Here is a 113577-nt window from a genome sequence, read left to right as displayed (position 1 = left end):
CCGGAGGTACGGACACCGCCGTCGGCGCCGCCGTACCGGGGGGTCCGCAGGCGAACCGGGCGGCGTCGGCCACGCCGACCCCCACCCCGACACCGACCGGTCCGTACGTGGCGCTCGGTGACTCGTACACCGCGGGGCTCAAGATCAGCCCGCAGGCGGGGGAGCCGAAGGGCTGCGCCCGCTCGACGGTCAACTACCCCAGCCTGGTGGCCAAGGCGCTCGGCCTGGCGGGCGGTCAGTTCCGCGACGCCAGCTGCAGCGGGGCCCGCACCGGCGACCTGACCGGCTCCCAGGAGACGGGCAGCGGCACCAATCCGCCGCAGCTGGACGCGATCGAACCGGCCACCCGGCTGGTCACCGTGGGGATCGGCGGCAACGACGCCGGGTTCATGGAGGTCGTCACCCAGTGCGCCAAGGAGAACCTGGTCGACGCGGTCAAGGAACTGGTCGGCTCCGGCCGGGCGCCGGCACCGTGCCGCGAGCACTACGCCGCGTCGGACGGTGCCGACCAGGTGCAGCGCAAGGTGGACGCGGCCGGTGAACGGCTGGGCGAGACGCTGAAGGAGGTCAAGCGCCGCGCTCCGCAGGCGAAGATCTACGTGGTCGGCTACCCCTCGCTGCTGCCGGCCGACCCGGCCGTCTGCGTCCCGGTGCTCGGCAAGACCGTCGCCGGGGGTGATCTGGGCTTCCTGGTGGAGAAGGAGCAGCAGCTCAACGCCATGCTCAAGCGGCGAGCGGAGGCGGCGGGCGCCGTCTTCGTGGACCTCGCCGCGCCCTCGTCCGGCCACGACATGTGCGCGGGTGAGGCCGCCCGCTGGGTCGAGCCGCCGTTCCCGGCGCCCGGTCTGGCGGGGATCCATCCCAACGCCAAGGGACAGGAGGGCGCCGCGGCGGCCGTCCTCAGGGCGGTCCGCGGCTGAACCGGCACCGGACATCGGCTGTCGGCTCGTGAAGAAGGCGCCGGGTCGTGAAGGCGCCGGGTCGTGAAGGCGCCGGCTCGTGAGGATGCCGGCTCGTGAAGGTGCCGGGCCGTGGGGGCCAGTGGCTGCGGGAGGGCCCGGGAGGGCCCTTCCGCGGGCGGCCGAGCGTTCACGCCCCGGCCCGCGTCCCGTCGCGCGCGGCACACTTCCGGTGTCGGGGGCTCGGCGTACCGTGAAGGGCATATGGACGACACCACGCACCGCCTCGCCACCACCCCGAACCCGTACGACCACGCCGCCGAGGCCCGCTGGGTGCCCGAACCGGACAAACGCCCGGGCCGGACGGCGTTCCAGCGCGACCGCGCCCGCGTGCTCCACTCCGCCGCCCTGCGCCGGCTGGCCGGCACCACCCAGGTGGTCGCCCCGATGCGCAGCGACTTCCCCCGCACCCGGCTGACCCACTCGCTGGAATGCGCCCAGGTCGGAAGGGAGTTGGGCGCGGCGCTGGGCTGTGACCCGGATCTCGTCGAGACCGCCTGCCTGGCCCACGACATCGGCCACCCGCCGTTCGGCCACACCGGTGAGGAGGCGCTCGACCAGGCCGCCGAGGCCTGCGGCGGCTTCGAGGGCAACGCGCAGTCGCTGCGCATCCTGACCCGGTTGGAGCCCAAGCGGTTCGCCCCGCAGGACGAGGAACCCGCCCGGCTGGCCCCCTGGCCGGGTCGCAGCGTCGGGCTCAACCTGTCCCGCGCCGCCCTGGACGCCGCCACCAAGTACCCGTGGACGCACGGCGCGCATCCCACCGACCCGGCCTCGCCCAAGTACGGCGTCTACGCCGACGACCTGCCGGTCTTCCGCTGGCTGCGGGCCGGGTCCCCGGCCGGGCGCAAGTGCTTCGAGGCCACCGTCATGGACTGGTCCGACGACGTCGCTTACTCCACCCACGACGTGGAGGACGGCCTCCAGGCCGGTCACATCGACCCGGCCGCGCTGCTCGCCCCGAGCGAGCGCGCCGAACTGTTCAAGGTCGCCGAGCGCTACGCCACGGACGCCGAGCCGGAGGAGCTGTCGGACGCCCTGGACCGGCTGCTCGCGCAGGAGTGGTGGCCCCAGGCGTACGACGGCACCGCCCGGGCCCGGGCCGGGCTGAAGGACCTCACCAGCCAGCTGATCGGCCGCTTCTGCTTCGCCGCCGAGCAGGCGACCCGCGCCCGTTACGGGCCCGGCCGGCTCACCCGGTACGAGGCCGAGCTGGTGGTGCCGCGCGAGGTCCGCCTGGAGTGCGCGGTGCTCAAGGCGGTCGCCGTCCGGTTCGTGATGCAGCGCGACGAGCAGGCCCAGCTCCGGGCCCGTCAACGGATCGTGATCGCCGAGCTGGCGTACGTCCTCAACGAGCGTGCGCCGGAGGGGCTGGACCCGGTCTTCGCCGCGCTCTACCACGAGGCCGAGGACGACCGGGGGGCCCTGCGCGCGGTGATCGACCAGATCGCCACCCTCACCGATGCCTCGGCGCTGGCCCTCCACGGCAAGCTGGTCGGGGCGGCCTGGACCTGAGCCCGCCGGGGCCCGCCACCGGACCGGATGGGGAGCGGCCCCGGGAAACCCCGGCCACCCCAGTAGACTTCCGGGGTGGCCGGGCGGATCAGGGACGAAGACGTACAGGCGGTGCGGAGCGCACTGCCGATCGATGCGGTGGTCGGCGACTACGTACAGCTGACCAACGGTGGTGGCGGCGAGTACAAGGGCGTCTGCCCCTTCCACGACGAGAAGTCCGCCTCGTTCTACGTCAACCCCGCCAAGGGCGTGTTCCACTGCTTCGGTTGCCAGGAGAACGGCGACACCATCGCCTTCCTGATGAAGATCGAGCACTTCACCTTCGCCGAGGCCGTCGAGCGGATGGCCGCTCAGGCGAACATCACGCTCCGCTACGAGGAGGGCGGCTACAGCCCCCGTCACCAGCAGGGCGAGCGCACCCGGCTGGTCGAGGCGCACAAGGTGGCCGCCGCCTACTACCAGGAGCAGCTGGTCTCCCCGGAGGCCGAGATCGGCCGCCGTTTCCTCTCCGAGCGGGGCTTCGACGAGGAGGCCGCGAAGACCTTCGGTGTCGGTTACGCCCCCGTCGGCTGGGAGCACCTGGTGCGCTACCTGCGCGGCAAGGGCTTCAGTGACAAGGAGATCCTGCTCGGCGGTCTGGCCTCGCAGGGCCAGCGCGGCGGTCTGATCGACCGCTTCCGGGGCCGGCTGGTCTGGCCGATCCGCGACATCGCGGGCGAGGTGATCGGCTTCGGCGCCCGCCGGCTCCGCGAGGACGACAACGGGCCGAAGTACCTCAACACCCCCGAGACGCCGATCTACAAGAAGTCGCACGTCCTGTACGGCCTCGACCTGGCGAAGAAGGAGATCGCCAAGTCGGGTCGGGCCGTGGTGGTCGAGGGGTACACCGACGTGATGGCCTGCCACCTGGCCGGGGTCACCACCGCGGTCGCCACCTGCGGGACGGCGTTCGCCGAGGACCACATCAAGATCATCCGCCGGCTGCTGATGGACACCTCCCAGTACCGCGGCGAGACCGTCTTCACCTTCGACGGCGACGCGGCCGGCCAGAAGGCCGCGCTGCGCGCCTTCGAGGACGACCAGAAGTTCGCCGCCAAGACCTCCATCGCGGTCAGCCCCGGCGGTATGGACCCGTGCGACCTGCGCCTGGCCAAGGGCGACGAGGCGGTCCGCGAGCTGATCGACAACCCCGTGCCGCTCTTCGAGTTCGCGTTGTCCTCGGCCGTCGCCCGGCACCGGGTGGACACGCCCGAAGGTCGGTCGGCGGCCCTGGAGGAGGCGGCGCCGATCGTCGCCAAGATCAAGGACCGTTCGATCCAGCACGAGTACGCCGTCCGGCTGGCCGGCATGCTCGGCATCCTGGACGAGCCCTTCGTCGTCCGCCGGGTCTCCCAGCTGGCCCGCTGGGACCGCGAACGCCAGCAGAACCCGCGCGGCACCGGCCAGCAGCGCCGCCCCGACCCGTCGCAGCCGGTCCGCCCGGCGCGCCCCGTCTTCACGGTCAACCCGCGCGACCCGGCCCAGTTCGTCGAGCGCGAGCTGCTCAAGCTGGCGCTCCAGCACCCGGACCTGGTCGCCCCGGCCTTCGACAACTACGCCGAGGACGAGTTCCCCACCCCGCCGTACACCGCCGTGCGCCGCGCGATCGGGCAGGCCGGCGGCGCCGCGTACGGGGCGACACTGGCCGACTTCACCAGCACCGTGCGCGAGGCCTGCCCGGACGACCAGGTGCGCTCGCTGGTCACCGAGCTGACCGTGGAGCCGGTGCGCTCGCGCCGCAAGGTGGACGCCATCTACGCGGGGGAGTTCCTCGTCAAGCTGCGGCTGCTGGCCGTGGACCGGCGGGTGAACGAGGTCCGGGCCCACCTCCAGCGGCTCGGCAACCGGGCCGCCGCCGAGGAACTGCACGCCGTGCAGAGCGAGCTGTGGCAGCTCCAGCAGTACGGGCAGCAGCTGCGCAGCAGGGGTTCGGCCGCGCTGTAGCGCCGTCGGGGCCCCGGCGGCCGACGCGCGCCGCTCCTGGCGGACCGCGCTCAGAAAGTCCGCGCACGAGTCTCGGCCACGGAGCGTGGCGTGCCGCACACTGGAAGGCGTCCCACCTCCGTACAGCGCGGGTCCGCCAGAGTCGCGCCCGCCCCGAGGGGATGCCCGTGGACCGAGGCCTTGCCGCGACCGCTCAGCCGACCGACGAACCGCTCGCCCCCCAGGACGGGGCCTCCGACGGTCCCGGCCGTCCCGACGACGTCGAAGACCCTGACGGCGTCGAAGGACCCGACGGCGCCGGGGGGCTCGACGGCGCCGGGGGGCTCGACGGCCCCGACGGTTCCGCGGACCACGGGCGGGCCGGGGCACCACCCCCGGGCGGTGCCCGGATCCCCGCCCAGGGCCTCCCGGCGGGCCACCCCGAAGCCGAGGGCGCGCCCGAGCACCGGGCCGCCCCCGAGGGGAGCGGTCCGGCCGCGGACCTGCTCCGCCAGTACCTGCGCGAGATCGGCCGGATCCGGTTGCTCACCGCGGCCGAGGAGGTCGAACTCGCCCGCCGGATCGAGGCCGGCCTCTTCGCCGAGGAACGGCTGAACCGGGAGCCGCCGCCCGCCGACCCGCTGGCCCGTGAACTGGACACCCTGGTGGTGGCCGGCCGGATCGCCAAGCGCCGGCTGACCGAGGCCAACCTGCGACTGGTGGTCTCCGTCGCCAAACGCTACGTCGGCCGCGGCCTGACCCTGCTGGACCTGATCCAGGAGGGCAACCTCGGCCTGATCCGGGCGGTGGAGAAGTTCGACTACGCCCGCGGCTACAAGTTCTCCACCTACGCGACCTGGTGGATCCGCCAGGCGATGAGCCGTGCGCTGGCCGACCAGGCGCGGACGATCCGGGTGCCGGTCCACGTCGTGGAGCTGATCAACCGGGTGATCCGGGTGCAGCGCTCGCTGCTGCAGGAGCGCGGCACCGAGCCGGGCCCGGCCGACATCGCCGCCGTCCTGGACCTCACCGAGGAGCGGGTCCGGGAGCTGCTCCGGCTCTCCCAGGAGCCGATCTCGCTGCACACCCCGGTCGGGGAGGAGGACGACGTCGCGCTCGGCGACCTGATCGAGGACGCCGACGCCGCCTCACCCGCGGAGTCGGCCACCTTCCTGCTGCTGCGCCAGCACCTGGAGGCGGTGCTCGCCACCCTCGGCGAGCGCGAGCGCCAGGTGGTGCAGCTCCGCTACGGCCTGGACGACGGCAGGCCGCGCACGCTGGAGGAGATCGGCACCCTGTTCGGCGTGACCAGGGAGCGGATCCGGCAGATCGAGTCCAAGACCCTGGTCAAGCTCCGCGACCACGCCTTCGCCGCCCAGCTCCGGGGCTACCTCGACTAGCCCGGTCCCGTTCCTCGGGGCCGGCTCCCCGGATCCTGCCGGGCCGGCGGGGCCGTCCGACAGGATCCGGGCGAGGCGCCCTACGGCGTGGCCGTCGGGGACGGGGCCGTCGGGGACGGGGCCGCGGAGGCGGGCTCGGCGGCCTGGGGCTCGGTGGCCGTCGCGGCCGGTGCGGAGGCCATCGCCGGGGGCGGGGACGCCGGGCCGATCGGGATCGGTGTGGACGCGACCAGCCGGGCCAGGTCGGAGACGCCGTTCGTGCAGGAGACGCCCGCCGACTGGTGGCCGCAGACCTGGAGGGTGACGGCCGGATCCGCCGCGTTCACCATCGCCGAGTAGTTGTCGTACCCCCAGTGGATCAGGGCCGTCTCCGTCTCGCCGGCGCTGGTGGTGACGACCGCCTGGTTGCCCGGCTGGCCCTCGGTGATCGCCGCCCAGGCGGCCTGGCACTTCTGGCTGTACCGGAGGTAGGCGACCACCTTGCCGATGTTGGTGGTCTGCACGGTCCGTGCGTCGGCGCCGCAGCCGGTGGCCTTGGGGTCCTTGTGCGAGCAGCCGACGGCCTGACAGGCGGCCACCGTCGGGGCCGTCTTGGCGGGGGTGGACGAGGACACGGCCGGCTCGGCGACGGCGGTCGGCTCACTGCCGTCGCCCGAGGAGTACCGCATGCCGGCGAGCACGAGCAGCACCACCGCCGCCGCCACGGCGGCGACGAGCGCGATCTGCCGCCCCGGCGTCCGGCGGGCGCGGGGCGTCCCCGGCCCTGCCTCCGAGGGCGCCGGGTCCTCCGGGTCCTCCGCGTCCTCGGGCGATCCGGCGGTCTCCGTCGTCTCCGTGGTCTCCGGGTCCGTCGTGGTTCCGGCGGTGGGCTCCGACGCGCCCGCCGCCGGTTCGACGGCCCGGTCCGCGTCCTCGGCCGCGTCCTTTGACGCCGGGCGCGCAGCGGCTCCGGGAGCCGTCAGGCCCGACGCCGGTTCAGGCTCCGTTCCGGTGCGCCCATCGCCGGGCTCCCCGGCGAGCTCCCCTGCCGCCGTCGCCTCCCAGAGCGCCCGGAGTGCCGGCCCGTTGCACTCCACCGCCCCGATCAGCGCCTCGAGCGCCTGCTCGGTGACGATCCGTTTGCCGTTCAGCCAGCGCTCCCAGGAGGCCCGGCTGTAGTGGGTCCGGGCGGCCAGTTCGGACAGGGAGAGCCCTGTCACGTCCTTGACGGCGCGGAGCTCCTCCGTCAGGCGTCTGGCGGGAGCGGACAGTTCGTCCGGCAGCTTCTTCCAGGCGGAACCCATGAGGTCTTCCAAACATCCGAGGCCGGGGGCGGCGGGATCGGCGGGGCCTGGACGGCCACCGGCCCGGGCTGTGGGCGGGCGTGTCCGTCTCCCCCGACGTCAGCGGCGTCTCCAACCTCAGCGGCCCGGCGTCCCAAACCCCAGGTCCTGGAGCTGAGACGGACGGAAGTGTCTCACAACCCCGGCTGACGCTCGAACATTCATGTGTCCGTGGGGCATTGTTCTCGGGTCGGTCCGATTCACCGTCCGGGCGCTTCGTCCGGACATGTCCGTCACAAGCCGGACGATCGGCGATCCCTGACCCCCACCGGAACGAGGCAGCCTCACGGGGGGAGGCTGCCCCGGGCCGCAGGGACGCGCGGCGGGGAGGATGCTTCAGTGCAGCCCTCCCCGCCGCGACACTCACCCCCCGCGCGGGGTCGAGCGCTTGCCCGAGCGCACCGTCCCGTCGTCCGCCTACCGCGTCTGTCGCGCCTGACGTCCGTCGTTCGCCTGCCGCCTGCGTCGCCGCCGGCGCGGGGCCGTCAGTGGTGGAAGCCCGACCGGACCGGCACTCCCATCTCCTTCAGCGGGACCGGCTGGCTGCGCAGCTCCGGCAGCAGCCGTTCGAGGTCGCCGAGCAGCAGGTCCGCGAGGTCGCGGGAGAACCCGTTGCGGCAGACCACCCGCAGGACCGAGAGGTCCTCCCGGTTCGCCGGGAAGGTGTAGGCGGGCACCTGCCAGCCGCGCTCCCTCAGCCGTCGCGACACGTCGAAGACGTCGAACGGCACGTCACCGGTGGTGGTGAAGGCGAAGACCGGCAGCTCGTCGCCCCGGGTCAGCAGCCGGAAGCCGCCGAGCGCCTCGATCCGCCCGGCCAGGTAGGTGGCCACCTCCCGGCAGGCTCCCTGCACGGCCCGGAAGCCGCCCCGGCCGAGCCGCAGGAAGGTGTAGTACTGCGCGATCACCTCGGCACCGGGCCGGGAGAAGTTCAGCGCGAAGGTCGGCATCTCGCCGCCCAGGTAGTTGACCCGGAACACCAGCTCCTCGGGGAGCGCCTCGTGGTCGCGCCAGAGCGCCCAGCCGACTCCGGGGTAGACCAGCCCGAACTTGTGGCCGGAGGTGTTGATCGAGGCGACCCGGGGCAGCCGGAAGTCCCAGGTCAGGTCCTCGTCCAGGAACGGGGCGACCATGGCCCCGGAGGCGCCGTCCACGTGGACCGGGACGTCCAGGCCGGTGCGCCGCTGGAGGTCGTCGAGGGCGGCGCAGATCTCGGCCACCGGTTCGTAGGAGCCGTCGAAGGTCGAGCCGAGCACGCCGACCACGCCGACGGTGTCCTCGTCGCAGAGCGCCACCGCCTGCTCGGCGCCGAGGTGGAAGCGGTCGCCCTCCATGGGGGCGGTGCGGGCCTCGACCTCCCAGAAGGTGCAGAACTTCTCCCAGCAGACCTGGACGTTGACGCCCATCACGAGGTTGGGCCGGGCACCGGCCGCGTAGCGCTCGGCGTTGCGGCGCATCCAGCGGCGCTTGAGGGCGAGGCCGGCCAGCATGCAGGCCTCGCTGGAGCCGGTGGTGGAGCAGCCGACGGCGGTGTCCGGGTCGGGCGCGTGCCAGAGGTCGGCGAGGATCGCCACGCAGCGCCGCTCCAGTTCGGCGGTCTGCGGGTACTCGTCCTTGTCGATCATGTTCTTGTCGAGGCACTCGGTCATCAGCCGGGTGGCCTGGACCTCCATCGAGGTGGTGACGAAGGTCGCCAGGTTGAGCCGGGCGTTGCCGTCCAGCATCAGCTCGTCGTGGATCAGCTGGTACGCCGTGTCGGCGGGGACGGGGCCGTCGGAGAGCCGGTGCAGCGGCGGTGCCAGTTCCATCCCGCCGAGCGGGTCGGCGGCGCCGACGAACGGGTTGACGGTCAGCCGGCGGTCGTCTCCGGCCCCCTTGTGCAGTGCCATGGGATCTGCCGCCCTTCCGTCCGGTGGCCGCGTCCCCTCCCAACCTGCCATCGGCTCGGGGCCGGCGCATCCGCGCGCCGCGGTCCACCCCGGGGGTGGGACGTCTCAGCCGGCCGTCTCCGGGTGGATCTGCTCGCGGGCGGCCCGGTACTGCTGGCGCACGCCCGAGCCGATCGGCAGGTCCTGCTCGGCGTCGGGGGTGACGGTGACGGCCTCCGGGAGCTCCCAGCGCGGCGGCTCGGGGGTGCCGGCGAGCGCCCAGGCGGCCTGCCTGGCGGCGCCGCGGGCCGCGTGCGCACCGGGCGGCGGGACGACGACGGGGACGCCGAACAGCTGCGGCGCGATCTGCCGGACGGCGGGCAGCCGGCCGGTCGCTCCGAGCAGGAAGACCCGCTTCACCTCGATGCCCTGCGCGCGCAGCACGTCCAGGGCGTCCGCGCTGTTGCAGAGCATGCCCTCGACGGCGGCCCGGGCCAGGTGCCGGGGGGCCATCGACTCGGCCCGCATCCCGGTCAGGGTGCCGGCCGCGTGCGGCAGCGCGGGCGTCCGCTCGCCGTCCAGGTAGGGGAGCAGCACCAGGCCGTACGCGCCGGGGGAGGACTGCAGGGCCAGGTCGCTGAGGCCCTCCAGGTCGCAGCCGAGCAGGGCGGCGGTGGAGCGGAGCACCTGGGCGGCGTTCAGGGTGGCGACCATCGGCAGGTGGCGGCCGGTGGCGTCGGCGAACGAGGAGACCAGGCCGGTGGCGTCGACCACGGCCCGCTCGTGCACGGCGAAGATCGTGCCGGCGCTGCCGAGCGAGACCACCGCGTCGCCGGGGCCGAGGCCGAGGCCGAGCGCGGCGGCCATGTTGTCGCCGGTGCCGGCCGAGATCAGCAGGCCCTCGGGAGTGTGTCCGGCGGGTTCGGCCGGGTCGAGCACGTGCGGCAGCCGCAGCTCGTGGCCGAGCGCGAGCTTCACGAGGTCCTGCCGGTACTCACCGCTGATCGGGGACCAGTAGCCGGTGCCGGAGGCGTCACCGCGGTCGGTGGTGCGCCGCTTGGGGTGGCCGAGCAGTTGCCAGACCAGCCAGTCGTGGGGCAGGAGCACCTCGGCGATCCGCCGGGCGTTGGCCGGTTCGAACTCGGCCAGCCAGCGCAGCTTGGCGACGGTGTAGCTGGGGGCGGGGACGGCGCCGATCGCGGCGGTCCAGGCGGCCGGGCCGCCGAGCGCGTCCAGCAGGGCGGCGGCGGCGCCGCTGGAGCGCGGGTCGTTCCAGAGGATGGCGGGCCGGACCAGCACCCCGCCGGCGTCCAGGCCGATCATCCCGTGCTGCTGCGCGCTGACGCCGATCGCCCGGACGCCCTCCAGGAGGCCGCCGGCGGCGGCGTCGCCCAGCGAGTGCAGCCAGATCTGCGGGTCGGCCTCGCCGGGCCGGGCGTCCGGGTCGTCCGGTACGGGGTGGGGTGCCTTGCCGGACCGCAGTACCGCGCCGGTCCCGGAGTCACACGCGACGATCCGGGTGCGACCCGTCGAGCTGTCTATCCCCGCGACGATGGCCATATCGAGATCATGCCTCAGCGGCCGTCCGGACGCGGCCCGACCGGGGAAGTGTTGCCCGTTCGGTACCGCGTCCGGGAGGCGGCGTACGGCGGGCCGTCACCGTCGTGTCACCCACCCGTCACGGGCGGGGTCCACGGGCTTCGCGGACCGCCGGTCTCACGGCCGGGAGGTGCCCCAGCTGTCGTCCTCGGCCTTGGGCCGGCTGAGGTACGGCACCCGGTCGGTGACGGCGTTCGGGAGCCGGTCGCCGACCTTGTCCGCGACGGCCCCGGCGGCCTTTCCGGCGACCGCGCCGGCCTGCTGCTTCGCCTTGTCGGCCGCGCCCTGGACCTTGGGGTTCTGGGCGACCTGCCGGGTGATCCTGGCGATCTGCTCGTAGCGTCGGCGCCCGGCCCGCGTGCCCAGGACATAGCCCGTCGCGAGTCCGACGCCGAACGACAGCTTCCACATGATCGGATTCCACCCTCTCCTGGCGGCCATTGCCGCATTGCCCTACCCGTCCGTCGGGACGGTGAACCGTCGGTGACCCCAGCATCTCCCGCGCGGTGTGCCGGGCGCGCGTCGGGCGCGCCGGGCGGGGTCGCCGGCGGGGCTGCCGGGGAAAGCGATTGGCGGACCACCCCCCCGAGTGCGCTAATGTATGTCCCGCAGCGAGCGCCGAGGAGCCCGGGAGACCGGGGGCCGGAGCGGAAGCTTGATCCCCCATAGCTCAATTGGCAGAGCAGCCGACTGTTAATCGGCAGGTTATTGGTTCGAGTCCAATTGGGGGAGCTCGGGTGCCGGCCCTCCTGGGTCGTCGTCCCGTTCGTGGTGCGCAAGGACCGCGATCCCGCATAGCTCAATTGGCAGAGCAGCCGACTGTTAATCGGCAGGTTATTGGTTCGAGTCCAATTGCGGGAGCTTCACCGGCTCCGCCCGGTGACTGCTCAGAGCGAAGGCCCCTCGGTAGACCGGGGGGCCTTCGTGTTGTCCGACACGTTCCCGGGCGTTCCCAGGCGTTCCCGGGCGTTCCCGCCGGGGTGAGCGGTGTCACTCGGTGGCCTGCCGGTACAGCTCGGTGACCCGGTCGTCGAAGGTCACGCTGTACGAGGTGCCCGGCGTCTCGCCGCCCTCCTGGTAGCCGCCGATCACGCCGATCACCCGGCCGGTCGTGGTGACCCACGGGCTGCCGCTGGTGCCGTCGGTGTAGCCGCCGCAGTCGAACCGCTCCTGGGTGGGACTCTGCGAGCTGGTCAGACCCGAACAGGTGATCGGCTCGTCCTGCTCGTTGGGGTAGCCGGTGACCGACACCGCCAGCCCGAAGCCCTGGCCGGTGCCGAGCGGGTTGCCGCCGACCGCGTCCTCCACCTCCCGGCCGCCGACCGCCCGCACGGTGACGAACGCCACGTCGTACTCGGGATCGTCGTCGTACGCCCAGCGCGGATCGACGGTGACCGACTCCACCGGCCAACTCCCGTACGGCGAGTACCCGTTGCGGTAGCCGGGGGTGAACACCAGGCCGTCCAGCAGGCCGATTCGGCGGCTCTGCACGCAGTGCGCGGCGGTCACCAGCAGATTGCGCCCGGGGCTCTGCACCACGCTCGCCGTGCACGCGCGGGGCCCCTGCGGGGTGCGGATCGAGAGGGTGCCGACCCGGTCCCCGGCCGGGTTCGGCGGCGCCACGTCGGCCGTCCGCTCCTGCCCGCTCCCGCCGCAGGCGATGGCTGCGGCGAGCAGCAGGGCGGCCGTCGCGGCCGTTCTGGCCGCGCGCGCGGGCCGTACCGGGCGGGAGTCCATCGGGGGCTCCGTCTCGTCCTCGGGGCGGGCATCGAGGTTCGTGCGTTCCGCCGTTCGTGAGGAAGATCTATCAGGCCGGGCCGGGCTGCGCCACCGTCGCCGTCCCACGCCCCGTCATCCGCCCGCCGGCCCCTTCGGTCGGGGGCCGGTCGTCCCGGCGGTTCCCGCCGTTCGGGGGGCCTGTCGGCCCGTCCGCTTCGCCGTCGAACTGCGCGCACCCATGTGCGCCCCCGGCGCGCACCACGGGTGATCGACCGGCTATGCTGCCCGGGACGGCCTTTCGGGGCCGTCTGCTGCTGCCGCGACCGGGTGACCCGTCGCGTGCTGCGAACCGGGGCGGTAGCTCAGCCGGTTAGAGCAGGGGACTCATAATCCCTTGGTCGTGGGTTCGAGTCCCACCCGCCCCACCTTCGCCGTTTCGCCCGGAGTGCCGGGTTTGACCAGGTGCGGTCATCTGCACGAACTCTAGTGACCGGCGGCACCGCCGACCGCACCGACAGGCCGGGAATCACTCGAACAGGTCCGCGCCGGGGGCGCGTTGACGCCCGGCCGCCGCACCTCCGGCCCCGCTCCGACACTCCGCGCTCCGGTGCTCCGCCGTCCGGCTGCCTGCGCCCGCCTGTCCGCGCCCCGCGGCCCGGTTCCGGCTCTCCGTGCCCCTGTCCGGGCGTCACGACGCCGTGGGGCCGCCACCGGTGTCCGGTGGCGGCCCCACGGCCTTCGGTACGGTGTCCGCGCGGCTCAGCCGAGCTTGACCGGCTGGACGGTCAGGGCGCCGCGCCCGTCACGCTTGAGGACGGACAACGCCAGGGCCGGGTGCTTGCCGCCGGCCGACAGCGCCTTGAGGTCGGCGACCAGCGGCGAGGTGTCGTCGACGTAGAACCGCAGGGGAGCGGCGGACGCCTCGGTGAACTTCACGATCTCCTCGGCACTGCGGCGGGTGAGCGACCAGGCCCACGGCTCCCAGGCGCGGCCCTGGTTCCGGTTCATCACACTGAGCCAGATGTTGTCCTCGGCCGAGCCCCAGTCCTCGATCGGCTCGTTCCAGGCGCGGGTACCGGCGAGCGAGACCGCGACCCGGCCGTCCTGGGGGTGGTGGGCGGCGATCACGGCGATCCGTTCGGCGATCCCGGGGCGGGAGCCCTCGCCGCGCAGCAGCGCCCGTCCGGGGCTGCCCTGCCAGCCCTGCAGGCCGACCTCGGGGTTGGCGTTGCTGAGGACGGTGAAGCCCAGGCAGCCCGTGGCCGTCAGCACGGCCAGCCCGCGGCGGAACCGGGCCGAGGGGGCCCGGTGCGCACCCGGCGCCGCCGGGTCGCTCCGGCCGGCGATCACCCGGCGGCCGAGCATCGGCAGCAGGGCGGCGCCGAAGCAGATCACTCCGATCACCAGCAGCTGGTGGATCATCTTCTCGTAGAAGTAGGAGGTCGAGCCGACCGTGATCAGCTGGTACTCCATCACGCCGAAGCAGAGCGCCGAGACCGAGGCGAGGGTGATCAGGGCGACCCGGCGGGGCTTGTTGGCGAGCGAACGCCGGGTCAGCAGCGCCGCGAAGGCGGCCACGACGACGGGCAGGAGCAGGTGCCGGCCGACCGGGCCGATGCCGCCCGGCAGGGTGAGCACGTCCGCCGAACCGGCCGACTTGGCGTTGACGAACGGGGGGAACAGCACGAGGGCGCCGGCCGCCAGGGAGGTGGCCAGCACGGTGGGCCAGTGGCGGCGCCAGCCGCGCCAGTGCACGACGGCCCAGGCGAGCACCGTGGTGGCGGCCACCGGCAGCAGCAGGTAGTGGCCGAAGGAGACGCCGACCGCCAGGGCGCCGAGCGCCACGACCTGTTCCCGGGTCCGGCTGAGCGGTCGGATCGCCAGGGCGACCAGCAGGGCGAGCAGCCCGAGGGCGAAGATCTCGCTCAGGAAGCCGCGGCCGTGCATCCGGGGCAGCTCGGCGACGACCAGGTAGACGGCCATCGGTACGGCGAGGGCCAGGCCCCGCCAGCCGCGCAGCGCCGGGCCTGCGGCCCGCTGCACGGCCCAGAGGAGGGCGGCGGTGAGACCGGCGGTGACGACGGCGAACAGGGCGACGAAGAGCGAGATCTGGGCGAGCCCCGAGCCCCGGGCGGTGCCGCCGTGGAGGAAGCTGGTGAGCACCGCCATCGTCAGGTGGCTGCCCTGCGGGTAGGTGCCGAGGCCCAGTGTCACGGTCTCGGCGGCCTCGGTCTGGTGCAGGGAGGTGAGGCCGCCCAGTCGGAGGATGGTGTCGTAGAGCGCGGCGTGCCGGGCGAGGTCCTCCGCCGTGATGATGGTGGCCAGGCGGTCGATGGCGTCCCGGCGGAGGATCGGGTACAGCAGGAACGCGCCCGAGGCGGCGACGGTGAGCAGCAGCGGGAAGTCCCGGGTGGGGACCAGTCGGCGGAGCAGGGCGCGGAGCGGGGCGCGCCGGCGGGCCGGCCGGGGGCCCTGCACGAGCACGACGGCGGCCAGGGGTATCGCGGTGGCCTCGGCCAGGGCCACCGGGTGGAGGCCCCAGGGCCAGTAACTGGTCAGCAGGCTGAGCGCGCAGGCCCAGCCGATCAGCAGGCCGCCGGAGATCATCAGCCGGTCGAGGGCGGTGGTCTGCGAGCGGATCAGCGACCCGGCGGCGAACCAGACGAGCGCGAAGGTCAGCAGGTCGGCCGAGACCAGGTGGAACAGCGGAGGAAGGAGCACCAGCGCCGCGACGAGGCGAAGCTGGGGGGCACCCGGAAGTACGGGAAGCTGCCTCCGCCCGGCAGCTTCCTGTCCCGTCTTTTCCGGGATGTCCGCGGATCTGACGGGTGTCGCGATCGACATGCTTCCCCCACAATTATGCTGATAACTTGAGAATATCGAGCGGTCAGTATGAATATCCCGACCGCTACTAGTGTGAATCATGGGTGGGTGTGCGCAGCACACGGGGGGTGCCCGGGGGACGGGCTGTTTTCCGCCTTTGACCTCCCCTTGATATGGGCCTGCCAGGCGGGGTCGGGAGGGCCTCGTATCCTGACCGGATGCTCGCACCCGCACAGCTGCCGACACCCCTCGTGAATTGCCCCGACGAGGCGCTGGCACGGGTCGGCGTGGAGCTGCGGCTCAAGCGGGACGACCTGGCGCATCCGCTGGTGCCGGGGAACAAGTGGCGGAAGCTGACGCCGAACCTGGAGGCCGCGGCCGAGCGGGGCGAGACCCGGCTGCTGACCTTCGGCGGCGCCTACTCGACGCACCTACGGGCGACCGCGGTGGCCGCCGGCGCGCTCGGACTGGAGAGCGTCGGGCTGGTCCGGGGCGAGGAGCTGGCGCGCGCGCCGCGGAACTGGTCGCTGCGGGCCGCGGAGGCGGCCGGGATGGAGCTGGTGTTCCTGCCCCGGGCCGAGTACCGGGAGGCGGCCGGGCGGTGCGGGACGGACCCGGTGGTGGCGGCCGGCCTGCAACGGCGCTTCGGGCCGTGCCTGGTGCTGCCCGAGGGCGGGTCGAACGCCCTGGCGGCCCGCGGTGCGGCGGCGGTCGCGGCGGAGCTGACGGACCTCGGGGAGCGGGACGTGGTCTGCTGCCCGGTCGGGACCGGCGGCACGCTGGCCGGGATCGCGGCCGGGCTGCCCCCGGGCGCTCGGGCGCTGGGCGTGGCCGTGCTGCGCGGCGGGGCCGGCTACCTGGAGGACGAGGTGACCCGGCTCCACCGGGAGGCGTACGGGCGGGAGTTCGGCGACTGGCGGATCGACCACGACCACCACGGGGGCGGGTACGGGCGGGTGCCGGCCGCGCTGGAGGAGTTCGCGGCCGGCTTCGAGCGGCGGCACGGCGTCGCCCTGGAGCGGCGCTACGTGGCCAAGCTGCTGTCCGCCCTGTACGGCCTGGCGGCGGCCGGCGCCTTCCCGCCCGGGACCAGGCTGACCGCCGTGGTCACCGGGCTGCCCGACCCGGTGGAGGGACCCTAGAGCTCGCGTCCGGCTCAGCCGAAGGTCAGGTCGTAGCAGGGGTCGATGTCGGCGGTGCGGCTGTTCTCGGCTATGCCGGTGGGGACGCCGGTCGGCAGCGGAGCGGAGGGGGTCGCCGCCGCGCCGCCGGGGACACCCGGGACACCCGCGCCGCCGGGGACGCCCGGGGCGGTGCCGGCCGGGCCGGCGGCCGGGCGGTAGTCGCGGCCGAGGATCACGGTGATCCCCTCGGAGCCGGGCTCCTCGACCAGCCGGGCCTGCGGGAAGAGCTGGGCGACCTGCTCGGCGGCGGCCTTGAACGGCGGGTCGTAGGAGATCTCGGTGTGCAGCCGGCCGCCCTGGGTGGCGCCGAGGGCGACGTTCCGGAACCCCTTGCCGAGGATCGTCTCGGAGCCCCTGCCGGCCAGCCCGGAGGTGCCGACGCCGTTGATCACGGTGATCGGCACGGCCGCCTGCTCGGGCGTCAGCGGTGTGGGGGCGACGGTCGGCGCGGCGGCCGAGGGGGACGACGCGTCGGACGGCACGGCGGTCGAGGTGTCGGCGACCTGGCCGGTGCTCTGCCCGTCCAGGGTGCGGCCCTCCCGCAGCAGCTGCCAGAGGGTGTCCACGTCGGGGTGGACGAGGTCGATCCGGCCCGGCTTCGCGGTGGAGAACCGCCAGGGGGCGGTGACGAAGGTGATGTCGGCGAGCTTGATCTGCTGCAGCGACTGGGCGAAGTCCACCAGCTTCATCGCGGTGCCCAGGCCCTCGTCCACGGTGAGCGAGCGGGTGGCCGCGTCGGCCAGCGGGAGCAGAGTGGGGAGGGAGAAGCCGAGGCCCTGGATCTTGCGGATCATCGAGGAGAGGAACGCCTGCTGGCGCTTCATCCGCCCGATGTCGGAGTTGTCGCCGAAGCCGTAGCGGGCCCGCAGGTAGTCCACGGCCGGCTGGCCGGAGATCTTCTGCATGCCCTTCCTGAGCTTGATGTCGTGCGAGTTGACGTCGTTGGGGATGCAGACGTCGACGCCGTTGATCGCCTCGGTCATCGCGGCGACGCCCTTGAAGTCGACCACGATGGTGTGGTCGATCCGCAGGCCGGTCATGGCCTCGACGGTGTTCTGCGTGCAGGCCGGGTTCCCCTTGGGGGACGCGCCGACGGTGAACGACTCGTTGAACATCTGGTTGGTCCGCGCGGTCGTCCAGCTGCCGTCGGGCTTCCGGCAGGACGGGATGGTCACCAGGGCGTCGCGGGGTATGGAGACCCCGACGGCGTGCTTCCGGTCGGCGTAGATGTGCAGCAGGATCGTGGTGTCGGAGTGGCCGACGCCCTCGTCGCCGCCCCCGAGGTCGGCGTTGCCGTCGTTGCGGGTGTCCGAGCCGAGGAGCAGGACGTTGACCGGGACGGAGGCGCCCGGGGTGGCGGGGACGGGTGCGGGCGGGCGCTCGGTGGCGACGCCGCCCGGGTCGAACGTGGTGATGTTGGTGTCGAGCCGGTGGTAGAACCAGGCGCCTGCGCCCGCCACGGACAGCACCAGCACGGCCGCGAGTCCTATCGCCGTCCGTATGATGCGCCGTCGGCGCGTGCTGCTGCTCATCCGCCCCGTCCCCCTGTTGTCCGTTCTCGGTTCCCACCCGCACGGTCCGCCGGACGGGCCGTGTCTGGTCTTCGAGAGTTAGACGTTTCGGGGGAGTGTTCGGTTACCTCCGATCGGCCGCCAATTCAGCCGGACCGGTCACCTGGCCTGTGATGCTCCTCACGCACCGGGGCCGGCGGCGCCCGTGAGCATGCGGCTGAGCAGGTCGCGCAGCTGGGTCCGCTCCCCGGGTTCGAGCGCCGCCAGCGGCTCGCGGGCGAAGTTGAGCGACTCGCGGAGCTCCTCGGAGGCGGTGGCGCCGGTGTCGGTGGCGGCGACCAGCTTGACCCGGCGGTCCTGCAGGTCGGCCTGCCTGGTCACGAAGCCGCGCGACTCCAGCCGGTCGACGATGCCGGTGATGTTGGACGGCTCGCAGCTGAGCGTCTGGGCGATCTGGCGCATCGGCATCGGCCCGCGCCGCAGCAGCGCGAGGACCTTGGCCTGCGCTCCGGTGAGGGAGCGGGCGGCGGCGGCCTCCTCGTACTCGCGGTGGAAGAGCGCGACCAGATTGGCCATCAGGTCGACGACCTCACGGGTGATCTCGTCGGGCTGCGGCGTGGCGACCCGGGTCGGCTTGGCATCCATGCCCGTAGTCTACCTGAAAAGTTGACAACATGAACCTTTCATGTCCATTGTTACTTCACTGACTCAACCTTTCATGTAGGGAGTATTTCGATGGCTGCCGAGCAGGAAGCGCCCGCCACCGCCCGCGAATGGCACCTCGCCGCCCGCCCCCAGGGCTGGCCGGTCCCGACCGACTTCGCACTGGTCGAGGCGCCCGTCCGGCGCCCGGGTCCGGGCGAGATCCTGGTCCGCAACACCTTCCTGTCGGTCGACCCCTACATGCGGGGCCGGATGAACGACGTCAAGTCCTACGTCCCGCCGTTCCGGCTGGGCGAGGCGATGGACGGTGGCGCCGTCGGCTACGTGGTCGCCTCCGAGGCGGAGGGCTTCGCCCCGGGCGACGCCGTGCTGCACGGACTCGGCTGGCGCGAGTACGCGACCCTGCCCGCGCAGCGCGCGGTCAAGGTGGATCCGGCCGCGGCTCCGCTCTCCGCCTACCTCGGCACCCTCGGCATGACCGGCCTCACCGCGTACGCGGGCCTGCTGGCGGTCGGCGGCCTCAAGGAGGGCGACCGGGTCTTCGTCTCCGGCGCGGCCGGCGCCGTCGGCTCGATGGTCGGCCAGATCGCCCGGCTCAAGGGCGCCTCGCTCGTGGTCGGCTCGGCCGGCTCGGCGGAGAAGGTCACCAGGCTGGTCGACGAGTACGGCTTCGACGCCGCCTTCAACTACAAGGACGCCCCGGTCCGCGAGCAGCTCGCGCTGGCGGCCCCGGACGGCATCGACCTCTACTTCGACAACGTCGGCGGTGACCACCTGGAGGCCGCGATCGGCGCGCTCGGCGCACACGGCCGGGCCGTCCTCTGCGGCGCCATCGCCCAGTACAACGAGACCACCGCCCCGGCCGCCCCGCGCAACCTGGCGCTGGTGATCGGCAAGCGGCTGCGCCTGGAGGGCATGCTGGTGGGCGACCACGCGGCACTGCAGCCGCAGTTCGTCGCCGAGGTCGCCGGCTGGCTGAATGACGGGAGCCTGCGCCACGAGGAGACCGTGGTCGACGGCTTCGAGCACACCGCCGAGGCGTTCCTGGACCTGCTGCGCGGCGCCAACACCGGCAAGATGGTGGTCCGGCTGGACGCCTGACGCCGCGTCCGCCGCGGCCCGGGGCTGCACCCCGCGGCCCCCGCACCGCCCCGCCGCCCGCCGGAACCCCGGCCGGGTGCGCGGGGCGGTTTGCGTACCCGGCGGAGGGGATCCGGCCGCACTACCGCATTCCGGCCCGATCCGAAAGTGCGTCATCCATGGTGCGGGGCGGCGCGGTACGGTGTTCCCGCCTGGCGATGGGGCCGTTCGGGGGAGAGATCCGGCCGAGGGGTGGACCTCGTTGAGGATTCGACTAGCATTGAGCGAAAGCCTGTCCGTTTTGCTCAATTTAGTGGCTTAATGTCGGCTAACGTGGGTAACTGTGGATCAACCGCAGGCACGAACGCGAGGCAGCTGGGGAAGGCGACCCTCGTCCACAGCCTGGAGGTCCCGGTGACGACACGTGGAGTCCTGTACGTCCACTCCGCGCCCCGCGCGCTGTGCCCGCACGTCGAGTGGGCCGTCGCGGGGGTGCTCGGTGTGCGGGTGAACCTGGACTGGATCCGCCAGCCGGCCTCGCCCGGACACTGGCGCGCCGAGCTCTCCTGGCAGGGGGAGCCCGGTACGGCCTCGAAGCTCGCCTCCGCACTGCGCGGCTGGCAGCTGATGCGGTACGAGGTCACCAGCGAGCCCTGCGCCACGGCGGAGGGCGAGCGGTACAGCAGCACGCCCTCGCTCGGCATCTTCCATGCCGTCACGGGCATCCACGGGGACATCCTGATCCCCGAGGACCGGCTCCGCGCCGTCCTGCTGCGAGCCCGCAGCGAGGGGGCGGACCTGGAGTCCGAGATCGCGATGCTGCTCGGCAAACCCTGGGACGACGAGCTGGAACCCTTCCGGTACGCCGGCGAGGGGGCCCCGGTGCGCTGGCTGCACCAGGTGGTCTGAGCCGCCGTCGCCGAACCGGCGTCCGAGGACGCCGACCGGTCGTGCCGAAGGGGCCGGCACCCACCAGGCGGGTGCCGGCCCCTTCGACGTGCCGGGCGTCAGCGGGTGCGGAAGGCCAGCACCACGTTGTGGCCGCCGAAGCCGAACGAGTTGTTCAGCGCGGCGATCCGGCCCTCGGGCAGCTTGCGGGGCTCGTCGCGGACGATGTCCGCGTCCACGTCGTCGTCCAGCTCGTCGACGTTGATGGTCGGCGGGGCGAGCCGGTGGTGCAGGGCCAGCACGGTGGCGACGGTCTCGATGCCGCCGGCGCCGCCCAGCAGGTGACCGGTCATCGACTTGGTGGCCGAGACGGCGATGTGGTTCAGGTCCTCGCCCAGCTCCTTGCGGAGCGCCTTCAGCTCGGCGGTGTCACCCTGCGGGGTCGAGGTGGCGTGCGCGTTGACGTGCACGATCTCGGCCTTGTCCAGGTCGTTGCGCTCGAACAGGTCGGCCAGCGCGCGGGCCACTCCGGCGCCGGTCGGCTCGGGCTGTGCGATGTGGTGGGCGTCCGAGGACAGGCCCTGGCCGACCGCTTCGCAGTAGATCCGGGCGCCGCGGGCCTCGGCGTGCTCGACCGACTCCAGCACGACCACGCCGGCGCCCTCGCCCAGCACGAAGCCGTCCCGGCCCTTGTCGTACGGGCGCGAGGCGCGCTGGGGGTCGTCGTTGCTCTTGGACATCGCCATCATGTTGGCGAACGCGGCGATCGGCAGCGGGTGGATCGCCGCCTCGGTGCCGCCGGCCACCACGACGTCGGCGCGGCCGGTGCGGATCATCTCGATCGCGTAGCCGATCGCCTCGGCGCCGGAGGCGCAGGCGGAGACGGGGGTGTGCACACCCGCGCGGGCGCCGACCTCCAGGCCGACGTTGGCCGCCGGGGAGTTGGGCATCAGCATCGGGACGGTGTGCGGGGAGACCTTGCGGGAGCCCTTCTCCTTCAGCACGTCGTACTGGTCGAGGAGGGTGGTCACGCCGCCGATGCCGGAGGCGATGACCGCGCCCAGGCGCTCGGGGGCAAGCTTGGACGACTCGTCGGTGGCCGGGGTCTCGTAGCCGGCGTCGGCCCAGGCCTCGCGGGCGGCGATCAGGGCGAACTGCGCCGATCGGTCCAGCTTGCGGGCCAGCGGGCGGGGGAGGATCTCACCGGGCTCGACGGCGGTGCGCGCCGCGATCCGGACGGGCAGGTCGGCGGCCCACTCCTCGGTCAGGGCAGCCACTCCGGAGCGCCCGGCGACCAGGTTCTCCCACGTGGTGGCGGCGTCGCCGCCCAGCGGCGTGAAGGCGCCGATACCCGTGACGACCACGGTACGGTTTTCAGTCACTGGATCTTCTTCTCTCACATCGTGCGGGGGCGGTCGGCGGCGGCCGAAGGTGAGCCCGGCCGGGCGCCCCGGTGGGGCGTCCCGGCCGGCGGGTCGGCCGACTCGGAGGGAGCCGGCCGATGTCAGGCGTCGAACGAGTCGACCGCTCAGGCGTTGGTGAGGATGTAGTTCACCGCGTCGCCGACGGTCTTCAGGTTCTTGACCTCGTCGTCCGGGATCTTGACGTCGAAGCGCTCTTCGGCGGCCACGACGACCTCGACCATGGACAGCGAGTCGACGTCCAGGTCATCGGTGAAGGACTTGTCGAGCTCGACGTCCTCGGTCGGGATGCCGGCGATCTCGTTGACGATCTCGGCGAGACCTTCCAGGACCTCGTCCTTGGTAGCCATACTGGCTGCTCCTCTTCGGTGTTGAATGCGGCCGCCCGGCGGACGGACGCAGGTTTGCGGATGGTTCGGGCGAAAACGCCTAGGGGAGCGTAACGACTGCCGCGGCGTAGACGAGACCCGCCCCGAACCCGATGATCAGTGCGAGGTCGCCGCTACGGGCCTCGCCGCTCTCCAGCATGCGTTCCATCGCCAGGGGGATGGAGGCCGCGGAGGTGTTGCCGGTCTCCGCGATGTCGCGGGCGACCGGCACGGACTCCGGGAGCTTCAGGGTCTTGATCATGGTGTCGGTGATGCGCATGTTGGCCTGGTGCGGGATGAAGGCGCCGAGCTGATCGGCGGTGATCCCGGCGGCGTCCAGCGCCTGCTGGGCCACCTTGGCCATCTCCCAGACCGCCCAGCGGAAGACCGACTGACCCTCCATCCGGAGGGCCGGCCACTTGGTCTCCTCGCCCGCGCCGTTGACGGCCCCCTCCTTGGCGAAGGCGGTGTCCCAGGCCTGGGTCTGCGAGATGACGTCCTTCTGCGAGCCGTCGGAGCCCCAGATGACCTTGCCGATGCCGGGCGTGTCGGACGGGCCGACGACCGCGGCGCCGGCGCCGTCACCGAAGATGAAGGCGGTCGAGCGGTCCGACTGGTCGGTCAGGTCGCTGAGCCGCTCCACGCCGATCACCAGCACGTACTCGGCGCTGCCCCCGCGGACCATGCCGTCCGCCAGGCCGAGACCGTAGCCGAAGCCGGCGCAGGCCGCCGAGATGTCGAAGGCCGGTGCGGTGCCGCACCCGAGCCGCTCGGCGATCTCGGTCGCGACGGCCGGGGTCTGCTTGAGGTGCGAGACGGTCGCGACGACCACGGCGCCGATCCGGTCGGGGGAGATCCCGGCCTGGGCGATGGCCTTGCCGGCGGCCTGCACCGACATCTCGGCGACGCTCTCCTCCGGGCCGGCCCAACGGCGCTCGGCGATCCCGCTACGGGTGCGGATCCACTCGTCGGAGGAGTCGATCCAGGTCAGCACCTCGGCGTTGGGAATCACCCGGACCGGGCGGTAGCCGCCGACCCCGTGGATGCGCGAGTACTGCGCACCGGTGGTCGGACGGATCTGGGGGGTGTTGCTCATGCCTGCTGCTCCTGCTCCTGACCGCTGTGCTCCCGGCCCGGGCCGGCGTGCTCGGCGATGAGCGCGTGGGCCTTCTCCAGGTCGGCGGGGGTCTTGAGGGCAAGCGACGCCACACCCTTGAGGTTGCGCTTGACCAGTCCGGTGAGGGTGCCCGCCGGGGCGAGCTCGATGACGGCGGTTGCGCCCAGCTGCTGCAGGGTCTCCATGCAGAGGTCCCAGCGGACCGGGTTGGAGACCTGCGACACCAGGCGGCGCAGCAGCTCGTCGCCGGCCGCGACGACCTCGCCGTCCTGGTTGGACACGTACGTGATCCCCGGGTCGGCGACCGGCAGGGTCGGCGCCAGCTTGGCCAGCCGCTCGACACCCGGCGCCATGTGCGTGGTGTGGAACGCGCCCGCCACCTTGAGGGCGACCAGTCGCGCTCCGGCCGGCGGGTCCGCCCGGAGGGCGTCCAGCTGGGGCAGTGTGCCGGCCGCGACGATCTGGCCGCCGCCGTTGTTGTTGGCCGCGGTCAGGCCGTGTTCGGCCAGCTTGGCCGCGACGACCTCCGGGTCACCGCCCAGCAGGGCGGCCATCCCGGTCTCGACGGCCGCGGCGGCCTCGGCCATGGCGAGGCTGCGTTCGCGTACGAAGGTCAGTGCGTCGTGCGGGGTCAGCGCGCCGGCGAAGGCGGCGGCGGTGATCTCACCGACGCTGTGGCCGGCCACCGCGCCGACCTGTGCGGTGGCGGTGTCCCCGTCCGGGAACAGCACGCCTGCGGTCACCAGGCCGGCGGCCACCAGCAGTGGCTGGGCGACGGCGGTGTCCTTGATCTCCTCGGCGGACGCCTCGGTCCCGGCGTGCACCAGGTCGAGCCCGGCGACCTCCGACCAGCCGCGGAGGCGGTCGGCGACACCGTCGAGCTCCAGCCAGGGGCTGAGGAAACCGGGGGTCTGGGCACCCTGTCCAGGGGCGACGATTACGAGCACGGTTCAACCCTCTCTCGCCGAGCGCCCGGGGGCGGGTAGGCGACGGTAACGAAGAAAAGCATCCCGGATTGTAAGGTCCCTACATCGGGCTCAGCCGGACTCTCCCGAGGCCGTGAGCCGCCCCAGCGCCAGTGCGATACGCAGGGTGAAGGCCGAACGAACGTCGGATGGAGCGTAGCCCGTGACGTCGGTCACACGTCGAAGCCGGTAGCGCACCGTGTTCGGGTGGACGAAGAGCATCCGGGCGGCGCCCTCCAGCGAGGACGCCTGCTCCAGGTAGACACTCAAGGTCTCCAGGAGTGCCGACCCGGCTTCGTCGAGCGGTGTGTAGATCTCCTCCACCAGCTGCTGGCGGGCCGCCTGGTCGCCGGCCAGCGCCCGCTCCGGCAGCAGGTCGTCGGCCAGGACCGGGCGCGGTGCGTCCGGCCAGGCCGGGCAGGCCCGCAGGCCGGCCGCGGCGGCGTGGGCCGAGCGGGTCGCCGACAGCAGGTCCGGCACGGTCGGGCCCACCACCACCGGGCCCGCCGCGAACTGGCCGATCAGCGCCCGGGCCGCGTGCACCGGCTCCTTGTCGCCACCGACCACCACCACCAGGCGCTTGCCCAGCACCCCGGTCAGCACGTGCAGCTTGGCGTAGCGCGCGGCCCGGCGGATCGCCTCGACCACGAGTTCGCTGTCACCGTCCGGAGCCGAGCCCATCACCACCCGGACCTGGCTCGGCTGGCCCCAGCCGAGCGCGGCGGCGCGCGAGAGCACACCCTCGTCGGCGTCCCCGGAGAGCAGCGAGTTGACCACCAGCGCCTCCAGCCGGGCGTCCCAGGCACCCCGGGCCTCGGCGGCCTGGGCGTACACCTGGGCGGTCGCGAAGGCGATCTCCCGGGCGTAGACCAGCACCGACTCGCGCATGTCCGCCTCGTCGCCGGGGGAGGCCACCTCCTCGATGGCCTCCTCCATCACCTCGATCGTGGTGCGGATCAGCTCGACCGTCTGGCGCAGGGTGATCGCCCTGGTCAGCTCGCGCGGCGCGGTGCCGAAGACGTCGGTGGAGATCGCCTGCGGGGCCTCCGGCTTGCGGTACCACTCGGTGAAGGCGGCGATGCCTGCCTGGGCGACCAGGCCGATCCAGGAGCGGTGCTCCGGCGGCATCCGCCGGTACCAGCCGAGCTGGTCGTCCATCCGCGCGATGGCGGCGGAGGCGAGCTTGCCCGAGGACTTCTCCAGCCGCTTGAGGGTCGCGACGCGGCGCTCCGCACGTTCGGCGGCGAGCCGGCGCTCCTGCGCGGTCAGGCGCGGGGCCGCCCGGCCGGGCCGGTCCCTCCCGGCGCCGGTCGTCGGGGCCTTCCCGCTCTTGTCGGGCTTGGCGGTCGGATCGCTCTTGGAGTTCGCGGAGGCGGCTGGCACAAGGACAAGACTGCCTCACCGGAGTGACTGCTTGTGCACGCCCCCCGGCGGAGCGGCACGGTGGCAACCGTCACAGTCGCGGGCCGACCGGCGCCGGCACCCCGTCCGGAGCGCCCGGGAACGCGCCCCGGACCACGCTACGGTGGGGCCGTGACCGACGCTCCCGCCCGTCCGCGCGCCGATCTGCGCCGGACCGCCGAACGCTACGTCTCCACCCCCGCCGAGGGCGTCGAGACCAGGCACGCCTTCTCGTTCTCCGGGCACTACGACCCGAGGAACACCCACTTCGGCGCGCTGCTCGCCTGCAACGAGGAACTTCTCTCCCCCGGCGCCGGGTACGACGAGCACAAGCACCGGGACACCGAGATCCTCACCTGGGTGCTGGAGGGCGCGCTGGCCCACCGGGACTCCGAGGGGCACGGCGGCGTGGTCCGCCCCGGCATGGTCCAGCACCTGAGCGCGGGCTCCGGGGTCACCCACACCGAGCGGAACGTCGGCGGCGCCGGGGGCCCGGTCCGCTTCGTGCAGATGTGGCTGCAGCCGGACACCTTCGACGCGCCCCCGGCGTACGGGCTGCGCCGGGTGGAACCGGACACCGGCGGGTTGACGCTGCTCGCCTCCGGGCTGGCGCGGGACGCCGGGACGGACGCGTTGCGGCTGCGGCGCGGCGACGCCGCGCTCTGGCTGGTGACGGCAGGGCCGTGGCAGCCGCTGCCCGAGCTCCCGGCCGCCGCCTGGCGGTACGCCCACCTGACGACCGGTTCGCTCGGCTACCGCACGGTGCCCGGGCCGCAGGGCGGCGGCCGCTCGATGGTACCGGGCGACAGCGTGCGGATCACCGGGGACGCCTTCGCCGCGCCGACGGCCGGCGAGAGCGGCGCCGAACTGCTCCTCTGGGAGATGCACTCGCCGGTCTCGTACGGCTGAGGGGGCGGGCACGGGCGGAGCCGCCCGGCCCGTCCGGGGCCGTCCGAGTCCTAGAGCTCGGCGAGCACCGCGTCGCTGAGCACCGGCCAGACCTCGGCGGCCCACGGCCCGAAGTCCCGGTCGGTGAGCGCGAGGCAGGAGACGCCGGCCTCCGGGTCGACCCAGAGGAAGGTGCCGGACTGCCCGAAGTGGCCGAAAGTGGCCGGGGAGTTGGCGGTGCCGGTCCAGTGCGGGGCCTTGCCGTCGCGGATCTCGAAGCCCAGGCCCCAGTCGTTCGGACGCCGGTGCCCGAAGCCGGGCAGCACGCCACTGGTCCCCGGGAAGGCGACCTCACGGGTGGCGGCGGCCAGCGTGGACGGGTCCAGCAGCTTGGGCGACTGGAGCTCGGCGGCGAACAGGGCCAGGTCGGCGGCGGTGGAGAGCCCGCCGGCGCCGGCCGGCGCCCGGTGGGCGGTGTTGATCAGCGTCGCGCGCATGCCGAGCGGCTCGAAGAGGGCCTCCGCGGCGTACCGGCCGAAGTCGATGCCGGCGGCCTGCTGGAGGGCCTGCGCCAGGACGTCGAAGCCGGCGTTGGAGTAGAGCCGGCGGTTGCCGGGCTCGGCCATCACCTTGTGCTCGTCGAAGGCCAGGCCCGAGGTGTGGGCCAGCAGGTGACGCACGGTCGAGCCCTCCGGCCCGGCCGGGTCGTCCAGCTCGAAGACGCCCTCCTCGACGGCGACCAGCACGGCGTACGAGGTGAGCAGCTTGGTCACCGACGCCAGCGGGAACAGGTGGTCCTGCGGCCCGTACGTGCCCAGTACCGCGCCGTCCTCGCCCCGCACCACGGCCGCCGCCGCGTTCGGCACCGGCCAGTCCTCGATCTTCCGCAAGCTCTCCATGGGCCCGACTCTAACGGGGAGGCCCGGGCCGCCGGGATGGCAGGCTTGGCCGGAGTGCAGTCCAGGCCGTCGGCGCCGACGGCACCGTCCGCCACCGGGGGTTCCACCATGGCCGTGCCCGCACCGATCGACCTCGATCCGCGCACCTGCTCCGACGTCTTCCGCACGCCGGTCGGGGAGCCGGACCGTACGCCCCGGCACACCATCGGCGAGGTGGCGGCGGCCAGCGGGCTGACCGCCCACACCCTGCGCTGGTACGAGCGGATCGGCCTGCTGGACCCGGTGGACCGGTCCGCCTCCGGGCAGCGCCGCTACAACGACGCCGACCTGCACCGGCTGGCCTTCCTGGGCCGGCTGCGGCTGACCGGCATGACGGTGGCCGACATGCTGCGGTACGTGGAGCTGGCCCGCGAGGGCGACCGGACCCTGGAGGACCGGCGCGACCTGCTGCTCGCCCACCGGGAGGAGGTGCGGCAGCAGGTCGCGGACCTGCACGCGACCCTGGCCGTGCTCGACCACAAGATCGACCTGTACGCCGGGCGGATCGCCGGGAGCGGCCCCGCTCGGTAGCCCGGGCCCGCCGGGCCGGCGTTCGGCCGGGCCCGTCGGCCCGGGGTGCGCCGGTTCAGCTGCGCCGGCACGGGTGCCGGCAAGGGTGGCGGCTCAGACCTCGCGACCGAGGAAGGCCGCGAGGCGGGTGTACGGATCGGCGTCGGCCGGGGCGGGGAGGTCCGGGCCGAACGGGGCGCCCTCGCGCGGGCCGGTCGGCAGTACGGCCTCGGCGATCGCCAGGGCGGTCTCGGCCAGCCGCTCGTCCAGCGGGACGCTGCTGCCGAGCGCCCGGGAGATGTCCCAGCTGTGGGTGACGGTCTCCAGGATGTAGCCGCCCACCGCGGCCCGGCCCGGGACCTCGCCCCACGGCGCGGCGGTCGGGCGGTCCAGCCGGGCGTCCTCGGCCCACGCGGCGGTCGCCCGGGTCCGGGCCCGGTCGAGGGCGGCCGGCCAGGCGTCGTCGGCCAGGTCGCCGGTCATCGCCGCGACGTCCTCGGACCGCCCGCCCTCACCGAGGTAGGCGAACCGGTGGATACCGCCGACCACGTGGCCGAGCAGGGTCCGCAGGTCGTACTCGGTGCACGGGGTGGGCCGGTCGAGCGTCTCCGGGCCGGCTTCGGCGATCAGCTTCTCCAGCTGACCGAGGGCGAGCAGGTACAGCGGGCGCGGGTCCTGGGTGGTGTCCATGCGGGATCAACTCCATCGGTACGGAGGGTTTTTCGTCTCGAAGGCAATCTCCCGGTAAAACCTGACATCCGGCGTCAGGATTTCTGCGATCCTCGTGCCATGAAGGCCGACCGCCTGCTCTCGATCCTGCTGCTGCTCCAGACCCGCGGCCGGGTGCCCGCCACCGAACTGGCCGAACGGCTGGAGGTGTCGGTCCGCACCATCTACCGCGACGTCGAGGCGCTCTCCACGGCCGGCGTCCCCGTCTACACCGAGCGCGGCCGGCACGGCGGCGTCAGCCTGCTGCCCGGCTACCGCACCGACGTCAGCGGACTGACCGCCGACGAGGCGCGTGCCCTGTTCGTGCTGTCCGCCCAGGGTGCGCACAGTGATCTCGGGCTGGACGGCGCGCTCGGTTCGGCCCTGCGCAAGGTGATGGCCGCACTGCCCGCCCCGCACCGCCCGGGCGCCGAGCGGATCAGCGAACGCATCCTGGTCGACCCGGCGCGCTGGCTGCAGGCCGGCGCCCCGCCCGGGCCCGATCTCGGCGAGCTGCAGTACGCCGTCTTCGCCGACCGCCGGTTGCGGCTGCGCTACCGGCACAGCGGCACCCCCGGGCCGGTGGAGTACACCGTCGACCCGTACGGCCTGGTCAGCAAGGCCGCGGTCTGGTACCTGGTGGCCGATCTGCAGGGCGAGCCGCGGCTGTTCCGGGCCGACCGGGTGCTGTACGCCGAGACCTCCGAGGAGCCGGCGCGCCGCCGTCCGGGGCTGGGCCTGGGCGACGTCTGGGGCGTGCTGCGGGAGCAGGTGGAGCGGCTGCCCAAGGAGGTGAAGGTCGCGGTGCGGGTGCGGCGCGGGCGGCTGGACATGTTCGTCCGGATCCACGGCGGGCGGCTGGCCGCCCCGCCGCCCGAGTCCGGCGGCGGGGCGCCGGAGGACTGGGTCGAGCTCGGGCTGGGCTTCCAGTCGCTGCCGGCCGTCCGTGCGCTGCTCGCCTTCGGCGCGGACGCCGAGGTGCTCTCCCCGCCGGCCGCCCGCCGGGAGATGGCGAGGGCCGCCGCGGAGGCGGTCCGGCTCTACGTGGACGCGCGCTGACGGACCCGTGGCCGCGATCGTCCCGCCGGCCGCGATCACCCCGACCGCCGTCAGGCGCCGACCGTCGGGCGGACCACGTTCTGGTAGTCGCCGAGCGCGACGGCCGCGAAGTTGTGCAGGCTGTCGGTGTCGGGGGTGAAGTAGCCGTTGTGACCGGCGGAGCGGGCCGAGGACACGTGCTCGGAGCCGAAGTCCGCCGAGGTCGGGTCGGCTCCGTGGCCGAGCCCGCCGAACTCCAGGTACGGCACGTTGCCGATCCAGTCGCTCTCGTTGCGGGTGGCCCAGACGTGCACTCCGGCGCCCAGCTCCGAGGTGCTCTCCACACCCATGCCGGGGGAGCCGAACACCACGACGTCGGTGATCCCGGAGGTGTCGGAGGGTGAGGCGGCGGCCCGGGGGATGTCGGGTGCGGCGGTGCCGCAGACCACCGATCCGTAGGAGTGGCAGAACAGCGCGGGCGGGGCCTGCGGCCGGGTCGTCTCCCGGAGCCCGGCGAGCAGCCGCCGCAGTCGCGGCGCCCCGACGTCGGCGAGCCGGGAGGTGACGGCGTCCGGGCCGAGGCCGGACGGCGTGACGTAACCGGTCCACGCGACCACCGCGGTCCGGGCGCCCGGGGACTGCCGGTGCTCCTCCGCGTACAGCGCGCGGGCCATCCCGGCGGGGGAGCGGAGCGGCTCGACCGCCTGGTCGAAGTGGCCGAGGTCGGCGTCGGAGCCGGGGACGATCACCGAGACCCGGTCGGCCGAGGCGAGGTCGCCCCAGACCTCGGTCAGCAGGCCGCGGCCGCGCGGGTCGAAGGCGAGGATCTGCCGCTCGGGGGCGAGCAGGCTCTCGACGTCGTTGGCGCGGGAGACCGCCAGCGCGTGCAGGTCGGAGTCGAGGTCCGGGTCGGCGGCGCTGGCCCGGGCACGGTCGCGCTCGGCGGCCAGTGCCACCCGGTTGGCCCGGTAGCGCAGGGCGAGCGGGGCGCCGTCGAAGTTGCCGACCACCAGCGGGTACGCCGCGACCAGCCGGTTCAGCTCGGCCTGGCCGAGCCCGGCGAAGAACTCGGCTGCGGCGGCCGGAGTGGTGGTGGCCGGGTCGGGGAGGTCGTGCCCGTAGGAGTGGTCCTCGACCCAGGCGAGACTGCCGGCCGGTGGTGTGGAGATGGCCAACTGTTCAGTGGCGGCAGCGGCTTGCGCTGCCGCCGCGCCCGCGTCGGCGAGTACCGCGCAGCCCGCGAAGGCACCGATCAGGACATGCTTCCACCGCCGACGGCGCATCGCCTCAACTCCCTGAGAGTCCCGTCACCGATCCGCGGGCGGGGCCCGAAGGGTGGTACGACTGCCAACTTCCAGCGCAAGCCTAGGGGCCCGGGAGAGGAGTGGGTGCACCTTAAACTGTGGGATGGATCACATGAACCGGAGATGACCGGACGGGCGTCACTCGTTCAGGCTATGCGTCGCCTCCGCCCGTCGACTTCGGCCTCCCCTTCGCCCGCGCCGGCTCCGCCGGTCCGGACTCCGGCCCGGCGCCGAACTCCCGGACCAGCCGCTTGGGCGCGGCGCGCCGCCAGGCCTCGGTCAGCAGGTCCCGCAGCTCGTCCCGGTCGACCAGGTCCAGCCGGACGCTCACCCAGCCGTGCCGCCCGACGTACGGGGCGCTGGAGAAGACCTCCGGCTCGGCGGCGAGCAGCTCGGCCTGGTCCTCCCGGGAGGCCTTGACGGTGACGGAGTCGCCGTCCGGGGAGCCCATCGCGAAGATCTTCGAGTCCACCCGGAGGGTCTCGGTCTCCCACGTGGGCTGCTGCGTCGCCTGCGGCAGGGCGAGGGCCATCGCCCGGAACTCGTCGAAGGTCACCATGGCCGCAGAGTAGGGCAGGGGTACGACAGTCCGCCCCCCGGCGCCGGGTGGGCGCCGGGGGGCGGACGGGACGGCCGCCCGGGAGGGGCGGCCCGGGTCAGCTCAGCGAGTTCCAGCCGGAGCAGGAACGGTCGCCGCCGACCAGGCGGTCCGGGTGGCCGCTGCCGTCGGCCACCGAGATCCGGCGGTAGGTGTCGCCGTGGAACACCCAGTACTCGCTCTTGCCGCCGACCCGCTGCTGGTCGGGCACCGGGAGGAAGCAGTCCACCTTGCCGACGCCGTTCAGCGAGCCCCACTGGGAGAGTTCGCGGTCGGTGCGCTCCAGCACGTCGGTGTGCGCGGCGCCGTCGGCCACCGAGATCAGCCGGTACTGCTGGCGCCCGCCGGTGGTGTGGAACACCCAGTACCAGCTCTTCCCCCTGACCCGCTGCTGGTCGGGCACCGGGAGGAAGCAGTCGACCTGGCCGACGCCCTTCAGCGAGCCCCAGGAGGTGAGGTCGCGGTCCGGTCGCTCCAGCGTGCCGGCGTGGGTGCTGCCGCAGGTGAGCGAGACGGCCCGGTACTGCTGGCGTCCGCCGCTGCTGTGGAACACCCAGTACCAGCTCTTGCCGCCGGGGTTCTGCAGGTCGGGCATCGGCAGCACGCAGTCGAGCCGGGCGATGCCCTGGAGACAGGGGTGGCCGCTCAGCCGTCCGTCACCCTTGACCACCCGGTCGGCGCCGGTGCCGTCGGAGACCGAGATCTTCCGGTACCGGTCGCCGTGGCAGACCCAGAACTCGCTCTGCCCACCGCGCCGCCACCGGTCCGGGACGGCGACGATCTCGTCGCACGGGTAGGCCCGGCCGGACTGCGGGGAGGTCTGGCCGCCCTGCTGGCCCTGCTGGTACTGGGTCTGGGTGCCGCCCTGGTTCTGGCCCTGCTGGCCCTGGGGGCTGCCCTGGTTCTGGCCCTGCTGGCCCTGGGTGCTGCCCTGGTTCTGGCCCTGCTGGCCCTGGCCGGTGAGCCGCCCGTCGCAGAGCGCCTTCAGGGTGCTGATCGACGGCGCGAAGGCGTAGACCGAGCCCTGGGTCTGGACGAACTGCTGGAAGCTCAGGGGCGTGTGCCTGACCGCGCCGTCCGAGCCGCGGCTCTCGAAGTCGACCTGGTCGGCCTGCTGGGTCACCGGGTCCTTGCCGGGCTCCGGGTTGCGACCGGGCGGGAAGTCCGGCTGGTCCATCCAGTCGGCCTGGATGAACTCGAACTGCCGCGCGATGTCGGCCTGGTAGCAGACGAAGAGCAGGCCGCGCGGGTCGTCCGGCCCGCCCGGGCCCTCGGAGGCCGGGTCGAACGGGTACCCGTACGGCGCGCCGCGCCGGATGATCCGCCGGCCGTCCAGGTCCCGGGCGTCGAGCGGCGGCACGCTCGGGTCGGGCGCCTGCAGGCCGGCCCGCGGGCTGGTCTTGCGCAGGTGGGAGAAGAGCGGGGTGGCCAGGCCCTCCAGGTCGTCCCGGAAGTCGAAGTCGTTGTCGGACGAGGCCGCCGGGTCGTTCGGGACGTCCCGGTCCTGGTGCTTGCAGACCGGCGCGCCGGAGCGCCAGCGGCCGACCAGCCGGGCGGCCAGCCACTCGGCGGTGGCGGACTCCGGGACGGCCTTGGCCTGCTTGAGCTCCTTCAGCTTGACCGAGACCTGGGCCCACCAGCCGGGCACGTCCTGGGACAGCCGGCGGACCACCTGGAAGGAGCCGTTGCGGGCCCACTCGGGGAACTCGGTGGCGCTGCCGGGGGCCGGCTGCTCGCCGACGACGAACTCGCCGGCCGGGACGATCCGGGTGCCCGGGTGTCCCTGGACCTCCTCGGGCCGGTTCGGGTCGGGCTGGTCGAAGAAGCGGACGCCGGGCTCGCTGATGCCGTCCTTGAAACCGAAGTGCTCCTTGCCGCGGCGGCTGCCCTTCAGGGTCTGGGCGTTCTGCTGGAACACGATCACGATCCGGTCGGTGGCGGCGGCCTCGCGCTGCGCCTCGACGGTGGTCCTCAGGTCCTCCTCGGTGTCCGAGGCGATCGTCAGCACCGCGTGCACCGGCTGGCTCTTCCCGTTCCCGAACAGCCAGTTCTCCGGGGAGTTGTCGCCGGTGTCGCCGAGCGCGCCGGCCCGCTTGGCCGAGCCCTCCTTGAACGCCTCCAGGCCGGTGCCGGGCGGCGCTCCCTGCGGGAACGGGTCGGTCGCGGAGAGCTGACGCATGCCCTCGTAGGTCAGGCTGAGGCCCAGCCAGGTGGCCCGGAGCGTCCGGGGGTCGTCGCCGCCCGAGGACTTGCGGGCCTCGCTGAAGGCCGCGTTGAAGCCGGCGACCTGGCGGGTGGTGGCGATCTGCGGGGCGAGCCGGCGCAGCCAGTCGCGGGCCCGGGCGGCGTCCTCGAACTTGAGGAACAGCAGGGTGACGTTGTCCTTCTTGAAGCCGGCGACGATGTCGCCCTGGATCTCGTCGCTCTCGCGGAGTCTCAGATCCGTTGCCGTGGTCATGGGGGTTGTTCTCCTCGTCGCGCGTGGGAGGTCGTCGGGTCAGGCCGAGGAGCTGAGCTGCACCCACTTGGCGACGGAGGGCACGCCCTGGTCGTTGAGCAGGAAGAGCATGTACCAGCCGGGCGGCGCCGCCTTGGCGTCCGGCGGGGCCTGGAGCTCCAGACGGTTGCCGGCCCGGCTGGTGACCCGCAGTTCGAGGTGGCGCTGGCTGGTGTTGACCGAGTGGGTCGCGGTGGTGGGCGAGAGCAGCACGGCCTTGGAGACGAGCCCGGGCGTGGTGGTGGTGACGAGGAAGTTCTTGTCGTAGCCGACCGCCGTGGTCGGGGCCCGGTCGATCGACGGACGGTTGCCCTGGTGGAGGTAGGCGGGCTCGTAGATCTCGATGCTGCCGTTCATGTTGTCCGTGATGTCCGGGTCGTTGGCGAGCTGCTGGAGCTCGTCGCCGGTCACCATGATGCGGCCGTCCGGGAGCACCACGGCGTTGGAGTGGTAGCCGCGCGGCAGCCGCTGGACCGGGCCGAGCTTCCAGTTGCCCTGGGCGTCGCGCAGCTCCGTCTGCCGGTACTTGAGGTCGGCGTTCGGGTTGTACGGGCCGTTGCCGTAGTCGCGGATGTCGTAGGCGCCGTTGACCGTCAGCAGCGTGCCGTTGGGGAGCAGCAGGGTGTCGTCCTGGGTGCGGCCGAACGCGCGGGACTTCTCGGCGGTCCAGTTGCCGTTGGAGAAGCGCAGGGTGCTCGGGTTGTCCCGGTCGCCGCCGAGGAACAGCGTGGCCTCCGGGCCGTTGGGGCCGCCGGGGAGGGGGACGGCCGAGCCGTAGCCGCGCTTGCGGCCGTCCGGGCGGGCGAGGAGGTCGCGGCGGGTCTCGTTGACCGGGTCGAAGACCCACTGCTCGTCCGGGTGGCGGCCGAAGGCGTAGACGTTGCCGTCGCGCAGCGAGAACAGGTGCGGGTAGTCCAGGCTGAACGGGGCGTCGGCCTTGAAGCGGTCGACCGGGGTGTTCCTCGGGGTGTCGGTCTTGAGGGAGGGCACCGGGTAGGACTTGGCCGGGAACCGCTCGACCACCGGTGTCGGGGTGCCCCAGCCCAGCTCGGACTGGCCGGACATGATCAGCTGCCGGCCGTCCGCGCCGGTGACCACCGACGGGTACCAGCGGCCGACCGACATGTCGGGGTTGCGGGTCCAGGTCTCGGTCCAGGGGTCGAAGATCAGCGACAGCTTGGCGCCGGTGCCGCCGTTCCCGCCGAGGTTGCCGCCGAAGACGCCGAGCATGCCGTTGGGAAGGAAGGAGTGGCCGGCGCAGAAGAACGGCGCCGGGCGCAGCTCGCCGAGGCCGTCCGGCATGTCGATCACCGGCGGGGTGACCTTGGTGAACGAATCGGCGCCGGAGCCCTTGGCCGGGTCCCAGAGGTAGGCGCGCCCGGCGTTCTCCTTGCCGATGGTCTGGGTGGGGGCGGGTTCCTTCTCCGGGTTGGTCTCGATCCGTTCGAAGGAGAACAGCAGCACCTTGCCGGTCGGCAGCATGGCGATGTGGGCGGCGAAGTCGGGGGACGGGAAGTACGCCTTGAACGCGCCGAAGACGGCCGGGTCGAAGGCTGCGTTGAGGGTTGCCTGGGAGTCCGTCAGGGCCTTGAGCCGGTTGGTGCGGGTGGTCTGCGGGTACTCGCCGACGCCGCGCATGGCCGCCCGCGCACCGGCGTGCTCCTCGGCGTGCTCCTGGCCGAGCGCGGCGACCTCGTCGTCCCGCAGTTCGGCCTGCACGCGGGGGTCGGTGATGCGCGGGGCGGTACCGACCGGGGCGTCGGCGCCGGCCGGGTCGTGGTGGCCGGAGCCGTGGGTGCCGACCAGGGCGGCGGCCGGGCCGGCGGCGGTCAGGACGGTGCCGGTGGTCAGCGCGCAGACCACGGCGGTGGCGACGGCGGCGGAGTGCCGCCGGCGGGTCCGCGGCCGGCCGGTGGGCCGCGGCAGGGACAGGGACATGGAACTCCTCGAAAACGTGGGAGGTAAGGAGTGAGGGGGACAGCGGGACATCGGGGGCGAACGGCGCGGGGGGACGGCCGTGGCGGTCGCGGGCGCACGAATGGTCGCCGACCGTCACAGAACATCACAGTGCGTGGTGGTTCGCATGCGGATGCACTGCGTTCGGCGTGTGCGTGTCGCAAGTGGGTGACGGCGCGTCGGCTGCGGGCGGAGCGGGCCGGTGCGGGGCGGCACCGGACGGCGTGGAACGACCGGTCCGGCGCGGTGGCCGGGCACACGAGCGGGGCGTGGACCGTACCGGCCCACGCCCCGCCCTCGCTCCGACCGCCGGGGCGTTCAGACCACGCCCAGCGCGTACGCGGCGAAGAACGCCGCCCCTGCTCCGGCCACCGCCTTGACGGGTCGGGAGAAGGCCGTCCACGGTCCGTCGAACCGCCGGGTGAACCACCCGATCCCGATCAGCGCGGCCCCGAACAGTGGCAGCAGCGCCAGCCGGACGGCCACCCAGCCGAGCGAGTCCGGCGCCACGGTCAGCCCCGGCACCTCGCCCAGGACGGCCGCGCCGGGCACCGCGACGGCCAGCATGGCGCTCTGGTGCCAGCAGAAGATCGTCATCGCCGACAGGTTGACCGCCACCACCGGCAGCCAGAGCAGCGGACGCCGGGTCAGCAGCCGGCCGAGCCGCTCGCGCAGCAGCACCGCGGCGCCGCACTGCACCGAGGCCAGCGCCAGCACCAGCAGGGACGGCGGGTGGGAGTTGGTCCGCTCGGCGCCCGGCACCCCGACCATGCTGGCCGGGTAGTGCCAGAACAGCAGCAGCGCGGCGAACAGCGCGCCGCCGCCGAGCAGCAGCAGACGGCCGGCCGGACGGCCCAGCCGGCCGCGCGCCCAGAGCACGCCGAGCTGGTAGCCGAAGAGCCAGCCCGGCAGGATGTTCAGCAGCCCGACCCAGGACGGCACCGCCTCGGCCCACGGCCCGTACCGGAGCACGTCGACCACGGCGACGGCGGCCAGGAGGACGCCCGCCGACCAGCCGCCCAGCCGCCGGGCGGCGGCCACGCAGAGCGGGGTGAGCGCGGTCAGGCCCAGGTAGACGCCGATGTACCAGAGGGGCTGCACCACCAGCGTCGACCCGGTCCGGACGGTGTCGGCGGGGACGCCGAGGTGCCGCAGCACCGGGATCAGCAGCGCCCAGACGGCCGTCACCCCGAGCACCGGGCGGAGCAGCCGGACGGCCCGGCCGCGCAGCCAGCGGGCGTTGCCCACGCCCTTGGCGCGGGCCCGCTCCAGCGAGTGCACCGCGGAGTGGCCGCCGACCAGGAAGAACACGCCGAGCATCTGGAGCATCCAGCTGGCCGGTGCGAAGAACCCGAGCGCGGGGGAGGAGAGCGGGCTGGCGTTGTGCAGCGCGCCGTCGGAGGAGAGGGTGAAGCCGCCGAGCAGCCAGTGGCCGACCGGTACGGCGAGCAGGGCGAGGGCGCGCAGGCCGTCGAGGGCCCGGTCGCGGGTCTCGGGGGTGCGGGTGTCCACCTGGTGGGCGGCCCGGCGCAGGGCGGTGAGCGGGCTGGGCATGACGGGGTCTCCGTTCGCGGGTGTGGCGAAGGGGCGGGGTGGCGGCGGGGCGGCCCGGGTGCGGGTGGCGGCGGTGCGGTTGCACGTGCGGGCGGCGGCCGGGGTCGGCGGCCGGTGCGGTCGGCCGGGGGCGGGCGGCCGGGGTCAGCGGCCGAGTGCGACGGTGGTGAAGGCGGCCAGTGAGGCGGTGCCCGGCGCGAAGTAGCCGGTGTGGCCGTGTGCGCCGGTGGCCGGCAGCGGGCGGGCGCCGAATTCCGGCCCGGTCGGATCGGCGCCGTGACCGAGACCGAGGAACCGGACGTACGGCACGTGGCCGATCCAGTCCGAGTCGTTCCGCTCGACCGCCCAGAGCGGCACCCGCGGGTCGAGGTCGGCGGCCGAGTCGACCCCCAGGCCCGGCGAGGCGAGGACCACCACCCCCGAGGACTGTTCCGGGCCCGGCCGGGCCAGCCCGCAGACCACCGAGCCGTAGCTGTGGCAGAACACCGTGGCCGGCGCGTCCGGGCGGGTGGTGACGGCGAGTCCGTCGAGCAGCCGGCCCAGCCGCCCGGCGCCGGCCTCGGCCAGCGTCTCCGTGGCGGCGTCCGGGCCCACCCCGACCGGAGTGGTGTAGCCGGCCCAGGCGATCACGGCCGTACCCCCGCCGGTCGCCCCGTGCAGCGCGCGGGCCATGCCGGCCGGGGTGCCGTACGGGTCACCGGCGCGGTCGAAGGTGCGCAGGTCGATGTCGGAGCCGGGGACGACGACCGCCGTCCGGCGGGCGGTGGCCAGGTCGCCGTACACCTCGGCGATCTGGCCCCGGCCGCGCGGGTCGAAGGCGAGGAACCGGCGGCCGCCGTCCCGCACCCCGTCGAGCAGCGTGCGGTACCGCGCGGCGCGCTCCCGGGCGGCGGTGTGGTCCTGCGGGGTGAGCGACGGGTCGGTGGCGCGGGCCAGTTCACGCCCGAGCTCCTCGGCGAGCGCCGCCTCGTTGGCCCGGTAGCGGAGCCGGACCGGCGCGCCGTCCAGGTTGCCGAGCACCAGCGGGTGGCGGACGGCCAGCGACTCCCGGGCCGCGGCCGGCAGCCGGTCGAAGAAGGCGGCCACCTCGGCCGGGGCGGCGGTGGCCGGGTCGGGCAGCCGGAGCCCGAGCGTGGTGTCCGCGACCCAGGCGGCGGTGCCGGGCGGGGGGCCGGTCACGGCCTGCTGGCCGTCGGCGGCGGCCCAGCCGCCCGCGCCGAGGACGGCGGCCAGTGCCAGCCCGGCGGCGGCGACCGTCCGCCGGATCCGCCGGGGCCTCCGCTCGGCGCGCTGCCGGGTACGCCCCTGGCCGGGCTGCTGGCTTGGCTGCTGCCGCATGTCCGTTCTCTCCCTCGTCCGTTCGACGTCGACGGGGAGGACGGTAGGAATGCGACGGCCCTGCGGACGTCACTCCGCAGGGCCAACTCCCGGGTGCTACCCGGGTATCACTGAGGTTTTCCCCACCACGGGGCGGGGGGCGGACCCTACTGGCCGGGCGTCACCAGGCCGGACTCGTAGGCGAGGACGACCGCCTGGGCGCGGTCGCGCAGGTCGAGCTTGGCCAGGATGCGGCCGATGTGGGTCTTGACGGTCTGTTCGGCGAGCACCAGCCGGGCGGCGATCTCCTGGTTGGAGAGGCCGCGGGCGATCAGCTCCAGTACCTCGGTCTCACGCGGGGTCAGTCCGTTGAGCCGCAGCTTCGGGTCGCGGCGCTTGGCCGGCCTGGTCCGGGCGAAGTCCTCGATCAGCCGCCGGGTCACCGAGGGGGCGAGCAGTGCCTCGCCGGCCGCGACCACCCGGACGGCCGCGATCAGGTCGGCCGGGGGCGCGTCCTTCAGCAGGAAGCCGCTCGCCCCGGCCCGCAGCGCCTCGTAGACGTAGTCGTCGACGTCGAAGGTGGTGAGCATCAGGACCTTCGGGCGGTGCGCGCCGGGCACGGCCGGGGCGAGCAGCCGGCGGGCCGCCTCCAGCCCGTCCATCACGGGCATCCGGACGTCCATCAGCACCACGTCGGGATGGGTCCGGCCGGTCACCTCCAGGGCCTGCGCGCCGTCCGCCGCGTCGCCCACCACGTCGATGTCGCTCTGGGCGTTGAGCAGGGCGGCGAAACCCGCCCGCACCATCGCCTGGTCGTCGACGATGATCACGCGGATGGTCATGCGGTGCTCTTCCGGTCGTCGTGCAGCCGGTCCTACGGCTGGGCCGGCGCAGTGCCGGCGGACCGAGTATCCGTCAGGCCGTCGAGCGGCAGGACGGCGGCCACCTTGAAGCCACCGTCCGGCAGCGGCCCGGTGTCCAGCCGGCCGTCCAGCAGCCGGACCCGCTCGCGCATCCCGACCAGTCCCTGGCCGGTGCCCTCGACCGAGGCCTCCAGCGACTCCGCCCGCTCGGGCGGGGCCGCGTTCACCACCGTGACCAGCAGGGACACGTCCGTGGCGGTCAGCGAGACCCAGGCGCCGGCGCCCGGGGCGTGCCGGACCACGTTGGCCAGTGCCTCCTGGACGATCCGGTAGACGGAGAGGTCGACGGCGGGCGGCAGCGCGTCGGCCAGTTCCGGGTCGACCGTCAGCTCGGCCGCCACCCCCGCCCGGCGGACCGTCTCGACCAGCTGGACGAGCTGGCCGACACCCGGCTGCGGGGCCCTCTCGGCGCCCGAATCCTCGCTGCGCAGCACGCCGAGCAGCCGTCGCATCTCCGCCAGCGACTCGCGCGCGGTGCCGGCGATCGCGGTGAACTCCTCGGCGGCGTCGGCCGGTACGCCGGGTATCCGGTACGGCGCGCTGGCGGCCTGCACGGCGATCACCGACATGTGGTGGGCGACCACGTCGTGCAGCTCCCGGGCGATCCGGGCGCGCTCCTCCAGCAGTGTCCGCCGTTCGCGTTCGGCCTCGCTGATGTGCTCCTGCTCGACGAGCAGCCGCCGGGCCTCGGCCCGGTCCCGGACCGACCAGCCGAGCAGCAGGACGGCGCCGCTGAGCGCGACCAGCAGCACGGTGGTGCCGTCGCCGCCGCGCGGCAGACCGAGGGTGAGGGTGAGGCCGGTGAGCAGCACGGTGGCGACCCAGACCGAGACCAGGGTGGCCCGGCTCTCCCGCAGGGCGAGCGCGATCAGCAGGAAGAGGTAGGCCAGGATCATCGGCGCCGTCCACGGCCAGGTGCCGCCGGTGTGGTCGTGGCGCGCGGTGACGGCGGCGGTGGCGACGAGGGCGCCTGCGCTGATCCACCAGGCGGGCAGCGGCCGGGCGACCGCCAGCACCAGCGGGGCGGTCTGGGCGACGGTGAGTGCGGCGGCGACGGGCAGGACCAGGTCGTAGGAGCCGGTCAGGACGGTGATGCCGGTGGGGATCAGCGAGGCCTGGAGGAGGAGGGCGACCACGTACGGCAGCCGTCGCACCCAGGCGCGCGGGGAGTCCCCGAGCAGGGGGGTGTGCCCGCCGGTGGGCGTGCTGAGGTTGTGCCGGAGTGTTCCGAGCAGGCGGAGGGCGTGGGCCCGGGCGGAGGCCTTGCTGAGCGTCTTCATCGCGGGCCAGCCTAGGAGTCGCGCCACCCGTCCGTCGTCGGACCGTGGGCAGACCTTTCGGGCCCTGCCGGGGCCGGGAGTAGTACCCCGGTATGACCAGGTGCGACCCCGGTGCGAGACCCGGTGCGGCCGGGGCCGGCTCTCAGTGCCGCCAGTCGCCGGCCAGGGCGGGGCCGAGCTGGTCGAAGTGGCGGCCGATCAGGGCGATCATGCCCTCCGGGCCGTCCACCTCCTGGTCGGCGGTCCAGGACAGGTGGGCGGCGCGCAGCACGCTGCCGAAGACGGCGGCCATCACGGCGGGCCGCAGGTCCTCGGCGGGGTCGAGGTTCTCGCGCTCGGCGATCACCCGGGTGACCACCCGTTCCTGGTCGGTGACCCGGCGCAGATGCGCGGCGAGCAGGGTGGGGGTGTCCTCGATCATCCGGATCAGCTCCAGCGCGCTGGTCACCGAGCCGGGTCCGGTGCGGTCCGGGGAGCCGAGCTCGCGCCAGGACTCGACGATCGCGGCGCGCAGTGCCTGCAGCGGGTTCTCGTCGGCGGGGCGGTTCCGGAGCCGGTCGATGAAGTAGTCCTCGGCGTCGGCGAGGACGGCAAGGGCGACCTCGTCCTTGTTGGCGAAGTACCGGAAGAAGGTGCGCTGCGAGACGTCGACGGCGGCGGCGATCTCGTCGACGGTGGTCCGGGCGAAGCCCTGGCTGAGGAAGAGCTGGTGGGCCGCCTCGATCAGTGCGTCCCGGGTGCGCCGCTTCTTGCGCTCGCGCAGTCCAGGGCCGGGCTCCGGCTCCGGGTCGCCGGGAGCCCGGCCGGCCGGGGCGGTGGCGGGGAGTGCGGGCTGAGCGGCCATGGCGGGGTGTCCTCCGGACGGTGACGCGGCTGGGGTGTAAAGCCCAACTCTATCGGTCTGACAAATGTCAGCCGGAGGCAGAAGTCAGTGTTTGCCGAATGTCAGTCGCTGACATAATCTGCCGGAGTGGCGTCCGTCGGGCCGGGCACTCGTGGGGACGGGTTGGGCCGGGGCGCCACGCCCACGTCCGCCCCCAGCCAGCCCACGGAGGGCCCAGATGAGCCAGTCCGCCGTCAAGAGCACGAAGGCCGACGCGCCGCCGCCCGTGCAGTCCGCCGGGAAGGGCCTCCAGGGGCACCCCTGGCTGACCCTGCTCACCGTCGCCGTCGGCGTGATGATGGTCGCCCTGGACGGCACCATCGTGGCGATCGCCAACCCGGTGATCCAGGCCGACCTCAAGGCCGCCCCCTCCGAGATCCAGTGGGTCACCAGCGGCTACCTGCTCGCCCTCGCGGTCTTCCTGATCACCGCCGGCAAGATCGGTGACCGGTTCGGCCACAAGAACACCTTCCTGGTCGGCGCGGTCGGCTTCGCCGCCACCTCGGCGGCGATCGGATTCGCCGGGAACATCCAGACGGTGATCGCCTTCCGCGTCCTCCAGGGCCTGTTCGGCGCGCTGCTCCAGCCCGCCGCGCTCGGCCTGCTGCGCGGGGCCTTCCCGGCCGAGAAGCTCAACATGGCCATCGGCATCTGGGGCGGGGTGATCGGCGCCTCCACGGCGGCCGGCCCGATCGTCGGCGGCCTGCTGGTCGAGCACGTCAACTGGGAGTCGGTGTTCTTCATCAACATCCCGGTCGGCCTGATCGCGCTGGCCCTCGGCCTGTGGATCCTCAAGGACGTCCGCGCCGAGAACGCCGCCAAGTCCTTCGACGTCCCCGGCATCGTGCTGCTCTCGGCGGCGATGTTCGCGCTGGTCTTCGGCATCATCAAGGCCCCCGAGTGGGGCTGGGGCGACCTCTCCACCGTGCTCTTCCTGGGCGGCGCCGTCGTGCTGATGACGCTGTTCGCGCTCTGGCAGCGGGTGGCCCGGGAGCCGCTGATCCCGCTCAGCCTGTTCCGCTCGCTGCCGCTGTCGGCCGGCACCCTGCTGATGGTGCTGATGGCCTTCGCGTTCTTCGGCGCGATCTTCTTCGTCACCTTCTACCTGCAGAACGTGCACGGCATGTCGCCCGTCGAGGCCGGAGTCCACCTGCTGCCGATGACCGGCATGATGATCATCGGTTCGCCGGTGGCCGGTGTGGCGATCGGCAAGCTCGGACCGCGCATCCCGATCGTGGCCGGCATGCTGATCACCACCACCGCGATGATCGGCATGTCCACCCTGGACGCGGGCTCCGGCAACGGTGCGATGGCGCTCTGGTTCGTCCTGATGGGCCTGGGCATCAGTCCGGTCATGGTGGGTGCCACCGAGGTCATCGTCGGCAACGCCCCGATGGAGCTCTCCGGCGTGGCCGGCGGTCTCCAGCAGTCCGCGATGCAGGTCGGCGGAAGTCTCGGCACCGCGGTGCTGGGAGCGCTGATGGCCGCCAAGGTCACCGACGTGCTGCCGGGCAACTGGGCGAAGGCGGGGCTGCCCCCGGTCGACCCCGCCCGGTCCGAGGGCCTCAATCAGGCCGCCCAGCTCGGCATCGCCCCGCCCGCTCCGGCCGGCACCCCCCAGCAGGCGGTCGACGCGATGGCCGGCGCCGTCCACGACTCGTTCGTCAGCGGCATGTCGCTCGCCTTCGCGGTCGCGGCCGTGGTCGCCTTCGCCGCCGCGCTCCTGGGCCTCCTGACCCGCCGCGGCTCCACCGACGCCGGCCCCGCCGTGCACATCTGACCCACCCCCGCACGCCCGAGCGGCCCCGGACTCCGTCGAGCCCGGGGTCGCTTACGTGCACTGCATGCGATCACATGAACACTCTGAGTTATTGACACGCGCGGTGTTACTCTTCGCCCATGGTTGCTGAACTGACTCCGGAAACGCCCCTCGCCGTCAGACGGTCGATCTCGCTCCCGGCCGATCTCGCCGCCGAGGTGGAACAGCGCACGGACAGGAACGGGTTCTCCGCAGTGGTGGCGGAGGCTCTTGAACACTGGGTGGCGATGGCCAAGTTGCGTGAGGTCGTGGAGGACAACGAGGCCCACGGCCACATCACCGACGCCGACCGGCAATGGGCGGAGGAAGCATGGGCCGCCAGCGCCTGACCAGGGCCAAGGCCTCCCCGCGCCGTTGCGGGACGGTAGTGCTCGACGCCCAGGCGCTTTCGCTGGACGCCGAGCGCGACAGTCGCGTGGCCGCGCTGATCGGCGCGGCCGAGCGGGACTCGGCCCCGGTGGTCGTCAGTTCCGTCACGCCACTGGAGGTTCGCCGAACCGGGCGCGTGGGTGACCGGCTGAGGTTCCTCCTGGCCCGGTACACGATCGCCCCGGTGTCGGAGCGGGTGATCGAGGCGGCCGGTGAACTGCTCGACACTTCCGGGCTGGACGGGCACGAGTGCCTGGCCGACGCGCTCGTGGTGGCCACCGCCGCGCTGTCCGAGCCTCCGGTGCGGCTGGTCACCTCGGACACCTCGCACATCCCCAAGCTGTGCCAGGCGGCCGGCCAGGTGGACGGACTCGGCGAGCCGCGTGTGATCACCGTCTGACGTCGTCCTTCGACGAGCGGCCCCGGACTCCGTCGACCCGGGGCCGCTCGGGTGTCCGGGGCGGAGGTCAGGAGGGCGGTTCGGCCTCGGCCTGGCGCCAAGCCTCCTCGGCCTTCGCCCAGACCTCCTCCTGGGCGCGCCAGTACTCCTCCTCGGCCTGGCCCTCGGGCACCTGCGCGATGCCGGGGGCGAGTGACGGCGGGGTGGGCGCCAGGTGATGGCCGCCGCCCCCGGGGGCCGGTGCGGGCGGGGGGAGGACGGCCGCGGGCGGGGGAACCCCGGGGGAGGACTCGACGGTGAACGCCTCCTCCGGACCGGAGGCCCCGGTGTCGGGCTCCGTGGCCGGGGCCTCCGGAGGCGGCGGGGGTGCCGGAGGGGCGGTCGGTGCCGCGGGGACCCGCGGCGCCTGCGGGGCCGGAGCGGTTGGCGAGGTGTTCGGGAGGGCGGCGGGCGGCGTCGCGGTCGCTGCGGCGGCCGGCGCGCCGACGAGGCCCGCGCTCAGCGGGCGGGTGGGCGCAGCGGTCGAGGCGGACTTGCCGGCCCCGTCGGACCCGGGCGGCTCCGGCGCTTGTTCCACCGGGCCCACCGGGACCACCGGGCCCGCCGGATCCTGCGGCAGGGGCACGGACCCGGGGCCGGGCGCGGGCGCCGACGAAGGCACGGGCACGGGAACGGGCAGCAGACCGGTCGGCGGCCGGTCCGGGGCGGGCAGGGCCACCGACGGCCGTCCGAGTTCGTCCGGGGCCGGTAAGAGCTGCCAGACCAGGCCCCCCGCCGTCAGCCCGACCAGGACCGCGAGGGGGAAGGCCCCCGTCCTCGGTGCGCGCACGGAACCGGCCCCCTCCCCTTGCCTCCCGCGGTCCCACCTTAAGCGGGACTCTCGGGAAGGTTAAGAGGGAGCCGGGGCCGGACTCAGGCGGCGGGGCGGAGCTCCACCAGGGGGACGGTGCGGCTGGTGCGGGCCCGGAAGTCGGCGAAGAGCGGTTCGACGGAGATCTGCCGGGCCCAGAGGTCCTCGTGATCGTCCGGATCGACCGGGACGGCGTGCGCCGCGAAGCGGTCGGCGCCGAGTTCGACCGTGACCTCGGGGGCGGCCGCGAGGTTGCGGTACCAGAGCGGGTCGGCGGGGGCGCCGCCGTTCAGGGCGAAGACGACCACCCGCCCGCCGTCGCGCAGGTAGACCAGCGGGGTGGTGCGCGGCTCGCCGCTCTGCCGGCCGCGCGTGGTGAGCAGCAGCAGGTTCTTGCCGGCGAAGTCGCCGCCGACCGTACCCGCCGAAGTGCGGAACTCGTCGATCACCTGGCGGTTGTAGTCGTTGCCGCCGGCGGCGGGCTCGGGGTGGACGGCGTTCATCGGAGACCCTCCTGGACTGGTCCGGTTCGTCGTGACGAGCCTAGGAGCTGACACCGGTGTGAGGTTCAAGCGGATGTGACCGGCATCACACGGAAAGCGCGAAGGGCCGGCCCTCCCCGGGTGGGGAGGGCCGACCCCTCAGGACCGGTCAGGCACTCAGGCCTCGCCGCCGGCGGCGCCCGGGTCCGCCGCCGCCACGTCCAGCAGCTGGTAGCGGTCGATCGCGTCCTTCAGCGCGCTGCGGTCGACCTTGCCCTGCTTGGCGAGCTCGGTGAGCACGCTCAGCACGACCGACTGCGCGTCGATGTGGAAGAAGCGACGGGCCGCGCCACGGGTGTCGGCGAAGCCGAAGCCGTCGGCGCCCAGCGACTGGTACTGGCCCGGAACCCAGCGGGCGATCTGGTCCGGCACCGCGCGCATCCAGTCGGACACGGCGACGAACGGGCCCTCGGCGCCCTGGAGCTTCTGGGTCACGTACGGGACGCGCTGCTGCTCCTCGGGGTGCAGCAGGTTGAACTCCTCGGCCTCCACCGCGTCGCGGCGCAGCTCGTTCCAGGAGGTCGCGGACCAGACGTCGGCCTTGACGTTCCACTCCTCGGCGAGGATGCGCTGGGCCTCCAGGGCCCACGGCACGGCCACGCCGGAGGCGAGGATCTGGGCCGGGATCTGGCCGGCGGTGCCGGGCGCGTACCGGTGCAGACCCTTGAGGATGCCGTCGACGTCGACGTTCTCCGGCTCGGCCGGCATCTTGATCGGCTCGTTGTAGACGGTCATGTAGTAGAACACGTCCTCGCCGTTCGGGTGTTCGGCGCTGGAGCCGTACATCCGACGAAGACCGTCCTGGACGATGTGCGCGATCTCGAAGCCGTACGCCGGGTCGTACGCGACGACGCCGGGGTTGGTCGAGGCCAGCAGGTGCGAGTGGCCGTCGGCGTGCTGCAGACCCTCACCGGTCAGGGTGGTGCGGCCGGCGGTGGCGCCGATCACGAAGCCGCGGGCCAGCTGGTCGGCCATCTGCCAGAACTGGTCGCCGGTGCGCTGGAACCCGAACATCGAGTAGAAGACGTACACCGGGATCAGCGGCTCGCCGTGGGTGGCGTAGGCCGAACCCGCGGCGATCAGCGAGGCGGTGCAGCCGGCCTCGGAGATGCCGTCGTGCAGCATCTGCCCGGTCGGCGACTCCTTGTACGCGAGCAGCAGGTCGCGGTCGACCGACTCGTAGGTCTGGCCCAGCGGGTTGTAGATCTTCGCCGACGGGAACAGCGAGTCCATGCCGAAGGTGCGGTACTCGTCGGGCGCGATCGGCACGAAGCGGTTGCCGATGCCCTTGTCCCGCATGAGGTCCTTGAGCACCCGGACGAACGCCATGGTGGTGGCGATGGTCTGGTTGCCCGAGCCCTTCTTGACCGCCTTGTACGCGTCGTCGCCCGGCAGCTCCAGCTTGCGCGGCCGCACCTTGCGGGTCGGCACGTAGCCGCCCAGCTCCTGGCGGCGGTCGTGCATGTACTGGATCTCTTCGGAGTCGCGGCCCGGGTGGTAGTAGGGCGGGTAGCCCTCTTCGAGCTGCTTGTCGGTGATCGGCAGGTGCAGCCGGTCGCGGAAGCGCTTCAGGTCCTCGACCGTCAGCTTCTTCATCTGGTGGGTGGCGTTGCGGCCCTCGAAGTTGGGGCCCAGCGTCCAGCCCTTGACGGTCTGGGCGAGGATGACCGTCGGCTGGCCCTTGTGCTCGCGGGCAGCCTTGAACGCCGCGTAGATCTTGCGGTGGTCGTGGCCGCCACGGCCCAGGTGCTGGATCTGCTGGTCGGTCATCGACTCGACCATCTTGCGCAGCCGCAGGTCGCCGCCGAAGAAGCTGTCGCGGATGTACGCGCCGGACTCGGTCGCGTAGGTCTGGAACTGGCCGTCCACCGTGGTGTTCAGCTTGTTGACCAGGACGCCGTCGCGGTCCTGCGCGAGCAGCGGGTCCCAGCTGCGGTCCCAGACGAGCTTGATCACGTTCCAGCCGGCACCGCGGAACTGCGACTCCAGCTCCTGGATGATCTTGCCGTTGCCGCGGACCGGGCCGTCGAGGCGCTGCAGGTTGCAGTTGACCACGAAGGTCAGGTTGTCCAGGCCCTCGCGGGCGGCCAGGGACAGCTGACCGAGCGACTCGGGCTCGTCCATCTCGCCGTCGCCGAGGAAGGCGTAGACCTGCGAGTCGGAGGTGTCCTTGATCCCGCGGTGCTCCAGGTAGCGGTTCATCCGGGCCTGGTAGATCGCGCCGAGCGGGCCGAGGCCCATCGAGACGGTCGGGAACTCCCAGAAGTCCGGCATCAGCCGCGGGTGCGGGTAGCTGGAGAGGCCGTACGGGGCCTTCGACTTCTCCTGGCGGAAGGCGTCGAGCTGCTGCTCGGTGAGCCGGTCCAGCAGGAACGCCCGGGCGTAGATGCCGGGGGAGGCGTGGCCCTGGAAGAAGATCTGGTCGCCCGACTCGCCCTCGGCGTCCTTGCCGCGGAAGAAGTAGTTGAAGCCGACGTCGTAGAGCGACGCGGAGGAGGCGAAGGTGGCGATGTGGCCACCGACGCCGATGCCCGGGCGCTGCGCCCGGGAGACCATCACCGCGGCGTTCCAGCGGGTCGCGTTGAGGATCTTGCGCTCGATCTCCTCGTTACCGGGGAAGAACGGCTCGTCCTTGGTGGCGATGGTGTTGACGTAGTCCGTGCTGCGCATCTCGGGCACGGCGACACGCTTCTCGCGGGCGCGCTCGATCAGCCGCAGCATCAGGTAGCGCGCACGCTCGCGCCCCCGCTCGTCGATGGCCGCATCGAGCGACTCCAGCCATTCCGCGGTCTCCTCGGGATCGAAGTCCGGGACCTGACTCGGAAGGCCGCCAATGATGATCGGGTTGCGATCGGATCCGGAAGCCACGCTGTTCCTTCACTGTCGGTCGAAACTGAGGTGTGTCGCGCCGCCTCCATCGTGCTACCGCGCTCGGAGATCCGTCATCTCTACCGATCGGTAACCGCTCTCCCTGACAGAAGGAGCGGTCTGGAGGTGTGCGGTTCGGACAGCATCGTCCGGGCCGCGCGCCTCCGGGTGTTACGAAAAGAGGTGGTCCGACCTGGTTGCCCGTCCGTCCGATGGCGGACGGCCGGGGTGAGGGCCAACAGGAGACTCTACGCCCGCGCACGCGCGGACCCGAATGCCGTTCGCATCTCGGGCGTGCGTACGGCCTGTGGACCGGGACCACCCGAAGCATCCTTGTCCTACGCAGAGAAGGGCAAATCGGTGTGATTCGCGACACATCGCACGGCGTGTCCCCATGCGACACGTCAACCTTTGGAGGGGATCGGGGGTCGGGTACTTGCGCGAACCGCCGCTCCCGTGTGGACTACGGCCACAGCCTCGGCATGGATGCCGAGCCGAATACTGGAGGTTATTCCCGTGAGCGCGACCGCGGACCCCGCGGACAAGTCCAACCCGGCAGCTCGTCTTGGCTTCGATGAGGGCCAGATCATCCAGGAGCTGGGGTTCGACGAAGACACTGACCAGGATCTCCGAGAGGGCATCGAGGAGATCACCGGTACGGATCTCGTCGACGAGGACTACGACGACGTCGCCGACGCCGTCCTGCTGTGGCACCGCGACGACGACGGGGACCTCACCGACTCCCTCGTCGACGCCCTGGAATACCTGGCCGAGGGCGGCCTGATCTGGCTGTTGACCCCGAAGACCGGTCGGGACGGCCACATCGAGGCCTCGGACATCGCCGACGCGGCCAAGACCGCAGGCCTTTCCCAGACCAGCTCGATCGCGGTCGCCAAGGACTGGGCGGCGACCCGCCTGGCAACCAAGTCCACGGCCAGGCCGGGCAAGCGCTGAGCACCCCCTGACGGGCCCGACCGGGCCCCGCCGGAGCATCCTCCGGCGGGGCCCGGTCCTTTTGGCGTTCCGGCCGGAGGCCCTGACCAGCAGGTTGTTCGCCCAGGGCGAAAGCGGTGGCCCCGGACGGCGCGGCCGTCACCCGTCCGGCCGAACCGGTACCGACGAATGCGAGGATGGCGCTCGTCGCGCCCGCGGAGCGCGGCCCCTTCGCGTCAGAAAGGTCCCACCATGGCCATCGAGATCGGCACCGAGGCTCCGGACTTCGAGCTGAAGAACCAGCACGGCGAGCTGGTCCGGCTCTCCGACTTCCGGGGCGAGAAGAACGTCGTCCTGGTGTTCTACCCGTTCGCCTTCACCGGCGTCTGCACCGGCGAGGTCTGCGCGATCCAGAAGGAGCTGCCGCGCCTGCAGAACGACGAGGTGCAGGTCCTCGGCCTCTCCAACGACTCGCCGTTCAGCCAGCGGATCTTCGCCGACCAGGAGGGCCTGGACTTCCCGCTGCTCTCCGACTTCTGGCCGCACGGCGAGGTCTCACGCGCCTACGGCGTCTTCGACGAGGAGAAGGGCTGCGCCGTCCGGGGCACCTTCGTGATCGACACGGCCGGCGTCGTCCGCTGGAGCGTCGTGAACGGCCTGCCGGACGCCCGTGACGAGCAGGAGTACCTGAAGGTCCTCGGCGCGCTCTGAGCCCCTCGGGCGGGGCCGGACGGGGCCACGGCGCGGGTGCGGTGCAGGTGCGGCGCGGTTCGGGGACGCGGTTCGGGCGGGGCCGGGGCGGTTCCGGTCCGGTTCGGGGCGCGGTTGCGGTCCGCTTCGGGTGCGCTTCGCGTGCGATGCGGACAGGACTCGGATGCGGTTCGGTGGCCATGTCGGACCCGTTCGCTCACGCGGACGGGAACCCGGCACTACGATCGGTCCGTTGGCTGGTCAGAGGCCCGGCGGTGAATCGCCCCGGAGCCTTGAACCGCACCACGGGGGCACCAGGGCGTGCCTCCCGACTCTTGGAGGACAAGTGGGTGTCAGCCTGAGCAAGGGCGGCAATGTCTCGCTCACCAAGGAGGCCCCGGGCCTGACCGCCGTGATCGTCGGCCTTGGCTGGGACGTCCGCACCACCACGGGCACGGATTTCGACCTGGACGCCAGTGCGCTGCTCTGCAACGACCAGGGCAGGGTCGGCCTCGACGGCAACTTCGTCTTCTTCAACAACCTGAAGAGCCCCGACGGCTCCGTCGAGCACACCGGTGACAACCTCACCGGTGAGGGCGAGGGCGACGACGAGCAGATCAAGGTCAACCTGGCCACCGTGCCGGCCGACGTGGAGAAGATCGTCTTCCCGGTCTCGATCTACGACGCCGAGAACCGTACGCAGAACTTCGGCCAGGTCCGCAACGCGTTCATCCGCGTGGTGAACCAGGCGGACAACAAGGAGCTGGCCCGGTACGACCTCTCCGAGGACGCCTCCACCGAGACGGCGATGGTCTTCGGCGAGCTCTACCGCAACGGCGTCGAGTGGAAGTTCCGCGCCATCGGCCAGGGCTACGCCTCCGGCCTGCGCGGAATCGCCCAGGACTTCGGCGTCAACGTCTGAGCCGGGGCGGGGCCGGTGACGGCCCCGACGGGACAGCGCAGGCCGGGGCGGCCGCGGGTGCGAGGGCACCGGCGGCCGCCCCGGCCGTTCGCGTTCGGGGCGCCGTTCCGTGTCCGGAGCCGCGCGTTCCGTGTCCGGAGCCGCGCGGACTGCTTCGTGCGCCCCGGCTTCGAACCGGTCCGCCGCACTGGAAGGATGGGAGTTCAGGAAAGTTCAGCCGGCCGGAAGGGGCCGGCCGGGGTCGCGGGGGAATAGACCTGAGATGCGCCCCGGGAGGCAAGGGAGGAACGACAAGTCATGAGTGTCACGCTCGCCAAGGGTGGGAATGTCTCGCTCACGAAGGCCGCGCCGAATCTGACACAGGTGCAGATCGGTCTCGGCTGGGACGCCCGGTCCACGACCGGCGCGCCGTTCGACCTCGACGCGAGCGCGCTGCTCTGCTCGGGCGGTCGGGTGGTCGGTGACGAGTACTTCGTCTTCTACAACAACCTGAAGAGCCCCGAGGGCTCGGTCGAGCACACCGGTGACAACCTCACCGGTGACGGCGACGGCGACGACGAGGTCGTGCTGGTCAATCTGGACCTCGTGCCGCCGCAGATCGACAAGGTGGTCTTCCCGGTCTCGATCTACGACGCCGACTCGCGCCTGCAGAACTTCGGCCAGGTGCGCAACGCCTACATCCGGGTGGTCAACTCCCTGGACGGGCAGGAGATCGCCCGCTACGACCTCTCCGAGGACGCGTCCAGCGAGACCGCGATGATCTTCGGTGAGCTGTACCGGTACGCCGGCGAGTGGAAGTTCCGCGCGGTGGGTCAGGGCTACGCCTCGGGCCTGCGGGGCATTGCCCTCGATTTCGGCGTAAACGTACAGTAAAGGCCGCGATCGTCGCGTTCGACGCATTCGCCGTGTCGGACGTACCCGACGTCCTTGACGCCATGAACCCGAAAGGTAACCAAGTCCCGTGTTCCTCCGCACATTCGGCTGGTCATTCGCGATCACCATCGCAGGCCTGATCGCCGCCGGCCTGCTCTGGGGAGCCGAGGGATTCGGCATCGTGCTGATCCTCTCCATCCTGGAGATCTCCCTCTCGTTCGACAACGCGGTGGTCAACGCCACGGTGTTGAAGCGGATGAACCCGTACTGGCAGAAGATCTTCCTCACCATCGGCGTGCTGATCGCCGTCTTCGGTATGCGGCTGATCTTCCCGCTGCTGGTCGTCGGTCTCACCGCGCACCTCAACCCGGCGACGGTCATCGACCTCGCGCTGCACAGTGACAAGACCTACGAGGGCCACACCTACGCCCAGTACCTGGAGATGGCCAACCCGGCCATCGCGGCCTTCGGTGGCGTCTTCCTGCTGATGATCTTCCTCGACTTCATCTTCGAGGAGAAGGACTACAACTGGCTGGCCTGGATCGAGCGTCCGCTGGAGAAGGTCGGCAAGCTGGAGGCCTTCTCCACCGTCGTCGCCCTGGTCACCCTGCTGCTGGCGTCCAACTTCTTCGCCGGGGAGCACGCCGAGACGGTGCTGCTCGCCGGGGTGCTCGGCCTGGTCACCTACCTCTCCGTCAACGGGCTCTCCTCGGTCTTCGAGTCGGGCCTGGAGGAGGAGGTCGAGAAGGAGGAGGCCGCCGAGAAGGGCGGCAAGTCCATCGTCCAGGTGGGCGGCAGGGCCGCGTTCTTCCTCTTCATGTACCTGGAGGTGCTCGACGCGTCGTTCTCCTTCGACGGCGTGGTCGGTGCGTTCGCCATCTCCAGCGACATCTTCCAGATCACCCTGGGCCTCGGTATCGGCGCGATGTACATCCGCTCGCTGACCGTCTTCCTGGTCCGCAAGGGCACCCTGGACGACTACGTCTACCTGGAGCACGGCGCGCACTACGCGATCGGCGCGCTGGCCGTGATCCTGATGGTCGGCATCGAGTACCACATCCCGGAGATCGTCACCGGCCTGATCGGTGTCGCCTTCATCGGCCTCGCCCTGGGGTCGTCCATCCTGCGCAACCGCCGCGAGTCCGCCGGAGGCGGGAGCGACGGGGGCGGGAGTGACGGAGAACGGGAACTCGTGAGTACGGGCAAGTAGCCCGCGAAACGCCGGAACGGCCGCCCCCTGGAGTGGGGGCGGCCGTTCCGGCGTTTCGGGCTTCAGGCCCCGGGTCGGGGCTCGGGCCTTCGGGCCTTCGGGTGCGGTGTCTCAGCCGAGCTGCTGCTCGATGGCGCGCAGCTTGCGCTCCAGCGAGTCCAGCTTGGGCATCGACAGGGTGTCGTCGTCCGCCGTCAGGTCGATGGTCGAGCTGCGGTAGGAGGACGAGGAGGACGAGGAGGACAGCGAGGCGGAGGACGACGTCGACGCCGAGGAGCCGACGGCGGCGCGCGTCCGGCGGCCGGTGTCGAAGGAGCTCAGCGAGGCGGGCTCCAGCGCGGAGGAGGTGGACTTGGAGAGAGCGTCTGCCTCGGCGGCTAGGGCAGGCTCCGTAGTGCTCGGGCCGTCTCCGGCAGCGGCGAGCGCGGGAACCTGGCGGCCACTGCGGCCCCGGGAGAGCATCCCGCCCTGGCGGGAGATGGCCTTCAGCTCGGCGCGCTCGCGACGGTCGGCGCTGCGGGCACGCACCTTGGCGTCCAGCTTCGCCTGGCGCTCCTCGCGCACCTCCTCGACGGCCTCGTCCAGGCTGCGGACGTTCTCCAGCAGCATCAGCGACCAGGCGGCGTAGGTCTCGCGGGGCGCGCGCAGCCAGCGGACGATCCGGATCTGCGGCAGCGGGCGCGGCACCAGGCCCTGCTCGCGCAGCGCGGCCTTGCGGGTCTGCTTCAGCGCGCGGTCGAAGAGGATCGCGGCCGAGATCGACATGCCGGAGAAGAACTCCGGGGCGCCGTCGTGGGAGATGCCGCGCGGGGCGTGCACCCAGTTGAACCAGGCCGAGGCGATCGCGAACACCCAGACCAGCAGACGCGAGCCGAGCGCCGCGTCACCGTGGCTGGCCTCGCGGACGGCGAGCACCGAGCAGAACATCGCGGCACCGTCGAGGCCGAACGGGACGAGGTACTCCCACCCGTTCGACAGGCCGAGGTTCTCCTTGCCGAAGCCGACCAGGCCGTGGAAGGAGAGCGCGGCCGCGACGCCGGCGCAGCAGAACAGCAGGACGTAGGAGGAGATCCCGTAGATCATCTCCTTGCGCCGGCGGCGCTCCTCGCTGCGCTCCCAGGAGTCGCCCGAGTCCTGCTTCTTGGTGTTGTTCTTGAAGCGCAGCGTCGCCACCAGGATGGCTGTGAACAGCAGGGCTGCGCCGCCGATGACGGTCCAGACCAGCTGTATGGAGGTCAGGTTCATTGCGGGTCGGGCCTCAGGTTTCCGCAGGGGACAGGTCACGGTGCGACACAGGCGGTCAGGGCTCGTCCCCGGGACCGGGCCTGACGGTGCGTCGTTGTCGACGGGCGTCCGCCGTGCCCGGGCAGGGACGGGCGGGACACCTGTGCGGCTAGACGATATCGCGTCCGAAGTGGCCGCATGGTACGGGAGGGTGGCTTCGCCCCGCCAATCGACCCGCCGGTGCCCGTCGGGTGGCCCTCCGGCGGCCGTCGGGCGCCGTTCCGGTGGTGCCTCGGCGTGCCGTGGAGGGCCGGGTGACGGCCGGTCGTGCGCCCCGGTGGAGGCTGCGGAGGTGGTTCGGAAGGTGTTGCGGAAGCTGGTCGGGGCGCGTCGGGAGGCGCCTCGGAAAGTGCGGCGAAATGTGCGTCGGAGGATGTCTCGGGAGGTGGCCCGGAAGTCGGTCGGGGGCCGGTCCGGGGGCGGTCCGGAGGCTGCCTCGATGGTGCACGAAGGGGCTTCGGGATGGCTGTGGGGGCGGCTGCGGGCCGCGGGAGGTGATGCGGCGGCGGTGGGCTGCCGGGTGCCGGGCCGGCGGGGCCCGGGTGGCGTCCGGTCGCTGTCCGGACGGTGTCCGGTAACCGGCGGTGGGTAGGGAGTTCAGGTACCCGGGGGCGGGCTGATGCCCGATCATGGAGCGGCGGCCCGTCAGATCGACTGACGGGGCTGGGGGAGGACGGCATGGCCTCGATTTGGGAGTACCTGCGCGGCGAGCGGAACAGCCTCGACACGAGCGGGCAGTACAAGATCACCCTCACCAAGTCGCAGCCGCACCACGCGATCACCGGTGCGGCTGCCACCACCGGCTACCTCTACGTCAACCTGCACTGGACCACCCGGATAGGAGCTTCGCGGGCGTCCGGCCGGGACGCCCTCCGGAGGCTCCTGAACCCGCGCATCCTCCGCCCGATGGAGCCGGACACGGCGCAGAACACGCAGGTCAACGTGGACCTCGACCTGGCCTGCATGTACGAGCTGACCGACGGCAGCCGGGGCGTGGTGCAGCCGCTGGGCGGCTACTTCGGGGACCTCCAGCACCCGCCGTTCGTCAAGCTCAGCGGCGACGACCAGTACGGGGCGCCGTCCGGCGAGACGATGTACGTCAACCTGGAGAAGAAGGACCAGTTCAAGCGGCTGCTGATCTTCGTCTACATCTACGACGGCACGCCGGCGTTCGAACAGGCCAACGCGGTGGTGACGATCGTGCCGCAGTCCGGGCCGCGGATCGAGATCCACTTGGAGGAGCGGGCCTCGGCGGCGCGGTCGTGCGCGGTGGTGCTGATCGAGAACACCGGGGACAACACGCTGACGGTCCGCCGCGAGGTGCGGTACGTCAACGGGTTCCAGGCCGACATCGACCGGCTGTACGGCTTCGGGATGCAGTGGCAGCGCGGGTACAAGGGGTCGGCGACGGCGGACTGAGGGGCGCGGGGGTCGGTAGGGCGGCGCCTGGCGAGCCCGTGCGCTCCCGGACGCCGAAGCCGGTGTGCTGCGGCGGTCGGGCGGGGTAGTGGCGCGGCGGGGTGCTCGTGCGGGGGAATGGGTCAGCGGGGCTGGAACTGCGGGCCCTGCGGCGGCAGCGCGAACTCCTCGGGGGCGGCCTGCGGCTGCACCGGCTGCTGGGCAGGCTGTTGCTGGGCCGGCTGCTGCTGGGACTGCGGAGCGCCGGTGTTGGGCTGCGGGTAGCCGTAGCCGCCCTGCTGCGGGGGCTGGGCCTGCTGCGGGTAGCCGTACCCGGCGGCGGCCTGCTGCTGCTGCTGCGGGTAGGGCTGCTGCTGCGGATAGCCGTACCCCGGGCGCTGGGCGGGCTGGGGGTAGCCGTAGCCGCCCGCCTGCTGCGGATAGCCGTAACCGCCCGGCTGCTGCGCCGGGGGCGCCGTCGGGGCGGGCGGGGCCGTCGGCGGCACCGTGGGCGGGGCGACCGGCGGAGGGGGCGTGTTCGCCGGGACGCCGGTGGGCGCCGAAGCGGCTGCGGCCGACGGCTGCGGCACGGCGGGAGCCAGCGTGAACGTGCCCGGTTCGGGGCGCGGGGCAGGGCGGGGGTCGGGCAGCGCGGCGCGCGGGTCGACGGCGGGGGCGGCCGGGGAGGGCGGCTGGGAGGCGGTGGCCGGCGCGCCGGCCGGGGCCTGGGTGTCGCCCTCGTCCTCGACGGTGATGCCGAAGTCGGTGGCCAGACCGATCAGCCCGGTGGAGTAGCCCTGCCCGACGGCGCGGAACTTCCAGACGCCGCCCCGGCGGTACAGCTCGCCCGCGACGAGTGCCGTGACCTCGTCGCCGTCGGCCATGGCGAACTCGGCGATGGCGGTCGCGCCCTCGCCGGCGCCCGCGTCGAAGAGCAGCAGGCGCAGCCCGCTCACCGAGCGGAACGACCCGCCTTCGGAGGAACCGGCGAGCACCACCCGCTCGACCTCGGCGGGCAGCTTGCCGAGGTCGGCCTCGACGGTGTCCGCGATCTCGGTGCCGCCCGAGGTCTGCTGCTTGGGCAGGTGGCGCACCAGGCCGGACGGGTGGCGCGGCTGGTTGTAGAAGACGAAGTCGGCGTCCGAACGGACCTTGCCGTCGGTACCGAGCAGGAGTGCGGAGGCGTCCACGTCCGGCGCACCGGGCGTGGCGCTCCAGCGCAGCACGGCGCGGACAGCCGCCACCGGCAGTGCGATGTTGGCGCCCTTGGCCATCACGTGCGTCATAGCCGACCATCCTGCCTGTTCGCCACCCCTTCGGACAACGTGACCGGAGGTGGCGGATCGGTGGGACTTTGCCAACGCTTGCGCTTTGTGAAGCGGAAGGTAACCTTCCGAGAATTCGATGTTTCGGAAGTGCATTCGACCGGGCGGCGTCCGTACGATGGACGATCGAGGGGTCCGGAGGTCCGGTCAAGGGGGATCGGGCCGGTTCCCGTCCGGGAACCATCGCGGCTGCCGGGCCGGTTCATCCGGGTGTCGGCACCGCCCCGTCCACTGCTCCCGTGTCCCGTCCCGCGTTCTGTTCTCGCATCCGCCGGACCGGCGGCCGAACCCTGAGGAGAGCACCTTGCGCCACTTCGGCCACCTCGCGGACGACGTACGCGACCGGCTCTTTCTCGAATCGCCGCGGGTGTTCACCCCGGACAGTGACGCGGCCGTCCTGGCGACCGCACTCGGCGCCACGCTCTACAGTCCGGCGACCCGGCCGACGCTGCGGACCGACGTCCGCAAGCAGGCCGCGCAGGGCGTCGTCTCGATGGTCCTCTGCCTGGAGGACGCGATCGCCGACCATGAGGTGCCGGCCGCCGAGGCGAACCTGGTGGCCCGGTTCGGGGAGCTCTTCGAGGAGGTGTCCGCGGCCGCTTCGAGCCGTGAGATCTCCACGGATTGCGCACATGATCTGCCCCTCCTCTTCATCAGGGTGCGAACCCCCGCCCAGATCACCGACCTCGTCGGCCGACTCGGCCCGTCCGTCGGTCTGCTCACCGGATTCGTCCTGCCGAAGTTCACCGAGGAGACCGGCGGGGACTTCCTGGAGGCGCTCGCCGCCGCCGAGGCGACCACCGGCCGGCGGCTGTTCGCCATGCCGGTCCTGGAGTCGCCCGAACTGGCCCACCTGGAGACCCGCCGGGAGCAGCTGTTCGGCATAGCCCGGCTGCTCGACAAGTACCGCGAGCGCGTCCTCGCCGTCCGGCTCGGAGTCACCGACCTCTGCTCCGCGTACGGCCTGCGCCGCTCGCCCGACCTGACCGCGTACGACGTGGCCCTGGTCGCCGCCGTGATCGGGGACGTGGTCAACGTGCTCGGCCGGGCCGACGGCACCGGGTTCACCGTCACCGGCCCGGTCTGGGAGTACTTCCCCGTCCAGGAACGGATGTTCAAGCCGCAGTTGCGCCGCACCCCGTTCGTCGAGGCCGAGCCCTCCGGGGTGGCGGTGCGGCAGCGGATCATCGAGCACGACCTCGACGGGCTGATCCGCGAGATCGAGCTCGACCGCGCCAACGGCCTGCTCGGCAAGACCTGCATCCACCCCAGCCACGTGCCCGCCGTGCACGCCCTCTCGGTGGTCACGCACGAGGAGTACAGCGACGCCCGGGACATCCTCGACCAGGAGCGCGGCGGGGGCGGGGTGATGCGCTCGGCGTACACCAACAAGATGAACGAGGCCAAGCCCCACCGGGCCTGGGCCGAGCGGGTGCTGCTTCGGGCGGAGGTGTTCGGCGTGGCCCGGGAGGACGTCAGCTTCGCGGAGCTGCTCTCGGCCTGCCTCTGCCGGTGAGGACCGCCGCCCGGGGCCGTCTTCGGACGGCCCGTCCGTCGTGGGCGCCCGTTCCGGCGGCGGCTCGCCCCCGGGGCGCGTCCCGGGTGTCCGTCGTTGCTCGTTCGTGGAGCGTCGTAGAACGTCTTAGATCGCTGTAGTCCGTCGTAGTCCGTCGCCGTTCGTCCAGATGTGAACCGCACCACCGAAAGCAGGACCCGTAGTGACAGGACGTCTCGTGGCAGCACCGCAGGAGTGGACCGGCCGATGGGTGGCCGAGCGGGCCGGTGTCGGCCTGACCGGCTCCGAGCTGCTCCCCGAACTGGTCGGCCTCGCCCTGCGGGAGAACCGCAAGCGGGCCCATCTGCTGGTCTCCACCGTGCTCGGCAAGCACGTCCCGCAGCTTCCCGCCGTGGTCCACGGCGCCGGGCTCGACCTCGGCAGCCGGGTCCGCGAGCTGCTCGGCGACGAGGCCGCGGCGCGCGCCGTCGTGCTCGGCTACGCCGAGACCGCCACGGGCCTCGGCCACAGCGTCGCCGACGGCCTGGACGCCCCCTACCTGCACTCCACCCGCCGCCCGGTGCCCGGCGTCGATCCGGTCGGCGGCTTCGAGGAGGAGCACTCGCACGCCACCTCCCACCTGCTGCTGCCCACCGACCCCCGGCTGCTCGCCGGGGACGGGCCGCTGGTGCTGGTGGACGACGAGTTCTCCACCGGCACCACCGCGCTCAACACCATCCGCGCGCTCCACGCCCACCACCAGCGGGACCACTACGTGGTGGTCGCGCTGGTCGACCTGCGGGGTGCCGCCGACCGGCAGCGGCTCGCCTCCGTCGCCGCCGAACTCGGTGCCCGGCTCGACCTGGTGGCCCTGGCCGGCGGCGGCGTCGAGCTCCCCGAGGACATCCTGGACCGCGCCGAGCGGCTGATCGCCGACGCCGGACCGGCGCCCGAGCCGCCGCCCGCCCCCGCGGCCCCGCTGGTCCGCGCCGAGCTCGCCTGGCCGGCCGGCCTGCCGGAGGGCGGCCGGCACGGCTTCACCCGCGAGCACCGGGCCCGGTTCGACGCCGCGCTCCCGGAGCTGGGCCGGCAGCTGGCGGCCGTCGTGGCCGGTGACGGCGGCGGTGCGTCCGACGGCGGTGCGTCCGGTGACGGTGACAGCGCCGGTGCGTCCGGTGACGGCGGCGGGCGGGTGCTGGTGCTCGGCTTCGAGGAGCTGATGTACACGCCGCTGCGGCTGGCCGGCGCCCTCGCCGAACGGCTCCCCGGCGGCGCCGAGCGGGTCCACTTCTCCACCACCACCCGCTCGCCCGTCCTCGCGGTCGACGACCCCGGCTACGCCATCCGCACCCGGCTCGCCTTCCCCGCCCACGACGACCCCGCCGACGACGCCTCGCGCGAGCGGTACGCCTACAACGTCGCCCCCGGCGCCGACCCGGCCCGCCGCTTCGCCACCGTCGTCCTGGTGGTCGACGACGTCGCCGACACCCCCGCACTGCACGAGGGCGAGCGCGCCCTGATCGGCCAGCTGCGACGGGTCACCGACCGGGTGGTGCTCGCCGTCCTGCCCACGTACCGGCCGGGCGGCACGGTGGAGGGCGGCACGGCGGCGGGTGCTCTGGCGGGCGCCCCGGAGTCCCGGCTGCCGCGCCCGCTGTACGGTCCGGCGTTCTCCTCCTACCGCGCCGACGAGGTGGCCTGGCTGCTCAAGGACCTCTCCGGCGTCGCGCTGGAGGCGCCCACCGAGGAGCGGGAGGAAGCCGTACAGAGCGGCGGCGCCCACTACGCGGAGTCACTGCCGGTCGAGTACCAGCCGAGCCCCGAGTACCAGGAGCTGTTCCACCAGGCGCTGCGGGTCTCCGCCCGGCGGATCGCGCTCGCCGTCGGCACCGTCGCCGAGACGCTGGTCGCCGAACGCGGCCGGGGTCTGGTGCTCGCCTCCCTGGCCCGTGCCGGGACGCCCGTCGGCGTCCTGATCCGCCGCTGGCTGGCCGCCGGACACGGCGTCGAAGCCCCGCACTACGCCGTCTCCATCGTCCGGGGCCGCGGCATCGACCCGGTCGCCCTGCGGTACCTGGCCGCCCATCACCGGGCCTCCGACGTGGTCTTCGTCGACGGCTGGACCGGCAAGGGCGCGATCACCCGCGAACTCGACGAGGCCCTGGCGGGCAGCGGCTTCGACTCCGGGCTGGCCGTCCTCGCCGACCCCGGCCGCTGCGTGCGCACCTTCGGCACCCGGGACGACTTCCTGATCCCCTCCGCCTGCCTCAACTCGACCGTCTCCGGCCTCGTCTCGCGCACCGTACTGCGCACCGACCTGATCGGCCCGGACGACTTCCACGGAGCCAAGCACTACACCGACCTGGCCGGCGCCGACGTCTCCGGTGCCTTCCTGGACACCGTCGCCGACCACTTCGACGCCGTCCGGGCCGAGGCCGTCGCCGCGGCCGGCCGGTTCCTCGACACCGACCGCGCCGCGGACCGCACGCCCGACTGGGCCGGCTGGGCCGCCGTCGAACGGATCAGCGCCGAGTACGGCATCGACGACATCAACCTGGTCAAGCCCGGCGTCGGCGAGACCACCCGGGTCATGCTGCGCCGCGTCCCCTGGCGGGTCCTGGCCCGCCGCGGCGCAGGCGCGGACCTCGACCACGTCCGCCTGCTCGCCGCCCAGCGCGGCGTCCCCGTCGAGGAGGTCGACGACCTGCCGTACTCGTGCGTCGGCCTGATCCACCCCCGCTACAGCCGGGGAGCGACCGGCGCCTCCGGCACGGCCGTCCTGGTGAAGGAGTCCTGAACCGATGAGCAGCCCCCGTGGTTCGCTGCCCCGCGGCTTCCTGGTCGCGAGCGACCTCGACCGCACCCTGATCTACTCCAACCGGGCCCTCGCCCTGGACGTGCCCGACCGGCTCGCGCCACGCCTGCTCTCCGTCGAGGTGCACGACGGCAAGGCGCTCTCCTTCATGACCGAGCAGGCCGCCGCACTGCTGGTGGAGCTGACCCAGGAGGCCCTGTTCGTCCCCGCCACCACCCGCACCCGGGCCCAGTACGAGCGGGTCAACCTGCCCGGCCCGACGCCCGGTTGGGTCCCGTCGTACGCGATCTGCAGCAACGGCGGACGGCTGCTCGTCGACGGCGTGCCGGACGAGGACTGGGAGGCCGAGATGGCCGGCCGGCTGGCCGCCGGGGCGGCGCCGCTGGCCGAGGTGGTCGAGCACCTGGCCCTCTGCGCCGACCCGGAGTGGACGCACAAGCGACGGGTCGCCGACGAGCTCTTCGCGTACCTGGTGGTCGAGCGGGCCGAGCTGCCGGTCGGCTGGCTGGAGGAGCTCACCGGCTGGTGTGCCGAGCGCGGCTGGAGCGTCTCGCTCCAGGGCCGCAAGGTGTACGCGGTGCCGGGGCCGCTGAGCAAGAGCGCCGCCCTGGCCGAGGTCCGGCGCCGGGCCGGTGGCGAGGCCGGTGGCGAGGCCGGTGGCGACGGCGTGGACGGTGTTGACGGCGGGCCCGCCGTGCTCGCCGCCGGTGACTCCCTGCTGGACGCCGACCTGCTGCTCGCCGCCGACGCCGCCTGGCGCCCCGGGCACGGCGAGCTGGCCGACAGCGGTTGGACGGCCCCCGGTGTCACCGCCCTCGACGAGGTCGGGGTGGCCGCCGGCGAGGAGATCGTCCGACGGTTCCTGGCCCGCGTCCGGGGCGAGGCGGACGACCTCGTCCCGGTCGCCGTCCGCTAGCGGAAACGCCCCGGTGGCCCGGCGGCCCCTACGACCGCAGGGGCCGCCGGGCCACCGGGCGCGTCAGAAGCGGTGTTCCTCAGCCGCAGCATCCGCCGCCGCAGCAGCCGCCCCCGCCGGAGGCCTGCTGCGGCGCGCCACCGGACGACCCCGCGCCGGTCACGGCGACGGCCGACAGCAGCTTGACGGTGTCCTCGTGGCCCTGCGGGCAGACCGCGGGGTCGTTGGCCTGGGCCATCGTGCGGCGGAGTTCGAACGTGGCCCCGCAGGAGCGGCAGCGGAAGTCGTAGCGTGGCATACCCCGCAGCGTAGCCGGGGTCCGCGTCCGGGCGCCCGTGTCCGCGCATTCCGGCCTTCGGCTCCCGGCTTCCGGCTCTCGGCCCCGCGCTCCCGACTTCCGACCTTCCCTCCGGCTGCTACCGCTGTCCGCCCAGGTCGCCGCGGATCAGCTCCACCACGTTCGCCGCCTTCTCCCGCACCGCGGCCAGCTCGGTCAGGAACCGCCAGTAGTCCGGATGCCGCCCGGCCTCCTCCAACTCGACCGCCGCCCGGTCCAGCCGCGCCACCGCGGCGTCCAGCGGAGCCGCGTGCCGCGGGTCAGGCGCCTGGCGCCCGGCCATCGCGAGCCGCTGCGCGTCCCGCAGCGCGAACCGGGTGCGCTCGATCTCCCGGCTCGGGTCGTGCTGCACCTCGTTCAGCTGCCGCAGCCGCTCGTTCACCGCGACCACCGAGCCGTCCGCCGTCTCCAGCAGGGCCCGCACCGTGCCGAGCGCGGCCGTCGCGTCCGGCCACCGCTGCTCGTCGCGCGCCCGTGCGGCCTCGGCTAGCTTCCCCTCGGCCGCCCGCCGGGCCTCCACCACCTGGTCCGGCACCCGCTGGAGGTCCTGCCAGCACGCGATGGTGAACCGCCGGCGCAACTCGCTCAGCGCCGGCTCCACCGTCTCCGCCTTGGTCTCCAGCGCCTGGATCCTGGTCCGCAGGCTGGCCACCCGGCGGTCGATCTCCCGAGCCCGCTCCGGCAGCTGCTCCGCGTCCGCCGCGATCGACTCCGCGCGCTCCTTCACCCGCTCCGCGCGCTGCAGGGTCGCCTCCACGCCGTGCCGGCCCGCGCCCTCGTTCAGCCGCCCCAGCTCCGGCGCCAGCTCGGCCAGCCGCGCCGCCAGGTCGTCCGCCCGCAGCCCCGCGCCGCGCACCGCCTCCAGCGCGTTGCTCGCCGCCAGCAGTGCGTGCTTGGCCTGCTCCACCGCCGGCGCCACCCGCATCAACTGCGACTCGGCCCGGTCCAGCGACGGCTGCAGCTTCCGCAGGAAGTCGTTCAGCTCCGCCAGCGCCGAGCCGAGCTGCCCCTTCACGTCGTTCAACTGGTTCCTGGCCCGCGCCGCCGCGCCGGACTCCAGCTCCTCCGCGTCCAGGTCGTGCGCGTCCAGAGCCGCCAGGTAGTTGACGGTCACCTGGTCCACCCGGCCGGAGATCGCCTCGAAGTCCGACACCGCCCGCCGGGCCGTCGCACTGTCCCCGACCGCGCGCACCGTCTCCACCGCCAGCCGCACCTCGCGCTGGGCCGAGTCCACCTCGTAGAACGCCTGCTGCGCCGCGTCCCGGGCCGCCCGGGCGTCCGACCGCGCCCCGTCACCGCCGCGCCGCCCCCACCAGCCCCCGCCGGTCCCGAACGACGCCGCCCCGGCCGCCCCCAGCACGCCCGCGACCACCAGCGGCAGCACCAGCGCCTCGGCCATCACACCCCCCGGCCACCGCCGCCCCCGCCCGCCTCCGCCGGCCACCCTCACTGTGCGCTCCCTGCTCCGACAGCTGATCCACCGCCCATTGTTCCCGATCACCCCGCCCGACCGGCACCCCACCCGTCCCACCCACCGAGCACCTGCACCACACCACCCCGCGGACCAGGTACTCTGGGCACTCGTCGTGCGCCCTCCACAGGCCCACGACCAGGGGCGCGTAGCTCAGTGGTAGAGCGCTGCTCTTACAAAGCAGATGTCGGCGGTTCGAAACCGTCCGCGCCCACAGAAGAGAAGGGCCAGTTCGGAGGAGTGAATCCTCACGAACTGGCCCTTGATCGTTTCCTCGCTCCCAGAGATCCCCCAGTGTCTCCGCGTGTCCGAAAGCCGCTCGCGCCCATCAGTGCAGATGCCCCGGACCGCGAGCGGTTCGGGGCATCCGGCATCTCGGAGCGACATCAGTGACGCACCCGTACTGCGCCCCGTCCGGTCGAATCACCGGGACACTCCCGGCCGGGTCGCGCAGTGGCGACGCGCGTTCGCAACCGGCCGCTTCTGGGCCCGGGACAGCCGGTGACGTTGAAGGCCGTGAAGTTCGGTGAGAGCTGCCCGTAGCGGTGTTCACCCGCGGCCCGGGGTGGGTCCGGGCCGTGGGTGGGGGTGGGGTTCCGGGGGTCAGGGGAGGCGGGTTTCGAGGATGCGGAGGGTGTCGGTGATGCGGATGGTGCGGGTGACGAGGAGACCGGCGCGGGTGGCGAGGGTGCGGTAGTCGGACTCGGGGCGGTCCTGGCCGCCGACCAGGACGGTGAGGAGGAGTCCGCGGAAGAGGGCCTCCTGGTCGGACTCCTCGTCGACCATGCCCTCGATGACGAGGAGGGTGGAGTCGGGGCGCATGGCCTCGCGGATGCGTTCCAGGATGCGGACGATGGTGTCGTCGTCCCAGTCGTGCAGGGCGCGCTTGATGGTGTAGACGTCCGCGCCGGGCGGGACGGAGTCGAAGAAGTCGCCGGCCACCACCTCGTAGCGGCCGTCGACGCCGGAGGCGGCGAGGAGGTCCTCGGCGAGGGGGACGGTCTCGGGGCGTTCGAGGATGGTGCCGCGGAGGGCGGGGTTCTCGGTGAGGATCGCGGCGAGGAGGCTGCCGAGGCCGCCGGCGACGTCGACGACGTGGTGGGCGGCGGTGAAGTCGTAGGCGCGCGCGGCGGCGGTGCTCTCGGCGACGGAGACGGCGCTCATGGCGGCGTTGAAGCGCTGCTTGGCGTCCGGGTCGGTCTTGGTGAGCTCCCAGAAGGAGACGCCGCCGTTGGCGACCTCGAAGGAGGACTCGCCGGTGCGCACCGAGTGCAGCAGGTCGCCCCAGGCGGCCCAGTGCCAGTTGGCGGCCATGAAGCGGGCGTCGGTGGACTCGGGGTTGCCGGGTTCGCTCACCAGGACGGCGGAGAGCGGGGACTGGGCGTACGTCCGGCCGTCCGGGAGGCGGTGGAACACCCCGTAGGTGGTGAGGGCGCGCAGCAGGCGGCCCAGGGTGGGGGCGTGGGTGCCGGTGAGCTCGGCGAGTTCGGTGACGGTGCGCTCGCCCGAGACCAGCAGGTCGGGTATGCCGAGTTCGGCGGCGACGTGGATGGCGCGGGCCCGCCACGCCCCTTGGAGCAGGGCGACCATGTCCTGGTGGGCGTCGAAGGTCTCGGGCTGCTGGGGCATCTGGGTCTCCGTGGGTCGCGAGGACGGGGGAGGTGCGAGGGGGCCGGCCCGCAGCTCGGGCCGGCCCCCTGCGGTGCTAGGCGGTGTGCGCCGGCGGGATGTTGTGGTTGTAGCGGAACGCGTTGGCCGGGTCCCAGGCCGTCTTGAGGGCGACCAGCCGCTCGTAGGCGTCGGCGGTGTAGGCCTCGCGGACGTACGCGGGGTCGGTGTGGGCGATGCCGGCCATGAAGTTGAGCATGCGGGTGCCGCTGTACCAGGGCTCGAAGGTCGCCACGACCTTGGCCTGGGCGGCGAGGACCTCGTCGTCGGCGCCGGTGCCGAGCACGCCGGCCGCGTACACCTGGAACGGTGCGGGTACGTGGGCGACGGCGTTGGGCGTCTTCGGCGGGCGGGCCAGGGCGCCGCCGAGCTGGCGCAGTTCCAGGCCGACCACGCTGTGGGTGCCCGGCCCGACGAGGGACAGCACGGCCTCCACGACGTCCTCGTCGAAGGTGCGGAGCTGGAACGTGTTGATGTGGTACGAGCCGGGCGTGGGCGGGTCGTTGTGGATGGTGCCGACCTCGGTGTACGGCATGTCGGTGACCGTGTCGAGCAGGGTGGGGGCGACCTCGCGCAGCGGCCGGATCAGCCGCTCGCCCTCCTCCGGCGTGCCCAGGTAGCAGAGCCGCAGGTGCAGGGCGAAGCGCCCGCGCAGCTCGGCGGGCACGCCGTCGACGTCCGGCCAGTCGAGCATGAAGAAGGAGGAGCTCATCTCGTCGGGCATCTCGGCCGCCCACGTGCGGTAGCGGTGCAGGGCCGCGCGGGTGGACTCGGCCGGGAACCAGAGGCCGCCGCCGTACACCCGGGTCAGTTCGACCAGGCCGACCTCGATCGCGGTCACCGCACCGAAGTTGCCCTTGCCGCCGCGCAGCGCCCAGTACAGGTCGGGGTTCTCGTCCTCGGTGGCCACCCGGGGCTCGCCGTCGGCGGTGACGACCTCGATCCGGTGGACGTGGTCGGCGGCGAAGCCGTGCTGCCGGGAGAGGACGCCGACGCCGCCGCCGAGCGTGTAGGAGACGGCGCCCACGAACGGGGCCGAACCGTTGAGCGGGGCGAGGCCGTGTTCGGCGGCGGCCGGGATGACGTCCTCCCACAGGACCCCGGCCTCCAGCCGTGCGGTGCGCTGCTCCGGGTCGATCCGCACGCCCGTCATCCGGCCGGTGGCGAGGTAGAGGGCGTCGCCGTCGGCGGGCACCGAGGCTCCGTGGCCGGTGTTCTGGACGGCGACGCCGAGCCCGAGCCCGGCGGCGAAGCGGACGGCGGTGGCGACGTCGTCGGCGTTCTCCGGGACGACGACGAGGGCGGGCCGGTGCACGACCGAGCGGTCGAAGCCCGCGGTGTGCTCGGCGTAGCCGGGTTCCCCGGGCAGGAAGACGTCGCCGGCGAGGCGCAGGGAGAGGGCCGCGGTCTCCTCGGGGGTGACGGTCGTGCCGCCGCTGGAGGGGGTGCCGTGGGTGGCGGTGTTCTTCTCGTTCACTTGGTGCCTTCTTCTCCATCGTTCCGTGGTCCGCGGCCGGCTGTCTGGTGCGGGCCGCGCGGGTGGTTCGGTCCGGGTGGTTCCGCGGGGCGGGTGCGGTGTCGAACGGGCATGCGTGTCAACGGGATTGGCCGTTCGCTTCGTGCGATTCGCCGGCGGTGCCGGGTGCCTGGCCCACCATTCCGGCCGTGAGCGTACTGCCGTCCGCCGGGTCGATGAGCAGGAACGAGCCGTTCCGGCGCGAGCGCGCGTACGGGTCCAGGGGGAGCGGTTCGGCGGTGCGCAGCGTGACCCGGCCGAGGTCGTTGACGGAGAGGCTGCCGTGTGCCGGGGAGGGGCGCAGGCCGTCCGGGTCGAGCCGGACGGGGATGGCGGTGACCAGTGCGGGGACGGTCCGGGTGGCGTGTTTGACGAGGACCCGGGCGCCCTCGCGCAGGGGCCGGTCGTGCAGGTGGCAGACGGTGGCCTCGACGGTGCGGGTCGGGCGCGGCGCGGCGTCGACGGGGGCGATGAGGTCGCCGCGCGCCACGTCGAGGTCGTCGGCGAGCCGGAGGCTGACGGACTGCGGGGCGCGGGCGGAGTCCACCGGGGTGCCGAGCGCGTCGATGGCGGTGACGGTGCTGGTCAGGCCGGCCGGCAGTACGGTGACGCGGTCGCCGACGCGCAGGGTGCCGGCGGTGATCCGGCCCGCGTAACCGCGCTGTCCGGTGGCGCCGGGGCGGATGACGTACTGCACGGGGAAGCGGGCCGGCGTGTCGTCCGGTTCGGCGGTGGCGGGCACCGTCTCCAGGTGGTCGAGCAGGGTCGGCCCGCCGTACCAGTCCATCCGGGTGGAGGCGGTGACGACGTTGTCGCCGTCGCGGGCCGAGATGGGGATCGCGGTGACCTCGGGCACGCCCAACGACCTTGCCAGGGCGGTGAATTCGTCGACCACGGCGGTGAACGGGGCGGCGCGGAAGTCGACCAGGTCCAGCTTGTTCACGGCGAGCAGCAGGTGCGGCACCCGTAAGAGGGCGGCGACGGCGGTGTGCCGCCGGGTCTGTTCGACGACGCCGTGCCGGACGTCGGTCAGGATCACCATGAGCTCGGCGGTCGAGGCGCCGGTCACCATGTTGCGAGTGTACTGGACGTGTCCGGGGGTGTCGGCGAGCACGAACCGCCTTCTGGGCGTGGCGAAGTAGCGGTAGGCGACGTCGATGGTGATGCCCTGTTCGCGTTCGGCGCGCAGCCCGTCGGTGAGCAGGGCGAGGTCCGGTACGGACAGGCCGCGGGCGCGCGAGGCGTGCTCGACGGCGGCCAGCTGGTCGGACAGGACGGACCGGGAGTCGTGCAGCAGTCGCCCGGCGAGAGTGGACTTGCCGTCGTCGACGGAGCCGGCGGTGGCGAAGCGCAGCAGCGAGGTCGCGGTGGTGGTGAGGGCCTCGGCGGGTTGCCCGGTGGCGGCGGTCATGGCTAGAAGTACCCCTCGCGCTTGCGGTCCTCCATGGCGGTGTCGGAGAGCCGGTCGTCGGCGCGGGTGGCGCCGCGTTCGGTCAGCCGGGACGCGGCGATCTCCGTGATGACCGCGCGCACCGTCATCGCGCTCGACTCGACGGCGCCGGTGCAGGCCATGTCGCCGACGGTGCGGTAGCGGACCGTCCGCTTCTCGGCGTGCTCGTCGGCGCGGGGGCCGCCCCAGTCGCCGGCGGTGAGCCACATGCCGTCGCGGCGGAAGACCTCCCGGTCGTGGGCGAAGTAGATGCCGGGCAGTTCGATGTGCTCGCGTTCGACGTACTGCCAGACGTCGAGCTCGGTCCAGTTGGAGAGCGGGAAGACCCGGAAGTGCTCGCCGGGGCCGTGCCGGCCGTTGTACAGCTGCCACAGTTCGGGGCGCTGGCGGCGAGGGTCCCAGCCGCCGAACTCGTCCCTCAGGCTGAACACCCGTTCCTTGGCCCGGGCCTTCTCCTCGTCGCGGCGCGCACCGCCGAACACGGCGTCGAAGCGGTGGAGTTCGACGGCCCGGCGCAGGCAGTGGGTCTGCAGCGGGTTGCGGCTGCCGTCCGGGCGCTCGGTCAGTTCGCCCCGGTCGATGGACTCCTGGACGAGGGCGACGTGCAGCCGCAGCCCGTACGCGGCGACGACGCGGTCCCGGTAGGCGAGGACCTCCGGGAAGTTGTGGCCGGTGTCGACGTGCAGCAGCGGGAAGGGCAGCGGCGCGGGGGCGAAGGCCTTCCGGGCCAGGTGCAGCATCACCACGGAGTCCTTGCCGCCGGAGAACAGCAGCACCGGGCGCTCGGCCTCGCCGACCGCCTCGCGGATGATGTGCACGGCCTCCGACTCGATCTCGGTCAGGTGGTTCACAGCAGCCCCCGTCCGGCGAGCAGTCCGAGCAGGGCGGTGACCGACTCCTCGACGCTCTGCCGGTCGGTGGGCAGGACGAGGTCGGGTCGGGCGGGTGGCTCGTACGGGTCGTCGACGCCGGTGAGCCCGGTGAGGTCGCCGGCCGCCTGCCGCGCGTACAGGCCCTTGACGTCGCGCCGCGCGCACTCCTCGACCGGGGTGGCGACGTGCACCTCCAGGTAGGTGGTCGCGGAGTGCTCGTGGCGCTTCCGGACGGCCTCCCGGGCGTCCGCGTACGGTGCGATCACCGGGGCGAGGACGAGGACCCCGTTGCGGGCCAGCACCTCGGCGACCAGGCCGATCCGCTGGACGTTGGCGAAGCGGTCCTCCCGGCTGAAGCCGAGGTCGGCGGTGAGCAGGGTGCGGCTGCGGTCGCCGTCCAGGATCTCGACCCGGCGGAAGCCGGGTTCGAGACGGCGGGCGGTCTCGGCCGCGATGGTCGACTTGCCGGAACTCGGCAGCCCGGTGAGCCAGACGGTGGCACCGGGCCAGCAGGTGCAGTACGGGCGGTGGGGGGTCATCGGCCACTCCGTAGCCTGGGTCGGTGGGTTTCGGCCCGGTCCGCGGGCAGGGCCAGCAGGGCGCGGACGGCCGCGGTCAGCCGGCGGCGGCGCTGCTCCGCGGACGGCGCGGTGTGGGTGGCGGAGCGCCAGGCGACGAAGCCGTCGGGGCGGACCAGCACGGCGCCGCCGCGGCCGGTGCCGCAGGACCGGGTGAAGGACAGGGCCGGGGGCAGGGACTCGCCGGCCGGCAGGACGTGCGCGCGCAGTGGGACGCCGAGGTCGCGGGCGACCTCGGCGGCGGTGGTGCGCCACCGTTCGTCGGCGGTGAGCAGGGTGAGCACGGGGCCGGTCCGGGTCGTGGGTGCGCAGAGGTCGAGGGTGGAGGCGGTGACGGTGCGGTCGCCGCGCCGCAGCCGGACGGGGACGTGCGGCAGGCGGGTGCCGGGGGCGCCGGTCAGGGCGAACGCGGCGGGGAAGGCGTCGGCGGCCGGGTCGGCGGGCCGGTCGCGGTCGGCGGGCCGGGCAGGCGGCCCGGCCGGGTCCGGGAGATCCGGGAGGTCCGGGAGGTCGGCGAGGCCCGCGAGGTCGGCCGGGTCGGACAGGCCGTCGGGGACGGCGGCCGAGCGGTAGCGGTAGCCCATGATGATGGTGCGCGGGTCGGCGGGGAGCGTCCCGCCGAGGCGGTCGGAGGGGACGCCGTCGAGCAGCAGGGTCTGCCGGGCGGTGGCGATGCCGACCGGGCGCCGTTCGGCGTCGTAGCTGTCGAGCAGGGCGGGGCCGGCCCAGCCGCGCAGGACGGCGGCGAGCTTCCAGGCGAGGTTGTGCGCGTCCTGGATGCCCATGTTGGATCCGTAGCCGCCGGCCGGTGGGTGCAGGTGGGCGGCGTCCCCGACCAGCAGGACGGGGCCCTGCCGGTACCGGTCGGCCATCCGGTGCCGGGCCTGCCAGTGGAAGGTGGCGGCCAGGTCGATCCGGATGCCGGGCACGCCGATCGCGGCCCGCAGCAGTTCCAGGCACCGTTCGGGCGCGGGCGCGGGCGCGGCCTGCGGAGCGTCCGGGAGGTTCGGGGTGCCGGGGCCGGGGCCGAGGGCGGTGGCCTCCACGGCTGCCGCCCAGCCGTGCGCGTCGTTGAGCTGCATCAGCGCGCCGGAGAAACCGGGGTTGTCGATCATGCTCATGAAGAAGCGGCGGTGCCCGATCAGCCCGGCCAGATCGGCCCGGAACAGGATGCTGGTGCGGCGGGCCACCGTACCGAGGCCGGTCCGGACGACGCCGACGTGCTCGGGGATCCAGCCGTGCGCGCCGTCGGCGGCGACCAGGTAGCGGGCGGAGAGCCGTTCGAGGCCGCCGTCCGGACGCCGGACCCGGGCGAGCACGCCGTCCTCCCCGACGTCCAGCCCGACCAGCTCGTGGCCGAACCTGACGTCCGCCCCGGCCCGGACGGCGCCCTCGCGGAGCAGCGGCTCCATGCGGTCCTGACCGCACCAGAACGGCGGGCACGGTCCTGGGACGGCGAGCTCCTCCTCGCCGGTCTCCAGGACCTCGGCGTCGTCCAGCCGGGCGAGCGAGGGGATGCCGATCACCGTGCGGGGGAGCACCCGGTCCGGCTCGGTGCGGGCCCGCGGATCGTCGCCGGGCACCACCTCGAAGCCGACCGCCGCGACCGCCGGCTCCAGACCGGCCTCGCGCAGCAGCTCCATGGTGCGGCGGGTGACATGGGTGGCCCGGGGCAGCGGCGAGGTGGCGGCCCGGCGTTCCAGCAGCCGGACCGCGACCCCGGCGCGGGCCAGGAACAGCGCCGTCGCCAGGCCCGTCGGTCCTCCTCCGACGACCAGTACGGTCATGGGCGCAGCTTCTCCTTGTCCGCTCTCTCCGCCGACTCCGCCGTCCGCGCGGCTCCCGTCGTGCCGGCCGTCCCCGCTCAGGACTTGCTGACCAGGTGGCCGCCGACGACGAGGTGGTCGAGGTTCATCGAGACGAAGGCGGCGACCGCCTCCTCCGGGGTCTCGACGATGGGCTCCCCGGCCGTGTTGAACGAGGTGTTGAGCAGCACCGGGCAGCCGGTCAGCCGCTCGAACTCGCCCAACAGCGCGTAGACGGTGGGGTTCTGGTGCTCGAACAGCGTCTGGTGCCGGGCCGTGCCGTCGACGTGCGCGGCGGCCGGGATGACGTCCGGCCTGGTCACCCGGGTGACGATCAGCATGTACGGCGAGGGCTGGCCGAGGTCGAAGAACTCGTCGCTGCGCTCGGCGCGGACGATCGGCGCGTACGGACGGAACCACTCGCGGAACTTGACCTGCTCGTTGAGGTGGTCCCGCACCGACGCCGGGTAGGGCGCCGCGAGGATGCTGCGGTGCCCGAGCGCCCGCGGCCCGAACTCGCTGCGGCCGTCCCACCAGCCGACGATCCGCCCGTCGGCCAGCAGCGCGGCCACCTCCCCGGGCAGGTCGTCGGGCCGCCGGGACGGCAGTCCGGAGGCGGCGACGGCCGCGTCCACCCGCGCCTGCGGGTACTCGGGCCCGAGGTAGGCGTCGGTGAGTGCGGGCAGCTCGTCCATCGGTACGCCCGCCAGCCGGTGCAGTCCGTAGTAGGCGCAGCCGAGGCTGATGCCGTTGTCGCCGGCGGCGGGCACCACGAAGATCCGCTCGAAGCCGGTCTCCCGGAGGATCCGGCCGTTGGCGACGCTGTTCAGGCCGACCCCGCCGGCCACGCAGAGGTCGGTCAGCCCGGTGCGCGCGTGCAGGGCGGCGGCGCAGTGCACCAGGGCGCGCTCCAGCACCTCCTGGGCGGCCCGGGCGATCGCCGCGCGGACGTCGAAGTCGGCGTCCCGGGCGAGGCGTTCGAGGACGTGCGAGACCTTGCTCGCGGAGATGCTGACCCCGCCGCCGGGCAGCAGGGCGACCAGCTCGGCGAGCTCGTCGACGAACCGCTCGTCCCCGTACGGGGCGAGGCCCATGGTCTTGCCGTCCTCGCTGACCGGGAAGCGGGTCTTCGGCCCGGTGTACGCGAGCCCGATCGCGATGCTGGCGCTGCGGTAGAAGTGGCCGAGCGAGTTGTCGGTCTCGCCGGGCTGGTAGTAGGCGCTCTCGGAGGCGGCGTCCACGACGTGCGCGCCGCTGACCCGGTCGAGCAGGCGGATGCCGTTCCGGTCCGCGGTGTACGAGCTGACGGTCTCCGCCTCGCGGCCGCCGGGCCCGGTCCGGTCGCCGGCCACCAGGCTGCCGGAGTTGTCGCAGACGAGCACGGCGGCGCGGTCCAGCCCGGAGGCCGCGAACGCGCTGTAGGCGTGCGCCAGATGGTGGTTGATCACCTGAACGCGGTTGCGGAACGAGTGGTAGAACGGGCGCGGCACCAGCTCGCAGGCGACGACGTGCTCCACCTCCGCCGCGCCGGTGCCGAGCTGTGCCAGGACGGCCTGCCGGCTGGCGCCCGCCAACAGGTCGGTGCCCAGGCCGTACTTGCTGCGCACCAGCCGTTCCTCGTCGACGGCGACGAGGCGGCTGCCGTCGGTCGCGCACGACGACCAGTCGTGCCCGGAGCCACCGAGGCCCAACACGGTCATAGGAGGTCCTTTCCAACGCGAGGGCACCGGTCGACGCGTACGGGGCTCCCCGCCGCGGGCCGGAGCGGCCGGGCGGGCGGAGGAAGAGGCGCACACCGGAGGGGGCTTGGGGGAACGCACACCGCAGAAGGGCTGGAGGAACGCGCGCCGGAGGAGGACGGCCGGAAGCCGTCCTGGTGTCGGCGGAGCACAGGCACCCGGGAATCGGGGCGACATCGGCACTCTAGTCAGGCGGCGTCACAGACTGTCAAGAACGGGTGCCGGTCGGTGCCCCGAGTTGGCTCAAATCGCCTTTCGCGCCCGTACGTCCCCGGTGCGTCCAGTGGACACAAGGGATCTTCGGGTACGGAGCGGGAGCGGCGCGGACACGAACCCCAAGCGGAACGGCGTCGATCGTTCCGGACGCCGCCTTACCACCCGGCGGCCCCGTCGGCGGGCGCCTTTTCGGCCAACGTCAATCCGAGCGGGACACGACAAGCAGCGGAGCCGTTACCGTGATGCGGTGGCTGTCGGCCGCCGGCCGCCGTCCGTGTCTCCTTCGGGTGGCCCGCCTGTCCGTGGTGCCCCGACGCCCGTGACGCCCCGAGCTCGAACCCCGCCGGTGCCCCCATCCGGCAACCCGATCCCCTGTACAGCTGGACGAGGGAGTACTGGGTGACTGAGCAGCAACGCACCATCGTCATCATCACCGAGGGCGCCGCCCCCGCCCTGCTCGACCGCTGGTGTGCCCAGGGTCTCCTGCCGGGATTCGCCCGGCTCCGCTCCGAAGGGGCGAGCGGTCCGCTCGCGGCGGAGGGCACGCCTTACGAACCGCCCGGCCTGGTGAGCGTGCTCACCGGCCAACGCGCCGCCGACCACGGCTACTTCTCCTACTGGACCTGCCACGACCCGGAGTACTCGCCCCAGGTGCTCGGCTCCGGTGACCGCCGGCACCCGCTGCTCTGGCAGCACGAGGGCTTCGCCGGCCTGCGCTTCGCCTCGATCGGGCTGTTCGGGACCCACCCGATCGAGCCGATGGACGGGTCGCTGATCAGCTACCCCATGCAGGCGACCCTGCACGCCTGCCACCCGCGCGACCTCCAGCGCCGGCTCGCCAAGGAGGGCATCCGGCCGGTGCACGACGTCTCCATCTTCTGGACCGGCCAGCCGCGCGAGCAGCTGCTGCCCCGACTGCTGGAGGCCGATCGCCAGCGGGGGAGGGCCGCCCTCGCGCTGCTGCCGGAGCACGACGTGGTGATCGTCAACCTCACCAGTATCGACCGGACTTCGCACATCTACTGGCAGGAACTGGAGCACGGTCCCGACCGTGAGCAGGAGAGCGCGGTGTTCGCCGCGTACCGCACCTGCGACCAGGTCGTCCAGGACGCCCTGGCGGCGGCCGGGGACCGGGTCGACGTGCTGGCCTTCTCCGAGATCGGCTTCGGCCCACTGCGCACCTACTGCTCCGTCAACGACGACCTGGAACGCGCCGGTCTGCTCGCCAGGACTCCGGACGGCCGGATCGACTGGGCGAACACCACCGCGTTCGAGGCCGTCCAGGGCACCCACGGCATCAACGTCAACGTGCGGGACCGCTACAAGGCCGGCCGGATCGCGGAGCACGAGTACGAGCGGGTCCGCGCCGAGGTGCGCACCGCGCTCCTGGAGACCGTCAACCCCCGCACCGGACGGGAGTTCCTCGCCGAGGTGCTCACCCGTGAGGAGGTCTACCCCGGCGCGGCGACGGCCGGCGCGCCCGACCTCCTCATGGAGCCCGCCGACTGGCGGTACCTGCCGATGGGCGATCCGCAGTGGGCCGCGCACGTCCACCGGACGTGGCAGAGCGGCTGGCACCGGCGGGAGTCCTACTGGGCCGGCCTCGGCCCCGGTTTCGCGTCCCGGTACACCGACGACACGGTGGCCGCCCCGATCGACGTGCCGGCCACCCTGGCCCGGCTGCACGGGCGACCGGTCCCCGAGGGTTGGCGCGGCCGCCCGCTCGGCCCGGCCGTCCCCTGAGACCAGGCTCCGCCCGACCCCCGAGTGCGGGCTCCGCCCGGCTCGTGCCCGACGCCCACGTTCCGCCCCGATCTGCAGCGGAGGTCCACTGTTCATGTCCGACATACGCGTACCTGAACGTGGGCGCCCGAGGCGCCGGACGGTGTCCGGGCCACCCGGGGGAACGGACCGTGCCGCCCTCGCTCCGAAGGCCTCGTTCACCCCGTGGGACCCGCCCTCACCGGACGTGCCCCACTGGACCGGCGCCGCCGACCGCACCCCGGTCGAGCTGCTGCGCGCCGCCCTCGCCGAGGGCCTGCTCGGAGGGCCGTGGCACGACGGCTTCCCCGCGTACACCTGGCACCGGGACGGCGACGACGTCCACGAGTTCCGGCTGACCGGCCGGCTGACCGGTCAGTACACCGGGTACCCCCTGCACCCCAGCGAATGGCCGGAGGGCCTCGGATGAGCACGCTCCCCGACGTCACGCTCGCCTGGAAGTGGCACGAGCCGTCGACCGTTCCCGCCGACGAGTTCACCGCGACCTGGGCCGACCTGGAGATGACGGTCGGCTCGGAGACGCCGCTGACCACCGTCGAGGACCGGGCCGCCGGCACCGTCCGCCCTTACACCACCGGATCGCTCTACCCGCTCGCCGAGTGGATCGCCTTCAACTGGTGGTCGCTGCTGGCGGACGCCCGGCCCGGCACCCAGATCTCCCAGCTGCGCTTCTGCTACCGCAACGGCGTCGGCGACCAGCGCGGCGCCTGGTGGGTCCGCTCGCGGCGGCACATCCTGCGTGCGGCCGGCGGCGGCTTCCACTGGCCGGACGTGCTGTTCGTGCCCGAGGGCCGGCAGACCCGGATCGTCTGGATCCCCGACGGAGGTCCGACGCCCCGGCCCGGTCCGCGCCACGTGGCGCGCGGCAACCTCGTGGTCGGCTCCGAGGCCCTCGCCGAGACGTTCCGCGGCTTCGTCGACGCCGTCGTCGCCCGGCTCGCCGACTGGGGCATCACCGGCACCCCGCTGCAGCGCGAGTGGGCCGCGCTCGCCGACACCGACGAGGCCGAGGCGGCGTTCTGCCGGGCCGCGGCGCGGCTCGGCCTGGATCCCTACACCGAGGCCGGACCGTACGCGGCGGAGATCGTCCGGGTCGTCCGGGAGCTGCCCGATCCGCTGTCCTTCGACTTCCTCAACGGGGTCGCCCCGGGCCGGATCGCGGACCAGCTCCGGTGGGTCGGGCGGGCCCGGGAGGTCGCCGGCCAGGGCGGCCAGGCCGACCCGGCCGTCACCGAGCTGCGCGAGCTGTGCGCGGATGTCCGGACGGCCTTCCACGCGCCGGGCCGGCTCGACAACGCCTGGCACCTGGGCTACGAACTGGCCCGCCGGGTCCGTGCCTGGGCCGGGGTGGCACCCACCGAGCGGTTCGAGACGGACACCCTGCTCACCCACCACACCGAGCCGGTCCCCTACGTCGACCGCGGCCTGGTCGCCTACGGGACGCGCACCGGCGCCGGGGGCCCCGCCCTGGTGTCCAGCCGGTCCTACACCGAGCGGCCGCGGCGCTTCCTGGAGGCCCGCGCCCTCTGCCACTTCCTGTTCGAGAACGGACCGGAGTTCCTGATCGCCGCCGCGCACACCCACCGCCAGCACGTGGCCCGCGGCTTCGCCCTCGAACTGCTGGCCCCCGCCCGGGGCGTGGCCGAGCGTCTCGGCGATCCGAGCGGGCTGGTCACCGCCGAGGACGTCGAGCAGATCGCCGAGGACTACGGGGCCGGCACCATCGTGGTGGAGCACCAGCTGGACAACCAGGTGCTCGCCCAGGACTTCCCGTGGGAGCCGACCGCACCGACCGTGTTCCGGGCCCCGCGCTACCCGCGGGAGGCGGCCCGGTGAGCGCCGACGACACACTCGGCACCGGCACCGGCACCTTCCCGTACCCGGCCGGGCCCGGCGGCACCGTGCCGCCCCGGTACGCGCGGCTGCTCGCCGAGGACCCGGTCTCCCGGGTGCGGCTCGCCGACGGCGCCGAGATCTGGCTGGTCACCCGGGACGCCGACGTGCGGACCGTGCTGGCCGACCCGGCGTTCAGCCGGTACCGGGCCGCCGTGCTGCCCGGCAGCGGCTTCGGCCGCGGCCAGGGCACCGGCATCGTCGACCTCGACGCACCCCGGCACACCGGGCTGCGCGCGCCGGTGGTGGCCGGTTTCGCCCCCGAGCGGGTGGCCCGCTGGCGCCCGCGCATCGAGGCCGTCGCCGACGAGTTACTGGCCGGTCTCGCCGGCGCGCCCGGGCCGGTCGACCTGGTCGCCGCGTACACGGCGCCGTACGCCGGCCGGATCATCTGCGAGCTGCTCGGCTTCGACGGCGACCGGTGGTCCGTGATCACCGGCGACATCGAGACCCTGCTGCTGTCCGGCGGGTCGGACGGCCCCGGCACCGCGGCCGTCCGTGACCGCCTCCAGGGGGCCTTCGCCGGTCTGCTCGCCGCACGCCGCGCGCGGCCCGCCGACGACGTCGCGACCGTCCTGCTCGGGCTGGACGAACCGGCCTCGGGCGGGCAGCACCTCACCGACGGGGACCGCACCACCCTGCTGCACGGCCTGGTGATCTCCGGCTTCATCGGCGTCCGGGACCTGCTGGCCCGGCACCTCTACGCGGTGCTGGCCGAGCCCGACCGCCGGGAGCGGCTGGCGGCCAAGCCCGACCTGGTCCCCGGCGCGGTCGCCGAACTGCTGCGCTACTACCCGTCGAGCAACGACGGGCTGCTGCGGGTGGCCACCCGGGACGTCGAACTCTCCGGAGTCCGTGTCCCGGCCGGGGCCGCGGTGCTGCCGCTGATCTCGGCGGCCTGCCGCGACCCCCGGATCGTCGACCGGCCCGACACCCTGGAGCTCGACCGCACCCCGGTGCCCGTCGCCGCCTTCGGCGCGGGCCCGCACCGCTGCCCTGCGCTGGACCTCGCGGTGGTCCAACTGACTGTCGGGCTGGGCCGGTTGGTCGCCACCTATCCGCAGGTCGCGCTCGCCGTGGCCGCCGAGGACGTGCGGCACACCTCCGACCTGCTGCCGCTCGGCGTCGCGGCGCTGCCGGTCCGGCTGGGCGCCGCGGCCTGACCGCGCCGCCCGCCCGCCGGGCGCCGCGGACCCGGGCGGTCCGCCGGACCCGCCCCAGTCGCAGAGAGGAGGACGGATGGGAGAGCACTTCCCCCGGTACGTCGACGGCCGGCCCGCCCCGGCCCGGGACGGGGCGACCTTCCGGTCGTTCGAACCGGCCACCCGGCGGCACCTGGCCGACGTGCCGCGCTGCGGACCCGAGGACGTGACCGAGGCCGTGGCCGCGGCCCGCCGGGCCTTCGACCACGGGCCCTGGCCGCGTACCTCGCCGGAGGAACGGGCCGCCGTGCTGCGGCGGTTCGCCGACCGGCTCACCGCCGAGACCGCCCGGTTCGCCGAACTGGAGGTCCGCGACAACGGCACCACCCTGCGCAAGGCGCTCGGCGCCGACGTGCCCGGCGCGGTCGCGGCGTTCCGCTGGAGCGCCTGGTGGGCGGAGCGACTGCCCGAACGGCTGCACCGCGGACCGGCGGTGCCGGGAGGCCCTGCCGCGCGTCACCTGCGCTGGCACCCGCTCGGGGTGGTCGCGGTCGTCGTGCCGTGGAACCTGCCGCTGCTGCTCGCCGCCTGGCGGATCGCCCCGGCGATCGCGGCGGGCAACACCTGCGTCGTCAAACCGGCGTCCTTCACCTCGCTGACCACCCTCGGGCTGGTCCGGCTGCTGCACGAGTGCGGGCTGCCGCCCGGGGTGGTCAACGTGGTCACCGGGCCCGGAGGCACCACCGGGGAGAGCCTGGTCCGCGCGCCCGGCGTCGACCTGCTGTCCTTCACCGGCTCGGACGCGGTCGGCGAGAGTGTCCGGCGCGGGGCCGGTGCGGCCGTCCGGCTGGACCTCGGCGGCAAGTCGCCGAACGTGGTGCTCGCGGACGCCGACCTCGACCGGGCGGCCGACGGGGTCGTCTGGGGCGCCTTCCTGCACAACGGCCAGGTCTGCATGGCCGGTTCGCGCGCCGTGGTGCACGCGGCCGTGCACGACGAGTTCGTCGAGCGGGTCCGGGAGAAGGCACTCGCCCTGCGGCTCGGCGATCCGCTGGACGTGGCGACCGACCTCGGTCCGCTGGTCTCGCGCAACCAGGTCCGCACCGCCCTGCGGTTCACCGAACTCGGGGTCGCCGAGGGCGCCCGACTGCTGTGCGGGGGCAGGGTGCCCGGCCCCGGCGAGCCGGCCGAGGGGCTGGACCCGCAGGCGTACTTCCCGCCCACCGTGCTGACCGGCGTCGAACCGGGCGCCACCGTGGCCCAGGAGGAGGTCTTCGGTCCCGTGCTCTCGGTGATCCGGGCGGCCGACGACGCCGACGCGGTGCGGGTCGCCAACGGGTCGCGGTACGGGCTGAGCGCCGGGGTCTGGTCGGGCGACCGGGACCGGGCCCGTGCGGTCGCCGAGTCGCTGCACGCCGAACAGGTCTGGATCAACGACTACCGGCTGGTCGACCTCGACCTGCCGTCCGGGCCCGAGGTGACCGGTGACCTCGTCTGGGAGCGGCTGACCAACGAACTCGACGGCTACCGCCGCCGGCAGAGCATCACCGACGGCACCGGCCCGGCGGACCCGTCCGGGCCCGCACCCACCCCGTACCACCTCCTGGGGCTCTGAGCGCCCCGCCCTCCGGCCTCCCGTGGAGCCCCGATGAAGATCGGCATCGCGTTCCCCAACACCATCCCCGGCGCCTCCGGCCGACTCCAGACGGAGTGGGCCGTCCGGGCCGAGGAGCGCGGTTTCTCGACCGTCTCCGCGACCCACCGGCTCCGCTACCCCGGGCACGAGCCGCTGCCGGTGCTCGCCGCGGCGGCGGCCGTCACCTCGCGGATCGGGCTGTCCACCAACATCCTGGTCGCCCCGCTGACCACGGCCGAGGTGCTCGCCAAGGAGGCGGCGACGGTCGCCTCGCTCGCGGAGGGGCGGCTCGTCCTCGGCCTCGGGCCGGGAGTGCGGGCCGACGACTTCGAGGCGGCGGACCGGGACTTCGGCCGCCGCGCGCAGGTCTTCGACGGGCAGCTCGCCGAACTCGCCCGGCTGCGCGGCAAGGAGGGCGCCGGGATCCTGCCCGGGCCGGTGCCGCCCGTCCTGGTGGGCGGGCTGAGCGCGAACGCCGTCCGGCGGGCGGCCCGTTGGGCGGACGGCTGGACGGCGCCCGGGCTGGAGCCGGAGCTCGTCGCCCCGACCGTCCGGCAGGTGGAGGAGGAATGGGCGGCGGTGGGCCGGGAGGGGCGGCCGAGGCTGGTGGCGCTGTCCCGGTACTGGCTCGGCGCGGACGTCGCCGAGGAGGCGGCCGGATTCGTCCGGGACTACTTCGGGGTGCTCGGGGACGAGGCGGAGTCCTTCGTCGAGAAGACCCCGCGCTCGCCCGGCCGGATCCGCGAGCAGATCGCCGAACTGGCCGCCGCCGGATTCGACGAGATCGTCTTCCACCCCACGGCGGCCCGCCTTTCCCAGGTCGACCGGCTGGCCGACGCCGTCCTTTCCTGAAAGAGCGCTCCTGAAAGACGGCTCCTGAAAGACCACAGACGCGTCCGTACGAAAGTGTTCCGATGTGTTCCGAGGTGAAATCGAGACCATGAACGCGACCCTGACGGGAAATAGGACCGAGGCCGTGGAGGATCTTCGGGAATTCGGCTACTGCCTCCTGGAGTCCCCGCTTCCGTCCGCCGAGTTCGAACGACTCCGGGACCGCCTGCTGGAGGTCGCGGAGGAGGAGCGCAAGGACGGCACCGCCTTTCTGTACGACGGCGGCAACCAGCGTGTCTTCAGCCTCCTCAACAAGGGCGAGGAGTTCGAGCGCAGCGTCTGCGACCCGCTGGTGCTGGAACTCATGGAGGAGGTGCTGGGCTTCAACTTCCTGCTGTCCAGCACGCACGCCAACATCGCCGGCCCCGGCGGGGTCGCGATGAACGTGCACGCGGACCAGACCTTCGCGCGACCGCCCTGGCCGCCGTACGCCCTGGTCGCCAACAGCATGTGGATGCTGGACGACTTCACGGAGTCCAACGGCGCGACCCGTCTCGTCCCCGGCACCCACCGGCTCGGCCGGCAGCCGGACTACGCGCGCGGCGAGGGCGACGTCGAGACGGTGCCGGTCTGCGCGCCGGCCGGCAGCGTGATGATCTTCGACGGCCGGCTCTGGCACCAGACCGGGGCCAACACGACCGACCGGCCCCGGCACGGCATCCTCAACTACTACTGCCGGGGCTACGTCCGGCAGCAGCAGAACTTCTTCTCCGGGCTCAGGCCGGAGGTCGCCGAGCGCAGCACTCCCGCCATGCGGCGGTTGCTCGGTTTCGAGAACTACTTCTCGCTCGGCCTCGCGGACGGTCTGGAGTGAGCGCCGGACCGGGCGGCGCCGCGCCCGACCCGGGCCGGTTCCTCCAGGCCCCGGCGGCGCGGCCGGTGCTGCGGCTGGTGCTGGCGGACCCGGCGGGTGCGGCCGGCGGGGTGCTGTCGGCCGCGATGGGGCCGGAGCTGGCGGTGGAGCCGCTCGCCGGACCGCTCGACGGCGCGGAGCCCTGGTCGGTCGGCGCCGGTCGGTGGCCGCTGCTGCCCTGGGCACTGCTCGCGGTGGCGGGTGCGGGGCCGGGCGGCGCGACCGTGCTGGCGGACGCCGTCCGGGCGGTTCGGGCCGCCGGGGCCGCGGGCCGACCACCGGCCGGACTGCTGCTCTGCCCGTCGCCGGACGCCGCGGCGCCGCCGCTGGAGGCCGGTGCCGAGGCCGACGGTCCGTTGCCCTGCCCGGTGGTGGTGCTCGCCCGCGACGGTGACGGCAGCGGCCCCGCCGCTGCCGGTACCGGCGGGGTCGCTGCCGGTACCGGCGGGGCCGCGGACGGTGCGGTGGCGGCCTGGCGCCGTCTCGCGCCGGAGGTCTTCACCGTCCGGCTGCTGGGTCCGGCGGGCTGGTCCGACCCGGCCGCCGCCGCCGAGACGGCCCGGACGGTCAAGGAGGAACTGCACATCTGGCCCGCCTGACCGGTGGCGGCCCGGTCCCCGCAGGGCGGGCCGGGCCGCTCCGGGGCGCGGTGCGCGCCCGTCGGCGGTGCGCGAAGGCCCGGCCGGAGGGATCCGGCCGGGCCCTTCCGGTGGCACGTGGCGCGTGGCGTGTGGTGCGGTCAGCCGGTGAGGGCGCCGTACAGCTCCAGCGGACTGGCGCGCCGCAGGTCGACGTCGGCCGGCAGGTCCAGCCCCAGCTCCTCCTCCAGCAGGATGGCCAGCTCGATCATGCGGGCGGAGTCCACCAGCAGCTGGATGCCCAGCGGGACCTCCGGATCCAGCTCGACCCCCTCCACCCCGAGTCCGGCCACCAGGGCGGAGAGGAACTCCGCGAGGCTGTACGGACTCGACGCAGCTTCACCCATGGTCGGGGTGTCCTCTCGGTCGGGACCCGGTCGCCGCGCGCCCGCGGGCCGGCCCGGGGCACGCAGCGGAAGGTCCTGGACGTAGGGCAGGCCGAGCCGCAGGGCGGTCTCGGCCTTGGCCAGCTCGCCGCCGAGGTAGCCGGCGTGGGCCGGTTCGGCGACCACTCCGGCGCTCAGCAGCCCCAGCAGCATCGACTCGGCGCGGACGCCGGTCATCTCGTGCCGGGGGGTCAGGTCGTTGTCGTAGTGCCGCAGGACGATCCGCCGGGCGAGCAGGTCGAGGCCGATCACCACGAATCCGTCCAGCGCCCGGCTGATGCCCACCCGCCGGCCGCCGGGCCGCAGCCGCCGGAAGGCCGGCCGGGTGCTCGCGGGGCCGCCGTCGGCGCCCTCCCCGGGGCCCGCCGTGTCGTCGTCCGCGTCCGGGACGGCGGGGGCGGGCGCGGAGGCGGTGCGCGCCGACAGGTCGGCGATCACCCGGCGCAGCACCGCCGGGTCGCACTCGCCCCGGGCGTCCACCAGCTCGATCTGGGCGCGCACCTGCGCGACCTCGCGCAGCGCGACGCCGCGCAGCACCGGCAGGTAGCCCGCCGCCCCGCGGATCAGGCGCTGCTCGGCGTCGACCCCCTCGCGGAAGAGCGCGACGAGGCTCTGCCCGGCCAGGAAGCGCGGTGAGTCCCGTCCGCAGACGACCAGGCCCCGGATCGAGGGCCGGTGCGCGATGGTGCGCACCAGCTGCTCGATCCCGAGGTTGGCGGTCATCAGCGTCCCGACGATGGCCACGTCCGGCAGCCCGGAGAGCGGTTCGAGGAGCTCCCGGCTGCTGAGGCTGCACACCGCGATCCGGCCGGCCGCGGCGGGCTCACCAGGTGGCACCGCTGCCCTCGCCGCTGTAGCTGCGCGGCAGCCCGCCGGGCCCGAAGCTGGGCAGGGTGGAACTGATCTCCATGACGCGGGCGCCCAGCCGGGTGAGCCGCTTGCCGACCCGCAGCTGTTCGGAGCGGAGCCGGTCGAGCCGGTCGCGGAAGTACTCCTCGACGTCCACGACCTGGACCTCCTGCTTGTCCCGGTCGAGGGAGTCGTTCATCACGGCCTCCAGGTTGGACATGAAGAAGCCGTAGTTGAACTGGCCCATCTCCTGGCGGATCTCGTGCACCGTGGCCTTGAAGTTCTCCATCACCTCGTCGACGCCGGGCAGTCCGCCGAAGCGCCGGTGCAGCCGGGAGATGAAGGTCTGCATCACCACGTTGTAGGTCTCGAACTCGAAGACCGCGGACTGGTCGGTGATGACCCCGCGCTGATGGTAGTCGTCGTTGTTGTAGAGCCTGGCGAAGTGCTTGGCCAGCAGGCCGACCCGCTCGTCGGCGAAGTCGTAGCCGTACGGGTCGAGGTTCTTCTGGTAGCTGTCCCAGAGCAGGCCCTCGCCCTCGATCCGGCGGACGATCGCGGTGCCCGGGTAGATCTCCAGCCGCTCGGTCATCCGGCGCAGGTTGTGGCCGGAGTTGTCGCGCAGGAAGCGGGCGTTGGCGATCAGGGTGTCGAGGGTGGCGTAGGGGTGGAAGGGGATGAAGCCCATCGCCAGGTAGATGCCGTGTTCGCGCAGCATCCGGATGATGGTGACGTTGTCCTCGACGGTGGCCCGCTTCTCCCAGAGCAGCAGCTCCTCGGCGGTCCCGGCCTCGATGCCGACGTTGACCTTCTCCAGCCCGGAGGCGGTGAGCAGGTCGAGCAGGGCGTGGTCCTCGGGGGTGTCGCTCCAGTTCTCGGCCCGCATGCAGACGTTGTAGTAGATGTCGAGGCCCCGGTCGAGCATGCCCTGGGCGATGGCGGCGGCCCGCTTCTTGCCGACCCGCCCGCCGTCCGGGTCCTCGAAGGTCGAGTCGACGAAGTCGAACGTGCGGAACTGGTGGCGCTCGACGATCTGTGCCACCTCCTCGACGATCTGCTCCGGGCCGCGCCCGCGCCAGGCCTTGCCGGCCTGCACGCGGTTCTTCAGGTGCGGGGCCGAGCAGAAGGCGCAGTTGGCGACGCAGCCGCGGCTGGTGCTGACCCGGACGTACTCCAGCTTGTCGCCGTGCTGGCTGAGCTGGTCGCGGGCCGGGAAGGGCAGCACCTCCAGGTCGTGGATGAGCGGCCGGGCGGGGTTCTGGCGCAGGGCGCCGTCGGCGCCCCGGTAGCAGATGCCGGGGCAGTCGGTGAGCGCCTCGTCGAGGTACAGGCGCTGGACCAGGTCGAGGATGGTGGGCTCGCCCTCGCCGACGGCGACGAGGTCCGTGTAGGGGTTGTTGCGCAGCACGTCGAGCCCGGCGAACGTGCCGGCCGGGCCGCCGCAGGCGATCGGGGTGTCGGGCAGGGCCTCCTTGAGCTGCCGGCAGAGGCTGACGCAGCTGGTGAGGTTGAGGCTCATGAGGGTGAAGCAGACGAGGTCGGGCCGGTACGCGCGCAGGTGCTCGACGGTGGCGGCGTGCGCGTCCTCGTCGTGGTCGACCTCGCGGATCTCGGCGGTGAAGCCGACGCTCCGCAGGACGCTGGTCATGTAGGCGACCCCGAGGTGCTCGGGGGACATCACGAGGTCGCCGTCGAGCAGGATCAGGAAGCTGACCTTGAAGCGTCCGGGGTCGGTGATGCGCGGGTCGAGGGCGATGGCGAACTCGCCGGGCTTCTTCCGCGGGGGTGCGGGGCTGAGGTCGATGTCGATGGGCTGTCGCATCGGATGCTCCCGGTCAGGCGCTGGTGCCGGCGGCGGTCCGGTCGCCCCGGAGCCGGTTGTCGACGTACTCGGCGAGCAGGTCGAGGTCGTCGATGAGCTTGATCGACAGGTCCTCGTCGGCGATCTCGACGCCGAACTCGCTCTCCACCCAGATGAGGAACTCGATGGTGTTGATGGAGTCGAGTCCCAGCGCCTCCACGAGTCCGCGGTCCGGGATGTCCGCGGGGGAGAGGGACAGCTCCAGCGAGTCGACGAGCACCTTGCGCAGCCGGGCCTTGGTGTCCTGTGTGTCCTGCGTGTCCTGCATGACGCTCATTCCTCCGTGGGTGTGGCCGGTCGCTCAGAGGTAACCCATCTCGCGGAGCCGGCTGCTGGTGTAGTCGTCCTCCTCCTCGGCGGCACGGTCGGCCGCTTCGGAGGGCGGTGCCGTGGCGCTGCGGGCCGCCACCCGGGGGTCGGGCCCGGGGACGGGCACGCCCTCGGTGAAGATCTCGGTGCGGGCGCGGCCGTCGACGTCGTCGGGCCAGGCGGCGCCCAGGTCGGCGAGCAGTGTGGGCAGGGTGTCGGCGAGCGGGACGCTGCGGTCCAGCCGGCCGGGGCGGGTGCGCGGCGAGCGGTGCGCCCAGATGCCCTGGTGCCGGTGGAGGCCGGTCTGGGCGCTGGGCTGCCAGAGCCCGCCGGTGAGGTCGGTGACGGGCAGGACGGATTCGTCGGCGGGCAGCAGGAGCAGGTCGGGGGCGCGTCCGCGCAGCGGACCCGGGTAGGCCTCGGCACTGGGCAGGACGCTGCGGAAGACCCGGTCCCCGGTGGGGCCCTTGAGGTCCTCGAACAGCTCGACGACCTCGGCGGTCACCCGGTCCCGGTCGCGGGGTGCGACGGTGCCCCGGGCCTGCCGCGCCCGCAGGTTGAGGTTGAGGCCGTAGCTGCCGGGGACGGGCATGTAGACGGCGGTGCGGGCGAAGTCGATCCGCCGGCCGCCGGCGGCGAACCAGCTCGCGGAGCCGTCGGCGGGCGCGTCGCCCGGCTCGGTGGCGAGCAGGCCCGCGTCTTCGAGGATCCGGTGCACGGCGAGCCCGTACCGGCCCTGGCCGAGGCCGTGGTCGGAGACCAGTGTCACCACGGTGTCCTCGTCGACCAGGTCGAGCAGCTCGCCGACGGCGGTGTCCAGGGCGCGGTGGATGCGGGTGTTGGCGAGCTCCCAGCCGGTGCCGGACGGGGCCGGCTCGTGCCGGGGGTGGGTGGTGTCCTCGTAGTGCCAGTAGTGGTGGCCGACCCGGTCGGCCTCGGTCAGGACGACCATCACCACGTCGGTGGGCCGGGTGGTCATCAGGTGCCGCACCGACCGCACCCGGGCCTCGACGTTGCGCTCCGCCTGCTCCAGGTAGCCGAGGTCGCCCCGGAACATGGTGGCCAGGTCGGATTGGAAGTGGGCTTTGGCGGCGGCGAGTTCACGCAGCAGGGAGTCCGGACGGCAGTGCCGCAGGGTCCGTTCGAGCGGCCAGGTGATCTGGTAGCCGGGCAGGTCGGCGGGCGGGTGCGACATCGGGATGTTGATCAGCCCGAGGGTGTACTCCTGGGCGGCCAGCCAGTCCCAGGCGGAGGAGCGGCCGAGGTCGCCGGCCTGGGTCACCCGGGCCCGGTAGTCCGGCTCCTGGGTGTCGTAGAACTGGTAGATGCCGTGCTTGCCGGGCTGACCCGCCGTCACGAAGGTGCTCCACCCGGGTGCGGTGTGGGCGGGCCAGGTGCAGGTGGTCCGGCCGACGGCGGAGGTGCGGAGCAGTCCCGCGATGTTCGGGAGCAGGCCCCGCTCGATCAGCGGGTCGATGACGTCGAAGGTTCCCCCGTCGATTCCGATGACGAGGGCACGGGGCGTGGGTGGCACGGGGGTTCGCCTCCAGCTGTGGACAGCACCTGCGTTCCGGGTCCGGAGCTTCGCGCTGCCTGGGGATCCGCCCGGAGGGGGGAGTGCGGGGGTGGGGGCCGGTCTCCGCCGACGCACGGGTGCGCCGGCCACCGGCGGTCCGGGGCCGACCGCAACACTACGCATTTCTCCGGGATATTGGTACACGGCAGGACGGCCGAATTCCGGTGATCTCCCATTCGCCCCAGCCACCACAATTGACCACGGGTCACCGGGTGTTCCCGCCGGAAGCAGAATTACGATCAACGGGGCGGGGCGGCGGGACCCGGCCGCGGGGCGGCCGGAACGGATCGGTCGGCCCCGGATGATCCTTACCGCGGGCCGTCGGCGGGGCCCGCGAGTATGTGAGGATTCCGTTCCGCCGGTTGACTTCGCCGGGCATCCCGGTAGAGCCTCTCAGGGCGGGCCGTTCGCTGAGGAATGAAGTGCCGACGGCTGTTCCCACGTATCTTCACGTATCTTCACGCACTGATCCCACCCGTATTCCGGCAGTGCGTCCCGTCCGGGTTCCCGGCGTTCCGTACCGGTGACCGGGGTGTGACGGGCCATGCCGATCGCCTCGCACGCGGAAGGGCCGACCCGATGCACTTACGCACGCGCTCCGCACCGGCCGGACCGGCCGTGGTCGTCCCCACCCGGGGCGACCACGAGCGGCTGCGGGTGACACTCGCCTGCCTGGCCGTGCAGAGCGCGGCACCCGGCCACGAGGTGATCGTGGTCGACGACAACGACGCGGGCGGGGCCGCCGCCGAGGGCCTCGCCGGTGTGCTCGGACAAGCGCGTGACTGGCTGCCGCTGCGGGTGGTGCCGGGCCCCGGTCGGGGTCGGGCCGCCGCCCGCAACGCCGGTGCGGCGGCGGCCGACGGGGCCGGCTGGCTGGTCTTCCTGGACGCCGACGTGATCGTCGGCCCGCACTTCCTCGCGGCGTACGCCGAGGCGGCCGAACCCGGCTGCTTCCTGCACGGCAGGATGCGTGAACTTCCGACCGCAGCGCGGTTGTTGGCGGAGGTGGCGGATGCCCCGCCGGCCGTCGTCCGGGAGCTCGTGGCCGGTCTCGCCGACCCCGGCGCACCGCCCGACCGCAACCCCCGGCGCCGGACCGTGGCCAACGCGCTGGAGCGCGCGGTCGAGGCGATGGAGGCCGGGGTGGTGCCCGACGTCGCCCCGTGGCTCGGCCTGGTCGGCGCCAACTCCGCCGTGGAGCGCGAACTCTGGCGGCGGGCGGGCGGATTCGACGAGGAGTTCGGCCGGCTCTGGGGCTGCGAGGACCTCGAACTCGGGCTCCGGCTGTACGACCTGGGGGCGCGCCGGAGGCTGGTGCCCGAGGCCGGCGGCGTCCACCTCAGCCATGCCCGGCCGGACCGCTGGGACCAGCACGACCGCAACCTCGCCCGCTTCTCCGACCTGCACCCCCGGCCCTCGGTCCGTGCCCTGGCCGCCCTGCTCGGCCCGGAGGGCAGCCCGGAGCGATACGCCGCGGCCGTCCTCGCCGCGACGGCGGACGCGCCGTGACCGGGACGGACACGGCACTCCGGCACGTCGTCGTCTCACCGCACCCCGACGACGCGGTCTGGTCGCTCGGCGGCCGGCTCGCCCGCTGGACGGCGCTGGGCGCCGAGGTCACCGTCGTCACCGTCTTCGACACCGCGGACACCTCCCCGGGCCACCGCGCGGCCCACCGCCCGGACGACTGGCGGCGGATCGCCGAACCCGCCACCCGCCGCCGCGAGGACCGCGCCGCGCTCGCCGCGCTCGGCGTCACCCGGGTGTCCCTGGGCCTCACCGACGCCGCCCTGCGCACCTCCGCCGGCCGGCCCCGCTACACCGCCGCCCCCCGGGTCCTCGGCCGGCCCCACGCCGACGACGGCCCGCTGCCCGACACCATCGCCGAGGCGCTGCGCCCCTGGTGCCCGCCCGGCACCCGGCTGCACGCCCCGCTCGCCGCCGGACGCCACGTGGACCACGCCCTGGTCCGCGCCGCCGCCGAACGACTGGCCGTCCCCGGCACCGCCTGGTACGAGGACTTCCCCTACCCGCTGCGCCGTCGCGACCACGACGGACTGGTGGCCCGCTGCGAACCGCTCACCCCCGCCGACCTCGAACGCTGGCTGGCGGGCGCTGAGCACTACACCAGCCAGGCCCTGGCCCTCTTCGGGGGGCCGGGCCGCCTGCGCGAGGCGCTCGGCGCCCGGGCCCGCGGCCACGGCGCCGCCGCCGGACACCCGTACGCCGACCGCTACTGGCAGCGGCCCGGGCCGACGGAGGCGGGCGGCGCGCGGCAGACCCCTCGGCCACCCGCCTGACCCGCTCGTCCGGACCACCGCGCCCGCCCAGCCAGCCGACCGCGAAAGGACCGAGACCCCATGCCGTCCACCACGCCACTTCCCCTGATCGGCAACGACCTCGTCATCAACGAGGACTCCTGCAACCTGAGTTGCACCTACTGCCTGACCGGGCAGAGCAACCTCAAGGAGGGCCACTCCCTCAAGCTCATCTTCGACCCGCCCAAGCGCGACGACTACTCGCCGACCACCGACCTCGGACGGCGCATCAACACCGTGGCCGGCCGGCTGCACGGCCGCTTCGACCTGCCGCTGCTCAAGGTGACCGGCGGTGAGATCTTCCTGGTCCGCGGCATCATGGACTTCCTGGAGGAGCAGTCCGCCCACTACGAGGTCCTGGTCATCCAGACCAACGGCGTCCTGGTCAACGAGGAGCAGCTGGCACGGCTGCGCTCCTTCGGCAACGTCGTCCTCCAGATCTCGCTGGACAGCCACCTGTACACCGGCAACAGCTACCGGGTGCAGTCCGAGTCCCTGCACGCCAAGGTGCTCCGCACGATCGGCCGGATCCTGGAATCCGGCCTGCCGGTGGAGATCTACGGCGTCCTCAACGACCGCAGCATCACCGAGCTGTGCGAGTTCGCGGGCTGGCTCGGAGGCTTCGACAACCCGCCCACCTTCTTCCCGTTCCCGGTGCGCGGCCCGGACTCCGAGACCTTCAAGGTCCGGCCGGACCAGATCGGCCACATCGAGGAACTCGTCCGGCGCTACGACGAGTTCGCCCACATCCTGCCGCCGCGTCCGTACTTCGACCGGCTGCTCAGCTTCTACCGCGAGGGCAAGCGGACCTTCCGCTGCCACCTGCCCCGGCTGGTCGTCTCCACCTTCAGCGACGGGGTGGTCACCCCCTGCCCCAACATCTGGTTCTCCGACATGGGCAACGTGCTGTCCGACGAGGCCGAGGGCGTCCTCGACAAGCTCGGCTCCAGCGGCCTCTACCAGGCGCTGCTCGCCCCCCGGCCGCGGCTGAGCGCCTGCCACGGCTGCTTCACCCCGTGGGACACCCTGTCGATGTACTTCGAGAGCGAGATCACCCTCGACGAACTGTGCGCCGCCCCCACCTACGCCCCGCCCCGGATCCGCGGCATGATCGAGCAGGCCAAGGCCGACTACCTGGCGGGCGCCGATGTCTGACGCCGCAGGGGCCGGCCCGCAGACGCTGCTCGGCGCCGTCGGCCGGCTCGACCCCGACCGGGAGGTGCTGCCGGGCCTGACCGCCGGCGCCCTCCTGGCCGCGGCCGGGGCCGCCGCGGACGCGCTCGCCGCCGAGGGCGTCGAGGGCGAGGCGGTGGTCCTGCGGCAGCCCAACGAACCCGCCTGGGTGACCGCCTTCCTGGCCGTGCTGGCGGCCGGCGCCCACCCGCTCCCGGTCGCCCCCGACACGCCGGACGCCGAGGTCGCCCGGCTGCTCGCCGCCGCCGGCGGCGGCCGGGTCCTGGACGCGGCCGGCCTGCGGCCGACCGGTACGCCCGGCCGGAAGTCCGGGGACGCCCCCGCGGTGCTGCTGCCCACCTCGGGGTCGACCGGTGCGCCCAAGCTGGTGCGGCGCTCCGAGGCGAGCTGGCTCTCCGAGGCCCGCCGCTACCGTGACGGGGTCGGCCTCACCGCGCGGGACACCCTGCTGCTGCCGGTCCCGCTCTCCCACGCGTACGCGCTCGGCTGGCTCTGCGGCGGCCTGCTCACCGGGGCGGCCCTGCGGCCCGTCCCGCCCACCGCGCTCGGCCGGGTGGGCCGTGAACTCGCGGACGGCGCCACCGTGGTGGCCCTGGTACCCGCCACCGCCCGGCTGCTCGCCACCCGCCGCCGGCTGAAGGCCCGGCGGGCCGCCCCGGAGGACCCGCCACCCGCCCCGGCGCTGCGGATCGCCATGGTCGGCGCGGGCCCGGTCGACGCCGCGCTCGACGCCCTGTTCCGCGAGGCCTACGGGATCGGACTGGCCCGCAACTACGGTTCCACCGAGCTCGGTGCCGTCCTCGCCGGGCCGGCCGGGCTCGCCCCGCTCGACAGCGGCTCCCCGCTGCCCGGCGTCACCGTCCGGCTCGTCGACCGCGCCACCGGCGCCGAGACGCCGGACGGTCCGGGGCTGCTCCGGATCCGCACCGACGCGCTCGCCGACTGGCACGACACCGGTGACCTGGCCCGGCGCCAGGGGAACACCCTGCGCGTCCTCGGCCGCGAGGGCACCGCCGTCCGGCGCGGCGGACGCTGGGTGGCCCCGTTGGAGATCGAGTCGGTGCTCCGCGGCCACGACGGCGTGCGGGAGGTCCGGGTCGGAGCGCGGCGCCGTGCCCACGAGGGCGAGGACGGCATCGTCGCCGAGATCGTGGTCGCCACCGGCGGGCCGGACGAGAAGGAGCTGCGCGCGTACGCCGAGCAGCACCTCGCCCCGTACAAGGTCCCCGACACCTTCCTCCTGCGGGCCGCGCTGCCGCGGACCGCCGCCGGGAAGGCCGCCGCCGCGCCCCGCTACCGGCTCACCCCGCGCGCGCTCGCCGCCGCCCGGGCCTACAAGACCTCCGAACTGCTCTTCGCCCTGCATCGGTTGGGGCTGCTCGACGCGCTCTCCGACGGGACCGGGCTCGCCGAACTCAGTGCCGGGTCGGGCTGCGACCCGCGCGCCCTCGAACTGCTGCTGGACACCGCGACCGCGCTCGGACTGCTCGACGCCGGGCCCGCGACGGCGCCCGCCACCGGGCCGGACCCGGCCACCGGGCCGGACCCGGCCGGACCGCGCGTCCGGGCCGCCGAGCTGATCGCCTTCGTGGAGCTGGAGGAACGCCTCTCGCGCGACCTCGTCACCCGCGAGACCCTGGCGGCCGTCGCCCGCGCCGGCCTCGCCGGGCGCGACTTCGACCGCCGCTCCGCCGCCGACCCGGCGCACACCGCGCTGGTCCGGGCCTACCAGGGCGCCATGGGCGGACCGGCCGCCCACGCCCGCACCGCCCTCGGACTCCGGCTGCTCCGCCCGCGCCCCGGCGCGCGGCTGGTGGAGGTCACCGCCGGCGCGGGCCGCTACCTGGAGCGCCTGCTCGCCGCCGACCCCACCGCCACCGGCCACCTCTGGCAGGCGGGCCGGCTCGCAGGACCGCCCGCGCCGGCGGTCGTCGAGGCCGTCGAGGCGGGGCGGGTCACCGTCGGGCCGCATCCGCCGCGCGGCGGGGCGGACCTCTGCGTCGTCGCCAACGCCGTGCACGACCCCGCCTCGGGCGCGCGGCTCACCGAACTGCTGGAGACCCTGCGGCCCGGTGGGAGGCTGCTCGTCGACGACGTGTTCCTGCCGTCCGCCGGCGATCCCGCGACCGCCGCCGCGCCCGACCTGGCCGGCGGCGCCGAACTCGCCCTCGACTGGCTGACCCACGGCGGCACCGACTGGCCCACCCTCGACGCGCTCGCCGCCGGGCTGGCCGAAGCGGGCGCCGACGTCGTCCGCAGGCTGCCGTTCGAGGGCTCCCCCTGTCATCTCGTCATCGTGAAGGAGGCCGACTGATGGGCGAATCCTCCGCCCGCATCGCGGACAGCATGGGACAGCACGGCCGGGTGGTCGTGGTCTCCGGAGCCTCCGGGGACATCGGCCGGGTCGTGGCCCGCCACCTCGCCGACCTGGGGGCCACCGTGGTCGCCGGCTACCACCACGGCGAGGAGCGGGTGCAGAAGCTCGCCGCCGAGATCGCCGAGACCGGCGGCACGTTCGTCCCCGTCCAGGCCGACCTGGCGACCCCGGACGGCCCCGCCCGGCTGGCCGGCACCGCCCTCGACCGGTTCGGCCGGATCGACGGCCTGGTGGCCGCCGCCGGGCTGCGCACCCGCCGTCTCGCGATGGCCACCGACGCCGCCGCGCTGGAGACCCTGCTCCAGGTCAACCTGGCCGGTTCGATCAACCTCGCCAAGGCGTGCCTACGGCCGATGATGCGGGCCCGGTACGGACGCATCGTGCTGTTCGGCTCCCGGGCCGGCACCAGCGGCCTGCCCGGCCACAGCGCCTACGCCGCCACCAAGGGGGCCCTCCAGCCGTGGGCCGCCTCGCTGGCCGGTGAGGTCGGCAAGCACGGCATCACCGTCAACGTGGTGGCACCGGGGGCGATCCGGGCCGAGGTCATGGACTTCTCGCCGGAGGAGCGCGACCTCGTCCTCAAGTTCATCGGCGCCGGCCGGCTCGGCGAGCCCGAGGAGGTCGCCGCCGCGGTGGCGTTCCTGCTCTCCCCGGGGGCCTCCTACGTCAGCGGCAACACCCTCGTGGTGGACGGCGGTGCGCGCTTTTGAGCACCGCCCCGGGCGCCGGCACCACTCCCGGCACCGGCGCCGCACCGCTGCGCATCGCCGTCCTGGGTGCCGGCTGGGTGGCCCGCGAGGTCTGGGTGCCGCTGCTGGAGGCGCACCCGGCGTTCGAGGTGGCCGCCGTGGTGGACGCCGACCCGCAGGCGGCCCGCGCGGTCGCCCCGGCCGGCCGCGCCGTGCCGGTCGCCGCACGGCCGGAGGAGCTGGCGGACGTCCCGCTGGACGCCGCCGTCGTGGCGCTGCCCAACCACCTTCACGTCCCGGCGGCCCGGGCGCTGCTGCGGCGCGGGGTCCCGGTGTTCGTGGAGAAGCCGGTCTGCCGGACGGGCGAGGAGGCCCGGGCGCTGCGCGCCGCGACCGCGCCCGGCGCGGGGGTGCACGCGTGGAGCGCGGCCCGCCACCGCGGCGACGTCCGGGCGCTGGCGGCCCTGCTGCCGGACCTCGGCGAGATCCGCGCTCTCGGCCTCAACTGGACCAGGGCGGCAGGGATCCCGCAGCGCGACGGCTGGTTCACCGACCGCCGGCTGGCCGGCGGGGGCGCGCTGCTCGACCTCGGCTGGCACCTGCTGGACGTCGGGTTCGACCTGCTCGGCTGGCCCGACGTCGCGCGGGCCCTGGGCAGCCTCTCCGGCGACTGGCTGGGGCGGGCCGAGGGAGCGGCCGACTGGAGCGCCCGCCCGGTCGCGCCCGGTGCCCCGTCCGGCCGGCCACCGGGAGCCCCCGCCGAGCGGGTCGAGGACACCGCCCGAGGCTTCCTGCTCACCACGACCGGCGTGGCGGTCACCGTGGAGTCCCGGTGGGCCTCGCACCAGCCGCTGGACAGCACCGTGATCACCGTGGAGGGCTCCGAGGGCGTCGCCGTGCTGCGCGGCACCTTCGGCTTCAGCCCGCACCGCCTCGGCCGCTCCTCGCTCACCGTGCTGCGGCGCGGCCGGGAGGAGAGCGTCCCGCTGCCCGAGGAGCCGGTCGGCGCCGAGTACGGGCGCCAGGTCGACGAACTCGCCCGGCGGCTCGTCCGGGCCCGCTCCGACGGACCGGGTCCCGGTCCCGGCCCCGGGTCGGTGGCGGGAACGGGACGAGCGCCCGACTCGCTCGCCGAGATCGCCGTCCTCGCGTCCTGCGTCGACCGGCTGTACGCGTCGGCCGGCCGCCCCGCCTCCGCCGACCGGGGACCCGCCACCGACCCGGGACCCGCCACCGACCCGGGACCCGCCACCGAACCCCACCCCCGAACCGCCGACCTCCCGCACCGGAGCCGCTGATGAAAACCGCCTACTTCACCCACGTCTGGGGCCGTGAGAACCTCACCGTCCGGGACCGCTACGACGAGCTGTGGCGGGAGGTCGAGGCCGCCGACCGGCTGGGCTTCGACTACGCCTTCTCGGTGGAGCACCACTGCACCCCCCGGGAGAGCTGGATGTCCTCCCCGGTGGCGTTCGCCACCGGCGCCGCCCTGCGCACGGAGCGCATCCGGGTCGGGCCGATGGGCTGGGTGCCGCCGCTGCGCCACCCGCTGCACGTGGTCGAGGAGGTCGCCACCCTCGACCAACTCCTCGGGGGCCGGCTGGAGGTGGGGCTCGCCTCGGGCGTCAGCGACGAGCCGTTCCTGCCGTTCGGTGCCGACTTCGCCAGGCGCAAGGTGCTCAACCGCGAGTGCGCGGACCTGCTGCGCACCGCGTTCGCGGCCGAGGGTCCCTTCGACTTCGACGGTCCGGTGCACCGGATGCGCGACATCGAGCTGTCCTTCGGCGCCGTGCAGCGACCGCACCCGCCGATCTGGATCCCCACCGGCGACCGCGCGACGCTCCGCTACCTGGCGACGATCGGGGGCCACACCGCCTCGACGATGATCGTGCCGCGCGCGGCGACGGCCACGGTCTACCGCCACTTCGTCGACTGGTGGCGGGCGGGCGGCCGGACGGGGGAGCCGAACATCGGCTACTGGAGCCTGGTGCACGTGGCCGAGACCGACGCCGAGGCGGAGTCCCGGGCCGCGGACCAGGTCGTCGACGCCTTCGTCAACACCCTGCGCTACGGCTCGGTCAAGCGCTCCGGCACGCCGGCCGCGCCGGCCAGCAGGCTCAGCACCGCCGACATCCTGGCGGGCTGCCACGACTTCAAGTTCCTGCTGGACCAGAACCTCGTGTTCGTCGGCTCCCCGGAGACCGTGGCCGAGCGGATCCGGGCGGCTGCCCTGGAGGGCTGCTTCAACACGCTGTTCGGCGAGTTCGTGTTCGGTGACATCGCGGGCGCCGAGGCGATCCGGTCGATGGAGCTGTACGCGGAGGGCGTGCTGCCCCGGCTGGCGGACTTCTCCCCGTTCGCCGCGCAGGAGGCGGAGGCCGACGGGCCCGACGCGCCCGCCGGTGACCGGGCGGACGGCGGACCGCGGGAGCAGGGGCGGACGGCGGTCCCCGCCGCCGTCCCGGGCCCGTACAGCGCGGACGAACAGGACGAGGTCGCCGCGCGCCTCGAAGCCCTCGGCTACATCGACTGAACCCGAGCGACCCGACGATCCGAGCGACCCGGAGGAACCCCCGATGGCGACACCCGTCGGCAGCACGGCACGCGAACAGCACGTGCCGGAGCCCGCCGCCCTCGACGAGCTCGTCCGGCGGCTGCGGCAGGTGCCGGACCGGCAGCGGCGCTTCGCCGTCACCGCGACGGGCGCCCGCCGGCTGCACCGGATCCGACCCGAGCTGCTCGCCGCCCTCACCACCGCCGGCGTCCCGTACGTCGGCGGGGGCGGTGACCGGCTCTACGACGGGTACGACCTCGGCAACACCGCCCTGCACCTCGGTCTGGTCTCGGTGCAGAGCCGCTCCATGCGGTCCTGGGCCAAGGCCCTGGAGACCGCGGCCCCGGCCGGCCCGGGAGGGAGCGGCCGGGGCTACCGGGTGGAGGTGGTCGCCGGGTGCCCGGCCCCCGGGCACCCGGGGCGGTGCGGGTACGGGGTGCTGACCGCCGCCGGGCGGCGGCGGGCCGAGGGCGGGCCGGTGGACGCCCGACTGGCCGGGCTGCTCGTCCGGCCGGTCGCCTGCTGGCCCGAACTTCCTTCGAACATCAGGGAGTTGCTCGCCGAGGTGGAGGGCATCGGGTTCTTCCTGCTGCCCGAGGCGGTGCGCTGGGACCAGGAGTTCATGTGGCACACCCGGATGGCGGACTGCGGGGGTGCCGCCGCCTGGCTGGTCTCCGAGGGTGAACGGCGCGGGATGAGGACGCGGTTCTCCTTCGGGCTGCTGGTCGCCCAGCCCTACTCCACGCCGCACTGCTGGGCGGAGTTCCTGGTCGACGGCGTGTGGGTGCCGGTGGATCCGCTGCTCGTCCGGGCGCTGAACGACTGGGGCGGGCTGGACGCCCGGTCGTTCCCGCCCGACGGCCGGCCCGGCGCACTCTTCCACCGGCTCTCCGACCGCTTCACCAAGGTGGTCAGCCACGCCGGCGTGTGGGCCCAGGTGTCGCTCCCCACCGAGCGGATCGAGGAGGGCGGTTGAACCGCCCGACCGTCCCTTGCAGGGGCGACAGTCGGTTTTCGGACATCTCCCCGCTACGGCCTGTGTCGTGGCCGTGACCACTCCGCGCACGGCCTAGGCTGGACACCGACCCTGGAGCCGTGGGGCCCCAACTCTCTTTGGACGACGGAAGGATGGGGCATGACTCCGCAAGAGCTGTCCGACTTCGCGCTGGAACTCCCGGGCACCACCGACGACGAGGCGTTCGGCCCCGGCGCGACGGTGTTCAAGGTGGAGGGCAAGGTTTTCGCCATCCTCCAGGACGAGACGCCGGACCAGACGGCCCAGGTCACCCTCAAGTGCGAGCCGGACCTCGCGCTCCATCTGCGCGACCAGTACCCGGCCGTGGGACCCGGGTACCACGTCAACAAGCGCCACTGGAACACGGTCGTCCTCGACTCCACCGTCCCGGTCCCCGAAGTACGGGAGATGGTGGAGCACTCCTGGGACCGCGTCGTCGCGGGCATGCCCAAGGCGGCCCGCGACCGGCTCCGGCTGCAGCGCGGCTGAGGCCGGCCGGCGGTCCCGTTCCCGACCCGCACTGACCTGCACGAACCGAGCGAGAGAGAGCACTGCTCATGGCAGTCCCGAAGCTGACCCTGTTCGCGATCGTCGCTGACGACCTGGCCAAGTCCCTGGCGTTCTACCGCCGCCTCGGGCTCGACATCCCCGCCGAGGCGGACTCCGCGCCGCACGTCGAGGTGGTCCTCGACGGCGGTCTGAAGCTCGCCTGGGACTCGGTCGAGACCGTCCGCAGCTACGACGCGGAGTGGCAGGCGCCGACCGCCGGCAGCCACCGCTTCGCCGTCGCGTTCGAGTTCCCGGACGCGGCGTCCGTCGACGCCAAGTACAAGGAGCTGGTGGGCGCCGGTTACGTCGGCCACATCGAGCCCTGGGACGCGGTCTGGGGCCAGCACTACGCGATCGTCCTCGACCCGGACGGCAACGCCGTCGACCTGTACTCCGCGCTGTAGGACCGATCTCCCCACGGAGGCCCGGGTCGTGACACTGCTGGGGATCGACGTCGGCGGGACCAAGGTCGCCCTCGTGCTGGAACGCCCGGGCCTGCGCCGACCGGTGCACGCCCGCTTCGACTGGCCGCGCCCGGCGGACCGCCCGGCCGACCTCCGGGTCGGCCGGGAGGCCGATCTGGCGGCGCTCGCCGAGGCGGTCGTCCGGATCACCGGCGCGGCCGGTCCGGGCGCCGTCCGGTCGGCCGGGCTCGCCCTGCCGGCCACCGTCCGGGACGGCCGGCTCACCTCCTGGCCCTCCCGGCCCTCCTGGGCCGGGCTGCGGCTGGACACGGTGCTGGAGCGGGTTTTGCCGGGCGTCCCGGTCCGGTACGAGGACGACGGCAACCTCGCCGCGCTCGCCGAGGCCGCCCGCGGCGGCGTCCGTGACCTGGCCTACCTGGGGCTGGGGACGGGCGTCGGCGGCGGGATCGTGCTCGGCGGCCGGCTGCACACCGGCCCGTACGGCGGCGCCGCCGAGGTCGGCCACCTGGTGGTCGACCCCGGCGGCGCCGGCTGTGTCTGCGGGCGGACCGGATGCCTCCAGGCCGTGGCCTCCGGCCCGGCGACGCTGGCCCGGGCCGCCGCGGCCCGGGGTGCGCCGGTCGGCCCGGCGGAGTTCCGGGCCGGGCTCGCGGAGGGCCGGGCCTGGGCGCTCGGACCGCTGCGGGAGACGGCGGCGGCGCTGGCCGTCGCGGTGGTCAACCTCGGGGAGCTGCTCCAGTGCGCCGAGGTGCGGCTGGGCGGCGGGTTCGGACACGGGGTCCCGGGGCTGGTCGGAGCGGTGCGGCGGGAGGTCCGCCGGCTGGCCCGGCCCGGGGTCGCCCCGCCGGCCGTCCGCCGGGCGCGCTGCGGGGCCCGGGCCTCGCTGCACGGGGCGCTGCTGCTGGCCCGCGGGGCGGCGGACGGCTGACCGGCGCCCCGGCCTCCCGAACCCCCGGGCACCCCGTCCGGTGCCGTCCCGCGGCCTTCCCGGGTCCTTCCCGGACCGGCCGTCCAGCGGCCTTCCCGGACCCGCCCCGGACACCCGAACGCCCCTCCCGGGCACGTCGGAGGGGCGTTCGGGTGCCCGCCGTCAGTGCGGCAGCCGCCCGCCGGGCAGCCCGAGCAGCTCCCGCAGCGCGGGCGCGACGTCGTAGATCGAGAGGCCGTCGGCCCGGCCCGGCGTGACACCGGGGGAGTCGAGCAGGAAGACCCCGGTGTCCCCGTGGTTGGCGTGGTCCGGGCCGGTGTCGTTCTCCGTGGTGTACAGCCCCTGGCCCATGCCGAGGGTGGCGAGTGCGCGCCACCGCAGGTTGCCCACGTAGACGAGCAGGTCGGGGGCGATGCCGTTGACCTCGGGGTAGAGCTGGTCGGGGCGCAGGGCCCGGGTGCCCATCGGCTGTCCGGCGTCGTCGGGCAGGAGCTCCAGGGCGGTCGCGATCCGGTCGAGGGTGTCCTGGTACTCGCCCGCGGGCACGGTGCCGTGCGGTTCGCGGCCCTCGACGTTGAGGAAGATCCGGCCGTAGTAGCCGCCCTCCGCCCAGGCGGTGGTGCGTTTCCAGTCGACGTCCGCCTTGGCCATCGGGGTGGGCCCGGCAGGCTCCGTGGCGAGGACGAGCAGACCCTCCTTGCGCAGCCACTCGTTGATGAACAGTCCGCCGACCATCGGCTGGGCGCCGTGGTCGGACACCACCAGGACGGTGGTGTTCTCGGGCAGGCAGGCCAGGAACTCCCCGATGTGCCGGTCCAGCGCCCGGTAGTAGTCGCGGAAGAGGTCGATGTAGGGGTTGCCGGGCTCGTGCCGGGGGTGCTCGGGGTCGCAGTACTTCCAGAAGCCGTGGTGGAGCCGGTCCGGTCCCATGTCGACGAAGGAGAGGAACTCCCAGTCCTGGGTGGTGGCGAGGTGCCGGGCGACCTGGAAGCGCTGCTCGCTCAGGTCGAAGATCTGCTGGGAGACCCGGGCGAGTTCGGGCGAGCGGAAGTTCTCGACGTCGAGCGCGTACCCGCCGGTGAGCTTCTCGATCTCGTCGCGCAGTCCGGGCGGGGAGGTGTACTGGGCCCGCGTGGAGGGGGCGAGGAAGCAGGAGACCATGGCGCCCCGGATCGGGGTGGTCGGGTAGGTGCCGGGGACGCCCAGGACGACGCTGTCGCGGCCGGCGGCGGTCATCTCGTCCCAGATCCGGGGCGCCCGGATGCTGTGGGAGGTGGCGAAGGCGAGCGGGCCGTAGTCGTGGGCGGCGCGGTCGCGGAAGCCGTAGACGCCGAGTTCCCCCGGGGTGCGGCCGGACATCATGCAGGACCAGGCGGGCATGGTGATGGGCGGGTCGACGCTGCGCATGGGGCCCCACAGGGAGCGCCGGCGCAGCGCGGTCAGGACGGGCATGTCGTCGGCGAACCGGTCGAACAGCAACTGCGGGGTCGCCGAGTCGAGTCCGATCACGGCCACCCGGCCGGGGTGGGGCATCTGGTTCTCCCTCAGGGAGTCGGTCCGAGGACGGCCTGGGCCTTGTCGTCGGGGCTGTCGTCGGGGCTGTCGGCGGGGTGGCCGCAGGGGTGGTCGGCGGGCACCAGCAGGGTGAGCGAGCGGGCGGCGACGCGGTAGCCGAGCGCCCCCATGCCCATCACCACGCCGGCGGCCAGCGGCGCCGTCACCGAGGTGTGGCGGAAGCTCTCGCGGGCCCAGACGTTGGACAGGTGCACTTCGATCCAGGGCGGGCCGAAGTCGGCGAGCGCGTCGCGCAGGCCCCAGCCCGCGATCATCAGGGCGCCCGGGTTGACCACCGCGCCCGCCACGTCGCCGTGCCGTTGCAGGGCGTCGATCAGCTCGCCCTCCCCGTTGTGCTGCGCGGAGACGACTTTCCAGCCGCGGACGGCGGCCTCCTCGGCGACGGCGGCCTCGATCTCGGCGAGGGTGGTGGTGCCGTAGATCTCCGGTTGCCGGGTGCCGAGGGTGCCGAGGTTGGGGCCGTTGAGCAGCAGGATCCGGCTCACGGGCGCCCGCACCTCCCCCTCGTCCGGCGGCTTCGCCGGGTCACGTCGCCCGCGCCGTTCCGCCGGCGCCGAGGACGACGGCGCCGTCCAGCCCGAGCGGGTGGACCCCGACGGCGGCGAGCAGAGTCGGCGCGACGTCGAGCATGTCCAGCGAGGCGGGTCCGGTGCCGCCCGGGGCGGCGGGCGGCGGGGCGGCGCCGCGCCGGTAGAACAGGGCGTTGTCGCGGGTGTGGGTGCCGGTCAGGGTGTCGGTGCGCAGCGGCGCCCTGCCGCCCCAGGCGCCGCGCAGCTGCACGCCCCCGGCGGGCAGGGCGAGCAGGTCGGCGGCGTGGTCGAGCAGTGGGCCGTGGTAGAGCTCGGCGGGGCGGTGGACCGCGGCGACCAGGAGCGGGCCGTCCACGTCGGTGCCGACGCGGACGCCGTCGCCGCGCAGCCGCAGCAGCTCGTCGGCGATCTCGTCGGCGAGCGCGTCGGCCTCGGTGTCGGTCAGGCCGCCGCGCGGGAAGCGGTGCTTGCGGTGGAGGTAGATCCGGGCCGGGTCGAGGGCGAAGGCGTGGCTGCGGGTGTCGAGGTCGGCGAGCTTCGCGGTGGTGTCGAGGTCGGCGAGGTGGCCGGCCTCCCGCAGCCAGGCGTTGAGGTAGAACTGCCGGTCGACGGGGCCGAATCCGTGGTCGCTGACCAGGAAGAGCTCCTCGTCGGGGCGGCAGACGTCGGCCAGCCGGCCGGCGCAGTCGTCGACCAGGCGGTAGAAGTCGCGGACCGCGCCGTGCAGCGGGTCGGCGGGGTCGGCGACGGCGCGCCAGAGGAAGTGGTGGACCCGGTCGGTCTCGGTGAGGACCGCGATGCCGAGGTCCCACGGCTCCTGGGTGAGGACGTGCACCATGGCGTCGGTACGGGCCCTGAGGGCGCGTCCGGCGCGGGCCAGGAAGCCTGCCGGGTCGTCCGCGACGTCGCCCACCTCGACGTCCAGCTCGTAGGCGAAGCGCTTGAGCTCCGGGAGGAGGCGGCCGGGGGTGACGGCGTTCTCGATGCGCGGTGCGACGAAGCCGGAGACCACCACGCCGTCGACGGCGGGCGCCGGGTAGGTGCCCGGCACGTTGAGGCAGACGGTGCGGCGGCCGGCTGCGGAGGCGAGTGCCCAGAGGGCGGGTTCGCGCAGGTGCAGCAGGTTGGGGAAGCAGATCCGGTAGCCCTCGTCGGGGACGAGGTCGGTGAAGCCGAAGATGCCGTGCCGTGCCGGGTTGGTGCCGGTGAGGAAGGTGGCCCAGGAGGTGGAGCTGATCTCCGGGACGGGGGCCCGCAGCGGGGCGCAGTACCCCTCGGCGAGCAGGGCGCCGAGGCGGGGCATGACCCCGTCGGCGGCGAGCTCGGCGAGCAGGGTGCGGGGCATGCCGTCGAGCCCGATGACGAGGGCGCGCTCTGCCATGGCTGCCGTCTCCCCGGTTCAGGCGGCCGGGGTGCCGGCGCCGGTGCCGGTTCCGACGCCGGTTCCGATGCCGGACGTCCGGCCGTGGACGTATTCCGCCAGGAGGTCGAGATCGTCGATCAGTCTGATCGAAAGGTCCTCGTCGGCGATCTCCACGCCGAACTCGCTTTCCACCCAGATGAGGAACTCGATGGTATTGATCGAATCGAGTCCGAGGGCCTCGACGAGTCCGCGGTCCGGTATCTCGGAGGGCGCGACGGACAGTTCGAGCGAGTCCACGAGAACCTTGCGCAGTCGGGCCTTGATCTCTTCCACGGCGGGGGTCCTTTCGTCGAAGGCGAGGAGGACGGCGGGAATGATCGCCGACGATCGTCGGCGTTTCCGATCGATCTTCGTGAACGACCGGGAGTGATCGGAATGTGCGCGGCCGGGCCCGGGGGCGGTTGGGTGGAGCAGGCCGGAGCGGCCTGCGGGCCGTGCGGGGCGAGGCTCCCGAGCATGGTTCATTTCCCGGCGGCGTACCACCTTACGGGAACGTATTTTTCGCGTCAGGCATGTGCTTCTGGCCATTTCCTGCTGTCCGGACGGCCTGAACGATCGGTCGCGAACGGAGCCCGGGGCGTTTCTGCGCAGCGACGTCCCGGTCGTCCGACACCATGTCGGCGGGTGGCGGGAAAACGCCGGTGCCGATGGGCGTCGAACCCGGTCGGACGCTTGGTGTTGACGTGTTCGGGATGACCTGGCCATGATTTGCGTGGCTGAGCGAACGGTTGTCCACCCCCCTCCCTGCCGGCCATTTCTCACGGAGCAGTACGCCCGAGGCCGGCCGGTCCGAGGTTTTCGATCGGTGGCCCCGCCCACGTCCGAGCGGCAGTCCGGCGGGTCGCGTCACACCCGGTGTCCGGCGGCTCCGCCCGACGGACGGACCGGTTTGCAGCAGGGTCGCCCCCCGTGTGCGGCGGCCTGCCCCCATGCCGCATACGACCGAGAGGCCCGACCCATGTCATCCATTCCGGTCCAGTCGCCCTTGACCTTCCCCGCTTGGCCGCAGCACGGTGCCGAGGAGCGTGAGGGCCTTCTGCACGTCCTGGAGCAGGAGGGCTGGTGGCGCAACGGGGGCAGTGAAGTCGACAGCTTCGAAAGGGAGTTCGCCGATCTGCACGGAGCCCACCGCGCCATCGCGACCACCAACGGCACGCACGCGCTGGAGCTGGCCCTGTCGGTGCTCGGCGTCGGGCCGGGCGACGAGGTGATCGTCCCGGCCTTCACGTTCATCGCCACCTCGCTGGCCGTCCAGCGGGTCGGCGCCGTGCCCGTCCCGTGCGACGTCCGGCCGGACACCTACAACCTGGACGTCGAGGCCGCCGCCCGGCTCGTCACCCCGCGGACCAAGGTGGTCATGCCGGTCCACATGGCCGGTCAACTGGCCGACATGGACGCACTGGCGGAACTCGCCGCCGCCACCGGCGTGACGGTCCTCCAGGACGCGGCGCACGCGCACTCGGCCCGCTGGCGCGGCAGCCGGGTGGGCGAGCTCGGCTCGATCGCCGCGTTCAGCTTCCAGAACGGCAAGCTCATGACGGCCGGCGAGGGCGGTGCCGTGCTGCTGCCGGACGACGAGACCCACCGGGAGGCGTACCTGCGGCACGGCTGCGGGCGCCCCCCGGGCGACCGGCTCTACGCTCACCTCACCCAGGGCTCCAACTTCCGCATGAACGAGTTCTCCGCCACCGTGCTGCGCGGCCAACTCTCGCGCCTGGAGGCGCAGGTGACCCTTCGGGAGGAGCGCTCGCGGCACCTGGCCGCCCTGCTCGGCGCAATCCCCGGGGTGGTGCCGCAGGACCGCGACGAGCGCTGCGACCGCATGGCGCACTACATGGCGATGGTCCGGCTCCCCGGCATCACGCGGGATCGCCGGCTCGCCGTGGTGGACGCGCTGCTCGAACACGGCGTGCCCGCGTTCGTGGCCTTCCCGCCGGTCTACCGCACCGCCGGCTACTTCCAGGGGCCGGCCGTCGGCGACGTCGACGAGATCGCCAAGCGCTGCCCGGTGTCCGAGGAGATCGGCTCCGACTGCCTCTGGCTGCACCACCGGGTGCTGCTCGCCGACACCCCCGTCCTCGACCGGCTCGCTGAGGTGTTCGCGGACGTCGTCGCCGCGAACTGATCCCGCCGCCGAGCCCACCGTCCGGACAGATCGGAACAACTCTCAAGGAAGCGGTAGTAAATGACGGTGCATCAGGCATTTTCCACCGTGGTGTTCGATCTGGACGGCGTGCTCATCGACAGTTTCGGCGTGATGCGCCAGGCGTTCGCCGCGGCCTACCGCGAAGTCGTGGGCGACGGGGAGCCGCCGTTCGACGAGTACTGCACCCACCAGGGGCGCTACTTCCCGGACATCATGCGGCTGATGGGACTGCCCGGAGGGATGGAGCGGCCCTTCGTCGAGGCCAGCCACCGGCTGATCCACGAGGTGGAGGTGTACCCGGACGTGCCGCTGGTGCTCAAGCGGCTCCGGGAGTCGGAGGTCCGGACCGCGATCGCCACCGGCAAGTCCGGCGACCGGGCGCGGACCGTCCTGGAGGTGGTCGGACTGCTGCCGCTGCTGGACACCGTCGTCGGCAGTGACGAGGTGGACCGGCCCAAGCCGGCCCCGGACATCGTCCGGGAGGCACTGCGCCGGCTCGCGAGCGAGCCCGGCGACGCCGTCATGGTGGGCGACGCGGTGATCGACATCCAGAGCGGGAGGTCCGCCGGGACCGCCACTGCGGCAGCCCTCTGGGGCGAGACCGCCACCGATCAACTCGTCGACGAGAAGCCGGACTTCGTGCTCGTCAGACCGACGGACCTGCTCGCCCTGGTGCAGGGGGGTGCCCGGTGAGCGCCGGGGTGGCGCAGGCGCCGCGCTGGAGCGTCGCGGCCCCGCAGGGCGCCGGTCTCGAACTGGCCGGCCTGGGCGGGTCCGCAGCCTGGCGGACCGTCGTCGAGACCGCCGCGCTGGTTCGGGACTGCGGCTACCACGCCCTCTGGCTGGAGGACCGCACCGACACCCTGCCGCGCCGCGAGGCACAGCCGGTGGTCGAGGCCTGGACCGCCCTCGGCGCGCTCGCCGCGACCCTGCCCGGCATCCGGCTCGGCCTGCTGGCCGCGGCCCCGCCGCACCGCAACGCGGTGGTCCTCGCCAAACAGGCCGCCTGCGCCGACGTCATCTCCGGGGGGCGGCTGTCGCTCGCTCTGACCACCGCCGGACCCCTCCCCGAGCACGTCGCGGCCGGCACCGTGCCCGGCACCGCCCTGGCCGCGGCGGATCCCGCGGCCGACCTCGTGGCGCACCCCGGGACCGACCTCGCGGCTGATCCCGCGCCCGTGCTCGCCGAGACCATCGAGGCCCTGCGGGCCCTGTGGTCCGGCACCCGGACCGACGCGCCCGGCCCCGCCGTCCCGCTCGCAGGTGCGCACGCGGTACCGGTCCCGGTCCAGCCGCGGCTCCCGCTGGCCGTCCGGGTGGACGCCGCCGCACCGGACGCGGCCGCCCGGCTGCCCGAGGCCGCGGTCCGCGAGTGCGCCGCCGTCCAGTGGCAGGGCGAACCCGAGCAGGTCGCCGCCGCGATCCGGGCCTTCGGCCGCCGCCGGGAGGAGCTCGGCCTGGCCCCGGAACAGGTCCGGCACGCGCTGGTCGCCGAGGGCCGGGTCTTCGACGACCGGGTGGCGCGCGACCGCTGGCTCTCCACCCCGCACGTCGTGGTGTTCTGGAGCCACCACCCCGATCTGCTCGCCCGCCGCAGCCTGTACGGGACACCGGACCAGCTGGTCGAGCGGGCCGCCCGGTACACCGAGGCCGGGGTGGGCGAGTTCCTGCTCTGGTTCCGCGACTACCCCGCGACGGAGAGCCTGCGCAGGTTCGCCGCGGAGGTCGCCCCCCGGGTGCCCGCGCCGCCCGCACCGGTCCCCGTCCCCGTCCGCGAGGGGTGACCGATGCCGACCGCCGCCCCCGCCCTGCTCACCCCGGACTGGCTCGCCGCCGCCGGCCGGCTCGCCGCCCCCGACCCGGCCCCGCGCAGCACGGTCGCCCTGCGCCTGGCGATCACCGACCCGCCGCCCGGCACCGCCCCGGCGGCCGACCTCCTGGTGGACCTCGCCGGCGGACGGCTCGCGGTGACCGCGGCGGCCGGCGATCCGCCCGGACTCCTGCTCACCCTGCCCTACGCCGCCGCCCACACCCTGCTGCTCGGCCCGGCCCGGGCCCGCGCGGAGATCCTGGAACGCGGCGACGTCACCGTCCTCGGCAACTTCAGCCTGCTGTTCTTCGTCGACGCCGCGCTGCAGCGCGACCGGGCCGGCCAGGTCGCAGCCCTGCGGGCCGGCACCGCCGCACTGCCGCCGGGCGCCGCCCCCGCCGCCGGTCCGGAACCCGTCCCGGTGGGCACCGCCGACCCCGCCCCGGCCGACGTCGACGCCGTCGCCCGGGCCGCCGACGTCCTCCCGCGCACCCTGCGCGAACTGGGCCGCGAGGTCGGCACCTCGACGCCCGGCGCGCAGTTCTACGCCTCGCTGCACGGCAAGCCGCTGGCCGACGTCGGACTCGGCCTGGCCCGCCCCGGGGTCGCCATGTCGGCCGGCTCGGCGCCGCTCTGGTACTGCTGCGCCAAGCCGCTGCTCTCGGTCGCGCTCGGCAGGCTCTGGGAGGCGGGCGACTTCGACCCCCACCTCCCGGTGGCCCACTACCTGCCCGAGTTCGGGACCGCCGGCAAGTCCGCGATCACCTCGATGGACCTGCTCACCCACACCGGCCCGGTGCCCACCGGCGCGGACCCGCTGCACGGCGTGGTCACCGGCCCGGACGACGAGCGGCTCCGCCGCGCCTTCGCCGCCGTCGTGGAACCCGGCCCCGCCGGCGCCGGGCCCGGCATCAACTACAGCCAGTGGTGGGCCTGGTACGTGCTGGCCCGGCTGCTGCCCGCCATCGACGGGCGGGACTATCCGGCGTACGTCGAACAGGAGATCCTGCGCCCCTGCGGGATGGACCGCACCAGGGTCCACCTCTCCCCGGAGGACTACGACGCGTACGGCGACCGGCTGCCGCTGATCCACGTCAGCAACCTCGGCGACACCCCGCAGCCCACGTACTTCTGGTCGACCCGCGGTGCCGCCACGCGTTGCGTGCCCGGGGTCAACACCCGCGGCCCGCTGGCCGATCTCGGGCTGCTGCTGGAGATGCTGCTGGCCGGCGGTGCCGCGCCCGGCGGCCGGATCCTCGCGCCGACCACGGTGGCCGCGCTGACCGCCCGCCACCGCACCGGGCTGCACGACCGCTACGGCAACGCCGACTGGGGCTTCGGCCTGCGGCTCGAATGCCGCACCCTCGGTCCCGCCTACACCAGCTTCGGCACCCACGCCTCGCCCCGCTCCTTCGGCCACGACGGGCTGTGGACCGCCGTCGCGTTCGCCGACCCGGACGCCGGCCTGGTGCTGGCCGTCCACCTGAACGGCAAGGTCGAGCACGAGCGGCACCGCGAACGCATCGTCCGGATCGCCGACGCGGTCTACCAGGATCTCGGGCTCACCTGACGCCCCGCCCCCGACGCCCCGCACCCGACGCCCCGCCCCTGACGCCCCGCCCCCGACGCCCTGCCCCCGACGCCCCGCACCCGACGCTCCGCCCCCGCTCTCCCGTCCCGGCCCCGCACTCCGGCCGGCCCCCAGCCAGGAAGGCGCCCGATGGCACAGCAGCCCGCGCTCCCGTTCCTCCCCGACCCCGCCGAGGTGGGCAGGCTCTACGACCGCTACACCGACCTGGGCAGCGCCACCCTGGGCGAGAGCCTGCACTTCGGCTACTGGGACTCCCCGGACAGCCTCGTCCCGCTCGCCGAGGCGACCGACCGGCTGACCGACCTCATGACCGACCGGCTGAACATCGGCCACGGCTCCCGCGTCCTCGACCTCGGCTGCGGCACCGGCGCGCCCGGCAACAGGATCGCCCTGCGCACCGGCGCCCAGGTGACCGGCATCTCGGTGAGCGGGCGCCAGGTCGAGCGGGCCAACGCCCTGGCCGACAGGCTCGGCCTGGCCGACCGGGCCCGCTTCGAACACGCCGATGCGACGGACCTGCCGTTCGCCGAGGCCTCCTTCGACGCCGTGATCGCCCTGGAGTCGATCATCCACATGCCGGACCGCGCCCATGTGCTGGGGCAGGTGGCCCGGGTGCTGCGCCCGGGCGGGCGCCTGGTGCTCACCGACTTCTTCGAGCGGGAGCCGATCCCGGAGAACGGCCGGGCCGCCGTGGACCGGTACCTGCGGGAGTTCCTGATGACGATGATCCAGGCCGAGGACTACCCGCCGATGCTGCGCCGGGCCGGCTTCCGGTTCGAGGAGCTGACCGACATCAGCGAGCCCACCCTGCGCCGCACCTTCGTCGAGCTGTCCGAGCGGATCAGCGGCGCGGCCACCGACCTGTCCGCCGCCCACGGCCCGGAGCTGGTCGACCGGTTCAACCCGCACGACATGATCGACGTGGCCGGGTTCGGCCACCTCCTCGTGGTCGCGACCCGGACGGAGAAGTGAACCGGCGATGACCACCGACCCCCGCGCCCACGACGACCTCGGCACCTTCTACGACCGGGTCAACGACGCCATGGCCGACGCCATGGGCGGCTACCTGCACGGCGGTTACTGGGACGGCCCGGTCGACCCCGAAGAGGTCGAACGGGCCGCCGACCGGCTGACCGACTTCGTCTCCGACCGCCTCCTCCTCGCCCCTGGTCAGCGCGTGCTGGACATCGGCTCCGGCAACGGCAAGGCCACCGCCCGGATCGCCCGCCGCCACGGCGTGCGCGTCACCGGCATCACGCTCAGCCCGCGCCAGGTCCGCCAGTCCACCGAGCTGGCCGCCGAGCTGGCGCTGTCCGACACGGTGGACTTCGAGGTCCACGACATGCTCGGACTCTCCTTCCCGGACGCCGCGTTCGACGCGGCCTACGCGATCGAGTCGATCTGCCACGCCGAGGACCGCACCGGGGCCTTCAGCGGGCTCGCCCGGGTGCTGCGCCCCGGCGCCCTGCTGGTGGCGACCGACTTCGTGCTGCTGCGCCCGCTGGAGACCGACGAGCACCGCAGGTTGGTGGACGGCGCCATGAAGAACTACCAGCAGGGTCCGATGCTCACCCAGGAGCAGTACGAGACCTGTGTGCGGGACGCCGGCCTGGAGGTCGTGGACTTCACCGACATCGGCGAGTACGTCCGGCCGTCCTACCAGGTGGTCGGGCACAACCTCCTCCGCGGCGGGGAGAAGCTGCGGGATCAGGTCACCGAGGAGGAGTTCCGCTACATGGTCGAGGACCTCGCCGGGTTCGGCGACATCACCGAGCTCGGCTACGCCGTGGTCACCGTCCGGAAGCCGTCCGGCACCGCCGCCCGGCAAGGGGGCTGAGCCGATGTCGTCCACCGCGACCAGGTCCGGCGCCGCCGCCGACTGGACGGCGGCCACCGCGCCGGGTGCGCTGCCGCTGCTGGGCCACCTGGTGCCGCTGCGCCGCCGGCCGCTGGAGTTCCTGACCGGGCTGCCCCGCCACGGCGACGTGGTCGAGCTGAGGATGGGCCGCCGGACCGTCCACATGGTCTGCCACCCCGAGCTCGTCGGCCAGGTGCTCAAGGACCCGCGGACCTTCGACCGCGGCGGGCCGTTCTACGAGAAGACCAAGCTGCTGATGGGCAACAGCCTCGGCAACTGCCCCTACGCCGACCACCGGCGGCAGCGGCTGCTGGTCCAGCCGTCGTTCCGGCGGGAGCGGATCGCCACCTACCCGCAGGTGATGCGGGAGGAGATGGCCGCCGAGACGGCCGGCTGGCGCCCCGGGGGCACCATCGAGGCCAACGACCGGATGCACGCCGTGACGGCCCGGATCGGCGCGCGGGTGCTGCTCTCGACCGAGATCGGGACCGATCACGTGGACCGGATCCTGCGCTGCCTGCCGATCGTGCTCAAGGGCATGTACAAGCGGATGGTCGCCCCGGTCGGTCTGGTGTACCGGGTGCCCGGGCCCGAGTCGCGGCGCTTCGAGGGCGCCCTGGCGGACCTCCGGGAGCTGATCGACTCGATCATCCGGAACTACCGGGGAGCCGACCAGGACCACGGCGACCTGTTGTCCGGCCTGCTCGGCGCGCGCGACGAGGACGGCCGGGGACTCTCCGACCAGGAGATCCACGACCAGGTGATGAACTTCCTCACCGCGTCCACCGAGACCACCGCGACCGCCCTCGCCTGGGCGCTCCAACTGCTCGGCCGGCACCCCGAGTACGAGCGCCGGCTCCAGGAGGAGGCGGACGCCTTCGCCGCGTCGGGCGGAGCCGACGCACACGGCCGGGACGGGCTGGACTACACCCGCCAGGTGGTGAACGAGGTGCTCCGGCTCTACCCGCCGGGGTGGCTGGTCACCCGCGTCGTCACCGCCGACACCGAACTGGGCGGCGTCCGGCTGCCGGTGGGCTCGGTCGTCTTCTACAGCTCGTACGCGCTGCACCGCAACGGCGAGCTCTTCCCGGACCCGGAGCGCTTCGACCCGGACCGCTGGTCGCCCGAGCGGGTGGGCGAGGTGCCGCGCGGGGCGATGATCCCGTTCGGCGCGGGCAGCCGCAAGTGCATCGGCGACGACTTCGCGATGATGGAGACCACGCTGGCGCTCGCCACGATCGCCGCGCGCTGGCGGCTTCGGCCCACGTCGGACACGCCCGTCCACCCCAAGCCGCGGGCTCTGGTGGGCATGGGCGAGCTGCCGATGGTGACCGAGCTGCGCTGACCGGGCTGCGGCGGGCCGGGCTGCGTTGACCGGGCTGTGGCGGGCCGGCTGCGGCGGGCGCCGGGGAACACCCCGGCGCCCGCCGCCTCCTCACCGGTCCAGCAGGTACTCCACGGCGACCCGCACGACCAGCAGGTCCTCCTCGGCGGGCAGCAGCTCGCCGAGGAATTCCGCGTGCGACTTCCCGGTGTACCGGCGCGACATCTCGTCCATCAGCCCGTCGTGCAGCTTCACCGGCTCGATCGATGCCGTCCCGCGCACCGCCAGGTAGGTGTACGGGGCGTCGGCCGGGTGCAGCAGCACCGAGATCCGCGGATCGCGCCGCAGGTTGCGCTCCTTGTGGCTGCCCCGCTCGATCCCGAAGAGCAGGTCGGTGCCGTCGTGGCCGACCCAGACGACGGACTGGTGCACCGTGCCGTCCGCGCGGAGGGTCGCCACCACGGCGAACACCGGCGCCGCCAGCACGGCCCTGGCGTGTTCGGTCAACGGGACGCGGGCCATCACGCCTCCCGCCGGGGAGCGGTGCGCCGACGGCGCAGCGAGGGGTCGGTCAGCGACTGCGGCACCCAGTGGTGGTCGGCGCGGTTGAGGTCGACACCGGGCGGCACGATCGCGTCGATCCGGTCGAGCACCCCGTCGTCGAGTTCCACCCCGGCCGCGCCCAGCAGGTCGGTCAACTGCCCTGGCGTGCGCGGGCCGAGGAGGACGGAGGTGACGGCGGGATGGGACTGGACGAAGGCCAGCGCGAGGTGGGCCGGCGACAGCCCCGCGTCGGCGGCCACCTTGCGCAGCTCGGCCACCGCCTTCGCCTTGGCGGCGTTCTCCGGGACGGAGAGGTCGAACTTGCGCTGTTCCAGCACGGCCCGCCCGACGCCCGGCCGGATCTCCCGGCCGGTGAGCCAGCCCGCCCCCAG

96 protein-coding genes and 4 tRNA genes (2 of these 100 only partly in view) are annotated in these 113577 nt (G+C 73.7%); 52 read left to right on the top strand and 48 right to left on the bottom strand.

Annotation, left to right across the window (positions count from 1 at the left end; all coding sequences use genetic code 11):
* The 4 genes from PUR61_RS13235 to PUR61_RS13220 all read left to right on the top strand — a co-directional run.
* Nucleotides 1-920 carry the 3' portion of an SGNH/GDSL hydrolase family protein gene (locus PUR61_RS13235; RefSeq protein WP_329879002.1) on the top strand. Its footprint begins 172 nt before the window's first position, so 920 of the gene's 1092 nt are visible here — the last part of the coding sequence; its start codon lies off the left edge, out of view; the stop codon is at nt 918-920.
* 243 nt (nt 921-1163) lie between these two features.
* Nucleotides 1164-2474: a deoxyguanosinetriphosphate triphosphohydrolase gene (locus PUR61_RS13230; RefSeq protein ID WP_329879001.1), complete on the top strand. Its 1311-nt coding sequence runs from the start codon at nt 1164-1166 to the stop codon at nt 2472-2474.
* A gap of 75 nt (nt 2475-2549) precedes the next feature.
* Entirely contained in the window at nt 2550-4457 is a 1908-nt protein-coding gene (dnaG, locus tag PUR61_RS13225) for a DNA primase (RefSeq protein ID WP_329879000.1), read from the top strand.
* Between the two features lie 389 nt (nt 4458-4846).
* Nucleotides 4847-5836 (top strand): RNA polymerase sigma factor, encoded by a 990-nt coding sequence (locus PUR61_RS13220; RefSeq protein ID WP_443035163.1) that lies wholly within the window; start codon nt 4847-4849, stop codon nt 5834-5836.
* A gap of 80 nt (nt 5837-5916) precedes the next feature.
* Here the strand turns inward: PUR61_RS13220 and PUR61_RS13215 are convergent, their stop codons facing one another.
* The 4 genes from PUR61_RS13215 to PUR61_RS13200 form a co-directional block, all read right to left on the bottom strand.
* Nucleotides 5917-7119 (bottom strand): helix-turn-helix domain-containing protein, encoded by a 1203-nt coding sequence (locus PUR61_RS13215; RefSeq protein ID WP_329878998.1) that lies wholly within the window; start codon nt 7117-7119, stop codon nt 5917-5919.
* Nucleotides 7120-7643: 524 nt separating this feature from the next.
* Nucleotides 7644-9047, bottom strand: a complete 1404-nt coding sequence (locus PUR61_RS13210) for a glutamate decarboxylase (RefSeq protein WP_329878997.1) — start codon at nt 9045-9047, stop codon at nt 7644-7646.
* 105 nt (nt 9048-9152) lie between these two features.
* Nucleotides 9153-10586: an FGGY family carbohydrate kinase gene (locus PUR61_RS13205; protein WP_329878996.1), complete on the bottom strand. Its 1434-nt coding sequence runs from the start codon at nt 10584-10586 to the stop codon at nt 9153-9155.
* A 156-nt stretch (nt 10587-10742) separates the two neighbouring features.
* Nucleotides 10743-11036 (bottom strand): hypothetical protein, encoded by a 294-nt coding sequence (locus PUR61_RS13200; RefSeq protein ID WP_380360528.1) that lies wholly within the window; start codon nt 11034-11036, stop codon nt 10743-10745.
* Between the two features lie 248 nt (nt 11037-11284).
* Here PUR61_RS13200 and PUR61_RS13195 point away from each other — a divergent pair.
* Nucleotides 11285-11357: transfer RNA gene (locus PUR61_RS13195), tRNA-Asn, on the top strand.
* A 56-nt stretch (nt 11358-11413) separates the two neighbouring features.
* Nucleotides 11414-11486: transfer RNA gene (locus PUR61_RS13190), tRNA-Asn, on the top strand.
* A gap of 129 nt (nt 11487-11615) precedes the next feature.
* Here the strand turns inward: PUR61_RS13190 and PUR61_RS13185 are convergent.
* Complete coding sequence (locus tag PUR61_RS13185) at nt 11616-12362, bottom strand: trypsin-like serine peptidase (RefSeq protein ID WP_329878995.1); 747 nt, start codon at nt 12360-12362, stop codon at nt 11616-11618.
* 333 nt (nt 12363-12695) lie between these two features.
* Between PUR61_RS13185 and PUR61_RS13180 the strand changes: the two genes are divergently transcribed.
* Nucleotides 12696-12769, top strand: a tRNA-Ile gene (locus PUR61_RS13180).
* 334 nt (nt 12770-13103) lie between these two features.
* Here PUR61_RS13180 and PUR61_RS13175 read toward each other — a convergent pair.
* Nucleotides 13104-15065 (bottom strand): hypothetical protein, encoded by a 1962-nt coding sequence (locus tag PUR61_RS13175; protein ID WP_329878994.1) that lies wholly within the window; start codon nt 15063-15065, stop codon nt 13104-13106.
* A 320-nt stretch (nt 15066-15385) separates the two neighbouring features.
* Between PUR61_RS13175 and PUR61_RS13170 the strand changes: the two genes are divergently transcribed.
* Nucleotides 15386-16309, top strand: a complete 924-nt coding sequence (locus PUR61_RS13170; protein ID WP_329878993.1) for a 1-aminocyclopropane-1-carboxylate deaminase/D-cysteine desulfhydrase — start codon at nt 15386-15388, stop codon at nt 16307-16309.
* 14 nt (nt 16310-16323) lie between these two features.
* On the opposite strand, the gene PUR61_RS13165 is transcribed toward PUR61_RS13170, so the two are convergent.
* Both PUR61_RS13165 and PUR61_RS13160 read right to left on the bottom strand, forming a co-directional pair.
* Nucleotides 16324-17883: an LCP family protein gene (locus PUR61_RS13165; RefSeq protein WP_329878992.1), complete on the bottom strand. Its 1560-nt coding sequence runs from the start codon at nt 17881-17883 to the stop codon at nt 16324-16326.
* 159 nt (nt 17884-18042) lie between these two features.
* Nucleotides 18043-18507, bottom strand: a complete 465-nt coding sequence (locus PUR61_RS13160) for a MarR family winged helix-turn-helix transcriptional regulator (protein WP_329878991.1) — start codon at nt 18505-18507, stop codon at nt 18043-18045.
* A 90-nt stretch (nt 18508-18597) separates the two neighbouring features.
* Between PUR61_RS13160 and PUR61_RS13155 the strand changes: the two genes are divergently transcribed.
* Complete coding sequence (locus PUR61_RS13155) at nt 18598-19626, top strand: NADP-dependent oxidoreductase (protein WP_329878990.1); 1029 nt, start codon at nt 18598-18600, stop codon at nt 19624-19626.
* A gap of 393 nt (nt 19627-20019) precedes the next feature.
* Nucleotides 20020-20514 carry a DUF3145 domain-containing protein gene (locus PUR61_RS13150; protein WP_329878989.1) on the top strand — a complete coding sequence of 165 codons (495 nt, stop codon included), beginning with the start codon at nt 20020-20022 and terminating at the stop codon, nt 20512-20514.
* A 98-nt stretch (nt 20515-20612) separates the two neighbouring features.
* Here PUR61_RS13150 and fabF read toward each other — a convergent pair whose 3' ends face one another.
* The 5 genes from fabF to PUR61_RS13125 all read right to left on the bottom strand — a co-directional run bounded on the left by fabF (nt 20613) and on the right by PUR61_RS13125 (nt 25633).
* Entirely contained in the window at nt 20613-21875 is a 1263-nt protein-coding gene (gene fabF, locus PUR61_RS13145) for a beta-ketoacyl-ACP synthase II (RefSeq protein ID WP_329878988.1), read from the bottom strand.
* Between the two features lie 146 nt (nt 21876-22021).
* Complete coding sequence (locus tag PUR61_RS13140) at nt 22022-22264, bottom strand: acyl carrier protein (RefSeq protein ID WP_030310143.1); 243 nt, start codon at nt 22262-22264, stop codon at nt 22022-22024.
* 79 nt (nt 22265-22343) lie between these two features.
* On the bottom strand, nt 22344-23378 hold the full coding sequence (locus PUR61_RS13135) for a beta-ketoacyl-ACP synthase III (RefSeq protein ID WP_329878987.1): 1035 nt from the start codon (nt 23376-23378) through the stop codon (nt 22344-22346).
* The gene (locus tag PUR61_RS13130; protein ID WP_329878986.1) at nt 23375-24346 is read right to left on the bottom strand and encodes an ACP S-malonyltransferase; all 972 of its coding nucleotides are present in this window, start codon (nt 24344-24346) and stop codon (nt 23375-23377) included. The genes PUR61_RS13135 and PUR61_RS13130 overlap by 4 nt, the downstream gene beginning before the upstream one ends.
* A 90-nt stretch (nt 24347-24436) precedes the next feature.
* Complete coding sequence (locus PUR61_RS13125) at nt 24437-25633, bottom strand: PucR family transcriptional regulator (RefSeq protein ID WP_329879032.1); 1197 nt, start codon at nt 25631-25633, stop codon at nt 24437-24439.
* Between the two features lie 264 nt (nt 25634-25897).
* On the opposite strand from PUR61_RS13125, the gene PUR61_RS13120 reads away from it, so the two are divergent.
* Nucleotides 25898-26674, top strand: coding sequence for a pirin family protein (locus tag PUR61_RS13120; RefSeq protein ID WP_329878985.1), 777 nt, complete (start codon nt 25898-25900; stop codon nt 26672-26674).
* Nucleotides 26675-26724: 50 nt separating this feature from the next.
* Here the strand turns inward: PUR61_RS13120 and PUR61_RS13115 are convergent, their stop codons facing one another.
* The gene (locus tag PUR61_RS13115) at nt 26725-27552 is read right to left on the bottom strand and encodes a serine hydrolase domain-containing protein (protein ID WP_329878984.1); all 828 of its coding nucleotides are present in this window, start codon (nt 27550-27552) and stop codon (nt 26725-26727) included.
* 108 nt (nt 27553-27660) lie between these two features.
* Between PUR61_RS13115 and PUR61_RS13110 the strand changes: the two genes are divergently transcribed.
* Nucleotides 27661-28122 carry a MerR family transcriptional regulator gene (locus PUR61_RS13110; protein ID WP_329878983.1) on the top strand — a complete coding sequence of 154 codons (462 nt, stop codon included), beginning with the start codon at nt 27661-27663 and terminating at the stop codon, nt 28120-28122.
* A gap of 93 nt (nt 28123-28215) precedes the next feature.
* On the opposite strand, the gene PUR61_RS13105 is transcribed toward PUR61_RS13110, so the two are convergent.
* Nucleotides 28216-28791: a TIGR03086 family metal-binding protein gene (locus PUR61_RS13105; RefSeq protein ID WP_329878982.1), complete on the bottom strand. Its 576-nt coding sequence runs from the start codon at nt 28789-28791 to the stop codon at nt 28216-28218.
* A 99-nt stretch (nt 28792-28890) separates the two neighbouring features.
* Here PUR61_RS13105 and PUR61_RS13100 point away from each other — a divergent pair, with 99 nt between their 5' ends.
* Nucleotides 28891-29868: a helix-turn-helix transcriptional regulator gene (locus PUR61_RS13100; protein WP_329878981.1), complete on the top strand. Its 978-nt coding sequence runs from the start codon at nt 28891-28893 to the stop codon at nt 29866-29868.
* 50 nt (nt 29869-29918) lie between these two features.
* On the opposite strand, the gene PUR61_RS13095 is transcribed toward PUR61_RS13100, so the two are convergent.
* From PUR61_RS13095 to PUR61_RS13055, 9 genes are all read right to left on the bottom strand, one after another.
* The gene (locus PUR61_RS13095; protein WP_329878980.1) at nt 29919-31130 is read right to left on the bottom strand and encodes an alpha/beta hydrolase; all 1212 of its coding nucleotides are present in this window, start codon (nt 31128-31130) and stop codon (nt 29919-29921) included.
* A 172-nt stretch (nt 31131-31302) separates the two neighbouring features.
* Nucleotides 31303-31710, bottom strand: coding sequence for an MmcQ/YjbR family DNA-binding protein (locus PUR61_RS13090; protein WP_329878979.1), 408 nt, complete (start codon nt 31708-31710; stop codon nt 31303-31305).
* 97 nt (nt 31711-31807) lie between these two features.
* Nucleotides 31808-34207 carry a Dyp-type peroxidase gene (locus PUR61_RS13085; protein WP_329878978.1) on the bottom strand — a complete coding sequence of 800 codons (2400 nt, stop codon included), beginning with the start codon at nt 34205-34207 and terminating at the stop codon, nt 31808-31810.
* Between the two features lie 39 nt (nt 34208-34246).
* The gene (locus PUR61_RS13080) at nt 34247-36184 is read right to left on the bottom strand and encodes a galactose oxidase early set domain-containing protein (protein WP_329878977.1); all 1938 of its coding nucleotides are present in this window, start codon (nt 36182-36184) and stop codon (nt 34247-34249) included.
* A gap of 336 nt (nt 36185-36520) precedes the next feature.
* Nucleotides 36521-37756 (bottom strand): acyltransferase family protein, encoded by a 1236-nt coding sequence (locus tag PUR61_RS13075; RefSeq protein WP_329878976.1) that lies wholly within the window; start codon nt 37754-37756, stop codon nt 36521-36523.
* Between the two features lie 144 nt (nt 37757-37900).
* Nucleotides 37901-39094: an alpha/beta hydrolase gene (locus PUR61_RS13070; RefSeq protein WP_329878975.1), complete on the bottom strand. Its 1194-nt coding sequence runs from the start codon at nt 39092-39094 to the stop codon at nt 37901-37903.
* A 146-nt stretch (nt 39095-39240) separates the two neighbouring features.
* The gene (locus PUR61_RS13065) at nt 39241-39915 is read right to left on the bottom strand and encodes a response regulator transcription factor (protein WP_329878974.1); all 675 of its coding nucleotides are present in this window, start codon (nt 39913-39915) and stop codon (nt 39241-39243) included.
* Between the two features lie 32 nt (nt 39916-39947).
* Nucleotides 39948-41276: a sensor histidine kinase gene (locus PUR61_RS13060; protein ID WP_329878973.1), complete on the bottom strand. Its 1329-nt coding sequence runs from the start codon at nt 41274-41276 to the stop codon at nt 39948-39950.
* Between the two features lie 142 nt (nt 41277-41418).
* On the bottom strand, nt 41419-42120 hold the full coding sequence (locus PUR61_RS13055; RefSeq protein WP_329878972.1) for a TetR/AcrR family transcriptional regulator: 702 nt from the start codon (nt 42118-42120) through the stop codon (nt 41419-41421).
* Between the two features lie 217 nt (nt 42121-42337).
* Between PUR61_RS13055 and PUR61_RS13050 the strand changes: the two genes are divergently transcribed.
* From PUR61_RS13050 to PUR61_RS13040, 3 genes are all read left to right on the top strand, one after another.
* Nucleotides 42338-43939, top strand: coding sequence for an MFS transporter (locus PUR61_RS13050; protein ID WP_329878971.1), 1602 nt, complete (start codon nt 42338-42340; stop codon nt 43937-43939).
* 119 nt (nt 43940-44058) lie between these two features.
* Nucleotides 44059-44307, top strand: coding sequence for a hypothetical protein (locus PUR61_RS13045; protein WP_329878970.1), 249 nt, complete (start codon nt 44059-44061; stop codon nt 44305-44307).
* Nucleotides 44289-44747, top strand: coding sequence for a type II toxin-antitoxin system VapC family toxin (locus tag PUR61_RS13040; RefSeq protein WP_329878969.1), 459 nt, complete (start codon nt 44289-44291; stop codon nt 44745-44747). Before PUR61_RS13045 ends, PUR61_RS13040 begins: the two co-directional genes overlap by 19 nt.
* A gap of 67 nt (nt 44748-44814) precedes the next feature.
* Here the strand turns inward: PUR61_RS13040 and PUR61_RS13035 are convergent, their stop codons facing one another.
* From PUR61_RS13035 to aceE, 3 genes are all read right to left on the bottom strand, one after another.
* Nucleotides 44815-45576 (bottom strand): hypothetical protein, encoded by a 762-nt coding sequence (locus PUR61_RS13035; protein ID WP_329878968.1) that lies wholly within the window; start codon nt 45574-45576, stop codon nt 44815-44817.
* 83 nt (nt 45577-45659) lie between these two features.
* On the bottom strand, nt 45660-46100 hold the full coding sequence (locus PUR61_RS13030; RefSeq protein WP_329878967.1) for a nitroreductase family deazaflavin-dependent oxidoreductase: 441 nt from the start codon (nt 46098-46100) through the stop codon (nt 45660-45662).
* 156 nt (nt 46101-46256) lie between these two features.
* Nucleotides 46257-49007 (bottom strand): pyruvate dehydrogenase (acetyl-transferring), homodimeric type, encoded by a 2751-nt coding sequence (gene aceE, locus PUR61_RS13025; RefSeq protein ID WP_329878966.1) that lies wholly within the window; start codon nt 49005-49007, stop codon nt 46257-46259.
* A gap of 516 nt (nt 49008-49523) precedes the next feature.
* Here aceE and PUR61_RS13020 point away from each other — a divergent pair.
* From PUR61_RS13020 to PUR61_RS13000, 5 genes are all read left to right on the top strand, one after another.
* Nucleotides 49524-49961 carry a DUF3052 domain-containing protein gene (locus PUR61_RS13020; protein ID WP_329878965.1) on the top strand — a complete coding sequence of 146 codons (438 nt, stop codon included), beginning with the start codon at nt 49524-49526 and terminating at the stop codon, nt 49959-49961.
* Between the two features lie 231 nt (nt 49962-50192).
* Complete coding sequence (locus tag PUR61_RS13015) at nt 50193-50651, top strand: peroxiredoxin (RefSeq protein WP_329878964.1); 459 nt, start codon at nt 50193-50195, stop codon at nt 50649-50651.
* Nucleotides 50652-50976: 325 nt separating this feature from the next.
* Nucleotides 50977-51552: a TerD family protein gene (locus PUR61_RS13010; RefSeq protein WP_329878963.1), complete on the top strand. Its 576-nt coding sequence runs from the start codon at nt 50977-50979 to the stop codon at nt 51550-51552.
* Between the two features lie 297 nt (nt 51553-51849).
* Nucleotides 51850-52425, top strand: coding sequence for a TerD family protein (locus PUR61_RS13005; RefSeq protein ID WP_329878962.1), 576 nt, complete (start codon nt 51850-51852; stop codon nt 52423-52425).
* An 88-nt stretch (nt 52426-52513) separates the two neighbouring features.
* Nucleotides 52514-53635: a DUF475 domain-containing protein gene (locus PUR61_RS13000; protein WP_329878961.1), complete on the top strand. Its 1122-nt coding sequence runs from the start codon at nt 52514-52516 to the stop codon at nt 53633-53635.
* 111 nt (nt 53636-53746) lie between these two features.
* Here the strand turns inward: PUR61_RS13000 and PUR61_RS12995 are convergent, their stop codons facing one another.
* The gene (locus PUR61_RS12995; protein ID WP_329878960.1) at nt 53747-54880 is read right to left on the bottom strand and encodes a DUF2637 domain-containing protein; all 1134 of its coding nucleotides are present in this window, start codon (nt 54878-54880) and stop codon (nt 53747-53749) included.
* Between the two features lie 717 nt (nt 54881-55597).
* On the opposite strand from PUR61_RS12995, the gene PUR61_RS12990 reads away from it, so the two are divergent.
* Nucleotides 55598-56338, top strand: coding sequence for a Tellurium resistance (locus PUR61_RS12990; protein WP_329878959.1), 741 nt, complete (start codon nt 55598-55600; stop codon nt 56336-56338).
* A 122-nt stretch (nt 56339-56460) separates the two neighbouring features.
* On the opposite strand, the gene PUR61_RS12985 is transcribed toward PUR61_RS12990, so the two are convergent.
* The gene (locus PUR61_RS12985) at nt 56461-57603 is read right to left on the bottom strand and encodes a TerD family protein (RefSeq protein WP_329878958.1); all 1143 of its coding nucleotides are present in this window, start codon (nt 57601-57603) and stop codon (nt 56461-56463) included.
* 343 nt (nt 57604-57946) lie between these two features.
* Here PUR61_RS12985 and PUR61_RS12980 point away from each other — a divergent pair, with 343 nt between their 5' ends.
* The 3 genes from PUR61_RS12980 to PUR61_RS12970 all read left to right on the top strand — a co-directional run bounded on the left by PUR61_RS12980 (nt 57947) and on the right by PUR61_RS12970 (nt 62868).
* Complete coding sequence (locus PUR61_RS12980) at nt 57947-59158, top strand: HpcH/HpaI aldolase/citrate lyase family protein (RefSeq protein WP_329878957.1); 1212 nt, start codon at nt 57947-57949, stop codon at nt 59156-59158.
* Between the two features lie 217 nt (nt 59159-59375).
* Nucleotides 59376-61934, top strand: coding sequence for a phosphoribosyltransferase (locus PUR61_RS12975; RefSeq protein WP_329878956.1), 2559 nt, complete (start codon nt 59376-59378; stop codon nt 61932-61934).
* A gap of 4 nt (nt 61935-61938) precedes the next feature.
* A complete protein-coding gene (locus PUR61_RS12970; RefSeq protein ID WP_329878955.1) occupies nt 61939-62868 on the top strand; it encodes an HAD family hydrolase in 930 nt (309 codons plus the stop codon).
* Between the two features lie 79 nt (nt 62869-62947).
* Here PUR61_RS12970 and PUR61_RS12965 read toward each other — a convergent pair whose 3' ends face one another.
* Together PUR61_RS12965 and PUR61_RS12960 are read right to left on the bottom strand one after the other, a co-directional pair.
* A complete protein-coding gene (locus tag PUR61_RS12965) occupies nt 62948-63166 on the bottom strand; it encodes an FmdB family zinc ribbon protein (RefSeq protein ID WP_329878954.1) in 219 nt (72 codons plus the stop codon).
* A gap of 118 nt (nt 63167-63284) precedes the next feature.
* On the bottom strand, nt 63285-64604 hold the full coding sequence (locus PUR61_RS12960; protein ID WP_329878953.1) for a hypothetical protein: 1320 nt from the start codon (nt 64602-64604) through the stop codon (nt 63285-63287).
* A gap of 214 nt (nt 64605-64818) precedes the next feature.
* Between PUR61_RS12960 and PUR61_RS12955 the strand changes: the two genes are divergently transcribed.
* A tRNA-Val gene (locus tag PUR61_RS12955) sits at nt 64819-64890 on the top strand.
* 389 nt (nt 64891-65279) lie between these two features.
* Here PUR61_RS12955 and PUR61_RS12950 read toward each other — a convergent pair.
* The 7 genes from PUR61_RS12950 to PUR61_RS12920 all read right to left on the bottom strand — a co-directional run bounded on the left by PUR61_RS12950 (nt 65280) and on the right by PUR61_RS12920 (nt 74265).
* A complete protein-coding gene (locus tag PUR61_RS12950) occupies nt 65280-66305 on the bottom strand; it encodes a methyltransferase (RefSeq protein WP_329878952.1) in 1026 nt (341 codons plus the stop codon).
* 76 nt (nt 66306-66381) lie between these two features.
* A complete protein-coding gene (locus PUR61_RS12945; RefSeq protein ID WP_329878951.1) occupies nt 66382-67821 on the bottom strand; it encodes an FAD-binding oxidoreductase in 1440 nt (479 codons plus the stop codon).
* A gap of 118 nt (nt 67822-67939) precedes the next feature.
* Nucleotides 67940-69271 carry a sulfate adenylyltransferase subunit 1 gene (locus tag PUR61_RS12940; protein WP_329878950.1) on the bottom strand — a complete coding sequence of 444 codons (1332 nt, stop codon included), beginning with the start codon at nt 69269-69271 and terminating at the stop codon, nt 67940-67942.
* Nucleotides 69272-69273: 2 nt separating this feature from the next.
* Nucleotides 69274-70161: a sulfate adenylyltransferase subunit CysD gene (gene cysD / locus PUR61_RS12935; protein ID WP_329878949.1), complete on the bottom strand. Its 888-nt coding sequence runs from the start codon at nt 70159-70161 to the stop codon at nt 69274-69276.
* Entirely contained in the window at nt 70158-70721 is a 564-nt protein-coding gene (gene cysC / locus PUR61_RS12930) for an adenylyl-sulfate kinase (RefSeq protein ID WP_329878948.1), read from the bottom strand. Before cysC ends, cysD begins: the two co-directional genes overlap by 4 nt.
* Nucleotides 70718-72547 (bottom strand): FAD-dependent oxidoreductase, encoded by a 1830-nt coding sequence (locus PUR61_RS12925; protein ID WP_329878947.1) that lies wholly within the window; start codon nt 72545-72547, stop codon nt 70718-70720. Before PUR61_RS12925 ends, cysC begins: the two co-directional genes overlap by 4 nt.
* Nucleotides 72548-72624: 77 nt before the next feature.
* On the bottom strand, nt 72625-74265 hold the full coding sequence (locus PUR61_RS12920) for a carbamoyltransferase family protein (protein ID WP_329878946.1): 1641 nt from the start codon (nt 74263-74265) through the stop codon (nt 72625-72627).
* A gap of 654 nt (nt 74266-74919) precedes the next feature.
* On the opposite strand from PUR61_RS12920, the gene PUR61_RS12915 reads away from it, so the two are divergent.
* The 8 genes from PUR61_RS12915 to PUR61_RS12880 all read left to right on the top strand — a co-directional run bounded on the left by PUR61_RS12915 (nt 74920) and on the right by PUR61_RS12880 (nt 83316).
* Nucleotides 74920-76263, top strand: coding sequence for an alkaline phosphatase family protein (locus PUR61_RS12915; RefSeq protein WP_329878945.1), 1344 nt, complete (start codon nt 74920-74922; stop codon nt 76261-76263).
* Between the two features lie 142 nt (nt 76264-76405).
* Complete coding sequence (locus tag PUR61_RS12910; protein WP_329878944.1) at nt 76406-76711, top strand: hypothetical protein; 306 nt, start codon at nt 76406-76408, stop codon at nt 76709-76711.
* A complete protein-coding gene (locus PUR61_RS12905; protein WP_329878943.1) occupies nt 76708-78138 on the top strand; it encodes a hypothetical protein in 1431 nt (476 codons plus the stop codon). Before PUR61_RS12910 ends, PUR61_RS12905 begins: the two co-directional genes overlap by 4 nt.
* Nucleotides 78135-79358, top strand: a complete 1224-nt coding sequence (locus tag PUR61_RS12900; RefSeq protein WP_329878942.1) for a cytochrome P450 — start codon at nt 78135-78137, stop codon at nt 79356-79358. The genes PUR61_RS12905 and PUR61_RS12900 overlap by 4 nt, the downstream gene beginning before the upstream one ends.
* 76 nt (nt 79359-79434) lie before the next feature.
* Nucleotides 79435-80952: an aldehyde dehydrogenase family protein gene (locus PUR61_RS12895; RefSeq protein ID WP_329878941.1), complete on the top strand. Its 1518-nt coding sequence runs from the start codon at nt 79435-79437 to the stop codon at nt 80950-80952.
* Between the two features lie 33 nt (nt 80953-80985).
* Nucleotides 80986-81825, top strand: coding sequence for an LLM class flavin-dependent oxidoreductase (locus tag PUR61_RS12890; protein ID WP_329878940.1), 840 nt, complete (start codon nt 80986-80988; stop codon nt 81823-81825).
* An 88-nt stretch (nt 81826-81913) separates the two neighbouring features.
* The gene (locus PUR61_RS12885; protein WP_329878939.1) at nt 81914-82678 is read left to right on the top strand and encodes a phytanoyl-CoA dioxygenase family protein; all 765 of its coding nucleotides are present in this window, start codon (nt 81914-81916) and stop codon (nt 82676-82678) included.
* Entirely contained in the window at nt 82675-83316 is a 642-nt protein-coding gene (locus PUR61_RS12880; RefSeq protein ID WP_329878938.1) for a hypothetical protein, read from the top strand. The genes PUR61_RS12885 and PUR61_RS12880 overlap by 4 nt, the downstream gene beginning before the upstream one ends.
* A 140-nt stretch (nt 83317-83456) precedes the next feature.
* On the opposite strand, the gene PUR61_RS12875 is transcribed toward PUR61_RS12880, so the two are convergent.
* The 4 genes from PUR61_RS12875 to PUR61_RS12860 are packed head-to-tail and all read right to left on the bottom strand — an operon-like array spanning nt 83457 to nt 88294.
* Complete coding sequence (locus PUR61_RS12875) at nt 83457-84578, bottom strand: DUF4346 domain-containing protein (RefSeq protein WP_329878937.1); 1122 nt, start codon at nt 84576-84578, stop codon at nt 83457-83459.
* Nucleotides 84565-86412, bottom strand: coding sequence for a B12-binding domain-containing radical SAM protein (locus tag PUR61_RS12870; protein ID WP_329878936.1), 1848 nt, complete (start codon nt 86410-86412; stop codon nt 84565-84567). Before PUR61_RS12870 ends, PUR61_RS12875 begins: the two co-directional genes overlap by 14 nt.
* A 13-nt stretch (nt 86413-86425) precedes the next feature.
* Nucleotides 86426-86719 carry an acyl carrier protein gene (locus tag PUR61_RS12865; RefSeq protein ID WP_329878935.1) on the bottom strand — a complete coding sequence of 98 codons (294 nt, stop codon included), beginning with the start codon at nt 86717-86719 and terminating at the stop codon, nt 86426-86428.
* Between the two features lie 33 nt (nt 86720-86752).
* Complete coding sequence (locus PUR61_RS12860; protein WP_329878934.1) at nt 86753-88294, bottom strand: alkaline phosphatase family protein; 1542 nt, start codon at nt 88292-88294, stop codon at nt 86753-86755.
* A 621-nt stretch (nt 88295-88915) separates the two neighbouring features.
* Between PUR61_RS12860 and PUR61_RS12855 the strand changes: the two genes are divergently transcribed.
* The 11 genes from PUR61_RS12855 (at nt 88916) to PUR61_RS12805 (ending at nt 100385) form a co-directional block, all read left to right on the top strand.
* A complete protein-coding gene (locus tag PUR61_RS12855; protein ID WP_329878933.1) occupies nt 88916-89845 on the top strand; it encodes a glycosyltransferase family 2 protein in 930 nt (309 codons plus the stop codon).
* Nucleotides 89842-90636 (top strand): PIG-L deacetylase family protein, encoded by a 795-nt coding sequence (locus PUR61_RS12850; RefSeq protein ID WP_329878932.1) that lies wholly within the window; start codon nt 89842-89844, stop codon nt 90634-90636. Before PUR61_RS12855 ends, PUR61_RS12850 begins: the two co-directional genes overlap by 4 nt.
* 60 nt (nt 90637-90696) lie before the next feature.
* A complete protein-coding gene (locus PUR61_RS12845) occupies nt 90697-91809 on the top strand; it encodes a radical SAM protein (RefSeq protein ID WP_329878931.1) in 1113 nt (370 codons plus the stop codon).
* On the top strand, nt 91802-94162 hold the full coding sequence (locus tag PUR61_RS12840) for an AMP-binding protein (protein ID WP_329878930.1): 2361 nt from the start codon (nt 91802-91804) through the stop codon (nt 94160-94162). The genes PUR61_RS12845 and PUR61_RS12840 overlap by 8 nt, the downstream gene beginning before the upstream one ends.
* Entirely contained in the window at nt 94162-94935 is a 774-nt protein-coding gene (locus PUR61_RS12835) for an SDR family NAD(P)-dependent oxidoreductase (protein ID WP_329878929.1), read from the top strand. The genes PUR61_RS12840 and PUR61_RS12835 overlap by 1 nt, the downstream gene beginning before the upstream one ends.
* Nucleotides 94932-96212: a Gfo/Idh/MocA family protein gene (locus PUR61_RS12830; protein WP_329878928.1), complete on the top strand. Its 1281-nt coding sequence runs from the start codon at nt 94932-94934 to the stop codon at nt 96210-96212. Before PUR61_RS12835 ends, PUR61_RS12830 begins: the two co-directional genes overlap by 4 nt.
* Nucleotides 96212-97447: an LLM class flavin-dependent oxidoreductase gene (locus tag PUR61_RS12825; RefSeq protein ID WP_329878927.1), complete on the top strand. Its 1236-nt coding sequence runs from the start codon at nt 96212-96214 to the stop codon at nt 97445-97447. Before PUR61_RS12830 ends, PUR61_RS12825 begins: the two co-directional genes overlap by 1 nt.
* 43 nt (nt 97448-97490) lie before the next feature.
* Nucleotides 97491-98444, top strand: a complete 954-nt coding sequence (locus PUR61_RS12820; protein ID WP_329878926.1) for a transglutaminase domain-containing protein — start codon at nt 97491-97493, stop codon at nt 98442-98444.
* A 159-nt stretch (nt 98445-98603) separates the two neighbouring features.
* The gene (locus PUR61_RS12815) at nt 98604-98972 is read left to right on the top strand and encodes an MmcQ/YjbR family DNA-binding protein (protein WP_329878925.1); all 369 of its coding nucleotides are present in this window, start codon (nt 98604-98606) and stop codon (nt 98970-98972) included.
* A 68-nt stretch (nt 98973-99040) separates the two neighbouring features.
* Nucleotides 99041-99436 (top strand): VOC family protein, encoded by a 396-nt coding sequence (locus PUR61_RS12810; protein WP_329878924.1) that lies wholly within the window; start codon nt 99041-99043, stop codon nt 99434-99436.
* Between the two features lie 28 nt (nt 99437-99464).
* Nucleotides 99465-100385 carry an ROK family protein gene (locus tag PUR61_RS12805; RefSeq protein WP_329878923.1) on the top strand — a complete coding sequence of 307 codons (921 nt, stop codon included), beginning with the start codon at nt 99465-99467 and terminating at the stop codon, nt 100383-100385.
* A 162-nt stretch (nt 100386-100547) separates the two neighbouring features.
* Here PUR61_RS12805 and PUR61_RS12800 read toward each other — a convergent pair whose 3' ends face one another.
* The 4 genes from PUR61_RS12800 to PUR61_RS12785 are packed head-to-tail and all read right to left on the bottom strand — an operon-like array spanning nt 100548 to nt 104186.
* Nucleotides 100548-101918: an alkaline phosphatase family protein gene (locus PUR61_RS12800; protein WP_329878922.1), complete on the bottom strand. Its 1371-nt coding sequence runs from the start codon at nt 101916-101918 to the stop codon at nt 100548-100550.
* Nucleotides 101919-101929: 11 nt separating this feature from the next.
* Nucleotides 101930-102445, bottom strand: a complete 516-nt coding sequence (locus PUR61_RS12795; protein ID WP_329878921.1) for a type II 3-dehydroquinate dehydratase — start codon at nt 102443-102445, stop codon at nt 101930-101932.
* Nucleotides 102446-102485: 40 nt separating this feature from the next.
* Nucleotides 102486-103871 (bottom strand): alkaline phosphatase family protein, encoded by a 1386-nt coding sequence (locus tag PUR61_RS12790; RefSeq protein WP_329878920.1) that lies wholly within the window; start codon nt 103869-103871, stop codon nt 102486-102488.
* A gap of 18 nt (nt 103872-103889) precedes the next feature.
* Nucleotides 103890-104186 (bottom strand): phosphopantetheine-binding protein, encoded by a 297-nt coding sequence (locus PUR61_RS12785; RefSeq protein WP_329878919.1) that lies wholly within the window; start codon nt 104184-104186, stop codon nt 103890-103892.
* A gap of 685 nt (nt 104187-104871) precedes the next feature.
* On the opposite strand from PUR61_RS12785, the gene PUR61_RS12780 reads away from it, so the two are divergent.
* The 7 genes from PUR61_RS12780 (at nt 104872) to PUR61_RS12750 (ending at nt 112663) form a co-directional block, all read left to right on the top strand.
* Nucleotides 104872-106038, top strand: coding sequence for an aminotransferase class I/II-fold pyridoxal phosphate-dependent enzyme (locus PUR61_RS12780; RefSeq protein WP_329878918.1), 1167 nt, complete (start codon nt 104872-104874; stop codon nt 106036-106038).
* A 60-nt stretch (nt 106039-106098) separates the two neighbouring features.
* Nucleotides 106099-106752 carry an HAD-IA family hydrolase gene (locus tag PUR61_RS12775; protein WP_329878917.1) on the top strand — a complete coding sequence of 218 codons (654 nt, stop codon included), beginning with the start codon at nt 106099-106101 and terminating at the stop codon, nt 106750-106752.
* Complete coding sequence (locus PUR61_RS12770) at nt 106749-107843, top strand: LLM class flavin-dependent oxidoreductase (RefSeq protein ID WP_329878916.1); 1095 nt, start codon at nt 106749-106751, stop codon at nt 107841-107843. Before PUR61_RS12775 ends, PUR61_RS12770 begins: the two co-directional genes overlap by 4 nt.
* Before the next feature lie 3 nt (nt 107844-107846).
* Nucleotides 107847-109439 (top strand): serine hydrolase domain-containing protein, encoded by a 1593-nt coding sequence (locus PUR61_RS12765; RefSeq protein WP_329878915.1) that lies wholly within the window; start codon nt 107847-107849, stop codon nt 109437-109439.
* A 150-nt stretch (nt 109440-109589) separates the two neighbouring features.
* Nucleotides 109590-110432, top strand: a complete 843-nt coding sequence (locus PUR61_RS12760; RefSeq protein WP_329878914.1) for a methyltransferase domain-containing protein — start codon at nt 109590-109592, stop codon at nt 110430-110432.
* A 7-nt stretch (nt 110433-110439) separates the two neighbouring features.
* Entirely contained in the window at nt 110440-111297 is an 858-nt protein-coding gene (locus PUR61_RS12755; RefSeq protein ID WP_329878913.1) for an SAM-dependent methyltransferase, read from the top strand.
* Nucleotides 111298-111301: 4 nt separating this feature from the next.
* Nucleotides 111302-112663 (top strand): cytochrome P450, encoded by a 1362-nt coding sequence (locus PUR61_RS12750; protein ID WP_329878912.1) that lies wholly within the window; start codon nt 111302-111304, stop codon nt 112661-112663.
* 90 nt (nt 112664-112753) lie between these two features.
* Here PUR61_RS12750 and PUR61_RS12745 read toward each other — a convergent pair whose 3' ends face one another.
* On the bottom strand, nt 112754-113164 hold the full coding sequence (locus tag PUR61_RS12745) for a PPOX class F420-dependent oxidoreductase (RefSeq protein ID WP_329878911.1): 411 nt from the start codon (nt 113162-113164) through the stop codon (nt 112754-112756).
* Nucleotides 113164-113577: the final stretch of an aldo/keto reductase gene (locus PUR61_RS12740; protein WP_329878910.1), read on the bottom strand. 621 nt of this gene lie beyond the right edge of the window; 414 of the gene's 1035 nt are visible here — the last part of the coding sequence; its start codon lies off the right edge, out of view — the gene reads right to left on this strand; its stop codon occupies nt 113164-113166. Before PUR61_RS12740 ends, PUR61_RS12745 begins: the two co-directional genes overlap by 1 nt.

The organism is Streptomyces sp. BE20 (assembly GCF_036322525.1).
In the GTDB taxonomy this organism is placed as follows: Bacteria; Actinomycetota; Actinomycetes; order Streptomycetales; family Streptomycetaceae; genus Kitasatospora.
This window is presented reverse-complemented; position numbering and strand designations above follow the sequence as displayed.

What these genes read in the sequence shown, in the direction of transcription:
- PUR61_RS13230 (WP_329879001.1), top strand. Translation starts at nt 1,164, where the DNA reads ATGGACGACACCACGCACCGCCTCGCCACCACCCCGAACCCGTACGAC.
- PUR61_RS13215 (WP_329878998.1), bottom strand. Translation starts at nt 7,119, where the DNA reads ATGGGTTCCGCCTGGAAGAAGCTGCCGGACGAACTGTCCGCTCCCGCC.
- PUR61_RS13210 (WP_329878997.1), bottom strand. Translation starts at nt 9,047, where the DNA reads ATGGCACTGCACAAGGGGGCCGGAGACGACCGCCGGCTGACCGTCAAC.
- PUR61_RS13205 (WP_329878996.1), bottom strand. Translation starts at nt 10,586, where the DNA reads ATGGCCATCGTCGCGGGGATAGACAGCTCGACGGGTCGCACCCGGATC.
- PUR61_RS13200 (WP_380360528.1), bottom strand. Translation starts at nt 11,036, where the DNA reads ATGTGGAAGCTGTCGTTCGGCGTCGGACTCGCGACGGGCTATGTCCTG.
- PUR61_RS13185 (WP_329878995.1), bottom strand. Translation starts at nt 12,362, where the DNA reads ATGGACTCCCGCCCGGTACGGCCCGCGCGCGCGGCCAGAACGGCCGCG.
- PUR61_RS13170 (WP_329878993.1), top strand. Translation starts at nt 15,386, where the DNA reads ATGCTCGCACCCGCACAGCTGCCGACACCCCTCGTGAATTGCCCCGAC.
- PUR61_RS13165 (WP_329878992.1), bottom strand. Translation starts at nt 17,883, where the DNA reads ATGAGCAGCAGCACGCGCCGACGGCGCATCATACGGACGGCGATAGGA.
- PUR61_RS13160 (WP_329878991.1), bottom strand. Translation starts at nt 18,507, where the DNA reads ATGGATGCCAAGCCGACCCGGGTCGCCACGCCGCAGCCCGACGAGATC.
- PUR61_RS13155 (WP_329878990.1), top strand. Translation starts at nt 18,598, where the DNA reads ATGGCTGCCGAGCAGGAAGCGCCCGCCACCGCCCGCGAATGGCACCTC.
- PUR61_RS13140 (WP_030310143.1), bottom strand. Translation starts at nt 22,264, where the DNA reads ATGGCTACCAAGGACGAGGTCCTGGAAGGTCTCGCCGAGATCGTCAAC.
- PUR61_RS13135 (WP_329878987.1), bottom strand. Translation starts at nt 23,378, where the DNA reads ATGAGCAACACCCCCCAGATCCGTCCGACCACCGGTGCGCAGTACTCG.
- PUR61_RS13115 (WP_329878984.1), bottom strand. Translation starts at nt 27,552, where the DNA reads ATGGAGAGCTTGCGGAAGATCGAGGACTGGCCGGTGCCGAACGCGGCG.
- PUR61_RS13110 (WP_329878983.1), top strand. Translation starts at nt 27,661, where the DNA reads ATGGCCGTGCCCGCACCGATCGACCTCGATCCGCGCACCTGCTCCGAC.
- PUR61_RS13105 (WP_329878982.1), bottom strand. Translation starts at nt 28,791, where the DNA reads ATGGACACCACCCAGGACCCGCGCCCGCTGTACCTGCTCGCCCTCGGT.
- PUR61_RS13100 (WP_329878981.1), top strand. Translation starts at nt 28,891, where the DNA reads ATGAAGGCCGACCGCCTGCTCTCGATCCTGCTGCTGCTCCAGACCCGC.
- PUR61_RS13095 (WP_329878980.1), bottom strand. Translation starts at nt 31,130, where the DNA reads ATGCGCCGTCGGCGGTGGAAGCATGTCCTGATCGGTGCCTTCGCGGGC.
- PUR61_RS13090 (WP_329878979.1), bottom strand. Translation starts at nt 31,710, where the DNA reads ATGGTGACCTTCGACGAGTTCCGGGCGATGGCCCTCGCCCTGCCGCAG.
- PUR61_RS13085 (WP_329878978.1), bottom strand. Translation starts at nt 34,207, where the DNA reads ATGACCACGGCAACGGATCTGAGACTCCGCGAGAGCGACGAGATCCAG.
- PUR61_RS13080 (WP_329878977.1), bottom strand. Translation starts at nt 36,184, where the DNA reads ATGTCCCTGTCCCTGCCGCGGCCCACCGGCCGGCCGCGGACCCGCCGG.
- PUR61_RS13075 (WP_329878976.1), bottom strand. Translation starts at nt 37,756, where the DNA reads ATGCCCAGCCCGCTCACCGCCCTGCGCCGGGCCGCCCACCAGGTGGAC.
- PUR61_RS13070 (WP_329878975.1), bottom strand. Translation starts at nt 39,094, where the DNA reads ATGCGGCAGCAGCCAAGCCAGCAGCCCGGCCAGGGGCGTACCCGGCAG.
- PUR61_RS13065 (WP_329878974.1), bottom strand. Translation starts at nt 39,915, where the DNA reads ATGACCATCCGCGTGATCATCGTCGACGACCAGGCGATGGTGCGGGCG.
- PUR61_RS13060 (WP_329878973.1), bottom strand. Translation starts at nt 41,276, where the DNA reads ATGAAGACGCTCAGCAAGGCCTCCGCCCGGGCCCACGCCCTCCGCCTG.
- PUR61_RS13055 (WP_329878972.1), bottom strand. Translation starts at nt 42,120, where the DNA reads ATGGCCGCTCAGCCCGCACTCCCCGCCACCGCCCCGGCCGGCCGGGCT.
- PUR61_RS13050 (WP_329878971.1), top strand. Translation starts at nt 42,338, where the DNA reads ATGAGCCAGTCCGCCGTCAAGAGCACGAAGGCCGACGCGCCGCCGCCC.
- PUR61_RS13045 (WP_329878970.1), top strand. Translation starts at nt 44,059, where the DNA reads ATGGTTGCTGAACTGACTCCGGAAACGCCCCTCGCCGTCAGACGGTCG.
- PUR61_RS13040 (WP_329878969.1), top strand. Translation starts at nt 44,289, where the DNA reads ATGGGCCGCCAGCGCCTGACCAGGGCCAAGGCCTCCCCGCGCCGTTGC.
- PUR61_RS13030 (WP_329878967.1), bottom strand. Translation starts at nt 46,100, where the DNA reads ATGAACGCCGTCCACCCCGAGCCCGCCGCCGGCGGCAACGACTACAAC.
- PUR61_RS13015 (WP_329878964.1), top strand. Translation starts at nt 50,193, where the DNA reads ATGGCCATCGAGATCGGCACCGAGGCTCCGGACTTCGAGCTGAAGAAC.
- PUR61_RS13005 (WP_329878962.1), top strand. Translation starts at nt 51,850, where the DNA reads ATGAGTGTCACGCTCGCCAAGGGTGGGAATGTCTCGCTCACGAAGGCC.
- PUR61_RS12995 (WP_329878960.1), bottom strand. Translation starts at nt 54,880, where the DNA reads ATGAACCTGACCTCCATACAGCTGGTCTGGACCGTCATCGGCGGCGCA.
- PUR61_RS12990 (WP_329878959.1), top strand. Translation starts at nt 55,598, where the DNA reads ATGGCCTCGATTTGGGAGTACCTGCGCGGCGAGCGGAACAGCCTCGAC.
- PUR61_RS12985 (WP_329878958.1), bottom strand. Translation starts at nt 57,603, where the DNA reads ATGACGCACGTGATGGCCAAGGGCGCCAACATCGCACTGCCGGTGGCG.
- PUR61_RS12970 (WP_329878955.1), top strand. Translation starts at nt 61,939, where the DNA reads ATGAGCAGCCCCCGTGGTTCGCTGCCCCGCGGCTTCCTGGTCGCGAGC.
- PUR61_RS12965 (WP_329878954.1), bottom strand. Translation starts at nt 63,166, where the DNA reads ATGCCACGCTACGACTTCCGCTGCCGCTCCTGCGGGGCCACGTTCGAA.
- PUR61_RS12960 (WP_329878953.1), bottom strand. Translation starts at nt 64,604, where the DNA reads ATGGCCGAGGCGCTGGTGCTGCCGCTGGTGGTCGCGGGCGTGCTGGGG.
- PUR61_RS12950 (WP_329878952.1), bottom strand. Translation starts at nt 66,305, where the DNA reads ATGCCCCAGCAGCCCGAGACCTTCGACGCCCACCAGGACATGGTCGCC.
- PUR61_RS12940 (WP_329878950.1), bottom strand. Translation starts at nt 69,271, where the DNA reads ATGACCGCCGCCACCGGGCAACCCGCCGAGGCCCTCACCACCACCGCG.
- cysC (WP_329878948.1), bottom strand. Translation starts at nt 70,721, where the DNA reads ATGACCCCCCACCGCCCGTACTGCACCTGCTGGCCCGGTGCCACCGTC.
- PUR61_RS12925 (WP_329878947.1), bottom strand. Translation starts at nt 72,547, where the DNA reads ATGACCGTACTGGTCGTCGGAGGAGGACCGACGGGCCTGGCGACGGCG.
- PUR61_RS12920 (WP_329878946.1), bottom strand. Translation starts at nt 74,265, where the DNA reads ATGACCGTGTTGGGCCTCGGTGGCTCCGGGCACGACTGGTCGTCGTGC.
- PUR61_RS12905 (WP_329878943.1), top strand. Translation starts at nt 76,708, where the DNA reads ATGAGCACGCTCCCCGACGTCACGCTCGCCTGGAAGTGGCACGAGCCG.
- PUR61_RS12895 (WP_329878941.1), top strand. Translation starts at nt 79,435, where the DNA reads ATGGGAGAGCACTTCCCCCGGTACGTCGACGGCCGGCCCGCCCCGGCC.
- PUR61_RS12890 (WP_329878940.1), top strand. Translation starts at nt 80,986, where the DNA reads ATGAAGATCGGCATCGCGTTCCCCAACACCATCCCCGGCGCCTCCGGC.
- PUR61_RS12885 (WP_329878939.1), top strand. Translation starts at nt 81,914, where the DNA reads ATGAACGCGACCCTGACGGGAAATAGGACCGAGGCCGTGGAGGATCTT.
- PUR61_RS12870 (WP_329878936.1), bottom strand. Translation starts at nt 86,412, where the DNA reads ATGCGACAGCCCATCGACATCGACCTCAGCCCCGCACCCCCGCGGAAG.
- PUR61_RS12865 (WP_329878935.1), bottom strand. Translation starts at nt 86,719, where the DNA reads ATGCAGGACACGCAGGACACACAGGACACCAAGGCCCGGCTGCGCAAG.
- PUR61_RS12855 (WP_329878933.1), top strand. Translation starts at nt 88,916, where the DNA reads ATGCACTTACGCACGCGCTCCGCACCGGCCGGACCGGCCGTGGTCGTC.
- PUR61_RS12845 (WP_329878931.1), top strand. Translation starts at nt 90,697, where the DNA reads ATGCCGTCCACCACGCCACTTCCCCTGATCGGCAACGACCTCGTCATC.
- PUR61_RS12840 (WP_329878930.1), top strand. Translation starts at nt 91,802, where the DNA reads ATGTCTGACGCCGCAGGGGCCGGCCCGCAGACGCTGCTCGGCGCCGTC.
- PUR61_RS12835 (WP_329878929.1), top strand. Translation starts at nt 94,162, where the DNA reads ATGGGCGAATCCTCCGCCCGCATCGCGGACAGCATGGGACAGCACGGC.
- PUR61_RS12825 (WP_329878927.1), top strand. Translation starts at nt 96,212, where the DNA reads ATGAAAACCGCCTACTTCACCCACGTCTGGGGCCGTGAGAACCTCACC.
- PUR61_RS12820 (WP_329878926.1), top strand. Translation starts at nt 97,491, where the DNA reads ATGGCGACACCCGTCGGCAGCACGGCACGCGAACAGCACGTGCCGGAG.
- PUR61_RS12815 (WP_329878925.1), top strand. Translation starts at nt 98,604, where the DNA reads ATGACTCCGCAAGAGCTGTCCGACTTCGCGCTGGAACTCCCGGGCACC.
- PUR61_RS12810 (WP_329878924.1), top strand. Translation starts at nt 99,041, where the DNA reads ATGGCAGTCCCGAAGCTGACCCTGTTCGCGATCGTCGCTGACGACCTG.
- PUR61_RS12800 (WP_329878922.1), bottom strand. Translation starts at nt 101,918, where the DNA reads ATGCCCCACCCCGGCCGGGTGGCCGTGATCGGACTCGACTCGGCGACC.
- PUR61_RS12790 (WP_329878920.1), bottom strand. Translation starts at nt 103,871, where the DNA reads ATGGCAGAGCGCGCCCTCGTCATCGGGCTCGACGGCATGCCCCGCACC.
- PUR61_RS12780 (WP_329878918.1), top strand. Translation starts at nt 104,872, where the DNA reads ATGTCATCCATTCCGGTCCAGTCGCCCTTGACCTTCCCCGCTTGGCCG.
- PUR61_RS12775 (WP_329878917.1), top strand. Translation starts at nt 106,099, where the DNA reads ATGACGGTGCATCAGGCATTTTCCACCGTGGTGTTCGATCTGGACGGC.
- PUR61_RS12765 (WP_329878915.1), top strand. Translation starts at nt 107,847, where the DNA reads ATGCCGACCGCCGCCCCCGCCCTGCTCACCCCGGACTGGCTCGCCGCC.
- PUR61_RS12760 (WP_329878914.1), top strand. Translation starts at nt 109,590, where the DNA reads ATGGCACAGCAGCCCGCGCTCCCGTTCCTCCCCGACCCCGCCGAGGTG.
- PUR61_RS12755 (WP_329878913.1), top strand. Translation starts at nt 110,440, where the DNA reads ATGACCACCGACCCCCGCGCCCACGACGACCTCGGCACCTTCTACGAC.
- PUR61_RS12750 (WP_329878912.1), top strand. Translation starts at nt 111,302, where the DNA reads ATGTCGTCCACCGCGACCAGGTCCGGCGCCGCCGCCGACTGGACGGCG.
- PUR61_RS12745 (WP_329878911.1), bottom strand. Translation starts at nt 113,164, where the DNA reads ATGGCCCGCGTCCCGTTGACCGAACACGCCAGGGCCGTGCTGGCGGCG.